The sequence below is a fragment of the Vibrio sp. V38_P2S17PM301 genome (assembly GCF_009904845.1).
Taxonomy (GTDB): Bacteria; Pseudomonadota; Gammaproteobacteria; order Enterobacterales; family Vibrionaceae; genus Vibrio; species Vibrio proteolyticus.
Window position 1 is genome coordinate 1 of record NZ_WXWO01000104.1, and the last position, 102,238, is coordinate 102,238.

Annotated in this window: 88 protein-coding genes and 2 other RNA genes; 24 read left to right on the top strand and 66 right to left on the bottom strand. The window is 52.1% G+C overall.

Annotation, left to right across the window (positions count from 1 at the left end; genetic code table 11):
- Positions 1-270: 270 nt before the first annotated feature.
- The 5 genes from carB to secA form a co-directional block, all read right to left on the bottom strand.
- On the bottom strand, positions 271-3,501 hold the full coding sequence (carB, locus tag CAG64_RS21895) for a carbamoyl-phosphate synthase large subunit (protein WP_021705975.1): 3,231 nt from the start codon (positions 3,499-3,501) through the stop codon (positions 271-273).
- Positions 3,502-3,518: 17 nt separating this feature from the next.
- Positions 3,519-4,658 (bottom strand): glutamine-hydrolyzing carbamoyl-phosphate synthase small subunit, encoded by a 1,140-nt coding sequence (gene carA, locus CAG64_RS21900; RefSeq protein WP_021705976.1) that lies wholly within the window; start codon positions 4,656-4,658, stop codon positions 3,519-3,521.
- Between the two features lie 481 nt (positions 4,659-5,139).
- Positions 5,140-5,949 carry a 4-hydroxy-tetrahydrodipicolinate reductase gene (dapB, locus tag CAG64_RS21905; RefSeq protein WP_021705977.1) on the bottom strand — a complete coding sequence of 270 codons (810 nt, stop codon included), beginning with the start codon at positions 5,947-5,949 and terminating at the stop codon, positions 5,140-5,142.
- 98 nt (positions 5,950-6,047) lie between these two features.
- Complete coding sequence (gene mutT, locus CAG64_RS21910) at positions 6,048-6,446, bottom strand: 8-oxo-dGTP diphosphatase MutT (RefSeq protein WP_161454595.1); 399 nt, start codon at positions 6,444-6,446, stop codon at positions 6,048-6,050.
- A 97-nt stretch (positions 6,447-6,543) separates the two neighbouring features.
- Positions 6,544-9,270, bottom strand: coding sequence for a preprotein translocase subunit SecA (gene secA, locus CAG64_RS21915; RefSeq protein ID WP_021706976.1), 2,727 nt, complete (start codon positions 9,268-9,270; stop codon positions 6,544-6,546).
- 322 nt (positions 9,271-9,592) lie between these two features.
- Between secA and CAG64_RS21920 the strand changes: the two genes are divergently transcribed.
- The gene (locus CAG64_RS21920; protein ID WP_161457519.1) at positions 9,593-10,048 is read left to right on the top strand and encodes a DUF721 domain-containing protein; all 456 of its coding nucleotides are present in this window, start codon (positions 9,593-9,595) and stop codon (positions 10,046-10,048) included.
- A gap of 83 nt (positions 10,049-10,131) precedes the next feature.
- On the opposite strand, the gene lpxC is transcribed toward CAG64_RS21920, so the two are convergent.
- The 16 genes from lpxC to rsmI form a co-directional block, all read right to left on the bottom strand.
- A complete protein-coding gene (lpxC, locus tag CAG64_RS21925) occupies positions 10,132-11,049 on the bottom strand; it encodes a UDP-3-O-acyl-N-acetylglucosamine deacetylase (protein ID WP_161454593.1) in 918 nt (305 codons plus the stop codon).
- Positions 11,050-11,147: 98 nt separating this feature from the next.
- Positions 11,148-12,365, bottom strand: a complete 1,218-nt coding sequence (ftsZ, locus tag CAG64_RS21930; protein ID WP_021706973.1) for a cell division protein FtsZ — start codon at positions 12,363-12,365, stop codon at positions 11,148-11,150.
- Between the two features lie 30 nt (positions 12,366-12,395).
- A complete protein-coding gene (ftsA, locus tag CAG64_RS21935) occupies positions 12,396-13,658 on the bottom strand; it encodes a cell division protein FtsA (RefSeq protein ID WP_021706972.1) in 1,263 nt (420 codons plus the stop codon).
- A 16-nt stretch (positions 13,659-13,674) separates the two neighbouring features.
- Positions 13,675-14,433 carry a cell division protein FtsQ/DivIB gene (locus tag CAG64_RS21940; RefSeq protein WP_021706971.1) on the bottom strand — a complete coding sequence of 253 codons (759 nt, stop codon included), beginning with the start codon at positions 14,431-14,433 and terminating at the stop codon, positions 13,675-13,677.
- Positions 14,434-14,609: 176 nt separating this feature from the next.
- Positions 14,610-16,076 carry a UDP-N-acetylmuramate--L-alanine ligase gene (gene murC, locus CAG64_RS21945; RefSeq protein WP_161457503.1) on the bottom strand — a complete coding sequence of 489 codons (1,467 nt, stop codon included), beginning with the start codon at positions 16,074-16,076 and terminating at the stop codon, positions 14,610-14,612.
- Positions 16,077-16,087: 11 nt separating this feature from the next.
- Positions 16,088-17,149 carry an undecaprenyldiphospho-muramoylpentapeptide beta-N-acetylglucosaminyltransferase gene (murG, locus tag CAG64_RS21950; RefSeq protein ID WP_161454591.1) on the bottom strand — a complete coding sequence of 354 codons (1,062 nt, stop codon included), beginning with the start codon at positions 17,147-17,149 and terminating at the stop codon, positions 16,088-16,090.
- Positions 17,136-18,335 (bottom strand): cell division protein FtsW, encoded by a 1,200-nt coding sequence (gene ftsW, locus CAG64_RS21955; protein WP_161454590.1) that lies wholly within the window; start codon positions 18,333-18,335, stop codon positions 17,136-17,138. Before ftsW ends, murG begins: the two co-directional genes overlap by 14 nt.
- Before the next feature lie 18 nt (positions 18,336-18,353).
- Entirely contained in the window at positions 18,354-19,667 is a 1,314-nt protein-coding gene (murD, locus tag CAG64_RS21960) for a UDP-N-acetylmuramoyl-L-alanine--D-glutamate ligase (protein WP_202601074.1), read from the bottom strand.
- Between the two features lie 37 nt (positions 19,668-19,704).
- Positions 19,705-20,787, bottom strand: a complete 1,083-nt coding sequence (mraY, locus tag CAG64_RS21965; protein WP_021706966.1) for a phospho-N-acetylmuramoyl-pentapeptide-transferase — start codon at positions 20,785-20,787, stop codon at positions 19,705-19,707.
- Positions 20,784-22,145 (bottom strand): UDP-N-acetylmuramoyl-tripeptide--D-alanyl-D-alanine ligase, encoded by a 1,362-nt coding sequence (gene murF / locus CAG64_RS21970; RefSeq protein ID WP_161457505.1) that lies wholly within the window; start codon positions 22,143-22,145, stop codon positions 20,784-20,786. The genes mraY and murF overlap by 4 nt, the downstream gene beginning before the upstream one ends.
- Complete coding sequence (murE, locus tag CAG64_RS21975) at positions 22,142-23,629, bottom strand: UDP-N-acetylmuramoyl-L-alanyl-D-glutamate--2,6-diaminopimelate ligase (protein ID WP_161457506.1); 1,488 nt, start codon at positions 23,627-23,629, stop codon at positions 22,142-22,144. Before murE ends, murF begins: the two co-directional genes overlap by 4 nt.
- Positions 23,630-23,641: 12 nt before the next feature.
- Positions 23,642-25,384: a penicillin-binding transpeptidase domain-containing protein gene (locus CAG64_RS21980; protein ID WP_021706963.1), complete on the bottom strand. Its 1,743-nt coding sequence runs from the start codon at positions 25,382-25,384 to the stop codon at positions 23,642-23,644.
- Positions 25,381-25,698: a cell division protein FtsL gene (ftsL, locus tag CAG64_RS21985; protein ID WP_021706962.1), complete on the bottom strand. Its 318-nt coding sequence runs from the start codon at positions 25,696-25,698 to the stop codon at positions 25,381-25,383. The genes CAG64_RS21980 and ftsL overlap by 4 nt, the downstream gene beginning before the upstream one ends.
- A gap of 5 nt (positions 25,699-25,703) precedes the next feature.
- Entirely contained in the window at positions 25,704-26,654 is a 951-nt protein-coding gene (gene rsmH / locus CAG64_RS21990) for a 16S rRNA (cytosine(1402)-N(4))-methyltransferase RsmH (RefSeq protein ID WP_161457507.1), read from the bottom strand.
- 189 nt (positions 26,655-26,843) lie between these two features.
- Positions 26,844-27,236: RNase P RNA component class A (gene rnpB / locus CAG64_RS21995), an RNA gene on the bottom strand.
- A 120-nt stretch (positions 27,237-27,356) separates the two neighbouring features.
- Entirely contained in the window at positions 27,357-28,220 is an 864-nt protein-coding gene (gene rsmI, locus CAG64_RS22000) for a 16S rRNA (cytidine(1402)-2'-O)-methyltransferase (RefSeq protein ID WP_161457508.1), read from the bottom strand.
- Between the two features lie 67 nt (positions 28,221-28,287).
- Here rsmI and CAG64_RS22005 point away from each other — a divergent pair, with 67 nt between their 5' ends.
- From CAG64_RS22005 to CAG64_RS22020, 4 genes are read left to right on the top strand one after another with little or no spacing between them, the layout of a single operon-like run.
- The gene (locus CAG64_RS22005; protein ID WP_161457509.1) at positions 28,288-30,186 is read left to right on the top strand and encodes a penicillin-binding protein activator; all 1,899 of its coding nucleotides are present in this window, start codon (positions 28,288-28,290) and stop codon (positions 30,184-30,186) included.
- On the top strand, positions 30,161-30,529 hold the full coding sequence (locus tag CAG64_RS22010) for a YraN family protein (protein WP_156008755.1): 369 nt from the start codon (positions 30,161-30,163) through the stop codon (positions 30,527-30,529). The genes CAG64_RS22005 and CAG64_RS22010 overlap by 26 nt, the downstream gene beginning before the upstream one ends.
- 3 nt (positions 30,530-30,532) lie before the next feature.
- Positions 30,533-31,123, top strand: coding sequence for a phosphoheptose isomerase (locus CAG64_RS22015; protein ID WP_021706956.1), 591 nt, complete (start codon positions 30,533-30,535; stop codon positions 31,121-31,123).
- A 2-nt stretch (positions 31,124-31,125) separates the two neighbouring features.
- Positions 31,126-31,695 carry a BON domain-containing protein gene (locus tag CAG64_RS22020; protein WP_161457520.1) on the top strand — a complete coding sequence of 190 codons (570 nt, stop codon included), beginning with the start codon at positions 31,126-31,128 and terminating at the stop codon, positions 31,693-31,695.
- A gap of 47 nt (positions 31,696-31,742) precedes the next feature.
- Here CAG64_RS22020 and sspB read toward each other — a convergent pair whose 3' ends face one another.
- From sspB to zapE, 8 genes are all read right to left on the bottom strand, one after another.
- Entirely contained in the window at positions 31,743-32,231 is a 489-nt protein-coding gene (gene sspB / locus CAG64_RS22025; protein WP_161457510.1) for a ClpXP protease specificity-enhancing factor, read from the bottom strand.
- Positions 32,232-32,239: 8 nt separating this feature from the next.
- The gene (sspA, locus tag CAG64_RS22030; RefSeq protein ID WP_021706953.1) at positions 32,240-32,875 is read right to left on the bottom strand and encodes a stringent starvation protein SspA; all 636 of its coding nucleotides are present in this window, start codon (positions 32,873-32,875) and stop codon (positions 32,240-32,242) included.
- 97 nt (positions 32,876-32,972) lie between these two features.
- Positions 32,973-33,710, bottom strand: coding sequence for a cytochrome c1 (locus tag CAG64_RS22035; protein WP_021706952.1), 738 nt, complete (start codon positions 33,708-33,710; stop codon positions 32,973-32,975).
- Positions 33,707-34,972, bottom strand: coding sequence for a cytochrome b (locus CAG64_RS22040; protein ID WP_021706951.1), 1,266 nt, complete (start codon positions 34,970-34,972; stop codon positions 33,707-33,709). Before CAG64_RS22040 ends, CAG64_RS22035 begins: the two co-directional genes overlap by 4 nt.
- Complete coding sequence (gene petA, locus CAG64_RS22045) at positions 34,972-35,565, bottom strand: ubiquinol-cytochrome c reductase iron-sulfur subunit (RefSeq protein WP_040903124.1); 594 nt, start codon at positions 35,563-35,565, stop codon at positions 34,972-34,974. Before petA ends, CAG64_RS22040 begins: the two co-directional genes overlap by 1 nt.
- 329 nt (positions 35,566-35,894) lie before the next feature.
- Positions 35,895-36,287, bottom strand: coding sequence for a 30S ribosomal protein S9 (rpsI, locus tag CAG64_RS22050; RefSeq protein WP_021706949.1), 393 nt, complete (start codon positions 36,285-36,287; stop codon positions 35,895-35,897).
- Positions 36,288-36,302: 15 nt separating this feature from the next.
- Complete coding sequence (gene rplM, locus CAG64_RS22055) at positions 36,303-36,731, bottom strand: 50S ribosomal protein L13 (protein ID WP_021706948.1); 429 nt, start codon at positions 36,729-36,731, stop codon at positions 36,303-36,305.
- A gap of 231 nt (positions 36,732-36,962) precedes the next feature.
- Complete coding sequence (gene zapE / locus CAG64_RS22060; protein ID WP_021706947.1) at positions 36,963-38,066, bottom strand: cell division protein ZapE; 1,104 nt, start codon at positions 38,064-38,066, stop codon at positions 36,963-36,965.
- 137 nt (positions 38,067-38,203) lie between these two features.
- Here zapE and zapG point away from each other — a divergent pair, with 137 nt between their 5' ends.
- The 3 genes from zapG (at position 38,204) to degS (ending at position 41,315) form a co-directional block, all read left to right on the top strand.
- Positions 38,204-38,647, top strand: coding sequence for a Z-ring associated protein ZapG (gene zapG, locus CAG64_RS22065; RefSeq protein WP_161453506.1), 444 nt, complete (start codon positions 38,204-38,206; stop codon positions 38,645-38,647).
- Positions 38,648-38,765: 118 nt separating this feature from the next.
- The gene (locus tag CAG64_RS22070; RefSeq protein WP_161457511.1) at positions 38,766-40,133 is read left to right on the top strand and encodes a DegQ family serine endoprotease; all 1,368 of its coding nucleotides are present in this window, start codon (positions 38,766-38,768) and stop codon (positions 40,131-40,133) included.
- Between the two features lie 120 nt (positions 40,134-40,253).
- Positions 40,254-41,315 carry an outer membrane-stress sensor serine endopeptidase DegS gene (gene degS, locus CAG64_RS22075; protein WP_021706944.1) on the top strand — a complete coding sequence of 354 codons (1,062 nt, stop codon included), beginning with the start codon at positions 40,254-40,256 and terminating at the stop codon, positions 41,313-41,315.
- A 64-nt stretch (positions 41,316-41,379) separates the two neighbouring features.
- Here degS and parC read toward each other — a convergent pair whose 3' ends face one another.
- The 6 genes from parC to nudF form a co-directional block, all read right to left on the bottom strand.
- Positions 41,380-43,653, bottom strand: a complete 2,274-nt coding sequence (gene parC / locus CAG64_RS22080) for a DNA topoisomerase IV subunit A (protein WP_161453509.1) — start codon at positions 43,651-43,653, stop codon at positions 41,380-41,382.
- 2 nt (positions 43,654-43,655) lie between these two features.
- A complete protein-coding gene (gene parE / locus CAG64_RS22085; protein WP_021706942.1) occupies positions 43,656-45,542 on the bottom strand; it encodes a DNA topoisomerase IV subunit B in 1,887 nt (628 codons plus the stop codon).
- Between the two features lie 225 nt (positions 45,543-45,767).
- Positions 45,768-46,349 carry an esterase YqiA gene (gene yqiA / locus CAG64_RS22090; protein ID WP_021706941.1) on the bottom strand — a complete coding sequence of 194 codons (582 nt, stop codon included), beginning with the start codon at positions 46,347-46,349 and terminating at the stop codon, positions 45,768-45,770.
- Positions 46,350-47,168, bottom strand: a complete 819-nt coding sequence (gene cpdA, locus CAG64_RS22095; RefSeq protein WP_021706940.1) for a 3',5'-cyclic-AMP phosphodiesterase — start codon at positions 47,166-47,168, stop codon at positions 46,350-46,352. It abuts the gene before it with no gap.
- A gap of 22 nt (positions 47,169-47,190) precedes the next feature.
- Positions 47,191-47,634, bottom strand: coding sequence for a DUF1249 family protein (locus CAG64_RS22100; RefSeq protein WP_021706939.1), 444 nt, complete (start codon positions 47,632-47,634; stop codon positions 47,191-47,193).
- Positions 47,622-48,251 (bottom strand): ADP-ribose diphosphatase, encoded by a 630-nt coding sequence (nudF, locus tag CAG64_RS22105; protein WP_021706938.1) that lies wholly within the window; start codon positions 48,249-48,251, stop codon positions 47,622-47,624. The genes CAG64_RS22100 and nudF overlap by 13 nt, the downstream gene beginning before the upstream one ends.
- A gap of 231 nt (positions 48,252-48,482) precedes the next feature.
- On the opposite strand from nudF, the gene tolC reads away from it, so the two are divergent.
- The gene (gene tolC / locus CAG64_RS22110; RefSeq protein ID WP_021706937.1) at positions 48,483-49,820 is read left to right on the top strand and encodes an outer membrane channel protein TolC; all 1,338 of its coding nucleotides are present in this window, start codon (positions 48,483-48,485) and stop codon (positions 49,818-49,820) included.
- 103 nt (positions 49,821-49,923) lie between these two features.
- On the opposite strand, the gene hldE is transcribed toward tolC, so the two are convergent.
- The 3 genes from hldE to CAG64_RS22125 all read right to left on the bottom strand — a co-directional run bounded on the left by hldE (position 49,924) and on the right by CAG64_RS22125 (position 55,644).
- On the bottom strand, positions 49,924-51,354 hold the full coding sequence (gene hldE / locus CAG64_RS22115) for a bifunctional D-glycero-beta-D-manno-heptose-7-phosphate kinase/D-glycero-beta-D-manno-heptose 1-phosphate adenylyltransferase HldE (protein ID WP_161457512.1): 1,431 nt from the start codon (positions 51,352-51,354) through the stop codon (positions 49,924-49,926).
- 73 nt (positions 51,355-51,427) lie between these two features.
- A complete protein-coding gene (gene glnE / locus CAG64_RS22120) occupies positions 51,428-54,268 on the bottom strand; it encodes a bifunctional [glutamate--ammonia ligase]-adenylyl-L-tyrosine phosphorylase/[glutamate--ammonia-ligase] adenylyltransferase (protein ID WP_161457513.1) in 2,841 nt (946 codons plus the stop codon).
- Positions 54,269-54,387: 119 nt separating this feature from the next.
- On the bottom strand, positions 54,388-55,644 hold the full coding sequence (locus tag CAG64_RS22125) for a methyl-accepting chemotaxis protein (protein WP_021706934.1): 1,257 nt from the start codon (positions 55,642-55,644) through the stop codon (positions 54,388-54,390).
- A 92-nt stretch (positions 55,645-55,736) separates the two neighbouring features.
- Here CAG64_RS22125 and CAG64_RS22130 point away from each other — a divergent pair, with 92 nt between their 5' ends.
- Positions 55,737-56,507 (top strand): potassium channel family protein, encoded by a 771-nt coding sequence (locus tag CAG64_RS22130; RefSeq protein WP_021706933.1) that lies wholly within the window; start codon positions 55,737-55,739, stop codon positions 56,505-56,507.
- A 15-nt stretch (positions 56,508-56,522) separates the two neighbouring features.
- Here the strand turns inward: CAG64_RS22130 and CAG64_RS22135 are convergent, their stop codons facing one another.
- Positions 56,523-58,040, bottom strand: a complete 1,518-nt coding sequence (locus CAG64_RS22135) for a CYTH and CHAD domain-containing protein (protein ID WP_021706932.1) — start codon at positions 58,038-58,040, stop codon at positions 56,523-56,525.
- 205 nt (positions 58,041-58,245) lie between these two features.
- Between CAG64_RS22135 and CAG64_RS22140 the strand changes: the two genes are divergently transcribed.
- The 3 genes from CAG64_RS22140 (at position 58,246) to CAG64_RS22150 (ending at position 61,086) form a co-directional block, all read left to right on the top strand.
- A complete protein-coding gene (locus tag CAG64_RS22140) occupies positions 58,246-58,926 on the top strand; it encodes a TIGR00153 family protein (RefSeq protein WP_040903121.1) in 681 nt (226 codons plus the stop codon).
- 127 nt (positions 58,927-59,053) lie between these two features.
- Positions 59,054-60,316 carry an inorganic phosphate transporter gene (locus tag CAG64_RS22145; RefSeq protein WP_021706930.1) on the top strand — a complete coding sequence of 421 codons (1,263 nt, stop codon included), beginning with the start codon at positions 59,054-59,056 and terminating at the stop codon, positions 60,314-60,316.
- Between the two features lie 158 nt (positions 60,317-60,474).
- Positions 60,475-61,086: a TIGR04211 family SH3 domain-containing protein gene (locus tag CAG64_RS22150; RefSeq protein WP_021706929.1), complete on the top strand. Its 612-nt coding sequence runs from the start codon at positions 60,475-60,477 to the stop codon at positions 61,084-61,086.
- 77 nt (positions 61,087-61,163) lie between these two features.
- Here CAG64_RS22150 and CAG64_RS22155 read toward each other — a convergent pair whose 3' ends face one another.
- Both CAG64_RS22155 and CAG64_RS22160 read right to left on the bottom strand, forming a co-directional pair.
- Positions 61,164-61,916 (bottom strand): general secretion pathway protein GspB, encoded by a 753-nt coding sequence (locus tag CAG64_RS22155; protein WP_161457514.1) that lies wholly within the window; start codon positions 61,914-61,916, stop codon positions 61,164-61,166.
- Positions 61,916-63,526, bottom strand: coding sequence for an ExeA family protein (locus CAG64_RS22160; RefSeq protein WP_161457515.1), 1,611 nt, complete (start codon positions 63,524-63,526; stop codon positions 61,916-61,918). The genes CAG64_RS22155 and CAG64_RS22160 overlap by 1 nt, the downstream gene beginning before the upstream one ends.
- An 89-nt stretch (positions 63,527-63,615) precedes the next feature.
- Between CAG64_RS22160 and CAG64_RS22165 the strand changes: the two genes are divergently transcribed.
- The gene (locus CAG64_RS22165; RefSeq protein WP_021706926.1) at positions 63,616-64,830 is read left to right on the top strand and encodes a multifunctional CCA addition/repair protein; all 1,215 of its coding nucleotides are present in this window, start codon (positions 63,616-63,618) and stop codon (positions 64,828-64,830) included.
- 93 nt (positions 64,831-64,923) lie between these two features.
- Here CAG64_RS22165 and eno read toward each other — a convergent pair whose 3' ends face one another.
- The 5 genes from eno to rlmD all read right to left on the bottom strand — a co-directional run bounded on the left by eno (position 64,924) and on the right by rlmD (position 72,628).
- The gene (gene eno, locus CAG64_RS22170) at positions 64,924-66,225 is read right to left on the bottom strand and encodes a phosphopyruvate hydratase (RefSeq protein WP_021706925.1); all 1,302 of its coding nucleotides are present in this window, start codon (positions 66,223-66,225) and stop codon (positions 64,924-64,926) included.
- A 78-nt stretch (positions 66,226-66,303) separates the two neighbouring features.
- Positions 66,304-67,941, bottom strand: a complete 1,638-nt coding sequence (locus CAG64_RS22175) for a CTP synthase (protein ID WP_021706924.1) — start codon at positions 67,939-67,941, stop codon at positions 66,304-66,306.
- 174 nt (positions 67,942-68,115) lie between these two features.
- The gene (gene mazG / locus CAG64_RS22180) at positions 68,116-68,910 is read right to left on the bottom strand and encodes a nucleoside triphosphate pyrophosphohydrolase (RefSeq protein ID WP_161447942.1); all 795 of its coding nucleotides are present in this window, start codon (positions 68,908-68,910) and stop codon (positions 68,116-68,118) included.
- Positions 68,911-69,016: 106 nt separating this feature from the next.
- Positions 69,017-71,236: a GTP diphosphokinase gene (gene relA, locus CAG64_RS22185; protein ID WP_021706922.1), complete on the bottom strand. Its 2,220-nt coding sequence runs from the start codon at positions 71,234-71,236 to the stop codon at positions 69,017-69,019.
- Between the two features lie 72 nt (positions 71,237-71,308).
- Positions 71,309-72,628 carry a 23S rRNA (uracil(1939)-C(5))-methyltransferase RlmD gene (gene rlmD / locus CAG64_RS22190; protein ID WP_161447944.1) on the bottom strand — a complete coding sequence of 440 codons (1,320 nt, stop codon included), beginning with the start codon at positions 72,626-72,628 and terminating at the stop codon, positions 71,309-71,311.
- Positions 72,629-72,824: 196 nt separating this feature from the next.
- Here rlmD and barA point away from each other — a divergent pair, with 196 nt between their 5' ends.
- On the top strand, positions 72,825-75,608 hold the full coding sequence (gene barA / locus CAG64_RS22195; RefSeq protein ID WP_161447946.1) for a two-component sensor histidine kinase BarA: 2,784 nt from the start codon (positions 72,825-72,827) through the stop codon (positions 75,606-75,608).
- On the opposite strand, the gene acpS is transcribed toward barA, so the two are convergent.
- From acpS to rpoE, 11 genes are all read right to left on the bottom strand, one after another.
- Positions 75,593-75,976, bottom strand: a complete 384-nt coding sequence (acpS, locus tag CAG64_RS22200) for a holo-ACP synthase (RefSeq protein WP_021706919.1) — start codon at positions 75,974-75,976, stop codon at positions 75,593-75,595. The genes barA and acpS overlap by 16 nt on opposite strands.
- Complete coding sequence (gene pdxJ / locus CAG64_RS22205) at positions 75,976-76,707, bottom strand: pyridoxine 5'-phosphate synthase (protein WP_161447948.1); 732 nt, start codon at positions 76,705-76,707, stop codon at positions 75,976-75,978. Before pdxJ ends, acpS begins: the two co-directional genes overlap by 1 nt.
- Entirely contained in the window at positions 76,704-77,432 is a 729-nt protein-coding gene (recO, locus tag CAG64_RS22210; protein ID WP_021706917.1) for a DNA repair protein RecO, read from the bottom strand. The genes pdxJ and recO overlap by 4 nt, the downstream gene beginning before the upstream one ends.
- A 109-nt stretch (positions 77,433-77,541) precedes the next feature.
- Positions 77,542-78,504 carry a GTPase Era gene (gene era, locus CAG64_RS22215; RefSeq protein WP_161447950.1) on the bottom strand — a complete coding sequence of 321 codons (963 nt, stop codon included), beginning with the start codon at positions 78,502-78,504 and terminating at the stop codon, positions 77,542-77,544.
- Entirely contained in the window at positions 78,497-79,174 is a 678-nt protein-coding gene (gene rnc, locus CAG64_RS22220) for a ribonuclease III (protein WP_021706915.1), read from the bottom strand. The genes era and rnc overlap by 8 nt, the downstream gene beginning before the upstream one ends.
- 30 nt (positions 79,175-79,204) lie before the next feature.
- Entirely contained in the window at positions 79,205-80,101 is an 897-nt protein-coding gene (gene lepB, locus CAG64_RS22225; RefSeq protein WP_161447951.1) for a signal peptidase I, read from the bottom strand.
- Positions 80,102-80,192: 91 nt separating this feature from the next.
- A complete protein-coding gene (lepA, locus tag CAG64_RS22230; RefSeq protein WP_021706913.1) occupies positions 80,193-81,986 on the bottom strand; it encodes a translation elongation factor 4 in 1,794 nt (597 codons plus the stop codon).
- Between the two features lie 106 nt (positions 81,987-82,092).
- Positions 82,093-82,563 (bottom strand): SoxR reducing system RseC family protein, encoded by a 471-nt coding sequence (locus tag CAG64_RS22235; RefSeq protein ID WP_021706912.1) that lies wholly within the window; start codon positions 82,561-82,563, stop codon positions 82,093-82,095.
- A complete protein-coding gene (gene rseB, locus CAG64_RS22240) occupies positions 82,560-83,531 on the bottom strand; it encodes a sigma-E factor regulatory protein RseB (protein WP_161447953.1) in 972 nt (323 codons plus the stop codon). The genes CAG64_RS22235 and rseB overlap by 4 nt, the downstream gene beginning before the upstream one ends.
- A complete protein-coding gene (locus tag CAG64_RS22245; protein WP_040903119.1) occupies positions 83,528-84,154 on the bottom strand; it encodes a sigma-E factor negative regulatory protein in 627 nt (208 codons plus the stop codon). Before CAG64_RS22245 ends, rseB begins: the two co-directional genes overlap by 4 nt.
- Positions 84,155-84,181: 27 nt before the next feature.
- Complete coding sequence (rpoE, locus tag CAG64_RS22250; protein ID WP_021706909.1) at positions 84,182-84,760, bottom strand: RNA polymerase sigma factor RpoE; 579 nt, start codon at positions 84,758-84,760, stop codon at positions 84,182-84,184.
- Positions 84,761-85,100: 340 nt separating this feature from the next.
- Between rpoE and nadB the strand changes: the two genes are divergently transcribed.
- A complete protein-coding gene (gene nadB, locus CAG64_RS22255; protein ID WP_161447955.1) occupies positions 85,101-86,708 on the top strand; it encodes an L-aspartate oxidase in 1,608 nt (535 codons plus the stop codon).
- A 6-nt stretch (positions 86,709-86,714) separates the two neighbouring features.
- Here the strand turns inward: nadB and CAG64_RS22260 are convergent, their stop codons facing one another.
- On the bottom strand, positions 86,715-87,050 hold the full coding sequence (locus CAG64_RS22260; RefSeq protein WP_021706907.1) for a protein YgfX: 336 nt from the start codon (positions 87,048-87,050) through the stop codon (positions 86,715-86,717).
- A 40-nt stretch (positions 87,051-87,090) separates the two neighbouring features.
- Entirely contained in the window at positions 87,091-87,351 is a 261-nt protein-coding gene (locus CAG64_RS22265; RefSeq protein WP_021706906.1) for an FAD assembly factor SdhE, read from the bottom strand.
- A 146-nt stretch (positions 87,352-87,497) separates the two neighbouring features.
- On the opposite strand from CAG64_RS22265, the gene ygfZ reads away from it, so the two are divergent.
- The 3 genes from ygfZ (at position 87,498) to CAG64_RS22280 (ending at position 89,701) form a co-directional block, all read left to right on the top strand.
- The gene (ygfZ, locus tag CAG64_RS22270; protein WP_161447957.1) at positions 87,498-88,463 is read left to right on the top strand and encodes a tRNA-modifying protein YgfZ; all 966 of its coding nucleotides are present in this window, start codon (positions 87,498-87,500) and stop codon (positions 88,461-88,463) included.
- A complete protein-coding gene (locus tag CAG64_RS22275) occupies positions 88,456-88,941 on the top strand; it encodes an aminoacyl-tRNA deacylase (protein WP_161447959.1) in 486 nt (161 codons plus the stop codon). The genes ygfZ and CAG64_RS22275 overlap by 8 nt, the downstream gene beginning before the upstream one ends.
- 553 nt (positions 88,942-89,494) lie before the next feature.
- Positions 89,495-89,701, top strand: coding sequence for a DUF1107 domain-containing protein (locus tag CAG64_RS22280; RefSeq protein WP_021706903.1), 207 nt, complete (start codon positions 89,495-89,497; stop codon positions 89,699-89,701).
- Between the two features lie 59 nt (positions 89,702-89,760).
- Here CAG64_RS22280 and CAG64_RS22285 read toward each other — a convergent pair whose 3' ends face one another.
- The 3 genes from CAG64_RS22285 to CAG64_RS22295 are packed head-to-tail and all read right to left on the bottom strand — an operon-like array spanning position 89,761 to position 92,774.
- Positions 89,761-90,984 carry an FAD-dependent 2-octaprenylphenol hydroxylase gene (locus CAG64_RS22285; RefSeq protein ID WP_161489027.1) on the bottom strand — a complete coding sequence of 408 codons (1,224 nt, stop codon included), beginning with the start codon at positions 90,982-90,984 and terminating at the stop codon, positions 89,761-89,763.
- A 23-nt stretch (positions 90,985-91,007) separates the two neighbouring features.
- Positions 91,008-92,186, bottom strand: a complete 1,179-nt coding sequence (gene ubiH, locus CAG64_RS22290; RefSeq protein WP_161489028.1) for a 2-octaprenyl-6-methoxyphenyl hydroxylase — start codon at positions 92,184-92,186, stop codon at positions 91,008-91,010.
- Positions 92,187-92,198: 12 nt separating this feature from the next.
- Entirely contained in the window at positions 92,199-92,774 is a 576-nt protein-coding gene (locus tag CAG64_RS22295) for a YecA/YgfB family protein (protein ID WP_021706900.1), read from the bottom strand.
- 239 nt (positions 92,775-93,013) lie between these two features.
- On the opposite strand from CAG64_RS22295, the gene zapA reads away from it, so the two are divergent.
- From zapA to serA, 5 genes are all read left to right on the top strand, one after another.
- A complete protein-coding gene (gene zapA, locus CAG64_RS22300; protein WP_021706899.1) occupies positions 93,014-93,319 on the top strand; it encodes a cell division protein ZapA in 306 nt (101 codons plus the stop codon).
- A 19-nt stretch (positions 93,320-93,338) separates the two neighbouring features.
- A non-coding RNA gene (gene ssrS / locus CAG64_RS22305) (6S RNA) lies at positions 93,339-93,523 on the top strand.
- A gap of 34 nt (positions 93,524-93,557) precedes the next feature.
- Entirely contained in the window at positions 93,558-94,178 is a 621-nt protein-coding gene (locus CAG64_RS22310; protein ID WP_161453186.1) for a 5-formyltetrahydrofolate cyclo-ligase, read from the top strand.
- 30 nt (positions 94,179-94,208) lie between these two features.
- Positions 94,209-94,865, top strand: coding sequence for a ribose-5-phosphate isomerase RpiA (gene rpiA / locus CAG64_RS22315; RefSeq protein WP_161489029.1), 657 nt, complete (start codon positions 94,209-94,211; stop codon positions 94,863-94,865).
- Between the two features lie 254 nt (positions 94,866-95,119).
- Positions 95,120-96,349: a phosphoglycerate dehydrogenase gene (gene serA, locus CAG64_RS22320; protein WP_161488554.1), complete on the top strand. Its 1,230-nt coding sequence runs from the start codon at positions 95,120-95,122 to the stop codon at positions 96,347-96,349.
- Between the two features lie 77 nt (positions 96,350-96,426).
- On the opposite strand, the gene ilvN is transcribed toward serA, so the two are convergent.
- The 4 genes from ilvN to leuO form a co-directional block, all read right to left on the bottom strand.
- A complete protein-coding gene (gene ilvN, locus CAG64_RS22325; protein WP_021706895.1) occupies positions 96,427-96,921 on the bottom strand; it encodes an acetolactate synthase small subunit in 495 nt (164 codons plus the stop codon).
- Position 96,922: 1 nt separating this feature from the next.
- Positions 96,923-98,644, bottom strand: a complete 1,722-nt coding sequence (locus CAG64_RS22330) for an acetolactate synthase 3 large subunit (RefSeq protein ID WP_021706894.1) — start codon at positions 98,642-98,644, stop codon at positions 96,923-96,925.
- Positions 98,645-99,087: 443 nt separating this feature from the next.
- Complete coding sequence (locus CAG64_RS22335; protein WP_161488555.1) at positions 99,088-100,896, bottom strand: AMP-dependent synthetase/ligase; 1,809 nt, start codon at positions 100,894-100,896, stop codon at positions 99,088-99,090.
- Positions 100,897-101,066: 170 nt separating this feature from the next.
- Positions 101,067-102,026 carry a transcriptional regulator LeuO gene (leuO, locus tag CAG64_RS22340; RefSeq protein ID WP_021706892.1) on the bottom strand — a complete coding sequence of 320 codons (960 nt, stop codon included), beginning with the start codon at positions 102,024-102,026 and terminating at the stop codon, positions 101,067-101,069.
- Positions 102,027-102,238 lie beyond the last annotated feature (212 nt).

Sequence of the window (102,238 nt, forward strand, 5' to 3'; positions counted from 1 at the left end):
ACATGATATTTACAATTCCATCGCGTGTGCGCTAAGCTCTTTTCGTCCCCCATTGGGACCCCCTTTCAATTCTTAATTAACTCTTGCAGTTGCCAGACCACAAGACGTTTTTATCAAATTGAAAGGGGTTATATAACTAACTTATAGCTGTAAGCTTTACGGAACCCCCAGCCTAGCTGGGGGTTTTCTCTATACAAAAAAAGCCCGCTCAGAGAGCGGGCAATGAGGTTGTCGTATAAGCCTAACATCGAGGCTTATTGTATTATTGGATTACGCCAGGCTTTGTTTCACCTTAGCGTGCAACTCCTGAACAGAAGTGACCGACGTTTTCGCATCAGCGGTGTGCGCCATGCAGGTCGCAAACGCGGCGTTCAACGTTGTGGTGTAGTTCACTTTCTCAGCCAATGCGCCGCGGCGCAGAACTTTCGAATCTTCAATAGCCTGACGACCAGCAGCCGTGTTGACAATGTAGGTGTATTCGTTGTTCTTGATCCGGTCAAGAATGTGTGGACGACCTTCGTGTACTTTGTTCACCAGACGTGGGTTGATACCCGCTTCGCCAAGAATCACGGCGGTACCGTGGGTTGCATCCAACTGGTAACCCAGCTTGACCAGCTTAGACGCCAGGTCAACCACACGCTCTTTGTCGCCTTCACGCACCGACAGAAGCGCACGACCACCTTCAGGGTAAACCGCGCCACAGCCAAGTTCCGCTTTTGCGTAAGCCTCAGCAAACGTCGTACCCACACCCATGACCTCACCGGTTGAGCGCATTTCAGGGCCCAATAGTGGGTCAACACCAGGGAATTTGTTGAATGGAAGCACCACTTCTTTCACTGAGTAGTATGGAGGAATGATCTCTTTGGTAAAGCCCTGAGACTCTAGAGATTGACCCGCCATTACACGCGCCGCGATTTTCGCTAGAGGTGCTCCAGTCGCTTTCGATACGAATGGTACCGTACGCGCAGCACGCGGGTTCACTTCGATGAGGTAAACGTCGTTGTCTTTCACCGCAAACTGCGTGTTCATCAAACCGCGTACACCCAGTTCGAACGCCAGCTTCTCAACTTGCTCACGCATCTTGTCCTGAATTTCCTGACTGAGCGTGTATGCAGGCAGTGAACATGCAGAATCACCGGAGTGGACACCCGCTTGTTCGATGTGCTCCATGATACCGCCAATCACCACGCGTTCGCCGTCACAGATAGCATCGATATCCACTTCCGTCGCATCATCCAGGAAACGGTCGAGAAGGACTGGCGACTCGTTGGATACACTGACCGCCTCGTTGAAATAGCGACGCAGATCTTGCTCGTCGTAAACGATTTCCATCGCACGGCCGCCCAGAACGTAAGACGGACGGACAACCAGTGGGAAACCGATATCTTTCGACTTCTCAATCGCCTGCTCCATCGTGGTGACTGTCGCGTTTTGCGGCTGAAGCAGACCCAGACGCTCAACGGCAGCCTGGAAGCGCTCACGGTCTTCCGCTCGGTCAATCGCATCAGGACTGGTACCTATGATTGGCACGCCTGCCGCTTCCAGGGCACGAGCCAGTTTCAGTGGTGTTTGACCACCATACTGAACAATCACACCTTTTGGTTTTTCAACGCGAGCGATAGACAGTACATCTTCCAGTGTGACGGGTTCGAAGTACAAGCGGTCAGACGTATCGTAGTCCGTCGATACGGTTTCAGGGTTACAGTTCACCATAATGGTTTCGTAACCGTCTTCGCGTAGCGCCAGTGACGCGTGTACACAACAGTAGTCGAATTCGATACCTTGGCCGATACGGTTTGGACCGCCGCCAAGAACCATGATCTTGTCTTTGTCAGTTGGGTTCGCTTCACACTCTTCATCGTAAGATGAGTACATGTAAGCTGTATCTGAAGAGAACTCAGCCGCACACGTATCCACACGTTTGTAAACCGGGTGAATATCGAACTGTTCACGCGCACGGCGGATTTCGCTCTCGGCCACACCCAGCAGTTTCGACAGGCGCGCATCTGAGAAACCTTTACGTTTCATCTGACGAAGTACTTCTTTAGTCAAACCCGCGTAACCGCCCGCTTTGACTTGCTCTTCCAGTTTCACCAGCTCTTCGATTTGCACCAGGAACCAGCGGTCGATTTGCGTCAGGTTGAACACACCATCGACTGACATCCCCGCACGGAATGCGTCCGCGATGTACCAGATACGCTCTGCACCCGCTTCTTTTAGCTCATGACGAATCTTAGTCAGTGCGTCTGGCGCTTCGAGATCCACCATTTCATCAAAGCCAGTCGCGCCCACTTCTAGGCCACGCAGCGCTTTGTGCAGAGATTCCTGCTGGTTACGGCCAATCGCCATCACCTCACCCACCGACTTCATCTGAGTAGTCAGACGGTCATTCGCACCCGCAAATTTCTCGAAGTTAAAACGAGGAATCTTAGTCACGACGTAGTCGATAGTTGGTTCGAATGATGCTGGCGTTGCACCGCCGGTGATGTCGTTCTGTAGCTCATCCAGGGTAAAACCCACCGCCAGTTTCGCGGCAATCTTCGCGATTGGGAAACCGGTGGCTTTTGAGGCCAGAGCAGACGAGCGAGATACACGTGGGTTCATCTCGATGATAACCATACGGCCATCTTTCGGGTTGATACCAAACTGTACGTTTGAACCACCGGTTTCTACACCGATTTCACGCAGCACCGCTAGCGATGCGTTACGCATCAGCTGGTATTCTTTGTCGGTCAGTGTTTGCGCTGGTGCCACTGTGATGGAGTCGCCGGTGTGGATACCCATTGGGTCAAAGTTCTCGATAGAACATACGATGATACAGTTGTCCGCTTTGTCGCGAACCACTTCCATCTCATACTCTTTCCAGCCGATCAGCGATTCATCGATAAGCAGTTCGTTGGTCGGAGACAAATCCAGACCACGGCGACAGATTTCTTCGAACTCTTCTTTGTTGTATGCGATACCGCCACCGGTACCACCCATAGTGAACGACGGACGGATGATGCAAGGGAAGCCAACCATGTCTAACACTTTGTAAGCTTCTTCCATGGTCTTCGCGGTATCGGCGCGAGGACACTCAAGGCCAATAGACTTCATCGCTTTATCGAAGCGAGAACGGTCTTCGGCTTTATCAATCGCGTCAGCCGTGGCACCAATCATCTCTACGCCGAACTCTTCAAGAACGCCGTGCTTCTCCAGATCCAGAGCACAGTTAAGCGCCGTCTGACCACCCATGGTTGGCAGTACCGCGTCCGGGCGCTCTTTCTCGATGATCTTGCGTACCACTTCCCACTGGATTGGTTCGATGTAGGTCGCATCCGCCATTTCCGGATCAGTCATGATGGTGGCAGGATTCGAGTTCACCAGAATAACCCGGTAGCCTTCTTCACGCAGGGCTTTACACGCTTGTGCGCCAGAGTAGTCAAACTCACAGGCCTGACCGATAACAATCGGACCAGCACCAAGAATAAGAATACTTTGAATGTCAGTACGTTTTGGCATTATCTACTACTCCAAAATTAAGCGCTGTGTTGTTTGATTAGTTCGATAAAGTGGTCGAAAAGCGGCGCCGCGTCATGTGGACCCGGGCTCGCTTCTGGGTGACCTTGGAAGCTGAATGCTGGCTTATCAGTACGGTGGATACCTTGTAGCGAGCCATCAAATAGCGAGACGTGAGTAGCACGTAGATTTTCCGGCAACGTTGCTTCATCAGCGGCAAAACCATGGTTTTGCGAAGTAATCATCACAACGTTGCGATCTAAGTCTTTCACTGGGTGGTTAGCACCATGGTGACCAAATTTCATCTTCACCGTTTTGGCCCCCGACGCCAGCGCCAGAATTTGGTGTCCTAAACAGATACCGAAAACCGGCAGGCCTTTATCAAGGAATGCTTTGGTTGCTTCAATCGCGTAAGTACATGGCTCTGGGTCACCTGGGCCGTTTGACAGGAAAACACCGTCAGGGTTGAGGGCCAGAACGTCGTCTGCTGAAGTTTCAGCAGGCACCACCGTCAGGCGGCAGCCGCGGTCAACCAACATGCGCAGGATGTTGCGTTTTGCACCGAAGTCGTACGCCACAACGTGGTAGGGCAAGTCGCTGTCGTTTTTCGCTTCTGGAAGTCCACCCTCGAGCGTCCACGAGCCCTGTTTCCATTGATACGCTTCTTTTGTTGTAACTTCTTTCGCAAGGTCCATACCTTTCAGGCCGGGGAATTCTTTTGCTTTGGCCAGCGCCAGAGCTTCGTCCAGATTGTCACCGGCCATGATGCAGCCGTTTTGTGCGCCTTTCTCACGCAGAATGCGAGTCAGCTTACGCGTATCAATATCTGCGATGCCAACGATGTTCTGTGATTTAAGGTAATCAGAAAGGGATTGTTCACTGCGGAAGTTGGAAGCGATGAGGGGGAGATCGCGAATCACAAGGCCTTGTGCATGGATGGAAGAGGATTCTTCGTCTTCGGCGTTGGTGCCGGTATTGCCAATGTGAGGATAAGTAAGAGTAACGATTTGCTGAGAATAGGAAGGATCAGTGAGGATTTCTTGGTACCCCGTCATCGAGGTATTAAAAACGACTTCACCAACGGACGTGCCATCTGCTCCAATGGAAACTCCGTGGAACACTGTCCCATCTTCTAGGACTAACAGTGCTGACTTACTCAAGACAACCTCCAAGAATAAAAATGCATAAATTATAAATTAAACTGCAACTTTGCCTTCCTTAACGCCGTAAAATAGCTCTTTCGAGGAATTCAGACAAATTGGCGGTATTCTAAAGACGCATATGAGCCGTGTCAATGTTCACTCAAAAATAAAATTTACTTTTTCAGACACACGGGTAAAAACAGGAACAAAACGCTTAAAAAGAGATGTTTTGTTCAATGGTTATGCGAATTGAATAAGCAAAGTTTAAATTAACTTCCTCCAGCAATCAAAACAATCCGGCAAAATCTTTACACAAAAACGCAAACGTTAATCACCACCAGAACAGTGCATTTTTTAGCAACCAAAACCAAAAAACCACTCAAAAACAACAAAACTAACACAAAACACGTTCATTTTTCGCGCATTAAGGCAAGTTAATTTATTCGGTCACAGGAGTCTAAATACAAAAAGCCGGCTTACGCCGGCGAATAATTATGTATTAAAGCTCATTGAGGTTGAGCACATCCGTCATGGTATAAAAACCCGCGGGTTTACTGTTCAGCCACACCGCAGCTTTGACAGCGCCGTTTGCAAAAGTCATCCGATCGGTCGCTTTGTGAGTGATCTCCACTCGTTCACCAATATCCGCAAACATGGCTGTATGTTCACCGACGATATCACCGGCACGGATAGTGGCGAAACCGATTTCATCACGAGTACGCTCACCAGTGATCCCTTCACGGGCATACACCGCCACATCGTTCAGCTTGTTTCCCATTGCCTCGGCAATGGCTTCACCCATACCAATCGCCGTTCCAGAAGGAGCATCCACTTTATGCCGATGGTGCGCTTCAACGATTTCGATGTCACAATAGTCGCCCATCACCTTGGCTGCCTTCTCCAGCAGCTTGAAGACTAGGTTAACCCCAACCGAATAGTTGGGCGCCATCACCACTGGTACAGTCTTGGCGGCTTCGTCAATGCGCGCCCGCTCCTCGTCACTGAAACCTGTGGTACCAATAACCAGCTTCTTAGCGTGCTTACGACACAGCTCCAGATTCGCCAACGTACTGGCAGGGGCAGTAAAATCGATGATCACATCAAACTGATCAATCACTTTTTCCAAATCATCAACCAGAGCGATCTCCAGCTTACCTTCACCACACAACTCGCCCACGTCTACACCAACCAGTGAAGATTCCGGACGCTCGGAGCCTGCACCAAATCGGGCTTGCTGATTCTGTAAAGTCGCTTTCACCAGATTGCGTCCCATGCGTCCTGCCGCACCTGCAATCGCAATTTTTACCATTGCTTTGTTCTCCGTTCTTTTCTGCCCGGCTGATCCTCATCAGACGGTGTGTCTCTGTTGCCTTAAAACTAACAATATTCGCTGTGGGTGACCAGCGCTTATGAGAACTCTTTTAATACCTGCTCTAGGACCGGCACATTTGCCTCCGGAAAGGTGTAGTTCGCCAGCTCTGCCACATCAATCCAACGCCCTTCCTGTCCCTCTTTACCAAACGGTTGATGGTCGAACTCGGTCACCGTCATAAAATCGAACTTGAGTGACTTATCCGGATAATCGTATTCGAGGTGTACGTAAGGCGCCAGTTGCGTCGACTCAATCCCGATTTCTTCATGCAGCTCACGGATCAGCGCCTGTTCAATGCTTTCGCCCACTTCGACTTTGCCTCCCGGGAATTCCCAGAAGCCACCTTTGTGCTTGTCGCTTGGGCGTTTGGTAATAAAAATCTGTGACTTATCTGAATTGAAAATAATCCCGGCCACAATATGAATGCGTTTCATTGTTCTCTTCCTACTTCCCACGCCACTTATGCGCAGATTTTACTTAAAAAAAGAGCCGCTCAACGCGACTCTTTTTAACAGGCAAACCGCCCGGTAATTAAGCAATTTTACCGTGGCACTGTTTGTATTTTTTACCGCTGCCGCACGGGCAAGGCTCATTACGACCCACTTTACGCTCATCACGCACCATAGGTTGATGCGCCCCCGACTCTTCTTCACCGTCGGAGAGCGGGTTTTCCGCCGCAGCGTGTTGCGCCTGAGCACGACGAGCGGCTTCTTCTGCCTGCGCCTGACGCTGAGCTTCCATCCGCTCAACTTCTTCCTGTTGCTGTACACGTACTTTCGACAGGATGGCAATCACATCAAACTTGAGTGAATCCAGCAAGCCCTCGAACAGTTCAAACGATTCACGTTTGTACTCCTGTTTCGGGTTCTTTTGCGCGTAACCACGCAGGTGGATCCCCTGACGCAGATGATCCATCGCCGCCAGATGCTCTTTCCACAAGGTATCGAGCGTTTGCAGCATCACCGATTTTTCGAAGTTGCGCAGGACAGTTTCACCTACGGTCTCTTCTTTGGCTTTGTAAACCGTAACAGCCGCATCGATGATTTTCTCACGCAACGCTTCTTCGTACAGTTTGTCGTCTTCTTCCAGCCATTGTTTAATTGGCAGATCCAAATCGAAGTCGTTACGTAAACGCTCTTGCAAACCTTCCACTTCCCACATGTCTTCCAGAGACTGAGGTGGGATGTATTCGTCGATCACCGACGTGAACACATCGAGGCGGTTCTGTTCAATCATGTCACTGATGTCATCAACGCTCATCAGTTCATCGCGCAGCTCATAAACCACTTTACGCTGGTCATTGGCGACATCGTCAAATTCAAGCAGCTGTTTACGGATATCGAAGTTGCGACCTTCCACTTTACGCTGGGCTTTTTCAATCGAACGCGACAGCATCTTGGATTCGATCGCTTCACCTTCATCCATACCACTTTGGATCAAGCTCGCCATCCGGTCTGAGGTAAAAATCCGCAGCAGGGAGTCTTCCATCGACAGGTAGAAGCGAGACGAACCGGCGTCCCCCTGACGACCAGAACGACCACGTAACTGGTTATCGATACGACGTGATTCATGGCGTTCAGTACCAATAATATGCAAACCGCCCGCTTCCAGCACTTGATCGTGCACCTGACGCCATTCAGCTTTGATGGCATCAATCTGTTCCTGAGTCGGGTTCTCCATTGACTCCACTTTGACCTGCCAGCTACCACCCAGCACGATATCGGTACCACGACCCGCCATGTTGGTGGCAATGGTCACCGAGCCCGGTTTCCCCGCTTCTGCGACGATTTCTGCTTCTTTTTCGTGGAATTTGGCGTTGAGTACGTTGTGCTTAATTTTGGCTTTCTTCAACGCGTTAGACAGCAACTCTGATTTTTCAATCGATACCGTACCCACCAGTACTGGCTGGCCTTTCGCCACGCGCTCTTTGATGTCTTCAATGATCGCCGCGAATTTTTCCCCTTCGGTGCGGTAAACCACATCAGGCATATCGTTGCGGATCATCGGTCTGTTGGTTGGAATCACCACAGTTTCCAAGCCGTAAATCGACTGGAATTCGAACGCTTCCGTGTCCGCCGTCCCTGTCATACCCGACAGCTTCTCGTACAGACGGAAGTAGTTCTGGAAAGTGATGGAGGCCAGTGTCTGGTTTTCGTTTTGGATCTTGACGCCTTCTTTGGCTTCGACTGCCTGATGAAGACCTTCAGACCAACGACGGCCCGGCATAGTACGACCGGTGTGTTCATCCACGATCACCACTTCGCCTTCGTCTGTCACGATGTAGTCAACGTTGCGCTCAAACAACACGTGGGCACGCAGCGCCGCGTTCACATGGTGCAGCAAGCTGATGTTGGTTGGTGAGTAGAGCGTATCCCCCTCTTCCATCAAACCGTTTTTGACCAGCAGTTCTTCAACAAACTCCTGACCAGTCTCAGTCAGATGAACCTGTTTCGACTTTTCATCCACGGTGTAGTGACCATCACCGCGGTACTCTTCTGAATCCTCTTTATCTTGCTTCTGCAGATGTGGGATCAGTGTATTGATTCGGGTGTAGAGTTCTGAGCTGTCTTCAGCAGGACCAGAGATGATCAGTGGCGTACGCGCTTCATCGATCAGGATGGAGTCCACCTCATCGACAATCGCAAAGAAGCGATCGCGCTGAACACGGTCTTCACTACGAAACGCCATGTTATCGCGCAGGTAGTCAAAACCAAATTCGTTATTTGTTCCGTATAAAATATCCGCTTGATACGCTGCTTTTTTCTCATGCGGCGGCATGTTCGGCACGTTGACGCCAACGGTCATACCCAGGAATTCAAACAGCGCACGGTTAGTCTCAGCATCACGCTTGGCAAGGTAATCGTTCACCGTGACAACGTGAACGCCTTTACCTGGCAGTGCATTCAAGTAAGCTGGCAAAGTGGCCGTCAGCGTTTTACCTTCACCGGTACGCATCTCAGCAATTTGGCCTGCGTTCAACACCATACCACCAATCATCTGCACGTCGAAGTGGCGCATGCCAAAAACACGTTTCGATGCCTCACGAACGGTAGCAAAAGCTTCTGGTAGAAGTTGGTCGAGTGTTTCACCCTTTTCCAGGCGCTCACGGAACTCAACGGTTTTCGCTTTCAGCTCGTCATCAGACAGAGCTTCAAAACTCGGCTCGTAATTATTGATCTCTTTTACAATCTTTCTAAGGCGACGCAATGTACGGTCATTACGGCTACCAATTACTTTTGTCAGTAGCTTAGTTATCATTTGCTATGAATCTCTCTTTCTTAGACCTTCCCTAGGTCTACTTTTTTGCCTTCAGTCTCTACCAGTCTTGAACTAAGAATACTGAGATAAATCATGTATCACATGAGATATTGTGATGAGAATACTGTATTTCAAGGCAAAAGTTACAATTTGCGGCCGTTAGTTTAAGGAATTTTTCCGCAAACAACCATCATCAAGGCCATTTGTTTGAAGCGGACTTATTTTTTATCAATTATTTGATGAACAATTGGTCACTGACGCCCCTATCTTCTGGGCAAAGCTTGGATTACACTAACTGTAAATCGAAGTTTAGATTGCAATGATGAGAGACCACCGCCCTACTTCCACCGACACCATTCTGGCGAAATCCAAAATGAGCCAGCTACAGGCGCATGCAGAAGAGATCCTGGCGATCAACCGGATCCTCCAATCTCTGTTGCCTGCCAACGCGGCGGATCATTGCCGGGTAGCAAACCTGAAAGACAGTGTGCTGGTGCTTGAAGTCGCCAGTGCAGCGATCAAAATGAAGCTTGACCGCGATCGGCTGCATTTATTGAACCAGCTGCGCCATCAGGGTTACGCTCGTCTGATCAGTATAGAGATCAGGATCAATCCGGATCTCTACCGAGTCAGAAGCATCGCAGAAGAGAAGCAGAGTGCTCCGCCCAGACCGCCGATTTCAGACTGTGCGGCCGCTTATCTGCGTACTATTGCGCAAAATGCGCCGGACAAAATCAAACAGCGCCTGGAAAATATCGCCAAACTGTCACGCAAATAAACCATCAGTATTGCCCAAATCACAAAATTCGGATGTAAAAAAACCAGACCTCAGGTCTGGTTTTTTTATAATCTATTTTGCCGTTACGCCAGAACCATATTTGGCTCTGCAAACGCAACTGGAGAACCCGCTTCTTCTTCAAACGTTGCCCATTCCCATGCTTCCTGATCCGCCAGTACCGCACGCAGCAACTGGTTATTCAGACCATGACCGGATTTAAAGGCACGGAATTCACCCACGATCGCATGACCACACATGTAAAGGTCACCAATCGCATCCAGCACTTTATGGGTTACAAACTCGTTTTCAAAACGCAGGCCGTCTTCGTTCAGAATACGGTAATCGTCCAATACGATCGCGTTATCGAAGCTGCCGCCCAAGCACAAATTCTGTGCCTGAAGGTATTCGATATCACGCATAAAGCCGAACGTACGAGCGCGAGAGATCTCTTTCACAAACCCTTGTGAAGAGAAGTCGAAGCGCAGGTGCTGCTCGTCAGAGTCGATCGCCGGATGGCTGAACTCAATTTCGAAGTCCATACGGAAACCGTTGAACGGTACCAATTCAGCCCACTTGTCGCCATCTTCGATGCGCACTGGCTTTTTAATACGGATAAAACGTTTAGGTACGTTCAACGTTTCAATACCGGCTTGCTGAAGCAGGAACACAAACGGGCTCGCGCTACCGTCCATGATTGGGATCTCCGGCGCATCCACTTCGATGACGACGTTATCGATCCCCATTCCTGCCAAAGCCGCGTTCAAGTGCTCAACAGTCGAGATGCGCACGCCTTCGTCATTGACCAAAGCGGTACACAGCATAGTATCGCGTACAGATTCTGCGTTCGCCGGGAAATCAACCGGTGGATTGAGATCGGTACGACGGTACACAACCCCAGTGTTTGCAGCGGCAGGGCGAAGAGTAAGCGTGACTTTACGACCAGAGTGGAGACCCACACCAGTTGTTTTCACTATTTCTTTCAGAGTACGTTGTCTGATCATCTACTTGCCTCTATATAAGTGCTACAAACCACGGCCGATGATGCCATTGACCGGGTATGCTACCATAATTTTGAACAGTGTCAAATTATGATGATTTCTTAATCAGCCTGACGACGCAAGAATGCTGGTATATCCAAGTAACCACTTTCCTTCTCAGCTTTCGGTGCGGCTGCCTGATTAGACGAGCTCGATGCCGCTGGCTGGCTGACTTGTGGTTTTTCCTGCTGCAAAGGTTGTGCCGGCTTCTCTTCCACTTTGGCTGCAGGTTGCTGAGGAACAACTGGTGCAGTTTGCTGTGGTTGAGCAACTGGTGCGACTTTTGCCTTACCGCCAGCCACCAAAGTGATGTCTGGTTTTTTCTCGTTGCCGATACCCGTGGCGACCACGGTGACGCGGATTTCTTCCGTCATATCAGGATCCAACGATGTACCGATAACCACTGTTGCATTGTCAGATGCGAAGGCTTTCACTGTGTTACCCACAGTTTCAAACTCATCCAGACGCATATCCAGACCCGCCGTGATGTTAACCAGCACACCACGAGCGCCTGCCAGATCGATGTCTTCCAGTAGCGGGCTGGAGATAGCGGTTTCTGCCGCTTCTTCAGCACGGTCTTCGCCTTTCGCGACACCGCTGCCCATCATGGCGTGACCCATTTCCGACATCACAGTACGAACGTCAGCAAAGTCGACGTTGATCATGCCAGGACGAGTAATCAACTCAGCAATACCCTGAACAGCATTTTTCAGTACATCATTCGCGCTGGCAAAGGCTTCAAGCAGAGTGACGCCGCGACCCAGTACTTTCAGAAGCTTCTCGTTTGGAATCGTAATCAGAGAGTCCACATGTTTAGACAGCTCTTCGATCCCCTGCTCGGCAAAAGCAAGACGCTTTTTACCTTCAAAGCTGAAAGGCTTGGTCACCACTGCGACAGTCAGAACACCCAGTTCTTTTGCCACTTCTGCGATAACAGGAGCAGCACCAGTACCAGTACCACCGCCCATACCCGCTGCGATAAATACCATATCGGCACCGGTCAGCACTTCTTTAATGCGATCGCGATCTTCGAGAGCGGCTTCACGCCCGACTTGAGGGTTAGCGCCCGCACCCAGACCTTTAGTGATGTTGCCACCAATCTGAATCACTGTGTTTACGCTTGTTTTACGAAGTGCTTGTGCATCCGTGTTAACACTGATGAATTCCACACCTTCGATGGACTCACGCACCATGTGTTCGACAGCGTTACCGCCGCCACCACCTACTCCAACGACTTTAATTACTGCATCGTCAGACATTTCCATCATCGGTTCAAACATGTGTTATCTCCGCCTTTCCTGCTGCTCAGGTTAAAATTCTTTCTGTATCCAGTTACGCAAACGACCTAACAATCCCGACATGGACTGGCGCTTCGGCTCGTTATACTCGGTATCGTCGTTAATTCGACTGTCTCTTGCGTAATGAAGTAAACCAACTGCCGTAGAATGGTACGGCTCCTTTACATAATCTGTGAGCCCGCTCACTTCCAGTGGCTTGCCGACTCTGACTTGGTTGCGGAATACCCGTTCCGCACACTCGACCAAACCTTCAATTTGTGCCGCCCCGCCGGTGAGCACAATCCCTGCTGCCAAATGGTGTTTAATGCCATCCTCACGCAGTTTTTCTTGAACAGTATCGATCGTCTGATTAACCAGTCCCATAAGTTCAGTGTAGCGAGGTTCAATTACCTCAGACAAGGTTTGTCTTTGTAAACTGCGCGACGGGCGACCGCCAACACTAGGAACGTTAACCGTATCATCCTTGCTGACCAGCTCACTAAGAGCACAGCCATATTTTACTTTGATCTCTTCTGCATCGCTGACCGGAGTACCAAACGCAAACGCGATGTCACTGGTCACGGCGTTACCCGCATAAGAGAATACTTCGGTGTGGCGCAGCGCGCCGCCAGTCCAGATGGACACATCCATCGTACCCGCGCCAATATCGACGACGCAGACACCCAACTCACGTTCATCTTCGGTAATCACGGCGTTGCTAGACGCCAGGCCCGAATAGACCAGTTGTTCCACTTTCAGACCGCAACGTTCAACCGCTTTGATGATATTCCGTGCCATGTCATTGTGGCATGATATCAGGTGAACACTCACTTCCATCCGAACCCCAGACAAACCAAGCGGATTTTTGATCCCTTCCTGATAGTCTATGGTAAATTCCTGCGGGATCACGTGAAGAATGCGTTGTTCATCCCCAATTTTGATCGATTTCGCAGTATGAATGGCGCGATCCATATCATCCTGAGAAACTTCTTCCTCAGAAATGGTGCCCATGCCTTTTTCAATCCGGCTCGCGATATGGCGGCCGGAGAGAGAAATAAACACATTGCTGATGCTGCATTCTGCCATCAACTCAGCCTGGTCAATGGCACGCTGAACCGACTTCACGACCGATTCCAGATCGTTGACGCCGCCTTTGTCCATCCCACGTGATGGGCTGGTACCGGCACCAATAATGTTGATCTGACCATCAGGGAGCAGTTCACCGACCAGAGCTGATACGGTTGCAGTGCCTATATCGAGACCAACAATAATGCTGTCATCTGCAGTCTTAGTCATCTGAGTTCTCTTGTGCTTACTCTTCTTTCGGGAACCAACCAACGGCGGCTCCGGTATCGTACCTGAGGTCGACGTAGCTGACTTTTTCAGCCTCGCTACCTAATTTCTTATACAGGAATAAAAAACGTTCGATCCTTTCTTCGAGCGATTCTTTGCCCAATTCCAGACGAATGCCATTCTCCAATATGATTTGCCAGGCTCGGCGTTCGTTTAATACTAACGAGCTGATGTTCAGCCCCAGAGTTTGAAAACGCGGCTCGATATCTTTCCAGACCGAGAGAACTTCTTCACTGGATCCCTGCGGACCGTAAAGTTTCACTCGCTCCTCTTTCAGTTTACCGACATCGCCGTTAAACACCTGACCTTTGTCATTCAGCAGTGCGGTCCCATTCCATATCGCGGCCGGGTGATTCTCCGTCAAAAACACTTTGATGGTATCAGGCCACTGTTTACGAATGGAAGCATGCGCAACCCAAGGGATGGTTTGTACGGTATTCTGCAGTCCATCGATATCTTCCGACATAAATGTTCCGATGTGATCCAGCTTCGCGAACGCGCGCTGGACATCCTGAGCCGTGACGTATTCCAAATCGCCTTGTAACACAATCTTAGACAGGGGTAATCGTTGATCGTCCCACATCCATGACAGTGTTGAATAGAGCATTGAGCCAATCAACAACAAAACCACCAGCAGAAAACAGCCGCCTGTGGCATGTTGTCTGACTAGTGGATAATTGGGTAACCAACGGCCTTCATTTAAAGCACTTTTAATCAAAGTCCGTTGTCCTTGCCATTAGCCTGCAATATTTCCCTATTCCTTTTTCGTAATAGAGGTAAAAGCACTTACTTTAACCTTTGGATTATACTGAGGTAAGTGAAAGTAGCAAATATTGAAATTGAGAAATCGAAGCTTTAAATACGAATTGTGTTTAAATCTTCGAAATATCCAATCTACTCTTCCGCGTTCTGCATTTTCTCGATATTCAGTTCCAGTGCAGCTAATTGCTTTGCTACTTTGCCAACATCACCCGCGCCTTGCGTTAATACTAAGTCACCATCTTGTAAAACATTAGCTAATACCGCGGGCAGAGTTTGACTGTCAGGCACAAATATAGGTTCCAGTTTTCCACGGCTGCGAATGGTCCGGCACAGCGAACGGCTATCAGCACCGGAGATTGGTTTTTCCCCTGCGGCGTAGACGTCCAGCATGATCAACACGTCCACCTGATCGAGCACATTGGCAAAATCATCGTACAGATCGCGGGTACGACTGTAGCGGTGTGGCTGAAATACCATCACCAGACGTTTGTCCACCCAACCACTGCGCGCCGCTTTGATGGTCACGTCTACTTCCGTCGGATGGTGGCCATAGTCATCCACCAACATGGCATGGCCGTTGCCGGTATCAAACTCGCCCAGATGATCAAACCGGCGTCCGGTCCCCTGAGTACCAGCCATAGCCGCCAGGATCGCCGCATCATCGATATCATCTTCGGTTGCCACCGCAATCGCCGCAGAGGCATTCAGGGCGTTGTGACGTCCTGGAATGTTCAGCGTAATATCCAAATTTTTGCGTCCCTGACGCACGACAGTAAATTTGCCCTGTTGACCTTCCTGACGGTAATTTTCAATCCGCACATCAGCGTCGGCCGAAAAGCCATAAGTGATCACCTGACGGCTGACGCGCGGGATCAGTTCACGCACCACAGGATCGTCAATACACAAAATCGCCTGACCGTAGAACGGCAAGTTGTGCAGAAAATCAATGAACGTCTGTTTGAGAGTATCGAAGTTACCGCCATAAGTGTCCATGTGATCGGCTTCAATATTGGTGACGATGCTGACCATCGGCTGTAAGTGAAGAAAAGACGCATCACTTTCGTCGGCTTCAGCGATCAAAATTCGGCTTGAACCTAGACGGGCATTAGTCCCGGCGCTTTTTACCAGTCCACCATTCACAAACGTTGGATCCAGACCGGCTTCTGAGTAAATTTGCGTCACTAAGGCCGTCGTAGTGGTCTTGCCATGCGTCCCGGCGACAGCAATGCCGTGACGGAAACGCATCAGCTCCGCCAGCATTTCAGCACGGCGAACAATCGGAATGCGTCGTTCACGAGCGGCGATGATTTCCGGGTTTTCTTCATTGATCGCCGTAGAGACCACCACCACACTGGCGTGTTGCACATTCAGCGCCTGGTGTCCGATGTACACTTGCGCGCCCTTACTTTGCAGGCGCTCAGTGACGGCATTCTCCGCCAGGTCCGATCCGGTGATCTGATAACCTTCGTTGAGCAGGACTTCAGCGATACCGCTCATACCGGCACCACCGATGCCGATAAAGTGGATGCATTTAACACGGCGCATTTCCGGAACAATCGCCCGGATCTGAGCAAGGTCTTGAGTGTGTTGTATCGTCATATGCTCGTTCTCTATTTGGTTAGCGCTACGATGGCGTCCGCCACAACTTGATCCGCGTTGAGTTTAGCCGCTGCCCGGGCTTTCTCTGCCATGGCGGTCAGTTGGCTGCGATCCAGTGCCTGAATCTCTCGGGTTAGGCTGTCGACGGTCAGTTGTGGCTGTTCAATCATTTTTGCCGCCCCGCACTCGACTAGGTGGTCAGCATTCAGTGCCTGCTGGCGATCCTTATGCATGAAAGGAATGAAGATCGCGCCCACACCGGCAGCTGACACTTCCGATACCGTCAAGGCACCTGAGCGACACACCAGCAGATCAGCCCAGGCGTAAGCCTGCGCCACATCATCGATAAACTCGATCACCTCTGCGTTAGTGACTCCGGCTTGCTGATACGCCTCTTGTACCGGGCGTTGGTTGTTTTTTCCCGCCTGATGACGGATAACGTAGCCGTCACCCAGCGTTGCCATCACCTCTGGCAAAGTACGGTTCAGGATCTGAGCCCCCTGACTGCCCCCCATCACCAGAATACGAACCGGCTGGGTACGATCCCGCATGCGCTCCGACGGAGGCGGCAGTTGCACCACATCATCACGGACCGGATTGCCAACCACTTCAGCTTGCGGGAAGGCGCCCGGAAAAGCCTGAAAAACTTTCTTCGCCACTTTGGACAACCATTGGTTGGTCAATCCGGCGACGGCATTTTGCTCATGCAACACCACTGGGATCCCCAGTGTCCAGGCAGCAATGCCCCCGGGGCCACTGACATAACCGCCCATGCCCAGTACCGCATCCGGCTGCCAGGCTTTCATATAATGGCGGGCCTGCAGAATGGCATTCACGATCTGAAACGGCGCTTTCAGCAGACGCAGTACGCCTTGCCCCCGCAGTCCTTTAACGCGAATAAAATCGATATCGATACCGTGTTTGGGCACCAGATCCGCCTCCATACGATCGGCGGTTCCCAGCCAGCGAATATCCCAGCCTTGTTGCTGCAGTTTGTGTGCAACAGCCAGTCCGGGGAAGACGTGCCCCCCGGTCCCACCGGCCATTACCATCAGACGTTTATTTTGTTTCATCAGGCTCAGTTTCTATTGCAAGTTTGTGTTTATCCAGCAGGCGGCATTCAAAATCGATACGCAGCAGAATCGCCACTGCCACCGACATGATGATCAGACTCGAGCCACCATAGCTGATCAGCGGTAATGTCAGACCTTTGGTTGGCACAATGCCCGCTGCGGCGCCGACGTTAACCATGGTCTGAAAAGCAAACCAAATGCCGATACCAAAGGCGAGGTAACCGCCAAAATTCTGTTCATGTTCAAACGCTTTTTTACCGATCAGCACCGCTTTGATCACCAGAGCGAATATCAACATCAGCACCAGAATAACGCCGATAAAGCCCAGCTCTTCAGCCAGCACGGCGAACACAAAGTCGGTATGAGCTTCCGGCAGGTATTCCAGCTTCTGAATGGAGTTGCCGAGGCCTTGCCCCATCCATTCGCCGCGGCCAAACGCCATCAGCGATTGCGTCAACTGATAGCCGCTGCCGAACGGATCTTCCCATGGGTCAAGAAACGAGGTCACTCGGCGCATCCGGTAAGGCTCGGCAACGATCAAGCCGATCACCGCGAGAATCCCGGCCACCATCAGTGCGATAAACTGAGAGAGTTTCGCCCCGGCGATAAACAGCATGCCGAACAAGGTCACCAGCATCACGATCACAGTCCCCAAGTCAGGCTGCCCCAGCAGCAGCACCGCCAAAGCACCGAATACCATGATCGGTTTCAGGAAGCCGCCAAAAAAGGTTTCACGGACTTCGTCCTGTTTGCGCACCAGATAACTGGACATAAAGATAAACAGCGACAGTTTGGCAACCTCAGCAGGCTGTAAGTTGAATAAGCCAAGCGGAATCCAGCGTGAGGCGCCGTTGACTGACTTACCCGCCAGCAGCACCACAATCAGCAGGATGAATGAGACCCCAAGAAACACTGAGCTGTAACGCATCCAGCGCTCTATCGGAACCTGAACAATGACAGTCGCAGCGGACAACGCCAGCGCCAGAAACAGGGCATGGCGAAACATAAAGTGGAAAGGTTGTCCGGTCAGGCGTGAGCTGATCGGAAATGACGCCGACGTCACCATCACCAACCCGGTCAGCATCAGTCCGAGCGAAATCCACACCAACTGACGGTCAAACATCGCGTCGGGAGCCGGATGAGAAAACCAGCGGCGGATACTGTGCAGTACTTGCTTAATCGACATCGTCTCGGGTACCTGAGGTTATGCGTATTGTCTGGCTAACTGCGTAAAGGCATCACCACGGGCCATAAAGTTTTTGAACTGATCAAAGCTGGCACAGGCAGGCGAAAGCATCACCATATCGCCAGACGTCAGTTCCGGCGCAATCGCCGCCATGATTTCGCCCATTGAGTCAAAGCGTTTTGCCGACGGATGCAAATGCATAAATGCTCCGCCATCGGCGCCAAAACAGCACAACTGCACATTCATGGTTGCCAGCACTGGCGCGAGTGCTGAAAAATCCGCTCCTTTGCCTACCCCGCCGACCAGCAGGTAGAGTTTGCCCGGGCATTCCAGCCCGGAGAGCGCAGCCAGAGTACTGGCCAGATTGGTCGCTTTGGAATCGTTTACCCACTTGACGCCATGTTGCTCCGCCACCACCTGACAACGATGAGTCAGGCCATTGTATGCTTGCAGCGCTTCCAGTGTGGCCGTGATGTCGACCTGCGCCGCATCCAACAGCGCCAGCGCCACCAACGCGTTGGCAACGTTATGGCGTCCAACCAGAGTCAACGCAGAGGACGGCAGCAGCGGCGTGCCTCGGCTCATTAGATACTCTTCCCCATTGACAAACTGCAGACCAAAGTCCGCTGCGGCGCACAGGCCAAATTCGGTGATTGCACCCTGCTCGGGATAGGTCGCCGGGTCTTGTCTGTTCACGATGCAGTGACAAGCATGACGGAAAATGCGCAGTTTTGCCTGACGGTAATCGTCCATCCCCTCGTAGCGATCCATGTGATCTTCCGACAAATTGAGGAATGCTGCCGCCTGCAGTTTCAGGCTGGATGTGGTTTCCAACTGAAAACTGGACAGTTCCAGCACGTACAGATCCGCGTCTTCGTTGAGCAAATCGAGTGCCGGTACGCCAATGTTGCCACCGACGCCAACATTCACCCCGGCAGCACGGGCCATCACCCCTGTCAGGTCGGTCACGGTACTCTTACCGTTCGACCCCGTAATGGCAATCACCGGTTTGTCCACCTGCCAAGCAAACAGTTCAATGTCACCGACAACCGGAATCCCAGCCTCCCGCGCCTGCTGGATATCAGGGGTCTTGAGTGCGATCCCCGGATTCGCAACAATCAAATCCGCCTCCAGCAACCAGTCACTTTTCCAGCTGCCTTGATGGAGCGGGATGTTCGTCGGCAGATCCTCTTTTCCGGGCGGGTTATCTCGGGTATCAATAACCTTGATCTGCAAAGAATGAGGCAGAGAAAGTAAGTGCTTCACAACCGACAGCCCAGTTATACCCAGACCGACCACCACGACTTTCTCAATATCCTGCCAACGTTCCATAGCCATAAATTCTCAGTAATCTATCTTCAACAATAACTTAACGGACTTTCAGCGTCGCCAGGCCAATCAGCACCAGCACGATGGAAATGATCCAGAAACGTACAATCACGCGCGGCTCCGGCCAGCCTTTCAGCTCATAATGATGGTGAATCGGGGCCATACGGAAAATACGCTGACCCCGCAGCTTGTACGAGCCGACTTGTAAGATCACCGACAGCGTTTCCATCACAAATACCCCGCCCATGATCACCAGAACGAATTCCTGACGAACCAGCACTGCAATGGTGCCCAGCGCGCCGCCCAGTGCCAGTGAGCCGACATCGCCCATGAATACTTGTGCCGGATACGTGTTGAACCATAAGAAGCCCAGTCCGGCTCCCACGATTGCGGTGCACACCACCACCAGCTCCGACGCCTGAGGGACATACGGAATATGAAGGTAGTTGGCAAAATTAACGTTACCGGTTGCCCAGGCAATCGCTGCAAAACCGGCCGACACCAGTACAGTCGGCATGATCGCCAGACCATCCAAACCATCGGTCAGGTTGACCGCATTACTGGTGCCCACAATCACAAAGTAGGTCAGAACAATGTACATCAGCCCAAGTTGCGGCATGATGTCTTTGAAAAATGGCACCACCAACTGAGTTGCCGCAGTGTCTTTACCATGCGCATACAGTGCAAAGGCCACCACCAGCGCAATCGCCGATTGCCAGAAATATTTCCAGCGCGCCACCAGACCATCAGTGTTTTTGCGCACGACTTTGCGGTAGTCATCAACAAAACCAACCGCCCCGTAGCCAAGCAGCACGGCCAGCACAGCCCACACATACGGATTCGACAAATCGGTCCACAGCAATACCGTGATGATGATCGCCGCGAGGATCATGATCCCGCCCATGGTTGGGGTGCCACGTTTACTAAAATGAGATTCCGGTCCTTCGTTGCGCACCACCTGACCAATTTGCAACAATTGCAAGCGTTTGATCAGTCGCGGCCCCATCCACAAAGACAGGCCCAAGGCAGTCAGAATGCTGACGATCGCTCTGAATGACAGGTATTCAAACAATCGAAAGAATGAAAAGTATGGCTGGAGTAGTTCCGCGAGCCAAATAATCATGAAAATTTCTCCTTTAAAGCAGCCACTACACGACTCATACCGGCGCTGTTCGCGCCCTTGATCAACAAGGTATGAGCCTGCTCACTCTGTTGTTCCAGTTGCTGCTCGATGTAGGCGATCATGCTGTCATGTGAATCAAAATGAATGCCATTACAGACTTCACTGATCACTTTAGCGTCACGGCCGTACGTCAACACATGTTCAAAATTGAATGGGGCAGCATGTTCCCCGACTTGGCGGTGAAGTGCAAGGCTTTCATCGCCCAACTCCGCCATATTACCTAAAATAAGCCAGCGCTCTGCGGCGAAACTGCCGAGCAGATCCGCGGCGGCTTTCATCGCCGGCACACTGGCATTGTAACTGTCGTCAATCAGCTTCAGTTTGTCGCTCAGCGCGACAACTTCAACCCGTCCTTTAACGTTGGCCAACTGACTCAGCCCCTGCTGTATCTGCTCAACACTCGCGCCGAACTCACACGCCAGCGCTGTCGCGGCTAATGCGTTGGCAACATTGTGCTGACCAACGATGCCGAGACTGACATCGAATTGGGTGCCCGGTGTATGCAGACGAAACTGCGCCTCTCCGGCGGCGTTTAAGCGAATATCGCTGGCATAGTAGTCCGCCTGGGGATCGCTGAGCGAGAAGGTTTTAACCACCTTGTCTGACAGGACCTCGTCCCAGTAAGCGCCACCGTTGCTGTCCAAGTTGACGATCGCCGTTTGGCCGGCCGCCAATCCCTGATAAATTTCGCCTTTGGCGCGTTTGACGCCATCAAGAGAACCAAACCCTTCCAGGTGCGCTGCGGCCACATTGTTCACCAGAGCAACACTGGGTTTGACCAGTTGTGTAGTGTAAGCAATTTCACCCACGTGGTTTGCGCCAAGCTCAATCACGGCGAACTTGTCTTGCGGGCGCGAGCGCAGCAGCGTCAGCGGCACCCCAATGTCGTTATTAAAGTTACCGGCGGTAAACAGCACTTCTCCCTGCGCCGCCAGAATACCAGCCACCATTTCTTTAACCGTGGTTTTGCCACAGCTACCGGTGATCGCCAGCGTCGGTGTCTGGCATTGTTGATGCACCCAGGCCGCGAGCGCACCCAGCGCCTGACGGGTATCCTTAACACAAAGTTGCGGTGCAGCAACGTCCAGCTTGCGGCTGACCAGCAGTGCCGCGGCACCAGCATCGATCGCCTGCGGAACAAAATCGTGGGCATCAAAACGCTCACCGCTCAGAGCGACAAACAGCGCACCAGCCTCGATGTGTCGGGTGTCCGTCGAAACACTGTGGATCTCACAGTTGGTGCCAATCAGTTCGGCATTCAATACTTCAGCAAGCTGAGTTAACGAGGCTGTAATCATTCCTTCAGTCCTAACAGTGTCTGAGCAGATTCGCGATCTGAGTAATGGATGGTGTCATTGGCGATGATCTGATAATCCTCATGGCCTTTGCCGGCCAATAAGATGATGTCGTTAGCCGCTGCGTGCGTGAGGGCATGTTGCAGCGCCTTGAAACGACTGTGCTGAACGATCGCGCTCTGAGGACGCTGCATACCTGCCAGCATATCCGTCATGATGGCGGCCGGGTCTTCACTGCGCGGATTATCATCGGTCAGGATCACGTGATCCGCCAGACGTTCGGCAATTTCTGCCATCATCGGCCGTTTGCCACGGTCGCGATCCCCACCACAGCCGAATATCCCCCACAGCTTGCCCTGACAGTGCACCCTCAGGGCGTTAAGCGCCTTCTCCAGCGCGTCCGGAGTATGAGCATAGTCGACCACTACTTTAGCTTTGTCAGTGGTTTGGAAGAGTTCCATCCGCCCGAGGACAGGTTTCAGTTGGGGCGCCGTCAGGATTAACTGCTGAATGTCAAAACCCAGACACATCAGACTGACGAATGCCAGCATCAGGTTAGACGCGTTAAATTTACCGATCAACGGCGCCTGCAAAGTGCCTGCGCCAAAACAGCCGTTGAATTGAATTTTGATACCACTTTCGGCATACCCGATCTGCTCGGCATAGACGGTGTGGTCACCGCTCGTCTGCGCTTTGAGCGAGACGCGCACAGCGTTTGGCAACGCGTCGGCCCAATCGGCTCCGACCGGATCATCCACGTTGATCACTGCGTGCTGGCAGGAGTGTTCAGTGAACAGGCTGAATTTAGCCCGGGCATACTCTTCCATGCTGCCATGGTAATCAAGGTGATCACGACTGAGGTTAGAGAACACCCCGACCGCAAAGTTCAGCGCTTTGACTCGCTGCTGCACCAGACCATGAGAAGAGACCTCCAACGCGGTATATTCCGCGCCCTGTCGGGTAAGTTCACTTAACGAACGTTGAATATCAATCGCGCTGCCAGTGGTGTTGGCCGCCGGTTTGAGAGCGTCCAAGAAGCCGTTCCCGGTCGTGCCCATCACCGCGGCACGCTTGCCCAGTAATGTCAGCCACTGTGCTATCAATTGGGTAATGGTGGTTTTACCGTTGGTACCGGTAACCCCGATCAGGGCATTGCCTTGGCTGGTGTACAAACGCCCGGCGAGATGAGACAGGTGTTGATTCAGATCCGCCAGGTAAATCACCGGAGCACGGTGCTGGCTGTCAATATAACCATGAGGATACCGCTCACACGCCTGCGCAATCACCGCCGCCGCGCCCTGTTCTATCGCGGCCGGGATAAAACGACGTCCGTCGACACTGTGACCGATCACAGCGACAAACACATCGCCAGTGGCCACTTTACGACTGTCCAGTTCCAAATGAGCAACGGGCATCGCGGCAAGGTGTGGATCATCCAAACGGATCCAGGGAGACAATAGCCCCGAAAGTGTGATTGCGGAAGTCATCCTGCTTCTCTCTTATTTTTCTTTAAATCGATTCTCGTCCGGTGCCACGTTCAGAATTTGCAGTGTGCCTTTCATGATTTCGGAAAAGACCGGACCTGCAACCGAACCACCGTAAAACTGGTCGCCTTGCGGTTCGTTCACCACGACCACCATGGCAACCCGAGGATTACTGACCGGCGCCAAGCCAGCAGTCAGAGCCACGTATTCATCACTGTAACCACCCACCGCAGCTTTGCGCGAGGTACCGGTTTTGGCCGCCACACGATAGCCCGGCACGGCAGCTTTGGTCGCCGTACCGCCCGGCTGAGTCACCGATTCGAGCATGTTTAGCACCAGCTTGGCTTTGTCATGATCCATCACCTGACGTGATAAGTCCTGATCATTGTTCTCAATAATATGGATCGGCTGGTACTTACCATAATTACCTAATGTGGCATACGCATGCGCCAGTTGCAGCGGCGTGATGGAAATACCGTAACCAAACGCCAGTGTAGCGATCTCAAATTGTGACCAACGTCGCCGGTTGGGGAAAATACCGGTGGTCTCTCCGACCAGATTCAGTCCGGACACTTCGCCAAAACCAATGGAGCTGTACATGCCAAGCAACGATTCCAGCGGCATCCCCAGCGCCAGCTTCGCCACCCCGATGTTGCTCGACTTTTTCAAGATAGTGCGCAAGTCCGCTTTGCCGACTTTCGAGGTATCCCGAACCCGGCTTCCACCGATGCGCATAATGCCGTACCCAGTATCGATCACGGTATCCTTGTTCGCGGTCCCGTTTTCCAAGGCGGCCAGAACCACAAACGGTTTAACCGTCGAGCCCGGTTCCATCGCATCTGTGATGATGCGGTTACGCATTTTAAACGGCTGACGATCTTCGCGATTATTGGGGTTATAAGACGGTGCGTTCACCATCGCCAGTACCGCCCCCGTTTTCACGTCCAGGATCACCGCCGAGCCGGACGTCGCACGATAATCGGCTACCGCCTGCTTGATCGCCCGGTACGCAATCGCCTGAATGCGCTGATCGATGGTCAGCTTGAGCGGTTTACCTTCTTCACGCTCTTCCAGTGAGATGTTCTCCACCACCCGGCCGTAACGATCTTTCCGGATGATGCGTTTGCCCGCCTCACCCGTGAGCCACTTGTCGTAGCTGCGTTCCACGCCTTCCAGACCGTGACCATCAATGCCGGTCACACCGACTAAGTGTGCACTGACTTCTCCCGCCGGATAGTAACGCCGGGATTCGGCTTTCAGTCCGATACCCGGCAATTTAAGTTCGCGGATGTATTTGGCCATCGCCGGACTGACCTGACGCTGCAGGTAGATAAAGCGGCGTGTCTGATTCCCGTTGACCCGATCGATCAAATCCTGACGTTTCAGGCCGAGCACGTCCGCCAGCGCGTACCAGCGTTCAATGTCTTTCAGCCCGCCTTGTTTAAAAATGGTTACCGGGTCGGCCCACACCGCTTGTACCGGCACACTGACCGCCAGCGGCTCTCCATTTCGATCAGAGATGATCCCACGGGCGGAATGGAGAGTCTTGGCTCGCACCGAGCGCAAATCGCCTTCGCGGATCAGGTTGTCCGGTTCAATGACCTGTATGTAAGCAATGCGTACGACCAGCACCGCAAAGGCTAAAAAGACAAAAAACAACACCAGGTAAAAACGCCACTGGATCAGAATCGGCTTATCTTCCAGGACTTTACGAGTATTGGACGGCTTCTTGGCCGGTTTGGCTTTTTTCTTGGTCATTTTAGCGTCACGATCACTTCTTTCTCGGAATCCGGACGTTGCATATCCAGCTCGTCTTTGGCCACAGACTGCACCCGGCTGTGCTCCGCCAGAGCGGTCTCTTCCAGCAACAGGTTACGCCACTCGTTATCGAGTCGTTCACGTTCAGCCTGCGCCACGTCTTTTTCTGAAATGGCCTCTCGGGTGTGGTGGGTCATAAACACAACGCCCATGGCGCTGGCGAAAATCAATATCAGCAGTAACATCGGGATGCGACCCACGGTCAGCAGATCCGCTCCAATCAATTTGGCCAGGTTAGGCGTGTCTTTACTCATGCGTGTTATAGTTTTTCAGCTATGCGCAGTACGGAACTGCGTGAACGAGGATTGAGTTCAATTTCCTGTTTGGACGGTTTGATCGCCTTACCAATGGCTTTCATGTTGGCACTGCCCAACGCCTGGATCTGTGCTTCTGTCATCGGAATACCGTGTGGGACTTGGGGCCCTTGGCTCTCTTTACGAATGAAGCGTTTAACCATACGGTCTTCGAGAGAGTGAAAACTGATCACCGACAGACGCCCTTGCGGTGCCAGGATCTCCGCTGCCCCTTTCAGCGCGGTATCAATCTCTTCCAGCTCACTGTTGATGTAAATACGAAATGCCTGAAAGGCTCGGGTCGCCGGATGTTTTTTCTCTTTGAAGCTCTTTGGCGCCGCATCCGAGATCAATTTGGCCAGCTGACTGGTGCGTGTCAGCGGCTCGTTCTCTTCGTTTTCACGGTAAGCCACGATCGCCTTGGCAATGCGGCGCGCGTGCTTGTCTTCACCAAATTCACGGATCACCCAGGTAATGTCATCCAAATCCGCTTCCATCAACCACTGCGAGACCGGAATACCAGAGGTTGGATCCATACGCATATCCAGTGGTCCGTCTTTCATAAAACTGAAGCCACGTTCGGCGTCATCCAGTTGTGGTGACGATACCCCCAGGTCAAACAGAACACCATTGACTTTACCCGCTAGGCCATGTTGTTTGGCGTAGTGCGCGATTCCAGAAAACGGACCGTGCACAATCGTAAAACGAGGATCATCGATGGTTTTCGCTTCCGCGATCGCCTGAGGATCACGGTCAATGCTGTACAAACGACCGTTTTCCCCGAGCTGAGACAAGATGGTGCGACTGTGGCCACCACGTCCGAACGTACCGTCGATGTAAATGCCGTCAGGTTTGATCGCCAGTCCCTCGATGGATTCGTGGAGCAATACGGAAATATGTTGGAAAGATTCGGTCATCGTTATCTCGTCTAGCTTGGGCTGAACCATGAAAACAGGTAAAGGTTAAGTGTACTGATTTAGTACTATATCGCCACTGCTATCGCTGCCATCACGTGATATTGCGCTAAGTTTAGTGGCTTCAGAAACATTTTCGTCAGTAAAAAGCAAAAAACCCATCATAACCGAAAAGTTACGATGGGTCTGAATAGTGGGAGTCGACCTGTAAGCCGGGTTCTGTTCCGCTTGCGCGGCAGTAGCCATTCGTCTAGGCCAGCAATCGCTCACTGGCTCAAGCAACCTACCCGCCTCCTTACGCGAGCAACGCAATGTGGAGGCCTATTTGGTCTTGCTCCGGGTGGAGTTTACCTTGCAACGAACTGTTGCCAGTCGTCCGGTGCGCTCTTACCGCACCCTTTCACCCTTACCTGATCCCTTACGGGCCATCGGCGGTCTTCTCTCTGCTGCACTTGTCGTAGGCTTGCGCCCCCCAGGCGTTACCTGGCACCCTGCTCTATGGAGCCCGGACTTTCCTCCCCTCCATCAGTCTCCCCAACACTAGGCTGAAGACATCAATGAAGCAGCGACTACCCGGTCGACTCCGAGGGCGGATTGTATAGAGTTCTGTGACGGGTGTCTAGGAAGATCCGGCCTGGATGGCACTTTCCGCCTTAAGCGAGCAAAGTTTCACCAACAGCGCGCAAAATCTCACCCTTGTGACACTTAACCTAAATGTTCCAGGCCCCACTTATACAAAGCGTTTTTCTTCACGCTGTAGATTTCCGCCGCCAGGGCCGCCGCTTTCTTAAGGGGCAGTTCCTGAGTCAGAATCGCCAGCGTGCGGGTCGCTTCTTCCGGCAAACTGCCGTCTGAGCTGGCCCGGAACCCGTGCACCAGCAGCACCATCTCACCCCTCTGTTGATTGTCATCCGCGGCCACCCATTCAACCAGTTCAGCCAATGGCATACCCTGAATGGTTTCAAAGGTTTTGGTCAGCTCACGGGCCAGCACCACCTCACGCTCCGGGCCGAGGACCGCCAGCATATCCTGCAGAGAATCCGTGATCCGATGTGGTGATTCATAAAAAATGCAGGTGCGCTCCGCTTTGGCAATTTCAAGAAATTTGTCTTTACGCCCTTTGCTCTTCGCCGGTAAGAAACCTTCAAAACTGAAACGATCCGACGGCAATCCTGAGGCACTTAACGCAGTAATGACGGCGCACGCACCCGGTAATGGCACAACTTTGACGCCTGCCTGACGACATTGCGATACCAGATGGTACCCTGGATCACTAATAAGTGGCGTGCCGGCGTCTGACACCAAAGCGATGGATTGCCCGGCGAGCAATTTTTCGACTAAGACTTGTGCTTTTTGCTGTTCATTGTGATCATGTAGCGCATAGGTCTTCGTTTGAATATTGAAGTGAGACAGTAACTTCCCTGTATGGCGGGTGTCTTCGGCAGCAATCAGGTCCACTCCGTTCAGCACGTCCAGTGCGCGGTGTGTGATGTCGCCCAGGTTACCAATTGGCGTCGGGACGATATAAAGAGTCGGGACGTCCATTGGCAAAGTTTTATTATCTGTCATTTGTTTACCATCACTTCAACGATTAATATAGAAACAATTTTACACGCAAAATAAAGAACTCATGGCTATGAAAAACCACAAGAGAGTCAGTGTACCACGCTTACTCACTCCTGTTGCATTAGCAATTACACTGGCAGCTTGTTCGTCTACGCCTTCCACATCGGACGTGGACATCACCTCTGCCCCGACTCAATCCGCCCAGCGCTACCTGATGCAAGCCGACAGTACACAAGGCAGCATCCAGAACGATTGGCTAATCCTGGCGCTGAAAGCCGCTATCCAGGCGGGCGACACTCAGCAAGCGGAATTGATCGTTAACCGCCTGTCAAAGCAGCAGCTCAGCGACGCCCAGCAGGCCGAATGGCAATTGGCTCGTGCGCAACTGTTGGTGACGCAAGAGCGTTACCCACAAGCGCTGAAACAGCTGAATTTTCAGCCAAGCTGGCAACTGGATGATCAGCAGTGGCTGGAATACCATCAGTTGCGCGCCGAGTTACTGACCCGTCAGGGAAAATATTTCGATGCCAGTCGTGAGCTGACACTGGCCTCGCCATATTTGATTCCAAGCCAGCAGCCGATGTTGTCTGAGCAAATCTGGAGCAACCTGACCAAGTACAAAACCGACGACATTACCGAGCTGGCGGCCGCGCCGAACGAAGCTGTACTCGATGGCTGGCTGCAACTGGCGGTGTACGCGAAAACCATGACCAGCGATATTCCTCAGTTGAAAAATACTCTGGAAAAGTGGCTGGCAGAAAACCCGAATCATCCGGCGGCCCAGTACACACCTCAATCTCTGACCAACATCCTGGCGCTGGACATTATCAAGCCAGTGAATTCCGCACTGCTGCTGCCGCTTTCCGGCAAATACGCCAAACAGGCGCAACTGATCCGCGATGGATTCATGATGAAAATGATGAACGATCCTAACCGCGATCCAAACGCCTCACTGACGGTGATCGATACCAACACCAACTCTACCGAACAGATCAAACAGACGCTGGTGCAGAAAAACATCGATTTCATCGTCGGTCCGTTAACCAAAGAAAACGTTGAAGCCCTGCAACGTGAACAGAGCAGCCTGCCAGCGCCTATCCCAACACTGGCGCTGAACATTCCGGATCAACTCGAAGATGGCCCGGGCGTGTGCTATTTGGCGCTTTCCCCTGAACAGGAAGTGGCTCAGGCTGCCAAACACCTGCACGAGCTAGGCTACCAGTTTCCACTGCTCCTGGCACCGAAAGGTCGTTTGGGTGAACGCGTAACAGAAGCGTTTGAAAAAGAGTGGCGAAAATACAGCCCGAATAAAGTGGCGGTCAGCCTATTTGGTGATAAACGTCAGCTACAACGCAACATCAACACGGTTTTTGGCCTGCAAGACAGTCAACAACGTATCACTCAGATGCAATCCCTGATGCGCCGTTCACTGGAATCCCAGCCGCGCAGCCGTCGTGACATCGACGCGGTGTATATTGTGGCCAAAAGCTCCGAGTTGACACTGATCAAGCCATTTATCGAAGTCGCCATCAACCCGGATACCGCGCCACCGAAGCTGTTCGCTAACTCCAGCAGCAACAACGGCCGTAAACAGTATGAAGACCTGACCGGTGTTGCTTACAGCGATATTCCACTGCTGATCTCACCCGATCCACAAACAGCCGAGCAAATGGCGGAGCTGTGGCCACGTGAGTCCAACGTCGAGAAGCGTCTCAAAGCGATGGGCATGGACGCGTATACTCTGATGGAAGAGCTGCCACAAATGAAAGTGGTGTCTGGCTACACGGTGGATGGCCAAACCGGCATCCTGAGCATCGACTCACAGTGCGTCGTTCAGCGTGAAATCAGTTGGGGTGAGTACGGGAAAGCAACCCCAGTAACGACGACCGGCAGCGATGATATTGCCACGGACGAGTTGCCAACGGCGGAACCGGATGAAACTGCTGAAGAGCTTGAGCCGTCGCTCTAAAGGCGCTCACTACGAGACCGCAGCCAAAGAGTATTTACTTGGTTGCGGTCTGTCGTTAATTGAGAGAAACTTTAGCGCCAGAACGGGTGAGATCGATCTGATCATGCGTGACGGTGATACCATCGTCTTCGTAGAGGTACGCTACCGTACTCATCAGAACTTTGGTCATGCAGCGGAAACGGTTACGTATCAGAAAATGCAAAAGCTGATCCGGACAGCAACCCGTTGGCTACAAACCCAGAACCTTTCGGTTCACACAACCGACTTTCGGTTTGACGTCGTTGCCATTCATGATAACGGCAAGCAAACTGACTGGATAAAAAACGCAATAGTTCAAGGATAATCAATGCTCGACAGCATTAAAGACAGTTTCAAAGAAAGCATTCAAATTCAAATCGCTGCAGCCGAAGCGCTGCCCGATGCCATTACCCATGGGGCTCAGGCCATGGTCACCAGCCTGCTCAACGGCAATAAAATACTCTGTTGCGGCAATGGCGGCTCCTCTTCGAATGCTCAACAGTTTGTCTCTTGCCTGCTCAATCGCTTTGAAACCGAACGTCCCAGTCTGCCGGGCATGGCACTGACCGCTGACAATACCACGCTCACGGCGGTCGCCAACGACTATCATTATGAAGAGATCTTCTCCAAACAAGTACGTGCGTTCGGTCAGCCGGGTGACATTTTACTGGCAATATCCACCAGTGGTAACAGTAAGAACATCATCAAAGCGATGGAAGCGGCAGTGACTCGCGACATGACCATCATCGCTTTGACCGGCAAAGACGGCGGTGAAATGGCCGGGTTACTGGGCGAAAATGATGTGGAAATTCGGATTCCATCTCACAGAACCGCCAGAATTCACGAAGTCCATATGGTGACGTTGCACTGCTTGTGCGATCTTATCGATCAAGTTCTGTTTCCGACACACGAAGAGTAATGATGAAAAGCCTAAAAACCTTGCTACTGACTGCGGTTATCCTGTCGACCTCCGGGTGTGCGGGATTATTTGTCGCTGGTGCGGCAACCACCGCCAACATTGTGACCGATCCCCGTTCAACGCAGGAGATTTGGAATGACAACAACATTGAGTTTGAAGTCGCCGGTATTGGTAACAAAGCGCCGTACACTGGCAATGTGCGCATTGTGGCCAGTTCCTACAACGGCACTGTGGTTCTGATGGGACAAGCTCGTAACCAGGAGTTACTCGATCAGTTCGTTGCACAGGCTCGTGACGTCAAGGGCGTCAAAACCATCTACAATCAAGTCCGGCTCAAAGCACCACTCTCGGTTGGCGAAATCAGCCATGACAGCTGGATCACCACCAAAGTGAAGTCGTCGCTACTGGCTGACAGCGAGCTGACTACCGTCAAAATCAAGGTCATTACCGAGGACAAAGAAGTCTTTTTGCTGGGCTACGTCAAACGTGCGCACGCCGATAAAGCCGTCAACATCGCCCGAAATATCTCTGGTGTAAAGCAAGTCATCAAAGCGTTTGAATACGCCGACTGACGCTTAAATGAAGTCGATAAAAAAGCAGCGCTAATGCGCTGCTTTTTTTATTTCACGACTCTCAAACTCGGCCGTCCTTTGGGACGTGGTGCTTCGTCATCATCGTCGTCCGTGGTCTGGTTTTCCGCCGAGGTCGCTACAGTCAGACCTGTGGCTTCGGCTTCTTCAGCCAGCTCTTCCAGCGCTTCATCTTCATAAGCGATGTCGTAAGCTGGCTCAGGCTCAAACATGGTCCCTGCCCCATTTTCGCGTGCATAAATCGCCTGCACCGCGTATAGAGGCACAATCACCGAATGAGGACGTCCGCCGAAACGGGCGTTGAAGGTAATCGCTTCGTTCCCCAGTTCCAGATTCCCGACCGCTCGCGGAGCGAGATTGAGGATGATCTGGCCATCCTGGATAAACTCAACCGGAACCCGAACCCCAGGTAAAGTGGCGTCCACCACTAAGTGAGGCGTCAGATCGTTGTCAACCAACCAGTCATAAAACGCGCGCAGCATGTATGGGCGACGCGGAGTCATTTGGGCAATATCCATCGATTCTGTTAGCGAGCTAGGCGCATTTCTCGTTCAGCTTCAGTCAGTGAAGCCAGGAATGAATCACGTTCAAATACGCGGTTCATGTAAACCTTCAGTTCTTTTGAACCCGGACCTGTCAACTCAATACCCAGTACAGGCAAACGCCACAACAGCGGAGCCAGGTAACAGTCGATCAGGCTGAATTCTTCACTCATGAAGTATTCGTATTCAGCGAAAACCGGCGCCAGAGTCAGCAGGTCGTTGCGCAGTTTGTTACGCGCAGCTTCCGATTCTTCCGCAGTGCCTTTCACCACTTTCTCAGCCAGTGAGTACCAGTTTTTCTCAATACGGTAGATCATCAGACGGCTATTACCGCGGGCAACCGGGTAAACAGGCATCAGTGGTGGGTGAGGAAAACGCTCATCCAGGTATTCCATGATGATCTTCGAATCGTACAGCGCAAGCTCGCGGTCAACCAGAGTTGGCACTGTCTTGTATGGATTCAACTCAATCAGCTCAGCTGGCAGATTTGCTTCATCAACAAGTTCAACTTCTACACTGACGCCTTTCTCAGCCAGTACAATGCGTACCTGATGGCTATACATATCAGATGCGCTTGAAAATAGAGTCATCACAGAACGTTTATTGGCAGCTACAGCCATGGAGCCCTCCAGCACACTTACTTAAATAAAAACAATGGAGGCTAAGCCTCCATTGTAAACGTTAAAACGCGGAAATTAGCACGGTATGATAGCACAATTAGTGCACATCGCGCCAATACTCTTTCTTGAGTAACACGACCACGATGGTCAGCAGAACCAAGAAGCCCATCACCCACCAGCCAAGAGCATGACGCTCGAGCTTGACCGGGTCACCGGAGTACTCCAGAAAGTTCACCAGATCACGGACCGCTCTGTCGTACTCTTCGGTATGCAGCTCACCCGTTCCGTCGGTTTTGGTACCAACCACGACTTTATGCTCTTCACCATCCACCATTTTGGTTTCAAACACGGGCTGCGGAATCCCCTGCAGCTCTTCCAACACGTGAGGCATGCCCACACTCGGGAAAACGATGTTATTCACCCCAAACGGACGAGACGGATCGGCGTAAAATGAACGCAGGTAAGTATACAGCCAATCGGTACCACGCACGCGGGCCACCAGCGTCAAATCTGGTGGTGGCGCGCCAAACCACTTCGCAGCCGACTCTTCAGGAATGGCATTTTCCATCAAGTCACCAATTTTCGCTTCAGGATTGAAAATCAGGTTTTCTTTCATCAGATCAGCCGGAATGCCGAGGTCAGTCGCAACACGCTCATAGCGTTGATATTGCGCCGAGTGACAGCCAAAACAGTAGTTCATAAACAGTTTGGCACCGTTTTGCAGTGATGCCTCATCCGTCAGATCGTTGTTGGCTTGGTCCAACGGCACCTTCGCACCAGCAGCCATCGCCAGAGATGGCAGCAAAGCAAATAAAACTACAATCCATTTCTTCATTTGAAATTCACCCTCTCTGGTAATGGTTTGGTCGCTTCATTCTTGCTGTAGAAGAACAGCAGCACGAAGAACATGAAGTAACCTAAGCTAAAGATCTGCGCCAGCAGTGTGTATGTTGGAGTCGCAGGCAGCGCCCCCAGAATACCCAGCGCGATAAAGCAGATGGTGAACTGAATGATATTGATCAAATGAAGCTTGCTACGGTAACGGTAAGAACGCACTTTACAACGATCCAACCAAGGCAGCACAAACAGAACCACAATGGATGCCCCCATTGCGATAACACCCAGCAGCTTGTCCGGTACCGCACGCAGAATCGCGTAGAACGGTGTGAAGTACCAAACCGGTGCAATGTGCTCAGGCGTTTTCAGCGGGTTTGCCGCTTCAAAGTTAGGTGGCTCAAGGAAGTAACCGCCCATCTCTGGGTTAAAGAACAAGACATAACAGAACAGGAACAGGAAGCCTGCCACACCCACCAAATCCTTAACCGTACCGTACGGATGGAAAGGAATCGAATCGATGATGTCGTATTTCTTAGTGTAGTACTCGTGGAACTTGAACTGGCTCTGGTAATCGTCGCCCATAGAGCCTTTCGGCAGCTTAGTTTCGATGCCATCCGGGTTGTTAGAACCCACCTCATGCAGCGCCAGCACGTGCAGCACGATCAAGAGTAGTAATACGATCGGTAGTGCGATTACATGCAGAGCAAAGAAACGGTTCAGCGTCGCGCCGGAGATTACGTAGTCGCCACGAATCCATAGTGTCAGATCGTCACCGATCACAGGAATCGCACCAAACAGAGAAATGATCACCTGAGCGCCCCAGTAGGACATCTGCCCCCATGGCAACAGGTAACCCATAAAGGCTTCTGCCATCAGAACCAGGAAGATCAGCATACCGAACAACCACAGCAGCTCACGCGGCTTCTGGTATGAGCCGTAGATAAGTCCACGGAACATGTGCAGATACACCACAATAAAGAACGCCGATGCGCCAGTGGAGTGCATGTAACGCAGCAGCCAGCCGTATTCCACATCACGCATGATGTATTCGATAGAAGCAAACGCGCCGTCGCCGGACGGAACATAGTTCATAGTCAACCAGATACCCGTTAGGATCTGGTTAACCAGGACAAGCATTGCCAGTGAGCCAAACAAGTACCAGAAGTTGAAGTTCTTCGGCATTGGATACTCAGAAAGGTGTTTCTTGTACGCATTCATTGCGGGTATGCGTTTTTCTACCCAATCAAGTAGAGCTTGCATTATGCCTCCCCAGTTTCATCAATACCGATAATGATTTTGGTATCACTCAGGTACATGTGCTTAGGCACCACCAAGTTCAGCGGCGCGGGCACCCCCTGGAAGACTCGGCCAGCCATATCAAACTTCGAACCGTGACACGGACAGAAGAAACCTGACTTCACACCCTGAACCTGTTCGCTGAAACTGTCTGGTAAATAGGTAGGCGAACACCCCAGGTGAGTACAGATACCAACCGCGATGAAATACTCGGGTTTGATCGAACGGTACTCATTCTGAGCGTAATCCGGTTGCTGTGCTTCTTCTGAAGAAGGATCACGTAATTGACCGTCGATGACCTTCAGGCCGTCAACGATAGACTGTGCACGTCGAACCACCCATACAGGCTTACCACGCCACTCGACACGAACCATCTGCCCTTCTTCCAGTTTGCTGACATCAACTTCAACTGGGGCACCGGCAGCTTTCGCTTTGGCACTCGGGTTCCAGGACTTAATAAAAGGAACGGCGACAGCAGCTGCTCCAAGACCACCAACAACCGCCGTTGTTGCCGTCAAGAAACGTCTGCGACCGTTATTTAAAGGCGCATTGCTCATCCAACATTCTCCCATTTGCTCCTTATGGATTATCGTTATTCCGATGACAGAGCATGGCTAACAAAATACGATTTTCGTTGTATTTATTTGATGGGAAATGATAAATAAAACCCTACTTTTTGACAAGATAAAGCTACCTTTTTGTAACATTTGTGAAGTAAATCGCTTGTGAGGTCACAAAAGGGAGATAAGTGAAACAAAGCAGAATAAACGGCCGTTCGGGAGAGGATTTTCTTCGAGCAAAAAACAAAAAAGCCTGGCAAAAATGCCAGGCTTTTGACCCACAATCCGATATAAAAATCGGAGCGTTCTCTTTTCGTAAAAAGAGATTAACGCTTAGAGAATTGTGGACGACGACGTGCTTTACGCAGACCCACTTTCTTACGTTCAACGCGACGAGCGTCACGAGTAACGTAACCAGCGGCACGTAGAGCAGGACGTAGAGACTCATCGTATTCCATCAGAGCGCGAGTGATACCGTGACGGATAGCACCTGCTTGACCTGAAATACCGCCACCTTTAACAGTAACGTATAGGTCCAGTTTCTCAGTCATTTCAACTAGCTCAAGAGGTTGTTTAACAACCATGCGAGAAGTTGGACGACCGAAGTACTCATCAAGGCTACGCTTGTTGATTACGATGTTGCCGCTGCCTGGTTTGATGAAAACACGTGCAGCTGAGCTTTTGCGACGGCCAGTGCCGTAGTATTGATTCTCTGCCATTTCCGAAATCCCCGATTAGATGTCCAGTACTTGTGGTTGTTGAGCAGCATGGTTGTGCTCAGCGCCAGCGTAAACTTTCAGCTTACGGTACATAGCACGGCCAAGAGGACCACGTGGAAGCATGCCTTTAACCGCTAGTTCAAGAGCCATCTCAGGCTTACGATCGATCAGCTTTTCAAAAGTGATTGATTTTAGGCCGCCTGGGAACTCAGAGTGACGGTAGTACACTTTGTTTTTAGCTTTGTTGCCTGTTACAGCAACTTTCTCAGCGTTGATAACGATGATGTAATCACCAGTGTCAACGTGAGGAGTGTATTCAGCTTTGTGTTTGCCACGTAGGCGAGATGCAATTTCACTTGCTAGACGACCTAGAGTTTTACCCTCAGCGTCTACAACGTACCAGTCGCGTTTTACAGTTTCTGGTTTAGCAACGAAAGTTTTCATGCTAATAATAACCCGTTAATTTAAATTTACACTTAAGGAGCCTTAGCTCCCACTGACTAAGAGCCCAGTCATCACCCCTTCGAGTGGGTGGCACTCTCGACCCAACTTGGAAAAATTGAGTCTGCAGTAACGGTGGGTCGCAGGATTATAGAGAAGAGCGAAGAAAAAATCACCTCTTTTTGAACAAAATCACGAATTTTTTCTTCGTTGTCTAAAAATCGCAGACAGCCTTTAACCTAAATGCTCCCGAGCTAGGTATTCGTGACTCTGCATTTCAATCAGGCGTGACTGACAACGTTTGAATTCAAACTCCAGATGCCCTTGTGTATACAGGGCTTCTAAGGCAACTTCTGCCGAAATAATCAGTTTAACGTGTCGCTCGTAAAACTCGTCCACCAGAGCAATAAAACGTCGCGCCGCATCGTCAATATTGCGCCCCATTTGTTTCACGTCTGACAGCAATACCGTGTGATACAGTTTGGAGAGTTCAATATAGTCATTTTGGCTACGGGCGGTTTCGCACAGCTGGGCAAACGTCGCCTGAAGCACCCCGTCACAACTGGCGACAACCTCCAATTGACGATGATTGATGTCAATCTTCTGTTGGTAAGCTTTGTCTTCACCGACTAATTGACGGAAATAACGCATCAGATTACTGCGGGCGGCGTCATCAATTGGAAAGTGGTAAATCTCCGCCTGCTCCAGCGTACGTAGCCGATAGTCGACGCCACTGTCGACATTCAGGATGTGGCAATGCGTTTCGATCAATTCAATCGCCGGCAGAAAACGCGCACGCTGTAAGCCATTGCGGTACAGATCATGTGGCGGAATGTTCGACGTCGCGACCAAAATCACCCCGCGTCTGAACAGAGCCTGAAACAGAGTGCCCAGTATCATGGCATCGGTAATATCTGAAACAAAAAACTCATCAAAACAAATGACGTCCGCTTCCAACTTAAACTTATCAGCGACACACTCAAGCGGATCGCTCACCTCGGCCAGGGCCGCCAGTTCATCATGCACCCGGTACATGAAACGGTGAAAATGGACGCGCATTTTTTTCTGGATAGGTAAGGCGTCATAAAACGCGTCCATCAGATAGGTTTTACCGCGCCCCACTCCACCCCAGAAATACAGCCCTTTCGGCGCCTCCGCCTGACTTGCCTTTTTACCGGACAAACGCTGCCATAACGATCGCGTCGCTGGTGGCTGGTTCACATGCTCGAGAATCTGATGATAAAGGCTATCTAGGGCGTCGACAGCTTGTTGCTGAGCGGCATCGTGTTGAAAGCCAGGAGTTAAAAGATCGTTCTCGTATCGCTGCTTGGGAGTCATACACCTTTCCATTCAAACTTCTAATCGGAGCACACGCATTTTGCTTTATCCAATCTGGGACTCATAGTACCATGTGATTTGAACATGTGTAACCAACCGGTAAAAAACATGTTAAATAACAATGATAAGGAGCTATTATGCCTTGGATTTATGCCCTTGTTGGCCTGTTAGTAGGTGCGGTCTTGGGGATTGTGATTACCCGAATCATGACCCCTGAGTACAAAAAGCAAAAGAACATTCAGAAAGACCTGGATGCGGCTAAGTTCGAGATAGAGCAGCATCGCCAGGAATTGGCTGACCATTTTGCCCAGGCCGCAGAAATGCTGGATACACTGGGTAAAGATTACACTAAGCTGTATCAGCACATGGCGAAGACCTCTGTCGAGCTCCTTCCTAACCTGCCAGAGCAGGATAACCCATTCACGAAGAAACTCACCCAGGCGGAAGAGCCGCGTGATGTCGTGGATGAACTGAGCGAGCAGGCACCGAAAGACTACGCCAGCGGCGCCACCGGCTTACTGCGTGAGCAGGAGAAAGAGATCATTCGCTCCGCCGATGTGGTGAACGTCAAAGCCTCATAAATCACACTGGTGAACTAAACAAAGGTTTTTGAGTCATAACTCTCAGATGTAGCAATTGTTTTTTAATATTTCGGACAAATATTAACCTCAATGGCGTTAACTGAAAGGAGTTAAAACGATGAAAAAACCTTTGCTTGCCTTAACCATCCTGTCGTTAAGCATAAGTTCACTCATCACCCCTATATCGGCCACCGCAGCCTTGCCTTTTTCTGCCAGCGGTGAACAGCTGCCGAGCCTGGCCCCAATGCTGGAAAAAGTCACACCAGCGGTGGTCAGCATTGCCGTCGAAGGCACTCAGGTATCCAAACAGCGTCTTCCCGAACAGTTCCGTTTCTTCTTTGGCCCTGACTTTCCGACTGAGCAGCTTCAGGAACGTCCTTTCCGCGGACTGGGCTCCGGCGTAATTATCGATGCCGAGAAAGGCTATATCGTCACCAACTATCACGTCATCAACGGCGCCGAGAAAATCCGGGTCAAGCTGCACGATGGTCGTGAATACAAAGCAGAGCTGATCGGCGGCGATAAAATGTCTGACGTCGCGCTATTGCAGCTCGAGAAAGCGAAGAATTTAACGGAAATTAAGATTGCAGATTCGGATCGATTGCGGGTCGGTGATTTCGCCGTGGCCATCGGTAACCCGTTTGGCCTTGGCCAGACCGTCACCTCGGGGATTGTGTCAGCGCTGGGGCGCAGCGGGCTCAACATCGAAAACTTCGAGAACTTCATTCAGACCGACGCGGCCATCAACAGCGGTAACTCGGGCGGTGCTCTGGTCAACCTAAATGGTGAGCTGATCGGTATCAATACCGCCATTCTAGGCCCAAGCGGCGGTAACGTCGGTATCGGCTTTGCGATCCCGTCCAATATGATGAAAAATCTCGCCGACCAAATTCTGGAATTTGGTGAGGTCAAACGCGGCATGCTGGGGGTTCAGGGGGGCGAAGTCACCTCAGAGCTGGCTGACGCCCTGGGTTACGAGTCCAGTAAAGGGGCCTTTGTTAGCCAGGTGGTGCCTGACAGCGCCGCCGATAAAGCGGGGCTACAAGCTGGTGATGTCATCGTGTCGGTCAATGGCAAAGCGATCAACACCTTCTCAGAGCTGCGCGCTAAAGTCGCCACCCTGGGAGCTGGTAAAGAAGTCACGCTCGGCGTGGTACGTGACGGCAAAGAACGCAGCTTCCGGGTCACACTGGGCGAGCAAACCAACATCAAGACCGCTGCCGAGAAACTGCATGAAGGACTGACTGGCGCCGAGCTAACCAACACCACCAAAGGCGATCCGGTGACCGGCGTTAAAGTAACCGAAGTGAAAAAAGGCTCACCAGCTGAAGCTTATCAGTTGCAGACCGGCGACATCATCATCGGTGTGAACCGTCACCGGGTGAAAAACCTCGCGGACCTGCGTGCAGTGCTGGAGAAAAACCCGGGAGTTCTGGCGCTGAATATTCAACGGGGTGAACGTTCGATATACTTAGTCGTTCGCTAGACAAAACGCGACTCGCTTACCAAAGGGCAGCTCAGAGATGAGCTGCCCTTTTATTATTTTGAGATCTGATGCTATGCTCTGCGATTCGAATTATGTTAATTGGGGCGTTATGAGAAAACTATGCTGAAATTCCTGTTGCGGTCAGTGTTATTGGGTGTTCTGACTGCCGCTCTCCTGATCCTCGCGGTGCCTTCTTTGCGTTCCAATGTGATTCCCGTGGTCGACACCGCCAGCCCTCAAGATTTGAGCGACTTGCAGATTTCCTTCAATAGCGCTTACCGACGTGCTGCGCCGGCCGTGGTCAATATCTACAGCCGCAAGTATGCTGAAAATGACCGCACCAAATTGTCGACGCAGGGCTTGGGATCCGGCGTGATTGTGAACCCGAAAGGCTACATCATCACCAATTATCATGTCGTCGCTCAGGCCGATCAGATCATCGTAGCACTGCAAGACGGTCGCGTCGCCGCTGCGCAGCTGGTGGGCAAAGATCGCCGCACGGATATCGCGATTCTGCGTATTGAACTGTCCAGCCTGCCGGTGATCCCGCTCAACCCGAATTACTCGCCCAACGTCGGCGACGTCGTCCTGGCGATCGGTAACCCATACAATCTGGGACAGACCACGACCTTTGGCATCATCTCCGCTACCGGGCGTTCATCAATCAGCGCCGATGGACGCCAGGCCTTTATTCAAACGGATGCTGCCATCAATCAGGGGAACTCCGGAGGCGCACTGGTTAACACACGGGGGGAACTGGTTGGCATCAATACTGCATCGTTCCAACAAGCCACCGATCTGGAGACCTATGGTATCTCGTTTGCTATTCCGTATGCGCTGGCGAGTAAAATCATGGAAAAAATCATCGCTGATGGCCGGGTGATCCGCGGCTATATCGGTGTCGATGGTCAGGACATCAACCCGGTTACAGCCCGTCTGCTGGGTAATGAACATATGGGTGGTATCATCGTACTGGGGGTGGACCCCAATGGGCCTGCCAGCACCGCGGGCTTTCAGGCTCAGGACATTATCCTGAAAATCGATGGCGAAAAAGTCAACGGCCGACAAAGTGTGATGGACCTGGTTACTGACCTGCGTCCAGGTACCACCGTTGATGTGCTGATCCTACGTAAAGGCGAAGAGAAAACCCTGACAGTGACCGTTGCGGAAGACACCCGCTAGTACCGCGATTAAACCAACAGTCACAGATATAAACATCCCCGCTCATTGGCGGGGATGTTTCTTGTTACTCTTCTTCGGCAGGTTCCGTTGCGTCACTTTCCACGTCAATCCGGGTTACGCGCTGCAACCCCCTTGGCAGTAAGCTGCCACGACGGCCTCGTTCACCACGGAAATTCTCCAGGTCCGCCGGCTTCAGGCCTAACTTGCGTTTTCCGGCATAAAGCGTCACCGAGCAGCCTTGCGGCAAGGCCATCAGGTGCGAGACAAACTCTTCACGCTCTTTGGCTTTCGCTGCCGGAATGTTGATGATCTTGTTTCCTTTCCCTTTGCCCAGTTGCGGCAGGTCTTTGATCGGGAACAGTAACATCCGGCCCTGGTTAGTGATCGCCAGAATTTCATCGGAGTCGAGATCATTGATGCTTTGCGGCGTCATGATTTCCGAGTTTTGCGGCAATGTCACCAGCGCTTTACCACTGCGGTTTTTCGACAGCATATCCGCGCCTTTACACACGAAGCCGTAACCAGCATCCGAGCCAATCAACCACAGCTGATCTTCTTCACCCATCACAACCTGACGCACATGCGTGCCGGCACTAATATTGAGTCGCCCAGTGATCGGTTCACCCTGGCTACGCGCAGACGGCATAGAGTGCGATTCGAGTGAATAACTGCGACCATCACTGCCAAGGAATACGGCCTGTTGGTTGCTCTTACCGATGGCATGAGCCAGATACTTATCGCCAGACTTGTAGTTAAGCCCTTCCGCATTGACGTCATGACCTTTGGCGTGACGGATCCAGCCTTTTTCTGACAACACAACCGTGATCGGCTCACTTGGCACCAGGTCACGTTCAGTCAGCGCTTTGGCTTCCGCACGTTCTATCAGCGGTGAACGGCGGTCGTCGCCATACTTCTCAGCATCGGCTTTGATCTCTTTCTTCAGCAAGGTATTCAGACGGCGTTCGGAACCCAGCAGTTGTTCCAGTTTCTCACGCTCTTTTTCCAGCTCTTCCTGTTCACCGCGGATCTTCATCTCTTCCAGCTTAGCCAGATGACGAAGTTTGGTGTCGAGGATAGCGTCCGCCTGAATGTCGGTGATACCAAAGCGCGCCATCAGCACGGCTTTCGGATCGTCTTCGGTCCGGATGATTTCAATCACTTCATCGAGATTCAGATACGCGACCAGCAAACCTTCCAGAATGTGCAGACGTGCCAGCACTTTATCCAGACGGTATTGCAAACGACGACGTACGGTCTCACGACGGAACTCAATCCATTCGCTCAGGATTTGCACCAGCCCTTTGACTTGTGGACGGTTGTCCAGACCGATCATATTCAGGTTAACGCGGTAATTTCTTTCCAGATCCGTCGAGGCGAACAAATGGTTCATCAGTTGCTCGCTGTCGACCCGGTTCGAACGCGGAACGATCACGATACGCGTCGGATTCTCGTGATCCGATTCATCACGCAAATCGTCGACCATCGGTAGCTTCTTGGCGCGCATCTGGTTGGCGATCTGTTCCAGCAACTTCGCACCGGAAACCTGATGTGGCAACGCGGTCACCACAATGTCACTGCCTTCTTTGTGCCATACCGCACGCATTTTAATGCTGCCGCGACCGTTGCGATAAATCTTCTCGATTTCCGCTTTGGGTGAAATGATCTCCGCTTCCGTCGGATAATCCGGTCCTTTAACGTAATCCATCACCTCGGGCAGTTCCGCTTTCGGATTATCGATCAGGTGGATGGTCGCATCGGCAATTTCACGTACGTTATGCGGTGGAATGTCGGTGGCCATGCCGACGGCAATGCCAGTCACGCCATTGAGCAGAATATGTGGCAGTCGGGCTGGCAACATTTGCGGCTCTTTCATCGTGCCATCAAAGTTTGGTTGCCACTCAACCGTGCCCTGACCCAGTTCCCCGAGCAGTACTTCGGCAAACTTGGACAGTTTCGCTTCGGTATAACGCATCGCAGCGAACGATTTCGGATCGTCCGGTGCCCCCCAGTTCCCCTGACCATCAACCAGAGGATACCGGTAGGAGAATGGCTGCGCCATCAAGACCATGGCTTCGTAACAGGCGGAATCACCGTGAGGGTGATATTTACCCAATACGTCACCGACGGTACGCGCGGATTTTTTGTACTTAGCCGAAGCGGACAATCCCAGCTCCGACATGGCGTAAATGATACGTCGCTGAACCGGCTTCAGGCCATCACCAATGTATGGCAATGCCCGGTCCATGATGACGTACATGGAGTAATTCAGATAAGCGTCTTCGGTAAACTTGCGCAGTGGCAGTTGTTCAACGCCATCGTAGGTAATTTCAGTAGACATGGTTAAACCTCAACCTCCGCCTGATCGCCGTTGCGTTGCAGCCAACTGCGACGGTCATCGGCACGCTTTTTACCCAGCAGCATATCCATCATTTCATTGGTTGCTTCATCGTCATCGATGGTCAGTTGCACCAGACGACGCGTGTTCGGATCCATCGTGGTTTCACGCAACTGCAGCGGGTTCATTTCACCCAAACCTTTGAATCGCTGAACGTTGATTTTGGCTTTTTTCTTACTCAAACGTTCAAGGATGCCGTCTTTCTCGCCGTCATCCAACGCGTAAAAGACCTCTTTACCACAATCGATGCGATACAGCGGCGGCATCGCCACATAAACGTGTCCTGCCTCAACCAACGCACGGAAATGGCGGGTAAACAACGCACACAACAAGGTGGCGATGTGCAGACCATCTGAGTCCGCATCGGCCAGAATGCAGACTTTGCCGTAACGCAGGCTGTCCAGATTATCGCTGTCCGGGTCGATCCCCAATGCAACGGAAATATCGTGCACTTCCTGCGACGCCAGCACCTGATCCGCCGACACTTCCCAGGTATTAAGAATCTTACCGCGCAGTGGCATCACCGCCTGAAATTCGCGATCGCGGGCTTGTTTCGCACTGCCGCCGGCCGAGTCCCCTTCCACCAGGAACAGCTCGGTACGGTTGAGGTCCTGCACCGAACAATCGGTCAGTTTCCCCGGCAGAGCCGGGCCAGACGCGACTTTCTTACGCACCACTTTTTTGCTCGCGCGCATACGGCGATGCGCATTAGCAATACACACTTCCGCTAGTTGCTCAGCCAGTTGCGGCTTTTCATTCAACCACAAACTGAACGCATCTTTGACGACGCCAGAAACAAAGGCTGCCGTCTGACGTGACGACAGACGTTCTTTAGTCTGCCCTGCAAATTGGGGATCCTGCATTTTGACCGACAGCACGTAACTACAGCGGTCGAACACGTCATCACCGGTCAGCTTGACACCACGTGGTAGCAGGTTACGGAACTCACAAAATTCGCGCATCGCATCCAGCAGGCCCTGACGCAACCCATTCACATGGGTGCCTCCCTGCGCTGTCGGGATCAGGTTGACGTAGCTTTCGGTGATCATCTCACCGCCTTCCGGCTGCCAGATCACCGCCCAGGTAGCCGCTTCCGTTTCCGCAGAAAATTCGCCGGTAAATGGTTCTTCCGGTAACACCGGATAGCCTTTGACACCTTCGGCCAGATAGTCTTTCAGACCGTCTTCATAGAGCCACCGGTGCTCTTTGCCATTGACCTTGTCACTGAAGGTGATTTCAAGACCAGGGCACAGCACCGCTTTAGCACGCAGGTTGTTGACCAGACGCGTCACAGAGAAGTTAGCGGAGTCAAAATATTTGGCTTCAGGCCAGAAGTGCACGCTGGTGCCCCGATTACGGCGGCCACAGGTACCAGTCACAGTCAGATCTTCGACCTTATCACCGTGTTCAAAGGCAATTTCATACACCTGACCATCGCGGCGCACGGTTACTTCCACACGCTTGGACAGGGCGTTCACCACCGAAATGCCCACGCCGTGCAGACCACCGGAGAACTGATAGTTTTTGTTGGAGAATTTACCACCGGCGTGCAGCTTGCAAAGGATCAATTCAACCCCGGAAACCTTCTCTTCCGGGTGAATATCAACAGGCATACCACGACCATCATCGATCACTTCAAGTGACTGGTCGGCATGAAGAATCACTTGTACCTTGGAGGCATGTCCGGCTAACGCTTCATCGACACTGTTGTCGATCACTTCCTGACCCAGATGGTTTGGGCGAGCGGTATCCGTATACATCCCTGGTCGGCGACGTACTGGTTCTAAACCATTAAGAACCTCAATGGCTCCAGCATTATATTGTTCAGTCATAATACGGAATGCTTTCGTAAATAAATAATGAGTTACTTTACGCTCTGTTCATGAATGTTTTTGTGATTTGAGCAAAAAACGGTCAGCCATGGCTGATTTATCCGCCATGAAACGCAGCAAAGTATAGGTGGAACATAGTCTGGAAGAGCTCGACTTATGTCAAGCGACATAAGTGAGTAACAGGCAAAATTATGACTCTTCCCTCAATGAGCGCAAAGAGATGTATTACAGCCCTAAGAACTGAATAATCGCGGGCGGATAACGTTCAAAACCGACAAAACTGTGGTCTCCTCCCTGTTCAATGGTTTGTTTGGCGGCAGCAAACTTACTGACGGCCTGACGATAGTCGAGCACTTCATCCCCCGTCTGCTGCAGCAGCCAAAAATCTTGCGGATCAGCGAGCACCGGCACATCGAGTGCTTTCAGCTCTTCAATATGCGCCTTCGTCAACTGGTAACGCTCGTGGGTATACGGGTTTTCCTGTTCCCCGAGGTAATCCACCAACAACTCATATGGACGTACGGCCGGATTCACCACTACCGCTTTAAAGCCATAGCCTTGATTGAGCCAGGTCGACAAGTAGCCGCCAAGCGAACTGCCCACCAGACCAATGCGGTAATCATTCTGATACTGCTCCACAAGTTGCGTGAGCAGCTCTGCCGCTTGCTGCGGGAAACAAGGTAACTGCGGAACCACAACTTTGATGTCCGGGCGGTGTGTCTGGCAGTAGCTTTTCATGTCCGATGCTTTGACCGACAACGGCGAGCTGTTAAACCCGTGGATGTACAGTAGCAGTGGCTTTTTCATTCAGTACCCCGAAGCGCTGAAGTCAGGCAAGAAATGTCCTTCCGGCAGTCGCTGCACCTGAGTGTGCAAAGTGCCGTCTTGACACAGTTCCAGCTCACGCCATCCAGGTGACTGACGATCAAGCGCAAAATCGTTTGAGCGAGGTTTAAACTGAACGCAAGTTGAGGGGGTGGCCATCACTCGGACATCGCCACGTTGCAGATCCATTTCCTGATGAATATGGCCGCACAACACCGCACGAACATTGCTGTGTTTATCCACGATCTCCCAGAACGCCTCACTGTCTTTGAGGGTATGCTGATCCAGCCAGGCACTGCCAACCAACAATGGGTGATGATGCAATAGCACCAGCGTGTAACGATCCGGGTGAGCGCTCAACTGATTATCCAGCAAGGTCAATTGAGCATCACTCAACCGTCCGTGCGGGACCCCCACAACCTGCGAGTCCAGCAGAATCATCTGCCAGTGTTCGCCGAGCAGCACATGCTCTGCGGTCTGGATTTGCTGCGACGGCAGAATCGCCCCCATGCTGGGCTTATAATCGTGATTGCCCGGCAACCAGAAACATGGCTGGCTCAGTGGCTGGATACCACGCTCAAACTTCTCATACGACTCGCGGCTGTGGTCCTGAGAAATATCTCCGGTAGCCAGAATGGCATCAAACCCCACCTGCCGCTCAAGAATGGCTGCCACCACAGCATGAAAACTCTCCGCCGTGTTGACACTGAGTAAGCTTCCGTCTTCGGGCGCAAACAGATGAGTATCTGTAATCTGCAGCAGTTTGATCCGCTGATCTGTTGAGCTTGACGACACGTTCAAAATCTAAAACCTAAAGTAATTATTAATTTGTCTGAATCGGAGTCCGGCTGATTCCGTGTTTGAGGCAAAACGTCAGCCAGTCGCCAAGAAAACGGTTTAACTGAGCTTTTTCGTCCCGCTGTACCATGTTGACATTGGGGTACTCGTAACGCGGCTGAACACGGCTGACGCTGTCACTGCCACACACCTCTGCCACACGAGCATCGTGGTACAGCCTGACAGACATTTTTGGCAATGGAAACACCGGAATATCATCACTTTGACAGATGTCGACCAAAGTTGTGTACTTTGTGACTTCGCCCACTTCCAACTGATAAGTCATGCTGGCCGCCTGATAGCAGCGCACGTCCCCGACGCTCGGCTGGTGTGGCAGCAAAGCGTTCAGTTTGGCGTAGTTGGTCTCATAAACCCGCATCAACTCCGCCAAATCAACGTGATACGGTTTTCTCAGTGCTACTTCAGCCATTGTGATCTTAAATGCTCATAATTGAGTTCTAACCATTGCAGTGCAATTATTGAGGCACCATTCTCAAATTTACCTTCCCGTACATATTGATACGCTTGTGCACGTGACAACACCCGTACGCGGATGTCTTCGCCTTCATAATCCAGCCCGTGAATGCCCTTGGCCGTGGACGCGTCCACTTCACCGACAAACACATCCAACATTTCCGAGCAGCCCCCTGCTGACGGGTAGTAAGAGGTGACTTTTTCCATGCGACCGATGTTGATCCCCGCCTCTTCCGTCGCTTCCCGGCGAACCACTGCCTGAGCCGACTCATCACGATCGATCATTCCTGCAATGATTTCCAGTTGCCACGGATGTTGGTGCTCCAGCGCACCTACCCGGATCTGCTCGATGATGACCACTTTATCAGTTACCGGGTCATAAGGAAGCATAGCGGCTGCATGGCCTCTTTCAAACATCTCGCGTTCAATGGGCTCGCTCCAGCCACCAGCAAACAACTTATGCCTGAAACGATACTTTACCATCTTGAAGAAACCATGAAACAACGTCTCTTTGGCGATGATTTCTACATCGTCCACAGTAAACTCAGCTTGTTGCTCGTCAAATTGTTGCATTTATCACCTCTCTGAGTGAATCTAATAGTTTACGCAGAGAAGCACTGAACCACCAAGGACTTGGCTCAACTTTTTATACAATTTTTATAGTAAAATTTAAATTGATTAATTAAATTTATTGTACAATTGGACAGCTAAGTGTAAAAAAGTGCAAAGTTTCGAGTGAATTACCATCAAATTACGTTAGAATCTCAACAGTCACCCTCTTTGAACCAGGCAGGTATAGGACCAATGAAAAAACTGCTTCCTCTATTTATCAGCGCTGCGCTCGGCAGTCTGAGTACTTCGGCATGGGCGGATACGCTGGCTGAAATTTACAACCAGGCAAAAGACAACGATCCAACGCTTATGAGCGCGGCCGCTCAGCGTGATACTGCATTCGAAGCAGTGAACTCAAGCCGTAGTGTATTGCTACCGCAAATTGACCTGACTGCCGGTTACAATATTAACCGCAGTGATGAAGACGCACGTGAAAGCGACAAGCTGACCGCTGGCGTAAACTTCTCACAACAACTGTACAACCGTTCAAGCTGGATTTCGCTCGATACGGCCGAGAAAACTGCGCGCCAGGCAGACTCAACGTACGCGGCGGCGCAACAGGATCTGATCCTGCGTGTGGCTCAGGCGTACTTCGATGTACTGCGCGCTCAGGACAACCTCGAATTTGTCCGCGCGGAAAAAGCCGCGGTGGGTCGCCAACTCGAGCAAACCAAACAACGTTTTGAAGTTGGCTTGTCTGCCATCACCGACGTGCATGACGCCCAGGCTCAATACGATGCGGTTCTGGCAGATGAAGTCCTGGCACAAAATGACCTGACCAACAGCTATGAAGGTCTGCGTCAGATCACCGGACAAGATCACGCCAATCTGTATGTTCTGGATACCAAACGTTTCTCTGCCAGCAAACCTGGTGAAGGTGCAGAGTCACTGGTGAAAGAAGCCGAGCAACGCAACCTGCAGCTATTGAGTGCACGTATTTCTCAGGACATCGCGCGCGACAACATCTCTCTGGCGAGCTCTGGGCATCTGCCATCACTGACGCTGGACGGCGGCTACAACTTCGGTAACGACAGCAACAGCAATGCCAACAATGGTCCGAATGAACAGTACAACGACTTCAACATCGGTGTGAACCTGTCGGTACCTCTGTACACCGGCGGCAACATCAACTCGCAAACCAAGCAGGCTGAATACCAGTACGTGGCAGCGAGCCAGGATCTGGAAGCGACTTACCGCAGTGTGGTCCGTGATGTTCGTGCGTTTAACAATAACATTAGCGCGTCTATCGGTGCGATCCGTGCCTACGAACAGTCGGTTGTGTCGGCCAGATCAGCTCTGGAAGCAACGGAAGCGGGCTTTGATGTCGGCACCCGTACCATTGTGGACGTACTGGACGCGACCCGTCGCCTGTACGATGCCAACAAAAACCTCTCGGATGCTCGCTACAACTACATCATTAGCGTACTGCAACTGCGTCAGGCTATCGGTACTCTGAATGAGCAGGATGTCATGGACATCAGCGCCGGCCTGAAACCAGCACCGGCGTCTAAGCCAGGTAAAACCTCGTAAACCGAGTTCAAGATACGCAAAAGCCGCTGACAACAGCGGCTTTTTTTCTTATCAATGTCCCGGCCCTAGTCTCTGGCCATGACCGGAATCCCACTCACAGCACTTAACCTTTGCCGCCTTTAATCGCATCGATGATTTCGGTGGTCGAGCAGCCATCTTCAAAGTTCAGTACTCGTACTTCACCGCCGTTGGCAATCACTTCCTTACCTCCTGCGATCTCTTCCGGCTTGTAATCACCGCCTTTGACCAGCATATCCGGCAGCACCTCTGAGATCAGGCGTTGCGGCGTATCTTCACCAAACGGCACCACCCAGTCCACTGCTCCTAGCCCCGCTAGTACTGCCATACGGCGATCCGTCGGATTGACCGGACGCCCCGGCCCTTTGAGGCGCTTCACCGATTCATCCGTATTAACGGCAACGATTAATCGATCGCCCAGCTCGGCCGCGTGATTGAGGTAAGACACATGACCAGCATGCAGAATGTCAAAGCAGCCATTGGTCATAACCACTGTCTCCCCTTTCGCCTGAGCTCGCTTCACGGCTTCGATCAGCGCAGATTCAGAGATCACACCGTAGTCGGTATCTTTGCTACCGTGGATCGCTTCCGCCAGCTCAATGGTCGACACCGTTGACGTGCCCAGTTTACCCACGACCACACCGGCTGCCGCGTTTGCCAGCGCACACGCTTCATCCAGAGGTTTACCCGCAGAAACCGACGCCGCCAGGACCGAAATCACCGTGTCACCGGCCCCGGTCACATCAAAGACTTCTTTTGCCTGAGTCGGCAGATGGAACGGCTCCTGACCACGACGCAGCAATGTCATCCCGTGTTCACTGCGTGTCACCAGCAGAGCTTCAAAGTCAAACTGTTCGATCAGCGCCAAACCTTTGCGGACCAGTTCCTCTTCATTGCGAACTTTGCCCACCACCAATTCAAACTCTGTCATGTTCGGTGTCAGCAGAGTCGCGCCGCGGTAACGTTCAAAGTCGGCCCCCTTCGGGTCAATGAACACAGGTACCTGAGCCGCACGGGCTTTCTGGATCAGTTGCTGCACATTTTCCAGCGCACCTTTGTCGTAGTCCGACAGGATCACCGCCCCCACTTTGGGTAGTGCACGCTCCATACGCTCATTGATTAACGCCGGATCCACGTCTTCAAACTTGTCTTCAAAGTCAAGGCGGATCAGCTGCTGACCGCGGCTCAGCACCCGCAGTTTGGTCACGGTCGGGTAGTTGGGCAACGCCACGAAATCACAACTCACTTTGAGCGCCGTGAGTGTCTCAGTCAGTACCTTGGCTGGCTCATCCATCCCGGTTAAACCGACGATATGGGCGTGTCCCCCCAGCGACGCAATGTTCATCGCAACGTTGGCGGCCCCGCCTGGACGCTCTTCGTTATTCTCTACTTTGACTACCGGCACCGGGGCTTCTGGAGAAATGCGCCCGGTTGGCCCATACCAGTAGCGATCAAGCATCACATCACCAATGATCAACACGCCCGATGAGCTGTAATCAGGTAGGATTGGTTTCATTGTGGATCTCCCATATTAATTTCTGCGCGAAGTGTAGCACAGGCAAAAAAGTCACTAAACTCCTGCTTTGACCTCAGCCAAGCCATTGGTTCCATCCTTGGATCACTACATTGCGCTCGGCGGTCAGCTTTTCTTCAGCCACGTCGGCGTCCAGATTGAGTAAATTGCGGTGATGGATATGATCGCGCATCGTGGTGTACGCCTGAGTCAGGGCCATCGCCTGAGTTTCATCCATAATGCCTTGCTGGAGCATCGACTCAAAAATACGCACGTTGTCCGACCAACGGGTCAGTTTCGGTTTTTCATGGCTGTAGCGCAGGACCAGGTACTGAGCGAGAAATTCAATGTCGGTGATGCCACCCGGATCTTGCTTAAGCATAAAACGCCCCGCCTTTTTCCCGCCAAGATGCTCACGCATCTTATGACGCATCTCGACCACCTCACGTTTGAGGGTCGCCTCATCCCGTGGACGGGCAAGAATGCCATGACGGATTTGATGAAACGCCTGTTGCAGCGGCGCGTCACCGTAAATCATCCGCGCACGAACCAGGGCCTGATGTTCCCAGGTCCAGGCTTCGGTTTGCTGGTATTCGGCAAACGCCTCCGTCGGACTGACCAGCAGTCCAGAAGCCCCGGATGGCCGTAAACGAGTGTCCGCTTCATACAGAATGCCAGACGCCGTGCGTGTGGAAAAAATATGAATGATGCGCTGCGCGAGACGCAAATAGAACTGACGGCCATCGATCTCTTTTTTGCCGTCGGTATACACGTTCACCGGGCAGTCGTGCATGAACACGATATCCAGATCTGAGTTGTACCCCAACTCCCAACCGCCTACTTTCCCATAGCCGACGACGGCAAAACCTTTGCCTTCTCGCTCGCGCAAATGGGTAGGTTCACCGTATTTTTCCGCCATCTGCTGCCAGGCCTGGTGCACCACCGCCTCGACGATCGCTTCAGCCAGATAGGTCAAATGGTCGCTGACTTTCATCACTGGCAGCACGCCGGCAATGTCGGCCGCAGCAATACGCAGCATGCAGATCTGTTTGAACTGGCGCAGCGCTTCCATCTGCTGCTCAAGATCGTCTTCCGGAATGCGGGCCAGAAAGTCACGTAATTCTGTTTGATAGGAGTCAAGCGGCACCGGATTGTACAAATGCTGTGGATCAATCAGCTCATCCAGCAGAATCGGATAACGCCCCAATTGCTCGGAAATCATCGGACTGGCGGTACACAGGCGAACCAGTTGAGTCAACGCTGCCGGATGCTCATCCAGCAGCTCGAGATAGGTAGTGCGCGTCACAATTTTATGCAGCAGATGCAAAACCCGGGGCAAGCCAAAGCGGGCGTCCTGATGGTCGAAAATCGCTTTGAATATTTTGGGCATTAAACGATTTAAGACTTCACGTCCGCGTGGGCCGAGTGTTTTCTTGGCCAGATCATCTTTAAAGTGGACGATCACCCGCGCCATGACATCCGGCTCGTCACTGTGGACATCTTGCTCCAGAATGTGGCTCATCACTTCCGGCTTGTGGGCCATGTCCCATAGCTCGTGGTAATACTGCTCGGTGTTCGACTCTTCGTCGTCATCGGCACCGATCAGCTCGGCAAAAATAGCGTGTACCGCAGCCATGTGAATTTGAGTTTCCGACAGCAATGCACGCCAATCCGGGTAGCCCATCGCGATCGCCAGCTTGAGTTGTTCGAGCTCGCAATCTGGCAGGGTTTGGGTCTGTTTGTCGGCCATCGCCTGCAGCAGGTTTTCCTGGCGGCGCAGGTAACAATATGCCTCGCGCAATACATGGACTTCTTCTGGTTTCAGCAAACCAAGCTCACCAGTCGCCTCTAAAGTTTCCAGTAACCCCCGCTGACGCAGTGAAGGCTCACGTCCCCCCCGAATCAGCTGGAATACCTGCGCAATAAATTCCACCTCCCGAATGCCACCAGCGCCCAGCTTAATGTTATTGCTCAATCCTCGCCGGCGTACTTCGCTGGAAATCATCGACTTCATCCGTCGCAGCGACTGGACCGCGCTGAAATCGATGTAACGACGGAACACAAAAGGCCGCAGCATCTGACGCAGTTCCTGATATTGGGGGTACATTTCACTGCCCATGACCCGGGCTTTGACCATCGCATAGCGCTCCCAGTCACGGCCTTGTTCCTGATAATAATCTTCCAGCGCAGCGTAGCTCATCACCAGCGGGCCACTTTCCCCAAACGGACGCAAACGCATGTCGACCCGATAACAGAAACCGTCGAACGTGTGCTGATCGAGGGCTTTGATGATGCGCTGACCAAGACGGGTAAAAAATTGGGCATTGGCGATGCTGCGTCGTGCGCCCTGCGTTTCGCCATTTTCCGGATAGGTAAAAATCAAGTCGATGTCTGACGAGAAGTTGAGTTCACCGCCCCCCAGTTTGCCCATGCCTATAATCAGCATCGGCTGTGCTTCACCTTGCTCATTGCACGGCGTGCCCCACTCCTGACAACAGCTCTGGTACTGCCAGTGGTAAGTCTCAAAGATCATCGCCTCTGCCAGCTCGGATAAGTGCGCTAGACTCTCTTCTAATGTCCACAGATTGAGAAAATCACGCCAGGCAATCAGCACCATTTCCCGGTTGCGAAACTGACGCAATACCCGGTGACCACTCATTTCATCCGCACAGCTGGTCAACAGCGAGTTAAGACGGGAACGGTATTGAGCTGCCCGATCGGATTCAGCCAACATCGCGGGCAGGCTGCGCAGCAAGGTCTCGTCGCGCTGCAAAGCCTCGGTCACAAATTGACTGAGACCGGCAATATAGTGCAGTTGCTGTTGATGTTGCTTGGGCCAATCGGCGTAAGCCGGCTGTTGAATGATCCCTTCCAGAGCAGTCTCAGCGACAGGCTGGAGTGACGCGGGTAATTGCATGATTCTTCCTTGCTTTTGGCGGGCGTGAAACCTTAATGTCATGAACTCATTTATACCAGAGTTTCCGCAATAAAAAACGCCCACTGGTGAGAGTGGGCGTTGCTTCAAAGCTTTTGGCGTCAGACTTTAAACACAGTGATCTTACGATCGAGCTCTTCCGCGTTACTTTGCATGATTTCCGAGGTTTCCAGCAGCTCGGTCACCACGGTCACCGAGGCTTCCACCAGCTCACGCACATTGGTCAGGTTCTGGTTCATTTCTTCCGCCACGCTGCTCTGCTGTCCGGCCGCGGTGGCAATCTGGAAATTCATGTCGTTGATCTGGTTTACCTGAGACACAATGCCGTCCAGCTCGGTACCGGCATTGGTCACCAGCTCCACCCCTTCCGCTGCTTCGACAACACTTTTCTCCATCAGGTCCACCGCCGAACTGGCACTGTCTTGCAACTGAGAGATCATGTCCTGGATTTCGACTGTAGCCTGCTGAGTGCGCTGCGCCAGGTTACGGACCTCATCCGCCACCACCGCGAAGCCGCGGCCCGCTTCCCCTGCACGGGCAGCTTCGATTGCGGCATTCAATGCCAGCAGGTTGGTCTGCTCCGAAATGCCCTGAATGGTGCCGACCACACTGCCAATGGAGACCACGCTTTCTTCAACCTGATTCACCGCCTGGGCTGAGGCCGAGATATCCTGTGACAACTCACTGATTTTCGACACCGTGCCACGTACAAACTGCTGACCCGAAGCCGCTTGGGTCGAAGCGCTTTCGGTCAGAGAGGACGCACTCTGAGCGTGCTCGGCCACGGTTTGTACCGTCGAACTCATTTCGCTCATCGCCGTGGCCAGTTGATCGATCTCATTAAATTCTTCCTGAGCAGACTCTTTGGTCTCCGACATGCTCAGGGTCATCACTTCGGTCAGCGAGGCCAGTTCTTGGGAAGACTGAATTTGCAGTTTGATCATCTCCTGCAACTGACGACGGGTGGTTTCCAGCTCTCTGGCAACATCTCCGTATTCATCTTTGCACGCCATCTCAATGGGCACCGACAGATCTTTGCTGGCCATCTGTTTGATCGATTCGCTCAGATAGCGGGTCTGGCGCAGCATGATCCGCGCCGCAAACAGCAACAACGCCACAAACACCACAATCATCAGCGCCGTTTGCCACGCCACCTGCACCAAATAAGCCTCGTAGTGCTGCTGGGCTACGGCCGTGTTCTGGGTCGCAGCCAGCAGGGACTGATAGAAGGTGCTCGCATCCCACAACTGTTTTGCGACAATCAAAATGGTACTGAACACCATCAGCATCACCATTTTGGGTACCAGGCGAATATCCGTGATCACCCTTTCCCATGGCTTGAATGCCATTGTTGTCATATCTGTTCTCCATTAAGTTATAGTTCTGGAACCCATTTTCTGAGCTCGTGTGCAAACACAAACGGGTTCAGCGTATTTATTTCGAGCTTCGTATGAAAAAAGATGATACCAAAGACGTCGTTAAGCCGTTGAGTCTGCTGTCACTGATTTTGTCGATTGTGTCGCTATTTGTGATCTCTGGCCTTTTGTTTATCCCGGTGGATCACGATACCCGACAGGTTCTTATCGGCCTTGACTTTGTGATCTGTAGTATTTTTCTCCTGCAGCTGACCACAGACTTGATCCGCGCCGCAGATCGTCTGCAATTTCTGAAACGCCACTGGATTGACTATCTGGCCAGTATTCCGATGATCGAACCCCTGCGTTTTGCGCGGATCTTTCACATCCTGCGGGTTATCTGGGTGATCCGCTCCGGGCGTTTTCTGATGCGCCAGTTGGTCACCAACCGACGAGAAACAACACTGGCTTCGATTTTGCTGTTGATCGTGGTGCTGCTGACGATTGGCTCAAGCATGATGCTGTCACTGGAGTCCGCTGCGCCAAATGCCAATATTCATACCGCAGGTGACGCCATCTGGTGGGCGCTGGTGACAATTTCTACTGTGGGGTACGGCGATCATTATCCGGTGACCGACGGTGGTAAGATCCTCGCAGGGGTGCTGATAGTGTGTGGCGTGGGCTTATTTGGTATGACCTCAGGTCTGGTCAGTTCTTTGCTGACGTCGCCGTCACGCATTCAAGAACAGCGCTCTGCCAATAAAGAACGCATGTTGCACGAATTGCTGGCGCAGCAAAGCGAGATCCTGCGCCGTATTCACCAGTTGGAAAAAGACATTGCTGCGACAAAAAAACAGGATGCCTGAGCATCCTGTAAGTCATCATTCCTGCCAGTAAGGCTTGGCCTCGACACTGATGAGGCGCGTCTGCTCCATGGCATGCAAAATGGAACTCTCCTGGCGTTGCAGCCAGCGCAGTAACTGCTCCTGCTCTTCGCCTTCAAGCTTGTCGGTCAGCACTTCCAGCGGCTTGAGCGTTAACAGATCGTCAATACCCTGCATCAAATCAGCCCAGGGGAGACGAAAACTCATCCGCTCGTCCGGGTTGTACAGGTTAGCAAAGCTCATCCCGGTATACAGATTGCGCATCAGACGATACTGCTGGTCAATATACTCCTGTTTGGACAACTCACGCTCCGGCGGAAACGCTTCGAGCAATTCCGCCCAGGTGCGATCCAATTGCTGCACTGAAAAGGCCTGAATATTGCGCGCCATTTTCTCTCGCGCTTTATCGTCCAGAAATGGCTGCCAGCCTCGGGTCAGGATCCAGCGGCTCAAATCCAGCAGCAGTCCGGTATAACGGGCGGAGCTGAGCAATTGCAACGTCTCTTCCCGCTCGGGGAGCTGCTCTTCCAACAATTTCAATTCACCGACCAAAAACTTGCGAGCATCGAGCTTACGCAGCGCGTGTCCTTTATCTTCCAGCAAGTCTTCCAGGTAATCGTAGGTTTTCAGCCAGCCCAACTCCTCTTCCAGCCACTTGAGTTCCTGACGTAAGATGGCACTGGCGCGGCGCGGTACGATGCCACCGAACACTGTTAAAATCTGACGGATAAAGCTGATCGCATGGCTGATTTCATGCAGCGCTGGCACCGATTCCGTTTCCGTGTACAACTGCTCATGGTCGTGCCAGTGTGCCAGCGCGTGCTCGAGCGATTTGATGAAACAGGATTCCACCGTGTCGTGCTTGTCGGTATCCACCAGAGACAAAGGTTGCGCGGTGCCAATTTCATACCCCATTGCCAGGCGGTAGCCACGCGCCGCTTTACTCAGGTTCCCAAGACGCATTCCCCCCGACTCACCCAAGGTGCGTGCCAGCGTAAACAGCGCATCGGTTTGACCCGATTTCAGCTCCAGCTCTACCTCGCAAATCGGCTCTTGTTGCTCCCCCGCGACCACCAGCCCTTGGTCAAAAGCGACTTCGACCTGGCTCCCGTCCGCCATTCCTACTAGCCATTGCTCGCGGGCAAAGTTGGTTGAGAATAAGGGCGTAAGTTCAGTTTGCAGGGTGTCTAAGGCTTTGCCTTCAGGCCAGATATCTTCGGGGTGGAGAGTTAAATCAGGAGTGTTGCAGGAGTGTTCGGCATTGTATTCCGGTCGCTGGTGCAACCCTGCGACCACCCGGCCTGCGGTTTTCACCGTTTGCACGAAAACATCATCATAGCGGCGGATCCGTAGCCCGATGTCATGCTTTCGTAACCAGTTATCAGGCGTATCAAAATAGGTATTACCAAGCTCTCGACAACTGTGCTGAAGTACTTTGGTTTCAGAAATCTTGTCACGTAAGGTTTCTGAAAATTCAGGAGAAACAAAAAACTTCAGTTCTATCTCGGTTTCCATAGTTGTACCTTTCAAAGCAGATAGCGACAGGATATTGCCTAAATTCCAGCGGGGCAAGAAGGAAATATCGCCCCAATGATGATCTAAAACAGTTTTAATGAGTGATTTAATGCGTTACCATGCGCGCCTTTATAGCCATCGTTCAACATTTCGCCACGAAATGGTGTATGTTTTTTTAAGGTTATAGCAATTAGGTTGAATAACCATGCCAGTAAATACAATCATGGGGTTATTTGCAAAGTCCCCTATTAAGCCTTTGCAGCGACACGTTGTTTGTGTAAACGAATGTTGCTCTCACCTGGTGAACTTTTTTGAAGTGTGCTCTCAGGGCGACTGGGAAAAAGCAGCAGAAATTCGCGCACAGATTTCTCACCTTGAGAAAGAAGCTGACGTATTGAAGCGCGAAATCCGCCTGAAACTTCCTCGCGGTTTGTTCATGCCTGTCGACCGTACAGACATGCTGGAGCTACTGACCCAGCAAGACAAACTGGCTAACCTGGCGAAAGATGTCGCCGGCCGTGTCTACGGTCGCCAGCTCATCATTCCTGCCCCTCTACAAGAAAACTTCATCGCTTATTTAAAACGTTGTCTGGATGCGGCGAATCAGGCGCAAAAAGTGATCAACGAGCTCGATGAGTTATTGGAAACTGGATTCAAAGGCCGCGAAGTGACACTTGTGGCTGAGATGATCAATCAACTGGATGTGATCGAAGATGACACCGATGCGATGCAAATCCAGCTTCGTCAGCAACTGATGGCGATCGAAGCGGACATGAATCCAATCGATGTGATGTTCCTGTACAAAATCTTTGAATGGGTCGGCGGTATTGCAGATCAGGCGCAGCGCGTAGGCGCACGTCTTGAGCTGATGCTTTCCCGCTCTTAACAGTTAATCAAATAACGAAGAGCACCAGACAGACACACTTGTATTTAACGATGACCTGAGCACATCGAGGGGTCATCGTGTGTCTCGTTTTTGCTCCGCTTGTTATAAAAAACAACTAGGTATTACGATGGATATCCTCGCGAACTACGGCACTGTCCTGATTATTGTTGCTGCTCTTTTCGGCTTCCTGATGGCAATTGGTATTGGCGCAAATGACGTCGCCAACGCAATGGGTACATCAGTCGGCTCAAAAGCGCTGACCGTAAAACAAGCCATCATCATTGCGATGATTTTTGAATTTGCGGGTGCTTACCTTGCAGGCGGTGAAGTAACCGATACTATCCGTAAAGGTGTGATTGAAACCTCTCTTTTCGCCAACCAGCCTGACATTCTGGTATACGGCATGATGTCCGCGCTGCTGGCAGCCGGCACCTGGCTGCTGCTGGCGTCCTACATGGGCTGGCCAGTATCGACCACCCACTCGATTATCGGTGCCATCATCGGTTTTGCTTGTGTGTCCGTTGGCACCGAAGCGGTGGACTGGGGCAGTGTGAAAGGTATTGTGGGCAGTTGGATCATTACCCCTATCATTTCCGGCTTCTTTGCTTACGTTATCTTTGTCAGCGCACAGCGCCTGATCTTTGATACCGAGAAGCCACTGATCAACGCCAAGCGCTTTGTGCCTGTGTACATGTTCATCACTACTATGGTGATCGCGCTGGTGACGATCAAGAAAGGGCTGAAGCACGTTGGCCTGCACCTGAGCAACACCGAAGCCTGGTTCTGGGCGATGGTGGTGTCGGCACTGGTGATGATCGGCGGCTTCCTCTACATTCAGAAGAAATTTGCCAATCGCGATGAAGATCACAGCTTTGCCGGTGTGGAAAGCATCTTTTCCGTGCTGATGGTGATCACAGCGTGTGCGATGGCCTTTGCGCACGGCTCAAATGACGTTGCTAACGCGATTGGTCCTCTGTCTGCCGTGGTATCGACGGTTGAGCACATGGGACAAATCACCGCGAAAAGTGAAATTGCCTGGTGGATTCTGCCGCTGGGTGGGATCGGTATCGTTGTGGGTCTTGCGACGCTGGGTCATAAGGTCATGGCAACAGTTGGTACCGGTATTACAGAACTGACCCCTAGCCGTGGCTTTGCAGCGCAGCTGGCAACCGCTTCGACTGTGGTTCTGGCCTCAGGTACCGGTTTGCCTATTTCGACCACACAGACACTGGTCGGCGCGGTACTGGGTGTGGGTTTTGCGCGTGGTATTGCCGCCCTTAACTTAGGCGTTGTGCGTAACATCGTGGCGTCCTGGATTGTCACGCTACCGGCAGGGGCCTTGTTGGCGGTCGTATTCTTCTATGCAATGCAGGCCTTATTCGGCGCTTAAGCCGCGTCAACACTATGTAAGCGCTCTGTCATTATTGACTCAAACGCACAGAAAGGGAGGCTTTGCCTCCCTTCTTAGTTGATCATACCGCCGAAAGTTTTTACTATTTGCTGCCTCAAGCGCGATATACAAACAAAGCAACACTGAAAGGATTTACCGTGAAAAAACTGATTTGCATGGTTCTGGCTTCAATGCTGGTAGTACCGGCGGCCCTCGCCCAAAACCGTTACATTGCGGACAAACTATTTACCTACATGCACTCAGGTCCTAGTACTCAGTACCGAATCATTGGCAGTGTGGACGCTGGTGAGAAAGTCACTCTGGTGTCTACCAGCAAAGAAGCCGGCTTCACCCAAATCGTCGATGAACGTGGCCGTAAAGGCTGGGTGGATTCCAAATTCGTGACCTCTCAGGAAAGTATGGCGGTTCGCCTGCCAAAACTGGAAGCAGAGTTATCGGACGTGAAAGACAAACTGGCTAATGCCCAGAAGAACGCCGACTCCGCCAAAGCCGGACTGGTCGACTCGCTGGACATTCGCAATAAGCAGATTGCGGAACTGGAGCAAAACTACAGTGACATCAGCCAGCAACTGACTGAGTCTCAAACCGAAGTCCGTGAACTGCGTGCTCGTCTGGATACTCAGAAAGAAGATCTGCTGCTGAAGTACTTTATGTACGGCGGTGGTGTCGCGGGTGCCGGTCTGTTGTTCGGCCTGATTCTGCCGCACATCATGCCGCGTCGCAAACGCTCTCCGGCGGGCTGGGCGTAATCGCCCCCGAAGACGTCGATAACCGAAGATAAAAAGAAAAGGTCACCCTCTGGTGACCTTTTTTGTAGTGCTTGTACTCAGCCTGGCCAGTCATACAGCGCTGGCACACGAATCAGCTTACCGCGAAAACGAATGGTGCACGATTGCGGCGCGATACGCACCAGTTGGGTATCCGCATCAATCTGTTCCCCTTGCTTGTATTCCTGACCGTTAATTTTCACCCAGCGGCGATTGGCGTCACTGGTGTACACATGGGTCTGAAAATTCATGGCGGGTAACTGGCCGATCAGATCATCGCCCGCCATCGATAAATCCACCGCAGCGTCGTCCGCCTCACCGGTATCTCGCATCGCAGCTCGGACCGACTCAGACGACATGGCCGCTTCTACCCGCCGCGCCAGTGACGGTGGCAGCGAGCTGAGGTCGACCCCATCCAGCTCAGAGTCGGTACTTGGTGCCGACGAGGTCGACGGTGTTGGCTCATCGCGACGAATGGCAGGCTCCGCCTGTGGCCGTGGCGTGGTCCGCCGATTCACCGCCAGCGTTGCAAAATCCGGGTACGGTTTGACCGACAGCGCCGCTGGCACATCCACGACCACTTCTTGTGGCTGATTGCTGCTTATCCAGTCCACCAGCGCCGATTGATAACTCTGATAGCCCACCCAGGAAACCGTGGCCACCGCCGGCAGCAACAGGCAGGTTGCATGCAACCACAATGGCGTATCCGCTCTGTGACTGACGGCCTGACGACCGGCGCCCCCCGGAGCGGAATTGTGTAACTGCTGATGACTGCGCTCTGACTGCTCCAGCGCTTTCAAGACATTCGACATCAGACGTCCTCCTTCACAACAGACAGAACGGGCGGATTGGTTTGCGTCATCAACTCCAGACGACGCAGCGTCCGCACCCCGGCAATGCCGTCGACGTTCAGTCCCTGCCAGCGCTGGAACATTTCGACTTTACGTTTCAGCTCGGCATCAAAGCGATCACTGCCATCATAACTGTCCCCCATTAGCAGCGACAGACGCTCATTCAGCATCGCGACTGCGCTGCCACGCATGCCAGGTTTGAGGGTTGCATGCCAGACACTTTGCCAGATGTAATGGTATTCCCCTGACCACAGCTCTTTCAGCCACTTGGTCTCAAACTCAAGGCGCTGTCCATCCACCAACAGCTGCACCGTATCGGCACCGAGGTGATACAGCACTGCGTAGCTAGCCTGACCGTTGACATGCAGAGTTAACACCACCGGAAAACCAAGCTGCTCAATATCACTGAGCGCCCCCATGGCACTCTCACAGCGGAACAGGCTGTTGTCGTTGTCAGCACAGAAGCGATCCAGCATGGAAGCCTGATACCCCCAGACTTTATACAGCTCCGCCAGCGGGTCTTCGAGTGACGTGGAACGAACCAAAGCCTCCGGCAGGGACGGCGGCATCACTTCCTGTGTAATTTCCACGTCCGGCTGCTGCGGATGCTGCGCTTCAATCTGTTGTTCAATCCAGGGCTGAGCCATCACCGGTGTCCATTGATACCCAAGCCAGGCGAGACCCAAGCCAATCACCACAGAGGCCGTCAGCGCCATACCAGAGCGTTTTGGCGGCGCACTCCTGGCCGAGACATTAAAGGAACTCTGAAACGCCATAACTTCTTCACAGGCGCTCTGTACGGTTGCGTGGCTCGGCTTATGCTCCCCGATCTGATACGCCTGTTTGAGCGCGGCGTCGCACACCAGGTTGATCAGACGAGGAATACCCTGCGTCTGTACCCCGATCAGTTTAAGGCTTTTGACTGCAAATAGATCCCGTTCGCCGCCGGCCAAATCGAGACGAAACTGAATGTACTTGGCGGTCTCTTCAATATTGAGCGGTAGTAAGTGGTAGCGTCCGGTGATCCGCTGAGCCAGCTGTCGCAACTGTGGCATCTGCAGTTTCTGCTGCAGTTCTGGCTGACCAATCAACAGCACCTTCAATAACTTACGGCTCTCTGTTTCCAGGTTAGTGAGCAAACGCAGTTGTTCGAGTACGTCCGCCGCCAGATGTTGCGCTTCATCGATCACCAGCAGTGTCTGTTTGCCGTGCGCATGGCTGTGGAGCAGAAACTGGTAAATGGCCTGGCTGAGCTGTTTGAGAGTCGCATCCGCCGGATACTGGATGCTGAATTCATCACAAATCGCCTGCAACAGCTCAATATCGGAGAAGGTCGGATTCAAAATAAACCCGGCCTGTGTGGTCGGGTCGAGAGATTTGAGCATTGCACGGGCAACCGTTGTCTTTCCCGTACCGACTTCGCCGCTGAGCATGGCGAAGCCGCCCCCGTCGCCTAGCCCGGCACGCAGATGCTGGATGGCTTCTTTGTGTCGCTGGCTGAGAAACAGGTAACGAGAATTGGGAACGATCGAGAACGGCAATTCCACAAATCCAAAAAATTCCTTATACATTCTCTCGTCTCTATAATTTCACTAATAAGAAAAGTACCATTGCCGTGTAATCCAAGCCAATGGCTGTTTCTGATTTTGAGGTTTGATAAGTGCAAGTATACCTAGTTGGTGGCGCTGTGCGCGACCAGTTGCTCAATATTGCTGTCTATGACAAAGATTGGGTTGTCGTCGGCAGCGCTCCACAGCAGATGCTCGACGCGGGCTTTACGCCCGTAGGTAAAGATTTCCCGGTGTTTCTGCATCCAGACACCAAGGAAGAGCATGCTCTGGCCCGAACCGAACGCAAAACCGGCGCTGGCTATAAAGGTTTTGACTGTTACTTCGCACCGGACGTCACGCTGGAAGACGATCTGCTGCGCCGCGATCTGACCATCAACGCAATGGCACAAGACACCCAGGGTAACATCATTGACCCTTATGGCGGCCAGCAGGATCTCCATGACCGGATTCTGCGCCATGTCTCGGCCGCGTTTGTCGAAGATCCCTTACGGGTATTGAGAGTCGCCCGTTTTGCAGCGAAACTCGCTCACCTCGGTTTTCGCGTTGCCGACGAAACCATGGCGTTGATGGCTAACATCGCCGCCAGTGGAGAGTTGGATCACCTGACCGCTGAGCGGGTGTGGCAGGAGTGGCACAAATCCCTCTCAACTTCTGCGCCACAGGTGTTTCTTCAGATACTGCGCGATTGTGGCGCCCTCAAACACATTTTGCCGGAGCTCGACCGGCTGTTTGGCGTCCCACAACCCGAAAAGTGGCACCCGGAGATCGATACCGGTGTTCATACCCTGATGGTGGCCGAGCAAGCAGCGCAACTGTCTGAGGCTCTGCCAGTGCGCTTCGCCGCACAGGTGCACGATCTGGGCAAAGGCGTGACACCAGAAAAAGAGTGGCCGAGCCATAAGCTGCATTGCCACACTGGCCTGAGCTTGATTGAACAATTGTGTGAGCGGATCCGGATTCCGAACGAATATCGCGATCTGGCGCTGGCGGTGTGCGCACAACATTCCAATGTTCACCGCGCGGCCGAACTTAAGCCGGCCACCAAGCTGAAAGTGCTCAACAAGCTGGATGTATGGCGCAAACCCGAGCGGTTAAACGCGGTGCTGCGGTGCTGTGAAGCCGACCACCGTGGCCGGCTTGGTCTGGAACAGAATCCGTACCCGCAACGGGCGATTTTTCTGCGCGCCTACCACGCCGCGCTCAACGTGGATGTTCAACAGGTGATTGCGGATGGATTTAAAGGGAAAGCCATTCGTGACGAGCTGGAAAAACGCCGTATTGAGGCAATCAAAACAGCGGACTGATCGCCACTGATGGACGCGCGCAGACACGCGCCTCGCAGAGACAAAAAAGCCCCGCAATGCGGGGCTTTTTAAAGTGTCTATGCTGAGCTTAAATTAAGCTTGGCCTTTCACTTCTTTCAGACCGTTGAATGGTGCGCGCTCACCCAGTGCTTCTTCGATACGGATCAGCTGGTTGTACTTAGCAACACGGTCAGAACGGCTCATAGAACCAGTTTTGATTTGGCCTGCTGCAGTACCTACCGCCAGGTCAGCGATAGTTGCGTCTTCAGTTTCGCCGCTGCGGTGAGAGATTACTGCGGTGTAACCTGCGTCTTTCGCCATCTTGATTGCAGCCAGAGTCTCAGTCAGAGAACCGATCTGGTTGAACTTGATCAGGATAGAGTTAGCGATGCCTTTCTCGATACCTTCTTTCAGGATCTTAGTGTTGGTTACGAACAGATCGTCACCAACCAGTTGGATCTTGTCGCCCAGCAGTTCAGTCTGGTGCTTAAAGCCATCCCAGTCTGACTCGTCCAGACCGTCTTCGATAGAAACGATTGGGTATTGCTCAACCAGACCCGCCAGGTAGTGGTTGAACTCTTCAGAAGTGAAGATTTTACCTTCGCCTTTCATGTTGTAGTTGCCAGCTTCTTTGTCGTAGAACTCAGAGGCTGCACAGTCCATAGCCAGAGTCACGTCTTTGCCCAGCTCGTAACCAGCAAGCTCTACCGCTTCTTTGATTGCAGCCAGTGCAGCAGCGTTAGATTCTAGGTTAGGAGCGAAACCACCTTCGTCACCAACTGCAGTGCTCATGCCTTTTGCTTTCAGAACCTTAGCCAGGTTGTGGAATACTTCAGCACCGATACGTAGACCTTCTTTCAGAGTTTTTGCGCCAACTGGTTGGATCATGAACTCTTGGATGTCAACGTTGTTGTCTGCGTGCTCACCACCGTTGATGATGTTCATCATAGGCAGAGGCATAGAGAATTGACCTGGAGTGCCGTTGAGTTCAGCGATGTGCTCGTACAGAGGCATGCCTTTCGCTGCTGCTGCAGCTTTCGCGTTTGCCAGAGAAACAGCCAGGATAGCGTTCGCACCGAATTTAGATTTGTTTTCAGTGCCGTCTAGGTCGATCATGATTTGGTCGATGTCAGCTTGCGCTTTTGCGTCTTTGCCAACCAAGGCTTCAGCGATTGGGCCATTAACGGCTTCAATTGCTTTCAGAACACCTTTACCTAGGAAACGTGATTTGTCACCGTCACGTAGCTCAAGAGCTTCGCGAGAACCAGTAGATGCGCCAGATGGAGCAGCTGCCATACCTACGAAACCGCCTTCTAGGTGTACTTCAGCTTCAACAGTTGGGTTACCGCGTGAGTCGATGATTTCACGACCTAGAACTTTAACGATCTTAGACATTAATGTTTCCTCTCGTTTCAAATATAAATGTCAAATTTAAAGGGCAGCAGCACAGCTGACGCTACTGCCCGTATCCCTTTACTTCTCTTCGCTGCGCGAGTATTCACCAGCAGCTTTAACGAAACCAGCAAACAGAGGGTGACCGTCACGAGGCGTCGACGTGAACTCTGGGTGGAACTGAGCCGCTACAAACCATGGGTGAGCCGGGTTCTCAATCATTTCAACCAGTTTCTTATCCGCAGACAGACCAGACACTTTCAGGCCCGCTTTTTCAATCTGAGGACGCAAGTTATTGTTCACTTCGTAACGGTGACGGTGACGCTCATGAATGGTATCGCTACCGTACAGTTCACGGGCTTTCGTGCCCTTCTCCAGGTGACATAGCTGTGCGCCCAGACGCATCGTGCCACCCAGATCCGACTTCTCAGTACGCTCTTCGACGTTACCTTCGTTGTCGACCCACTCTGTGATCAAGCCTACCACAGGGTATTTGGTGCCTTTGTTAAATTCTGTTGAATGCGCACCTTCCATGCCCGCGACATTACGTGCGTACTCGATCAGTGCCACTTGCATCCCCAGACAGATGCCCAGATACGGAATTTTGTTTTCACGCGCATACTGCGCTGAGCGAATCTTACCTTCAATACCGCGATCGCCGAAGCCACCTGGTACCAGGATCGCGTCAAGACCTTCCAGCACTTCTACGCCGCGAGTCTCAACATCCTGTGAATCTACATACTTAATATTAACGCTCAGGCGATTTTTCAAGCCTGCGTGTTTCAGTGCTTCGTTAACGGACTTGTAAGCGTCTGGCAGTTCGATGTACTTACCTACCATACCGATGGTCACTTCACCGGTCGGATTCGCTTCTTCGTAAATCACCTGTTCCCATTCGGCCAGATCCGCTTCTGGGGCATCAATGCCAAAACGGGCACATACCAGATCATCCAGGCCCTGAGCTCTGATCAGTTGCGGAATCTTGTAGATCGAGTCTACGTCTTTCATGGAGATAACCGCTTTCTCTGGCACGTTACAGAACAGCGCAATCTTCTTACGCTCGTTCGCCGGGATCATGCGATCGCTGCGGCATACCAGGATATCGGGCTGAATACCGATCGACAGCAGCTCTTTCACTGAGTGCTGTGTTGGCTTGGTTTTGACTTCACCCGCAGCCGCCAGATAAGGAACCAGCGTCAGGTGCATGAACATCGCACGCTCGCGGCCCAGCTCAACCGCCAACTGACGGATCGCTTCCATAAATGGCAAGGATTCGATATCGCCCACCGTGCCGCCGATCTCAACGATCGCGACGTCGTGGCCTTCCGCACCAGCAACCACACGGTCTTTGATGGAATTCGTGATGTGAGGGATAACCTGAATGGTGGCGCCCAGATAGTCACCGCGACGTTCTTTACGCAGAACGTCAGCGTAAACACGACCGGCCGTGAAGTTGTTGCGCTTGGTCATCTTAGTACGGATGAAACGCTCGTAGTGACCAAGGTCTAGGTCTGTTTCAGCGCCGTCTTCTGTCACGAATACTTCACCGTGCTGAGTCGGGCTCATGGTGCCCGGGTCAACGTTGATGTAAGGGTCTAGCTTCATGATGGTCACTTTAAGACCACGAGCTTCTAGAATCGCTGCAAGAGAGGCCGCTGCAATACCTTTACCTAGAGAGGATACAACCCCGCCAGTAACAAAAATGTAATTTGTCGTCATGTTTAACCTGAAATTGGTTGAATGAGGGAAATGGATTTCTTCTGGACGGGACGTAAATATACCAGAAGCTCCTTACCGCCACAACGTGAAATCTATCACACTAGAATTTTTTATTTTTTGCTTCAAATCAAACCTGTGGCGGCCCAACTTGACTGGGTGCAAACAACCGGTCGCCTACTCCTCCGAGCGTTTGACCTGATCCCACAACTCATCGAGTTGCGCTAATGAGCATTCCTGCAAGGTTCTCTCCTGCTCGCGCACTTTGGCTTCCACGCCTTTGAAACGACGTACAAACTTGGTGTTGGCTTTGCCCAGCGCCACTTCCGGATTTACCCCCAAATGGCGGGACAGGTTCACCGTGGCAAACAGCAAATCCCCCAGTTCCAGTTCCACACTGGCCGGGTCCGGTGTCACCTGAAGCGCTTCTTCCATCACTTCGTCAATCTCTTCATGCACTTTGTCGACCACGGGCCCCAGCGAGTCCCAGTCAAAGCCATAGCGGGCGCACTTCTTCTGAATTTTGGTTGCCCGGGACAGCGCGGGCAAAGAGTTTGGTATTGAGTCTAGGATACTTTGCTCCGTTTTGCCCGCACGGGCTTTTTCTCTGGCTTTTTCGGCTTCCCAGTTGGCGTGAATGTCGTCTTCGTCCGCCAACGCCATGGCGGTGAACACGTGCGGGTGACGACGAGTCAGCTTTTCATTTACGCCCTCAACCACATCAGAAAAATCAAACAACCCCTGCTCTTTGGCCAGTTGACTGTAAAAAATCACCTGAAACAGCAGATCGCCCAGTTCTTCCTGCAGATTCGGCCAGTCACGCTGATGAATCGCGTCCACCACTTCATACGTCTCTTCAATGGTGTGCGGCACAATAGTGTCAAATGACTGTTTCAGATCCCACGGACAGCCGCCGTCCGGATCGCGCAGTTTGGTCATGATCGCTTCAAGTTGTTCAATAGGATGACTCATGTTCTTCTCTTCCTGTAACCAAAAGGCGAGCCGTCTGCACCGCTCGCCCTGGTCATTTTGTTGCTTTGCGTAGCCACCGGCTGGGTAGCCTCGTTATCAGCGGCGCTTAGCCAAGACGTTTCACCGACATGACGTCCCGGATCTGTTCGACCCGTTTGACGATGCGGTTGAGCACCTCAAGGTTGTTCACTTCCAGATCAAAATCCATGATCGATAACTGACTGCGATAATCAATGCGACTCTTCATGCTGGTCACTTTGATTTTTTCGTTGGCAAACAAGGTGGTGATGTCTTTCACTAACCCACCGCGTTCCATCGCTTCGACACGCACCGTCAGAATATACGAGCCGACAAAACCACTGCCCCAGACGGTATCAATGATGCGTTCCGGTGCATGATGACGCAGCTCATCCAACTGCTCACAATCACTGCGGTGAACGGAGATACCCCGTCCTTGCGTGATGTAACCGCAGATGTCATCACCCGGAATCGGATGACAGCAGCGCGCCAGATGCGTCAGCAGGTTATCGACCCCTTCGACCACCACCGCGTCTTTCTTTGGCCGACTCTGCGCCGGTGCCCGGTTTTCGGCTTCCTGCAATTTCTCCAGCGCCTGAAGATCTTCTTCTTCCGCGGTCGGTTTGTTCACCAACGCATTGATGTGATTGATGATCTGGTTGATACGCAAGTCACCGCTGCCGACCCCCACGTAGAGCTCATCCGGCGTGTTGACGTTGAAGCGCTTGAGCGCGTATTGCTCTGCATCTTTCAGCGTGGCACCAATCTTAACCAGTTCACGCTCTAAGATCTCACGACCGGCCTCGAGGTTCTTCTCCCGGCTCTGCTTGCGGAACCAGGCATTGATTTTCGCCCGTGCCCGCCCGGAATGCACAAAGCCCAGCGACGGATTCAACCAGTCACGTGACGGGTTCGGCTCTTTCGAAGTGATGATCTCGACCTGATCGCCCATGTGCAGCTTATGGGTGAACGGCACGATCCGACCTGCCACTTTGGCCCCGATACAACGGTGGCCCACTTCAGAGTGAATGTGGTAGGCGAAATCAAGTGGCGTGGCCCCCATCGGCAAATCCACTACGTCACCACGTGGCGTAAAGGCGTATACCCGGTCATCAAACACCTGGCTGCGTAACTCATCCAGCATCTCACCGGAGTCGGACATCTCTTCCTGCCAGTCAAGCAGCTTGCGCAGCCAGGTGATTTTCTCATCGTAGCCACTGCGCGCACTGCTGCCTTCTTTGTATTTCCAGTGGGCAGCCACGCCAAGTTCAGACTCTTCGTGCATCTGCTTGGTGCGGATCTGTATCTCGATGGTCTTGCCTTCCGGCCCCAGGATCACGGTGTGGATCGACTGATAACCGTTCGGTTTCGGGTTGGCGACATAATCGTCAAACTCACTCGGCAGATGCTTGTATTTAGTGTGCACCACCCCCAGAGCGGCGTAACAGTCCTGCAGCTTGTCAGCGATAATGCGCACCGCCCGGACGTCAAACAGCTCATCAAACGCCAGATTTTTCTTCTGCATCTTTCGCCAGATGCTGTAGATATGCTTAGGACGGCCACTGACTTCAGCATTGATGCCACACACGGCCATCTCCTCCGCCAGATCATCGACAAAGTCTTTGATGTACTGCTCACGGACAATCCGACGCTCAGCCAGTTGTTTGGCGATCTGCTTGTAAGTATCAGGGTGCTGATAACGAAACGCGTAATCTTCAATCTCCCACTTGAGCTGACCAATGCCCAAACGGTTAGCCAGCGGCGCGTAGATATTGGCACACTCTTTCGCCGCCGCACGGCGCACTTCATCCGGCGCCTTTTTCACTTCAATCAGGTTGCAAATCCGCTCAGCCAGCTTAATCACCACGCAGCGGAAATCATCGACCATCGCCAGCAACATACGGCGCACGTTGTCGACCTGTGCCGACGCCGCACCGCCAGACATGGTGACGTTCAACTGACCGATTGCCGCCATCTCTTCAACGCCGTCGATCAGTTTGATGATCTCTTTACCGTAATGTTCTTCGAGCAATTCGCGCTCAAACAAGCCACTGGTTACGATCGGAAACAGCTGAGCGGCCACCAGCGTGGCCCGGTCCATTGACAGGGTGATCAAAATTTCGATCATCTCCCGGCCACGCCACAACAGCAACGGCCCCTGCTCTGTGCCGTTCAGCAGTTCTTCGCACTGGCGATAAACGTTACTCAGCCGGTTGGCCGTCTCTTTATCCTGCTTCAGACTAGAGATCCACTTCTCCAGCTCAAACTGTTCGTCTTGATTCAAATGTGCGCTTCGTACCGCAACCATCTTTTCGTCCTGTTATATTTTTTATCAGCGACCTACCCCGGTGTTCGACCAGAATCCATCAGGTAAGTTCGTTCAATCCTTCACAAAAAGCGCCATCGATTCCAGATGGCTGGTATGCGGAAACATGTCCAGCATACCCAGCTTCTTCAGCTTATATCCTTGTGCCAGCAAGCTGTGACTGTCTCTGGCAAGCGTAGCAGGATTACATGAAACATAAACTATCCGCTTTGCGCCCAGCGACGATAATTGTTCAACGATCCCCGCGGCGCCGGCCCGAGCCGGATCCAGCAGTACTTTATCGAACTTTTCTCCCGCCCACGACTGAGACGACATATCTTGTTCCAAATTCGCCTGGTAGAAAGACAGATTCGGTAGCTGGTTCAGTTTAGCGTTCGCTTTTGCCTTAGCAACCATCTCATCGACGCCTTCTACTCCGACCACTTGTCCGGTGAGTTTCGCCATTGGCAGGCTGAAATTCCCCAGACCACAAAATAAGTCCAGCACCCGGTCGTCTTTCTCCAGTGCCAGCCAGTTCAATGCCTGCTGCACCATTTGGCGATTGACCTGCTGGTTCACCTGAATGAAGTTATTGGGGGTGAACGGTATCGTCACGCCGGCTTCAAGATACACCGCCTCTTCACCGCTGAGGCGAACCAATTGGTCACTTTCCGGCATCAGATACAGCGTCAGATCGTGCTGTCTGGCAAAGTCACTCAGCGCCTGTTGGTCAGCCGTTGGCAGCGGTTGAAGGTGACGTAACGCCAGCACGCGGTGGTTGTCTCCTTTGACCAGTTCAACATGGCCCAAGGCCTCCGGGTGCTCAAACCCCGCCAGCAACGATTTGAGTGGCGGCAGTAAACGGTTCAGTTCCGGAACCAGCACCGGGCAATCGGTGACATTGACGATCTGTTTGCTGCTTTTTTTGCGAAAGCCAAATTGCAACTGGCGCGCACCTTTGTCGAGCCTGAGGCTGATACGGGCGCGGCGGCGGTACCCTTTATCGTCGGCCGTCACCGGGGCTTCCAATGTCAGGCTCTGACCGGCAAACTTGTTCATCAGTTGGTTGAGTGCCTGCTGCTTGTAGGCTCGCTGCGCATCGAGAGTCAGGTGTTGCATGTTGCAGCCACCACATTCCTGATAATGCGGGCAGAAAGCCGCGACGCGCTCATCACTCGGTTGTAACACTTTGATCAGTTGCCCACGCGCAAACTTACTTTTGCTTTCCGTCAGTTGCATCAGCACCTGCTCCCCTGGCAGAGCGCCGTCGATAAAAACAGGTTTACGCTGATGGTAAGCAATACCGGCGCCGTGGTGATCCAGTTTTTCTATCGTCACCGCCTGGTGTTTCTTGTCTATCTGAGTGTTCTTCTTTGCCTGGAAAAAACGCGCCATGCTCTGTGCCCATTATAAAAATCTGAAACAAATAATTCGCCCCGGCATCACTATTCTGCAGCGGGGAGATTGTACCGGCCGACCGAGTTGATTATGCTTATTGTTTCGACGGCTCTGTCTTCCCGGCCCGTTTTAAAGGCATTACGGGAAGCACGAAGTTATTTTCCCATATCCACACCACGATGTTTAGACAATAATGACCCGATATGGCTTACGCGCCCGCGTGATTACCCTGACCCTGGCGCCCACTTTGATCATCGGCCTGTTGCTGAGTGCCTTTTTTTCTTACAACCGTTACCACGATTTGGAAAAACAGGTGATCAATTCCGGCCTGAGCATTATTGAGCCGCTCGCCATCGCCAGTGAAGACGGACTGAAAAACCAGAGCCGGGAATCGGTGCGCCGTCTGATCAGCTACGCACACCGTAAGAATTCCAAAAACGTGCGCAGCATTGCAGTGTTTGACGCCAACCATGAACTGTTCGTGACCTCTAACTTCCACCCGAACTTCGAATCCTTAACGTTTCCCAAAGACAAACCGATCCCATTAGTCGGCTCGTCAGAACAGTTTGAAAATACCCTGGTGCTGCGCGCGCCGATTCTGGCCGAGAACCGTTTTATCGACAGCGCCAATGGCGACAGCGGGCCAAATCGTGCCATCGGCTACATTGCCGTGGAACTGGATCTCTCGTCATTGCGTCTGCAACAGTATCAGGAGATATTTTCGGCGTTCATTGTGCTGCTGACCGGCCTCGGGCTGTCGGCAGTCTTTGCCTATCGGCTGATGTATGATGTCACCCGCCCCATCACCAATATGAAAAACATGGTCGATCGCATCCGCCGGGGTCACCTGGACGTGCGAATTGAAGAGAAGTTTTACGGCGAGCTGGATTCACTCAAAAACGGCATCAACGCCATGGCGGTGTCGTTGTCCGAATACCACATGGACATGCAGCACAGCATCGATCAGGCCACCTCGGACCTGCGTGAGACTCTGGAACAGCTTGAAATCCAGAACGTCGAGCTGGACATCGCGAAGAAGCGTGCCCAGGAAGCCGCTCGGGTGAAATCGGAGTTCCTCGCTAATATGTCGCACGAACTGCGTACCCCACTAAACGGTGTGATCGGCTTTACCCGCCAGATGCTCAAAACCCAGCTCACCAACAGTCAAACCGATTACCTGCAGACCATTGAAAAGTCGGCCAATAACCTGCTGAACATCATCAATGACATCCTCGATTTCTCCAAACTGGAAGCCGGTAAACTGGCACTGGAAAACATTCCGTTCGACTTCCAGGAGTCACTAGAGGAAGTGGTCAGCTTACAGGCCACCAGCGCGCATGAGAAAGGCCTTGAACTGACCCTGAAAGTGGATCCGAAAATCCCGACTGGGTTGGTCGGCGATCCACTGCGGATCCAGCAAGTTCTGACGAATCTGGTGGGTAACTCGATCAAATTCACCGAACGGGGCAATATCGATATCAGCGTGGAACTGCGCTCGCAGAAAGACGATGTGGTTGAGCTGCAGTTTATGGTGCGCGATACCGGCATCGGCATTTCCGAGCGCCAGCAGGCTCAGTTGTTCCAGGCCTTCAGTCAGGCCGATGCCAGCATTTCACGCCGCTATGGCGGGACCGGACTTGGCCTGGTGATTACCCAGAAACTGGTTAGCCAGATGGGGGGCGAAATCAGTCTCACCAGTCGCCTCCACCAGGGTTCAACATTCTGGTTCACGCTCCGGTTACACGCCACCGAAATGCCGGTCAGCGAGTTGATCGATGTACAGGTGCTGCAGCAGCGTCATATCCTGCTGGTGGAGCCGAACATGCAGGCCGCTTCCGTGATCCAGCAGGTACTGGTGCAGGAGGGGCTCAACGTCACCTACCGTTCTTCCCTGCCGGAGGATACCAGCCAGTTTGACTATGTCCTGCTGAACTTGGCACCGAACATGCAGCATGAACGGTCAACAATCGAAAAATGGGTCGAAAAGGCAATGTCGCTCGCACCGCAGGTGGTGGTCGGTATTCCGAGTACTGAGCTGGCTCTATCCGATCATCTGCTGCAACGTTATCAGGTGCAGTGCATCACCAAGCCATTATCGCGCAAGAAGTTACTGCAACTGCTGGCGGCCAGTGGCCCGGCAAGCACACAGCCACGCCTGGAACTGGTACAGAGCGAGAAATTGCCACTGCAGGTCATGGCAGTGGATGACAACCCGGCCAACCTCAAACTGATCACGGCACTGCTGCAAGAGCGAGTCAGCAAGGTGATCGCCTGCACCAACGGGCTGGATGCCGTCAAACAAGCCGAGCAGCATAAATTCGATATCATCCTGATGGATATTCAGATGCCGCACATGGACGGTGTGACCGCCTGCAGAAAAATCAAGCAACTGGCGCTGAATGCATCTACCCCGGTGATCGCCGTGACCGCACACGCCATGAGTGGCGAGCGGGATAGGCTGCTCAATGCCGGCATGGATGACTACCTGACCAAACCGATCGAGGAACACGTGCTGCAGCAGGTGTTGCAGAACTGGAGCCCTGAGCACCGAAGCAATGGTGAGAACCTCCCAGTCCAGTCACCACTTGCGCCCGTCACTCCGTCTCCGGAAAGTGAGGCTGCGCACGACACTATGATCATTGACTGGCAGGCGGCGTTAAAACAATCGGCCAATAAAGTCGATTTGGCGCGCGATATGCTGGGGATGTTGATCGGCTATATCCCGGAAGTGAATGCCATTGTCGAAGCCGCTCTGGATGACGATATCTTCGATCGTGACACTCTGCTGCATCACGTGCATAAGCTGCACGGCAGCTGCTCTTACTGCGGAGTACCGCGCCTGAAAAAAGTGTGTGCCACGATCGAACAGGCACTGCGTGCCGGCCGCAGCATTGAAGAGCTGGAGCCGGAGCTGTTTGAATTGCAAGATGAAATGGAAAAGGTTACCGCGTCTGCGCAACCTTATTTGGATTCGTAAATGACCGTCGCCACGGCATAGTGGCGTTCGTCGGAAATCGACAGGTGAATGGCGGTGATCGCCATCTGCTGAGCCAGCTGTGCGGCTTTGTTGTGCAGCGTCAGCACCGGCTTGCCCAGCTCATCATTGCTAATGACAAAGTCGTGAAAAGTCACCCCTTGCGCAATGCCCGTACCCAGCGCTTTCGAGGCCGCTTCTTTCGCCGCAAAACGTTTCGCCAGATAGCGCCCTTTCTGCTTCAACTGAGCGAACTTTTCCATCTCCACATCGGCCAGAACCCGACGAGCAAACGCCTCGCCCGAGCGGGACAGGGCGTTTTCAATCCGTTCAATCTCAGCGATGTCCGTGCCAAGGCCAACCAAAGCCATTACCGACGCGCCGCTTCCATGACGGCTTTCATGTCCGCGACCGCTTTATGCAGGCCATCGAACACCGCACGGCCGACAATGGAATGGCCGATATTGAGTTCGTAGATCTCCGGCATCGCAGCGATCGGTGCCACGTTGTGGTAGGTCAGACCGTGACCGGCGTTGACAGTGATCCCCAGGTCGTTCGCATAACTGGCTGCCGCGGCGATTTTTTTCAGCTCTGCCTGACGATCGTCATCATTTTTCGCATCAGCATAGTGGCCGGTATGCAGCTCAATGAAAGGCGCCCCGCACGCTTTGGCTGCATCGATCTGCTGACGATCGGCATCAATGAACAGTGATACCTTAATTCCTGCGTCGCTCAGTTGTTTTGTCGCGGCTTTGATTTTGTCTTTCTGACCCGCCACATCCAACCCGCCTTCAGTGGTCAGCTCTTCACGTTTTTCCGGTACCAGACACACAAATTCGGGTTTGGTTTCCAGGGCGATGGCCACCATTTCATCCGTCACAGCCATTTCCAGATTCATGCGGGTCTGAATGGTTTCACGCAAAATGCGCACGTCACGATCCAGAATGTGGCGACGGTCTTCACGAAGATGGATAGTGATCCCATCGGCGCCGGCGCGCTCCGCGATTTCCGCAGCGTGGACAGGGTCTGGATACTGTGTCCCACGCGCATTACGCAAAGTGGCAATATGATCGATGTTAACGCCTAGATAGATTGAGCTCATTTTCCAATACTCCGTGCTCTGGGAATGCCCGTTTTCGCCATGAACAATTCCCGACTTTTTAAAGGTTTGCCGCCAAGATACGGCTTTAGTGCTATACGTGTAAAGCGTTTTGCCGCCCTAAGCTGCTCTTTGGTCACAAAACGGCGTTCACTGATGGCGATCAATTCATTCCCGACAAAGGTGAGGTTGTCGTTTCTGACGGAAGCAATAAACCCTTTCTGCTCGCGATAACGGTAGGTCATGTCGGGTTCAATCGGCTCCCCGCTGCCTGCGCAGTGGAGAAAATCGACGCCGTATCCCATGGCCGCCAGCAACGCCAACTCAAAACGGCGCAGGGCTGGCTCCGGATTGTCGGTCTGAGCCAGCTCAGTCAGTGCTGCCAAATAATCGTGAAAAAGTCCGGGCATGGGAACTTCCGCCATCAGCACCCGCCCCAGCAGTTCGTTGACGTACATTGCGGAATAAAGATGAATACCGCTCAGTGGCAGACCCAGACTGATCGGCTCTGCCTGACGCAAGGTCTTCATCGAGCCGTTTCCCGACCACTTCAGCAGTAATGGCGTGAAGGGCTGCAACGCCCCTTTGAGGTTCGAACGTTTGCTGCGCGCGCCTTTCGACATCAACGTCACGCGGCCAAACTCTTCACTGAACACATCCAGAATCAGGCTGGATTCACTGTAAGGGCGGCGGTGCAAAACAAAGCAGCGCTGTAAACCGTCAGACATATCTCTCAACCAAGCAAAACCGCAAGCGGCCACCATCCGATAAAAAATAAGGAGCCATCCGGCTCCTTATGTCATTCATGTTGCGGAGCGAATCACCGTCGCACCCAGGTTACAAATCGTCAATGTAACCCAGAGAACGCAGCGCACGCTCGTCGTCAGCCCAGCCGGATTTCACTTTAACCCAGGTTTCCAGGAACACTTTACGTCCGAACAGATCTTCCATGTCCAGGCGGGCTTCACGGCCGATGGTTTTGATTTTCTCACCACCTTTACCGATGACCATTTTCTTCTGCCCACTGCGCTCTACCAAAATCAGCGCATTGATGTGGAAGCCGTCCGTTTCCGGGTTATAGTCAAACCGTTCGATCTCCACCGTGACAGAATACGGCAACTCATCACCGGTAAAGCGCATCAGTTTTTCACGCACAATTTCTGACGCCATGAAACGCTGAGAGCGATCCGTCACGTACTCTTCCGGGAAGTGGTGCGTGGCTTGAGGCAGATGTTCGCGCACGTGTTTGCGGATCACATCCATGTTTTTGCCTTGTTTGGCCGAAATAGGCACCACATCGACGAAGTTCATCTTCTTCGACATCTCCAGCATGTGCAACATGACGTCGTTGCGATCTTTCACGTTATCGACTTTGTTGACACACAAAACCACCGGAAAGTTGGCATTTTGCAGCTTATTCAGCACCATCTCGTCGTCTTTGGTCCAGTGGGTACCGTCGACCAGAAACAGAACCAGATTCACATCGCTCAACGACGAGTTCGCCGCCCGGTTCATCAGACGGTTGATCGCCCGCTTTTCTTCAATATGCAGCCCTGGAGTATCAACGTATATCGCTTGGTAATCGCCGTCGGTATCCACACCCATGATGCGGTGACGCGTGGTTTGCGGCTTACGTGATGTAATGGAAATCTTCTGTCCCAGAATACGGTTCAGCAGCGTCGATTTCCCCACATTCGGGCGCCCCACAATGGCAATGAAGCCACAGTGCTGGTTTTCTGGTGAACTGGTTTCACCGTGTGATGCGAAGAACGCATCAATATTAAATTCGTTATCAGCCATTAGTCAGTTGCTCTAAAGCAGTTTCGGCAGCCGCTTGCTCAGCCTTGCGACGACTCGTACCTTTTCCAATTACAGGCTGTCCGATGCCTGCGACTTCACACGACACAGTAAACTCCTGATTGTGTGCTTCACCTTTAATATTAGTCACTGTGTAGACAGGAAGCGGCTTTCTTCTGCCTTGCAGAAATTCCTGCAGGCGAGTTTTGGGATCTTTCTGTGACACACCTGGTTGGATCGCATCCAGACGTTGTTGATACCAACGGAGGATAATACGACGCACCTGTTCGATGTCACTGTCGAGATAAATCGCCCCGATGATCGCTTCAACCGCATCGGCCAGAATCGAATCACGACGGAAGCCGCCACTTTTTAACTCACCTGGACCTAATTTTAAGTAATCTCCCAGCTCGAATTCTCGACCCAGCTCCGCCAGTGTGTTGCCGCGAACCAAGGTGGCACGCATGCGACTCATGTCCCCTTCATTCACTTTAGGAAAACGATGGTACAAATCATCAGCGATAACAAAACTTAAAATTGAATCGCCCAGAAACTCAAGACGTTCATTGTGTTTACCGTTGGCGCTGCGGTGAGTCAGCGCCAGGTTGATAAGCTCGGCATCATTGAACTGATAGCCGAGCTTAGTTTCTAATTTACGGATTGGAGAAGTCATACTCTCTCGATTTGTTAATGTCCCGCAGGACTAGTTAATGCCACCAATGCGGTTAAAACGCACACCAGTTGGAATCCATGAAGGCAGAATGCTGTCCGCGCCACGTTCAAACTCAAAACTGATCCAGATACCGATCGCCTTACCCACCAGGTTGGCTTCCGGCACGAAGCCCCAGTAACGGCTGTCGGCACTGTTATCGCGGTTGTCGCCCATTACAAAGTATTCACCTTGTGGAACCACCCATTCACTCACGCCAGGGCGTGGCTGGTATTCGTCAACGCGATCGCGGCGCAGTCGGTTAATCAGGATCTGGTGTTCTACCGGGCCCAGTTTTTCTTTGGCTTCGATCAGAGGTAGACCGTTTTGGATAAACTGACTTTCATGCACATCCGAGATAGCCACCGGCTGACATTCCGAGGTGCCTTTCGCCTGAATGCACACCTGTTTGTCGGCACTATAACGCACCGTATCGCCAGGCAAACCCACCACACGCTTAATGTAGTCAATGCTTGGTTGTACCGGGTACTTAAATACGATGATGTCACCACGCTCAGGCTTACCGGTTTCGACCAACTGAGTACGCCACACCGGATCTTTCAGGCCATAAGCGTACTTTTCCACCAGAATGAAATCGCCCACCAGCAAAGTCGGCATCATTGAGCCTGACGGAATCTGAAACGGTTCATACAAGAAAGAGCGCAAAACCAGCACAAAAGCGATAACCGGGAAAATCGACACGCTGTTTTCCACCCACCAAGGCTGAGCGATCAGTTTTTGGCTAACACTGTCGTCAAGGCCGTTAGTCTGTGCTTCGACCGCCGCCAGTTTCTGTTTGCGTTGCTTGGCCCAAACCAGTTTTTCCATCACCCAGACAATCCCGGTGATCAACGTGGCAAAGACCAGTATCAGTGAGAATATTTTCGCCATTGACTTCCCTTATCTTAAAAACACGAAAGTGAAAGAGCCGAAACCCTTTCACTTATCTTCTTCTTATATTTCAGTGTCAACGCACCGAGCGTTAATCTTTACCGACATGAAGAATCGCCAGGAAGGCTTCCTGAGGCAGCTCGACGTTACCGATCTGCTTCATGCGTTTCTTACCTTCTTTCTGCTTCTTCAGCAGTTTTTTCTTACGGCTGACGTCACCACCGTAACACTTAGCGATAACGTTTTTACGCAACTGTTTGACCGTCGAACGCGCGATGATGTGGTTACCGATCGCCGCCTGAATCGCGATATCAAACATCTGACGCGGAATGAACTCTTTCATCTTCTCGACCAGTTGACGGCCGCGAGTCTGAGACTGATCTTTATGCGTAATCAATGCCAGCGCGTCCACTTTGTCGCCATTGAGCAGCACGTCAACACGCACCATGTTCGACGCTTCAAAACGCTGGAAGTTGTAGTCCAGAGACGCGTAACCACGAGAGGTGGATTTTAGACGGTCAAAGAAATCCAACACGACTTCAGCCATCGGGATATCGTAGGTTACCGCCACCTGGTTGCCGTGGTAAACCATATCCACCTGCACACCACGTTTCTCAACACATAGGGTGATCACGTTGCCCAGATAGTCCGACGGTACCAGAATGTTACAGCGCGCGATGGGTTCGCGGATCTCTTCGATGTCATTGACCGCTGGCAATTTCGCCGGGCTATCAACGTACATCACTGTGCCGTCTGTCTGCTCCACTTCATACACTACCGTCGGTGCGGTGGTGATCAAGTCGAGATCGTATTCACGCTCCAGACGCTCCTGGATGATTTCCATGTGCAGCATGCCAAGGAAACCACAGCGGAAACCAAAGCCCAGTGCCGCAGAGTTCTCTGGCTCATAGAACAGCGACGCGTCATTCAGGCTCAGTTTGCCCAGTGCATCACGGAAGTTTTCGTAGTCATCGGAAGAAACCGGGAACAGGCCAGCGTAAACCTGAGGTTTCACTTTCTTAAAGCCTGGCAGCGGTTTGTCACAGCCGTTTTTCGCCAGCGTCAGCGTATCGCCCACGGGTGCGCCGAGGATATCTTTGATACCACACACTACCCAGCCAACTTCACCGGTGCGCAGTACATCGGTATCCACCTGTTTTGGCGTAAAGATACCCAAACGGTCCACGCCCCAAGCCTGACCAGTGCTCATCACTTTAATTTTGTCGTTTTTCTTCAGCGAGCCATTTTTGATCCGCACCAACGACACCACGCCAAGGTAGTTGTCGAACCACGAGTCGATGATCAGTGCTTGCAACGGACCATCCGGATCGCCTTCCGGCGCCGGAATCGCAGACACAATGTTTTCCAGCACATCATCCACACCCAGACCGGTTTTCGCCGAACAACGAGTGGCTTCCATCGCATCGATACCCACGATCTCTTCAATCTCTTCCGCCACGCGCTCAGGATCAGCCGCAGGCAGGTCAATCTTATTCAGGATCGGCACGACTTCCAGATCCATTTCGATCGCGGTGTAACAGTTCGCCAAAGTCTGTGCTTCTACGCCCTGACCGGCATCCACTACCAGCAGAGCCCCTTCACAGGCCGCTAGCGAACGGGAAACTTCGTACGCGAAGTCAACGTGTCCCGGCGTATCGATGAAGTTCAGCTGGTATGTTTCGCCATCTTTCGCGGTGTAGTTTAGTGTCACACTCTGAGATTTAATGGTGATACCACGCTCACGTTCAAGATCCATGGAGTCAAGAACCTGCGCAGCCATTTCACGATCAGACAGACCACCACAAACCTGAATCAGGCGGTCAGAAAGGGTCGACTTACCGTGGTCGATATGGGCGATAATCGAAAAATTACGAATGTGCTTCATAGATATGGTGTGACTAACTCTTTGCAAATAGGGACATAAGAAAGCCGTCGTTTGACGGCATTTCAATCAAGTTGGCAGATTCTACCCAATTTCGGGCGGCTTCGCACTAGCTAATTGGCTCTCCCAGAACCCGCAGTAACACCACCTCATCATGGGATTGACGTTCCAGATTTTTCGACAGCTTTTTCGCTGCCCATATCCCGCCCGCTGTCGACAACGTGGAGCAGAGGATCACCGCCCCTTCGCCGAGGCCGAATGCCGGTACCAGCAACCATTGTGCGAGCAGTGCCCCGGCGATCATCGCCAGCAGCGGCACCAAATACACGATCGCCGCCGACTGCAGTAAACTCTTTTCCGGGAAACCGATTTCAACCACCTGTCCGGCTTTGACTGAGCGGGAGGTCAACAAACGCCAATGCAGGGATTTCTTACCCACGGCTTTGGAAACAATACCGGTCCCACAGCTCTTTTGTGATGCGCAACTGCTGCAACTGGTTTGCTGATCGCAACTGAGTTCAACCTCGAAGCCTTTCGCCTTCGAGGTTACAGAAGAGACCGTCGCCAGCGCCGTCATCATGGTGTGGTTGCTCCTGATTGAGCGCTGAACGTCACCGACTGAGCAATGCGTTGAGCGGTCGACGGTGGAATGTCACCGACCACAGACACTTCATTCTTACCACTCACCAGGCTATGAAGTGTGCGTCGCCCCTGACGCACCAGTTGGCCCCGCAACGAATGGTTGTCGCTGTCGGAGACGTACACCGAGAAACTGAACAGGCCATCAGAGTACATCTGGCTCTCGACCATACGATCGGTGATCGCCATGCGGTAACGGTTCAGTTCCTTGGGTTCAAACCCTTCAGGAATCCAGCCCACTTTCCAGTACGTCTGTTTCACCGGGCCTTTAGGTAACGATAATACTTGTGGCAGTTTGACCTGATTGAGGCCACTCAACAGTTGCGCAATTTTATCGTTGACGCTGTAAGCGATGGTGCGGTATTGCTCCAGCACTTCACCATCACGATCAATCAGATCAGCGCGAAGCGGCAATTTGCTCTGCTCATCAACCCACAGAACATAGGAGTAACGTAAGCCATCTTTGGGTACAACACGCAACACCTGGCAAGCCGCGCCAGCTTCGCGGGCACGCCCAACTTTGACGAAATCGTAAAACTTACTGATGTCATCAATATCACTGTTGAGTAAAGGAATGGTCGGCGCCACCATATTACCGGATTCAATGGTAAACGGTTCAACCCCAGGCTCGATGTAACTGATCTCATCACCGCGGCGAATCACTTCGCGCACCGGACCACTCAGATACACCAGATGGGCAAGCTGCTGGGTTTCCTCCAGCGCATGGCGGTACAGCAAAGGCTCGATACTGTTTTTCTTAATCAGGATATAAGACAGCTCGTAATTTAGATGCTGACTGGCTTCGTTCATTTGATGCAATAAAGCCTCCGCAGAGTCGTTATCCTCTGCAAAGGCCATACCTGAGCTCAAACTGAACAGCGTCAGCGCACTGAGCAGAAATTTTTTCATTCAACTACCGGTTCAACTCGATCGCTGTGTTGGTCAGCGTTCTCACTGTTTAGTCTAAGCTGAAGCTCGTAATCTTGCAGCATGGCATTGATACGACGACGCTGCTCCTGGACATTAATGTCACCAGTGTGCTGCTTCTCTATCGAATCACGGGTCAGACTGACAGGCTCTGCACTGCCGGCAAACGGCACCGTTTGCAGAACAGGCACTTGATTATTCTGTGGCTGAGAAGGATCAGTGCCACCATACTGTTGAACACCCAGAATCACAGCCAAAGACACACACGCGGCCACCGCCACCTGACCAAACTGGCTCAACCAACCCGGCAACTGGCGGCGCGCTTGTTGCGGTGCCGGTTGCTCTTCCACCCGCACCGCGTCAAGATGCGTTACATTGGTGGCATGATTGAGATGGTGTGCAGGCTCATTTTCCAGCGCCAATGCAACACTTTCTGCAATGTTCCACTCCGGTGCTTCCGGAGCCTCACCTCGCATCACATCACCAATCAAATGGTAATTTTTCCAAGTTTGCAGGCTTTCCTGATCGTCACCCAGCTCTGCAATCAGAGCTTTGTCGATCATTTCCCCATCCATGAGTGCTGAAAGTCTTTCTTTGTCAGCCATTGTTTTCACCATAGTCATTACTGGTAATTAGCGTTGCAACAGCGGTTTGATTTTTTTCTCAACCGCTTCACGAGCTCGGAAGATTCGAGAACGCACTGTCCCTACCGGGCAATCCATCACAGCCGCGATCTCTTCGTAACTTAAACCATCTAACTCGCGTAAAGTCATTGCAGTTTTTAAATCGTCGGGTAGTGCTTCAATCGCACTGAAAACCACGCGTTTCAATTCTTTGGACAACGTTAAGTTCTCAGGGTTCGAAATTTCTTTTAACGCACTCGCCGACTCGTAATATTCAGCTTCTTCAGCATCCACATCGTTGGCTGGCGGTCTGCGGCTCTGGGCAACGATGTGGTTTTTGGCAGTGTTGACAGCAATTCGATATAGCCAGGTATAAAAGGCGCTTTCACCACGAAAGCTTGGCACCGCCCGATACGCTTTAATGAACGTTTCTTGGGCCACATCGGCGACATCTCCAGGATTGCTCACATACCGGGAAATAAGATTGCAAACTTTGTTCTGGTATCTCAGTACTAACAGATTGAATGCCTGCTTATCTCCACTCTGAACTCGCTCAATCAATACTTGATCGGTCAGCTGCTCGTTCATTCGAGCGTGTACTCCTATTTGTTTCTCTCCCCTATCCTCACAGATATGGGCATTAATTATGCAAAATGTAGTATTGACACCACTGCTTACATGAGCACTATTGTGACTCTGGCGTATATAGAAAGTTCCACATATTCTCTAAAAAAATATTCTGATACGTTCGCAGGGCGATGTGTTCGTTGTCACTGCTCCAAATTCTGGGGGCGAAGTACACGAAAAGCAATGGGATTTACAAAGTAATGCGTGGCCACTGATGATAATATAGAGGGATTCATTGGCGCTCCGCGCATAGGGATAGAGTGTTGCTACTCTGAATATAGTTCGGGATTTTAACAGTTTTATGAACGCAAACCGTGAACATCAGTGTGATGTATTAGTCATTGGTAGCGGCGCAGCAGGCTTGTCGCTTGCACTGCGCGTAGCCAAACGTGCCAACGTGATTGTCTTAAGTAAAGGACCAAGGAGCGAAGGCGCGACGTACTACGCTCAAGGAGGAATTGCAGCGGTATTTGATGAATCCGACAGCATTGAATCGCATGTACAGGATACACTGATTGCCGGCGGCGGCATCTGTGAAGAAGAAACCGTGACCTTTATCGCCGAAAATGCCAAAGAGTGCGTCCAGTGGCTGATCGACGGCGGTGTTCCGTTTGACCGCGAGGACGATGACAACGACGAAGAGCCACGCTATCACCTGACCCGTGAAGGCGGCCACAGCCACCGCCGTATCCTGCATGCTGCCGATGCAACCGGCATGGCGATGCAAACCTCACTGCAGGACAACGTTCACAATCACCCCAACATCACGGTTCTTGAGCGCCACAATGCGCTTGACCTGATCACCGAAGATAAAATCGGCGGGGATGAAAACAAAGTCGTCGGTGCTTACATCTGGAACCGCAATGAAGAGCACGTTGAGACCGTACGCGCCAAATTTGTCGTACTGGCAACCGGCGGAGCATCGAAAGTGTATCAGTACACCTCCAACCCTGACGTCTCGTCCGGTGATGGGATTGCCATGGCCTGGCGTGCCGGCTGCCGGGTCGCCAATATGGAGTTTAACCAATTCCACCCGACCTGTTTGTACCATCCGGAAGCCCGCAACTTTCTGCTGACCGAGGCTCTGCGCGGTGAAGGTGCCTTCCTGCGCCGGCCCGACGGCTCCCGTTTCATGCCGGAATTTGACGAGCGCGCCGAACTGGCACCGCGTGACGTGGTGGCCCGGGCAATCGACTACGAAATGAAACGCTTGGGCGCGGACTGCATGTACCTTGATATCAGCCACAAACCCGCCGATTTTATCGAAAAGCACTTCCCGACCATTTACACCCGGTTAATGGATCTCGGCATAGACATGACGAAAGAGCCGATCCCGATTGTTCCCGCTGCGCACTACACCTGCGGCGGTGTGATGGTTTCTCAGCAGGGGCAGACCGATCTGTCACAACTGTATGCGATTGGCGAAGTCAGTTACACCGGTTTGCACGGTGCCAATCGCATGGCCTCTAACTCGCTGCTGGAGTGTGTGGTCTACGCCTGGTCTGCCGCTAAAGACATCCTGACCAAACTCGACAGCGCCACCCTACCGACAACCTTGCCGGCGTGGGACGAAAGTCAGGTGAGCAACTCAGATGAAGAAGTGGTTATCCAACACAACTGGCATGAACTGCGCCTGTTCATGTGGGATTACATGGGCATTGTGCGGACCGACAAACGTCTGGAACGTGCGCTGCGCCGAATTCAGTTACTGCAACAGGAAACGCACGAGTATTACAGCCATTTCCGCGTCTCAAATAACCTGCTGGAGTTGCGTAACTTGCTGCAAGTCGCCGAACTCATGGTCCGCTGTGCGATGCAACGCAAAGAGAGTCGTGGCCTGCATTACACTCTGGATTACCCTAATCCGGTGGAACACAGCGGGCCAACCATTTTGGTGCCTCAAAAATAATCACGTTCAGGGAGCCTGGCGCTCCCTTTGAACCACCACCAGCAGATGGCGATAATCCGCGTCACTCAAACTGTCGCGCCACACCGTTAACGCCGCGCGCTGTTCAAAATACACAATCACAAACCAGTGAGCACATGCGCTCTGACAACCGCGCAGTGTCAGAGTGTCATCGTTAAAGCGAACCTGTCGTCCGGGACCACAACGCAGTTGACCTTGCGCGGCGGGGGGCAACAGTGCTCCCCGATGACACAATTGCCATATCGGTACCAACAGCATGGGAAGAATGACCAGTGGCAGGAAAGCAGCAAGGGATGCCCAGGTCGTCAGTAGCCAAGCCACCATATGCAGGACACGGGCATCAGTAGAAGGGAGTAAGTGGACGTTAACGCACTTTGCTAAGGTTATGGGCAACAATCTTGTCTACCATGGAGGCGTGACTCAGGTTTTCACTGCGTCCATGCCCCATAATCCAGGTAAACAGATCCGGGTCATCACACTCCAGCAGCGACACAAAATCCTGTTGCTCCGTCTCGCTCAGTGAATCAAAGCACTCCTCAAAAAAAGGCATAATGACCACATCAAGTTCCAGCATCCCACGTCGGCATGCCCACTTGATCCGTGCTTTTTCTTCTGCAGTGTACATCGGTTATCCTCACCTAATCATAATTTTAGCTGAGTGTAACAGGGGTCAGAGACGGCGACCACTAACTCAGTCACAGTCCGCAGAAGCTGACAAAAAAACTCAACCGGATTAACATAACCCCATACCAACATAGCTAGGAATTTCACATGGATTGGCAAAACTCATTCACTCCTCTTGCCGTAAACGCAAACGATGCGTTGCCGCCCCTGATGCTGGCTTACCTGCCCTCATGGGGAGCCATCACTCTGCAAGGTGATGACAAGAAGTCTTACCTGCAAGGTCAGGTCACCTGCGACGTGGTATCTCTGCCTTTGGACCAAACTACACTGGGTGCGCACTGCGATGCCAAAGGCAAGGTCTGGAGCGTATTTCGTGTGTTCCACCACAATGGTGGCTTTGCCATGGTGCAGCCACGATCGGCGATCGACGTCGAATTGCGAGAGATCCGCAAGTACGCGGTGTTCTCCAAAGTTGAGATCAATGCCAGTCAGGAGATCATTCTGGGAGTGCTCGGCCAACAAGCCGAACATTTTATTGACAGCCTGTCGGAGCAGCGCGGTGATGTCCGGGCCATCAACGGTGGCAGTGCGGTGAGAATAGATGCTGAGCGCTGGATTCTGTTGCTGGACGAACACGCAGCCGAAACGCTGGCAGCACAGTGGACCGCGAACAAAGTCGACGAATCCCTGTGGACCCGCTTTGACATCGAACATGCGTTACCGGTACTCGGCGCTAGCGAGCAAAATGAACATATTCCCCAAGCGCTCAACCTGCAGGCACTGGGAGGCATCAGCTTTACTAAAGGCTGTTACACCGGTCAGGAAACCGTTGCGCGAGCTAAGTACCGCGGCATGAACAAGCGTGCGATGTACATAGTCAAGGGCAGTGTCTCAACGGCAATTGAAGGCACGGCACTTGAGCGGGCGGTCGGAGACAATTGGCGTGGCGCTGGTCAGTTGCTTGCGCATTATGTGTTTGCCGACAACAGCGCCATCGGCTTGATTGTTCTGCCCAACAACCTCGACGCCGACACTCCCCTGCGCCTTCAGGATCAGCCGGAACACACCTGGACCATTCAGCCTTTGCCGTATACGTTAGAAGAGAATGAATAAGCCGATAGAGACCAAAATCACGCGGTATCTCCGTGAGCAGCAGGTGGCGTATCGCCTGCTGCCTCATCAGACGCCAGCCACCACCATCGAAGACGCCGCCCGGCAACGAGGCATCCGTCCCGCCCAGATGGTGAAGTCAATTCTGCTACGGGACATGGGCGGTCAATACGCTCTGGCGTGCGCTCCTGGCGACAGATCTGTGGATCCAAAGAAAGTTCGTGCTCTGCTTGGCTGGCGCCGAATGACCTGTGTCGATCTGGCTCAGGTCCCCGAATTAACCGGCTATCAGCCAGGTTGTGTTGCTCCCCTTTTGCTGCCCGTATCGATGCCGATCATCTTTGATCAACATCTGCTGACAGAGCCGGAAGTTACCATCAGTAGCGGCTGTCACATGGCCGGAGTAGCTCTGGGTTGTCACGATCTGGTGCAGTTGTGCCAGCCTCAGCTCGGAGACATTTGCCGTGATACGGCAATTTAGTGTAATGGATTACAATAAAACGTGATCAAACTCGAACTCCAGACACTAACACCAAAGATATTTATTCAAAATAAAAACATAAATAGTCACGGGCATTTTTTTCGCGTAGTCTGTTCTTGTTGGTTAAAGTTCAAACAATTTGAGTAGTATTGTTGATATCCTTCTCCAACAACAAAAGTGAATCCACTGATTGTTTCAGGACATCCACTTTTTGTGTAATGCATCTGTGACTATTCGCCCGCAATGTTTTGCGGGCTTTTTTTCAACAAAAATTTACACCTTTCTTAAATTCTTAGCTAAATTTCGACTATTCTTAATTCTGTAATAATTCTCGTGCCTAATGTGCGCGTCTCAGTTCATTAGGTAGTTCCACACACCGAACTAAAATGAGGTAAGCATCACATAAACTTGGATATTTATCTGAGAATCTGCCTACAGCAGCACAAATATCCAACAAAGTCGATATCCACTGCATATTTCTCCAAGACTGTCACACAATTTTAAACCAGTCTTACTTACAATTTGCGGTGCCAGAAAAAACAAGGATAAAGATATGAGACTGTTTAAGCGCTATATCCCCGGTATGATTGCTAAACACGTGAGTCGATTATTCAAGGGAAGAATTTACATCTATGGAATTGGCAAATTTGAATTCGATAACGGCAAATTGATTTTGCCGGATCGTGCCGAAGCCCGTCATTTTCAGGCGGTCAAAGAAATCAACAGCGAAATCATGAAACTGCGCTGTGCCTATGCATAAAATGAATTAAAAAGGTAAAAGGGTTGGCCACTGGCCAACCCTTTTACCTTTCTAATGGTTTAATCCGCATACACTGTTCGCTTTGCCAAATCAGGCAAATGGCCTTTTAGTCCCAGGGCACGCTTCATGATCTCATCTTTCGCGCCGGGCAGCTGGCCTGCCAGTTTCATTCCCAGACCACGAATCAGCTTCTTCGCCGGATTGTTCCCGTCAAACAGATCGCGGAATCCCTGCATCGCAGCAATCATCTTCGCCGCTTCGGCTTTGCGCCAGCGCTCGTAACCACGCAGGTTACGACGCACACCGATATCTTCTCCCTGACGCCACAGCGTATACACCTCTTGCGCTAAGCTGGCGGCATCCAACAGCCCGAGATTCACGCCTTGCCCTGCTAACGGGTGAATGGTATGCGCCGCGTCACCAACCAGAGCAATACGCTGGGCGATGAAATCACGGGCATAACGCATCTTAAGTGGATACGCTGCCCGCTCGCCACGGGCTTCACACAACCCCAAGCGGGCATCGAACTCGGCGGTGAGCACTTTGTTGAATTCACGATCCGACAACGCCATCAAGCGCTCTGCCCGGCTGGGATCGGTTGACCAGACAATCGAGCTAAGATGTTGATCTTGCAAAGGCAAAAATGCCAGAGGCCCATTCGGTGTGAAGATCTGCCGTGCGACACTGTCATGAGTGTCCGCGGTATAAACATTGGCCACGATCGCGCTGTGACCATAATCCCAGTGGGTCAGAGGAATATCCTGTTGATGACGAACCCAAGAATTGGCGCCATCAGCTCCGACCACCAGCTTGGCAGTCAGTGCCTGTCCGTTGTCCAGTGTCAGCCAGGCTTCGCGTTCACTGACGGCCAGAGAGTGACAGGTGGCGGGCATGTATAACGTCACATTGTTCATCTGCTGAACCTGCTCCAGCAGGGCCAACTGAATCACACGGTTTTCAACGATGTGTCCCAGATCCGGCTGCCCCAGCGCATTCGCACTGAATTCGATCCGGGCGAAGCTGTCCTGTTCCCACACTTCCATCGCGGAATACGGCGACAATCGTCGCCGGGTGATGCCTTCCCAAACACCCAGATTACGTAAAATAGTTTCACTGGAACGGCTCAGTGCGGACACGCGCACATCGGGCAATTCCGCCAGAGATTCATCCGGAGTCCGACCTTCGATGACCGCTATCCGTAGATCGCTGTCCTTAAATGCGGCAGCCAGAGCTAACCCCACCATACCACCACCCACAATGGCAATATCAACGCTCTGCATCATGTTTTTACCTTAATCCGTCTCCGTTAGCGGTCGACCAGTCCGAGCGTTCGTCTCAGCAAAGGTGCCTTGATCGCCGGGATATTGTCCATCGCAGCCAGGCCAAGATTGCGTCCCAGACGCAATGTCAGCCAATCATTTGAAAATATGTGTACCAGTGACGTCGTCAATTGAATGGTACGGTTCCGATCGTCATGGCGACGCTGACTGAACGCCGCCAGCACGGTGTAGCGTCCGACATCATCAAGCGAGTTCAGCAGTTCTTCAGCCAGGCTAGCAACATCGCGAATGCCCAGGTTGAACCCCTGCCCGGCGATGGGGTGCAAAGTTTGCGCTGCATTACCAACAATAGCAAAGCGGTGACTGATATTAGCCTCCCGGTAACGCAGTAATAGGGGATAACTCGCCCGGCTTCCCACTTTTGAGAATTTCCCCAAACGCCAGCCAAAGTCGCGTTGCAGCTCAGCAAGGAACTGTGTGTCATCCAAAGCCAGAACGCGCTCAGCCTGTTCGGGCGGCATACACCAAACCAACGACATTCGTCCTTCACTCATCGGTAGCAACGCCAGTGGACCATGCTGGGTAAAGCGTTCAAACGCACGCCCCTGATGAGCCTGTTGACACAGCACATTGGCGATCAATGCCACCTGACCAAAATCATGCTCTTGAAGCGGCAGCCCCAATTGCTGGCAACAAGTGGACACCGCGCCATCTGCTGCCACCAGCAGCCGGGTTTTGAGCTGTGTTCCGTCCCGAAGTGACACCAGAGCATGGCTGTCTGTGCGCTTAACATCGGCCACGGCATTCGGACAAAACAGGGTAATTTGCGGACACTGGCTGATTTTTTGCTGGTAGAGGCGGCCCACATCCGCCAACTCGACCACATACCCCAGAGCGGCCAATCCCAGCTCTTGGCGATCAATGTCCGTCATACCTGCGTGGCCACGGTCAGACACATGAATGTGTGCAATCGGAGTCACCACGTCAGCAAGCGTCTCCCATAAGGCAAACTGCTTGAGTGTCTCAACCGTACCATGCGACAGCGCAATGGATCGCGAATCGAATCCCGGGTGGGCTTGATGATCGGTGTGAAACGGTTCCACAATCCCAATAGACAGTTGCTGATTACTGAGATGATCCAGTGCAAGCGCCAGAGTCATCCCGGCCATTGCACCGCCAGCAATCACTACATCAAACGGCTTCATCCTGGTACCTGCTTAGTGAATGGTGGGCGTACTCTCAGGCGCCGGCCGGCTACCCAGTTCCGCATGGATGGTCAGTACGCAGGCTTTAATATGTTCGACCACCTGAAGCAGCAGCTGTGCCTGCTCACCTAAATCGTCATCTTCATCAATGCCAAGACGGGCAATCTCTTCCATATCCGCCAGCGCTTCTTTCACATCTGCCGACGCATTCTTCAACCCGGCGTTCACCAGCCCCAGGCCGGAGATAAAATGGTTGACCCAATCGGCAACCCCGTCCGCCAGATCAAACAGGCTGGCGCCTGCATCATCATCCGGCAAAAGCAGTTCCATCTCCAGGCTGGTGCCGGTCATCTCTTGTTTGCTTGCTTCCAGCACAGATTTGGCCACCAACAGCGCACCGCTTGGCCAGCCCATACCATCGTTAGTGTAATCAAACAGCAGCGGCTGCCAACTGTCATCATTTAAACTTAATCCGCCACTGAGCATCCCTGTGAGCAGACCATGCAGTTCCGCTGGGTTGACAGCCAGTCCGGCCGATTGAAGTTCAGTGGCAGCGCCGAGGTAGTCAGGGAGTGTAGTTTTGCTCATGGGAAGCCTAATTGTGACAAATAAAGCTAATCCTATCACTTCGCACCCAGAGCGAAAACGTTGAGTTCCTTAAATGTGGGCAGCTTTTGTGCAAATTGCCCAAATCCTGTGTTGTTAGGCTTTGTTTTGCTCAATGGTCAGTGGAAAAGCTTGAATCTTAAAGGCGCTTTTCCTATAGTTTCCTCCTCGGTGGCGCATATTCCACCGACCCAATAAGGCGCGTAAAGAGTTCATCAAACATGAGTAATCAAGCGGTTGAAATTGAAGTACTGGGCAAACTGACTCGGGTCAATTGTCCTCAGGGACAGGAAGAGTCATTGCTGAGAGCGGCCGATGACCTAAATAACCGTATCCATGAAATGACCTCTCGCACCAAAGTGACCAATGAAGTGCAGTTGTTAACCATTGCCGCACTGAACATTTGTTACGAATTGCAATCTAAGAATGAAGAAGCGCTGGATCGTCAAGCGCTGACAGAGCGGATGGAAAAGCTCTCCATAACACTCGATGAAGTGTTAAATAAAGTGAAGCCAGGACAGCAGTAGCTTTTACCAGACGACCAAATTTACCCTGGAGTGTGCGTCAGCAGGATGTAAGTCCCTGAGCCGATAAGCAATACCTAAGGGTTAGTACTTGGTAGCTATTGAGCAAGCTCGGCCCGTACCGAGAAGCCTACGGTTATCATTGCTGATCCGCCTTGAACCAGCTGGTTCAAGGGCCACAATCCTCAACGGCACTCTGGGGTATCCTATCGATACCAAGAACAATCTCAAGGTAATTGGTATGAACCTTTCAAGGCAGGACTTTCGCCGCCAGATACGCGAAAGACGCAATCAACTTTGCAGTGACACCCAGCGTCTGGCCGGACTCGATCTGGTGAAACAATTTTCTCAATTGCCAGAGTACCAAACCAGCCAGCACATTGCCCTGTATCTCTCCACCGACGGTGAACTGGATACCCGCCCCTTGATCGATGCGCTGTGGGCCGAAGGCAAAGAGACCTACCTGCCTGTTCTGCATCCTTTCTCTCCCGGCCATCTGTTGTTCCTCCGCTATCGCGCTGACAGTCCGATGGTGTTCAACAAATTCGGTATCGCTGAGCCGAGACTGGCCCAACAGCACATTCGGCCAGTTCAGCAACTGGATCTGATCTGCACTCCCTTGGTGGGATTCGATTCACGTGGTCACCGACTCGGTATGGGCGGCGGCTATTACGACCGGACGCTTGAAAGCTGGTTTAAAACCGGTCGTGGTCCCCGGCCTGTGGGTCTGGCGCACGACTGCCAGCACGTCGAACAGCTACCGATTGAATCCTGGGATATACCACTGCCCAAAATAGTGACCCCAAGCCGGATCTGGCAATGGGAATCCACCGGCAATGAGGCTATAATCGCGCCGCGATAACACTTTAACTCAAGCATTCAGGAGATGGGCATGACTCAAGATGAAATGAAAAAGGCCGCGGGTTGGGCTGCGCTGAAATATGTTGAAAAAGACAGCATTGTCGGTGTCGGTACCGGTTCTACCGTGAATCACTTCATCGATGCACTGGGCTCAATCAAAGACGACATCCAGGGTGCCGTGTCCAGCTCAGAAGCTTCTACCGAAAAACTCAAAGCACTGGGCATCGAAGTGTACGACTGCAACGATGTGGTCAAACTGGATGTCTATGTGGACGGTGCCGATGAAATCAACCCGTCTCGTGAAATGATCAAAGGGGGTGGTGCAGCGCTGACTCGCGAAAAGATCGTCGCCGCCATTGCCGATAAGTTTATCTGTATCGTTGATGACACCAAAGCCGTGGACGTGCTGGGACAATTCCCGCTTCCTGTGGAAGTCATTCCGATGGCCCGTTCGTACGTGGCCCGTGAATTAGTGAAACTGGGTGGCGATCCGGCGTACCGTGAAGGGGTCATCACCGACAACGGCAACGTGATTCTGGATGTGCACAATATGCAGATCACGCATCCGAAAGACATGGAAGACAAAATCAATGCACTACCAGGGGTCGTGACTGTCGGTTTGTTTGCACACCGCGGCGCAGATGTGGTCATCACCGGCACCCCACAAGGTGCGAAAGTCGAAGACTAAAGCACATGATTTCCGTCATTTGATTACAAACGGCACCATTAGGTGCCGTTTTTTTTACTTTTCTCTAGAAAAAGCATGGCTTATTCCGTAATTTTCTTACCCAAAGTGATTTTTTTTTGTTACTTTAATGTTCAGAAGACGCACAGGGAAAACGTTTGCGTCCCGATAAGATGTGCTCTGAAACCTGAGTTTTAGTCACTTTTATACACTGTGCGCCAGTTAAGCCCCCTTTCCCCATTTAAAGGATGAACATAATGGCCAAAGTTTCGTTGGATAAAGAGAAGATCAAAATCCTCCTGCTGGAGGGTGTGCACCCGTCTGCCGTCGAGGTGCTGCAAGCTGCCGGTTACACCAACATCGAATATCATAAAGGCTCCCTGCCTGAAGACGAGCTGCTGGAAGCTGTCAAAGATGTGCACTTCATCGGCCTGCGTTCCCGTACCAACATTACTCAGCAAGTGATCGACTCGGCAGAAAAACTGGTGGCTATTGGCTGTTTCTGTATCGGTACGAATCAGGTTGATCTGAATGCGGCAGCAAAACGCGGTATCCCCGTCTTCAACGCCCCATTTTCCAACACCCGCAGCGTGGCCGAACTGGTACTCGGTCAGGTTCTGTTGTTGCTGCGCGGCATTCCTGAAAAAAATGCCCTCGCCCATCGTGGGATCTGGAAAAAAAGCGCTGACCACTCCTTTGAAGCGCGCGGCAAGCGCCTGGGTATCATAGGCTACGGCCATATCGGCACCCAACTTGGCATCATCGCTGAAAACCTGGGGATGCGTGTTTATTATTACGACATCGAAAACAAACTGTCGTTAGGCAACGCAACGCAGATCCACACCATGAGCGAACTGCTCAACAAATGTGACGTGATTTCCCTGCACGTACCAGAAACGCCAGAAACCAAAGACATGATGGGCGAAGCTGAATTCGCACGTATGAAACCGGGCGCGATATTTATCAATGCGGCGCGCGGCACGGTCGTGGACATTTCAGCACTGTGTCACGCTCTGGAGTCTGGCCATTTGGCTGGCGCAGCGATCGATGTGTTCCCGGTGGAGCCGAAAACCAACGCCGATCCGTTCGAATCGCCACTGCAAAAATTCGACAACGTGATTCTGACACCGCACGTAGGCGGCTCAACTCAGGAAGCGCAGGAAAACATCGGGGTGGAAGTCGCCGGCAAACTGGCGAAATACTCAGACAACGGCTCTACATTATCGAGCGTCAATTTCCCGGAAGTGTCACTACCAGAACATCGCGGTACGTCGCGTCTGCTGCATATTCACACCAACCGTCCGGGTATCCTGACTCAAATCAACACCATCTTTGCGCAGGACGGCATTAACATCGCAGGTCAGTATCTGCAAACATCGGCAGACATCGGTTATGTGGTGATTGATGTTGAAACCGAACGTTCAGAAGAGGCATTGGCCAAACTAAAAGGCATTGAAGGTACCATCCGTGCACGGATCCTGCACTAAGCTAATGCTCTAACCGTAAAAAGGCCACCTGACGGTGGCCTTTTTTGTTGGTCGCGATATGAGTCAGATAAAACACGCTAAGCTTTAAGCGCTCGCTCACCACGGGCAATCCCTACAACACCGCTACGCGCCACTTCAATCACATCGGTAACTTCGGACAATGCGGCAATGAAGGCATCGAGTTTCTCGGCCGTTCCCGCAATTTGAACCGTGTACTGTGAAGCGGTCACATCAACGATCTGACCACGGAATATATCGGCAGTCCGTTTCACTTCCGCCCGGGCGAAACCACTCGCTTTAACTTTCACCAGCAGCAGCTCACGTTCGATGTGCTCCAGCTCCGACACCTCCTGTACTTTCAGTACATCGATCAACTTGTGAAGTTGTTTCTGGATTTGCTCCAACTGCATTTCGTCAGATGTGGTGGTGACGTTCAGACGCGATAACGTTTCATCATCCGTTGGGGATACATTCAGCGATTCGATGTTGTACCCACGCTGAGAGAACAGACCAACGACCCGAGACAGAGCACCCGGCTGGTTTTCCATTAACAGTGAAATTATGTGTCTCATATCAGGTTCTCTCCGTTTTGCTCAGCCACATCTTATCCATACCCTCGCCTTTGATCTGCATCGGATACACGTGTTCGGTTTCATCCACATTGATGTCGACGAATACCAGACGATCTTTCATCGCCAACGCTTTTTTCAGCCCAGCTTCGAGTTCGTCCGGCGTCGAAATACGGATACCGACGTGACCGTACGCTTCTGCAATCGCAGCAAAGTCCGGTACTGAGTCCATATACGAGTTGGAGTGACGCCCCTGATAAATGATGTCCTGCCATTGCTTGACCATACCGAGGAAACGGTTGTTAAGGTTGATAATTTTCACCGGAATGTCGTACTGCATCGCGGTTGACAGTTCTTGTATGTTCATCTGGATACTGCCGTCACCGGTCACCACCACAACTTCTTCGTCCGGCTTGGCAAATTTAACCCCAAGACCGGCAGGAAAACCAAATCCCATCGTGCCCAGACCGCCGGAGTTGATCCAACGCCGCGGCTTATTGAACGGATAATACAGCGCCGCAAACATCTGGTGCTGACCCACATCAGAAGCCACATAAGCATCACCGTTGGTCAGTCGATGCAGCGTTTCTATCACCTGTTGGGGTTTGATACGCTCAGGAGAAGTTTCATAAGCCAGGCAATTGCGATCACGCCACCCTTGAATATCCTGCCACCAGCTTTGCAGTGCGTCAGCATCGTTCGTGCCGCCTTGTTCAACCAGTAGTGTCAGCATGGTGTCCAAGACTTTCTCGGCCGAACCAACGATAGGCAGATCGACCCGCACATTTTTTGAGATGGACGACGGATCTATATCAATGTGCATCACTTTGGCATCCGGGCAGTATTTCTCCAGATTGTTGGTGGTGCGGTCATCAAAGCGCACACCAATGCCGAAGATCAGATCGGCATTGTGCATGGCCATGTTGGCTTGGTAAGTGCCGTGCATCCCCAACATACCCAAAGAGTTATGGTGTGTGCCCGGGAAAGCGCCAAGCCCCATCAAGGTACTGACCACCGGCAGGTTCAATACTTCTGCCAGTTTAAGAATTTGTTCGTCGGCGCCGGAAATCACCGCGCCGCCACCGATGTACAGCACCGGTTTTTTCGCATCCAGGAGCGCTTTTAAAGCCTTTTTGATCTGACCTTTGTGGCCGGATGTCGTCGGGTTGTAGGAGCGCATTTTGATTGTCTCCGGATAGGCATAAGGCAATTTAATCTGCGGACTCATCACATCTTTCGGCAGATCGATCACCACAGGGCCTGGACGCCCCGTTGACGCAATATAGAAGGCTTTTTTAATTGTTTCGGGGATATCTTCCGCATTTTTTACCAGGAAGCTGTGCTTCACCACCGGACGGGACACACCGACGATATCGCACTCCTGAAACGCATCGTTGCCGATCAGGTTCGTTGGCACGTTGCCTGAAATCACGATCATCGGTACAGAGTCCATGTAGGCGGTCGCTATGCCGGTGATGGTATTGGTTGCTCCTGGGCCGGAGCAGACTAACACGACGCCTGGTTTGCCTGTTGCACGAGCATAACCATCGGCCATGTGAGTCGCTGCTTGTTCATGGCGAACCAGCACGTGTTTGATTTTGTCGGTTTTTTCATGCAGAGCATCGTAGATATCAAGCACCGAGCCACCTGGGTAACCAAAGATCTGCTCTACGCCCTCTTCGATCAGAGACTGGACGACCATCTCTGCGCCGGACAACATTGCCATATTTTTCTCCTTACCAGCATCCAATCACGCCAGGTCAGCGCCATTGTTCTGGTTTTACATAGTCTAGGTCTTATTCGTAGCCTAATTCGAAATACGTTCACTCTTTCGGCTATGCCTCGTTTCTGTCATAACAAAAACGAGTGAGCTCCCACTGTAGCGTGTAATTCCTGAGCGGTCTAACGTGACAAAAGTCACACCATCAACAACATGCTTAAAAAGAGGAAATTATAAGAAAAGGATGTCACAAAGAAGAAAAAATACGGGGGTTATGATTAACACTTCGCCAAAAAAAAGAATAAAATTCCACAACACAACCACCAGATTCACACGCATGAAAGAAAGAGCCACGCCCAATCTGCAAACAAGCAATAAAAAATCCTCCCACAGCAGTCACGCTGAGCAGGAGGATTTTTTATCGGATTAACCAGCTTGAGTGCAGGTTTTTATCTCTTTTTTGAATTCTCAGTGTACATTTCGTCGATTTCATCCTGATATCGGTCATGGATGACTTTTCGACGCAGTTTCTGCGTCGGGGTCAGTTCACCGTCATCCATTGAGAAGGCTTTCGGCAACAATTTGAATTTTTTCACCTGCTCAAATTTTGCCAGCTCTTGTTGCAGGACGGCGATGCGCGCTTCGAACATGGCAACAATCTGATGATGTTTGATCAGCTCCATTCGATCATGATACTTAATGTTCAGCTCTTTCGCGTGCTGCTCCAGGCTATCAAAACACGGTACGATCAGCGCCGAAACAAACTTGCGCGTATCGGCGATCACGGCAATCTGCTCAATAAAATGGTCTTTGCCTAACGTGCCTTCGATCATTTGCGGGGCAATGTATTTACCACCGGATGTCTTCATCAACTCTTTGATCCGGTCGGTAATAAACAAGTTCCCCTGCTCATCAATCTGCCCAGCATCGCCAGTTTTCAGGAATCCATGCTCGTCAAAGCTTTTTGCCGTTTCTTCCGGCATTTTGTAGTAACCGCGCATGACCATAGGTCCGCGGACTAAAATCTCATTATTGTCACCGATTTTCACCTGCGCGCCCGGCATCGCCATGCCGATGGAGTCAGGGTTAAAACAACGATCGTCCCAACAGGAGACGGTCGCTGTGGTTTCGGTCATACCGTAACCGAGTTTGACGTTGATGCCCATTGCATGGAAAAAGCGCCCGATGGTCTCATCCAGTTTGGCCCCCCCACACGGCATGAAATTAATTCGTCCGCCGAGCAGATCGCGCAGTTTAGACAGCACCAGTTTATCCGCCAGCTGATAAGATTTTTTCAGCAACAGAGACGGTTGGCGATTCTGTTGCTGACAGAGCGACATTTTGGCCCCCATATTGACCGCCCAGGTGAACAGTACTTTACGGAGAAAGGGCGCTCGCGCGACTTTTTCGTGAATCGCAGAGAAGATTTTCTCGTAAAAACGGGGAACCGCACACATCACGGTCGGGCGAACTTCACTCAGGGCATCACGCACCTGCATAGTGTCCTGCAGATAACAGTTGGTTGCCCCTTTGTACAAGACGTAAAACGTCCAGGCGCGCTCAAAAACGTGTGACAAAGGCAGGAAGCACAGTGATACGTCCTCCTGAGTGAGACTCAGACGCAGATCATGCCCTTCCAACTGGGCACCAATGTTCGCGTAGTCGAGCATCACCCCTTTGGGCTGGCCGGTGGTACCAGAGGTATAAATCAGCGTGAGTAAGTCATCCATACACGCCTGCTCCAGGCGTTGTTCCAACTCAGCTTGCTCGCTCTGTCCGCCCTGTGCCATAAAGCGTTCCCAGCTCAGCGCTTGCGGGCAATCTCTCAAGTCGACGTCATCCGACATGGCCACGATCAGTTCCAGCTGCGGACACCGATCCAGGAGATTTAATGCCGCATCGTATTGCGCCTGTTCACCGACAAACAGTACGCGGGCATCGGCATTGTCAACGATGTACGCGGACTGCGCCGCCGTATTGGTCGGGTATATGGGTACCGGCACCGCGCGAACTTGCAACGCGGCCAAATCAGCAATGGTCCAGCGCGACATGTTGTTGGAGAAAATCGCCACTTTGTCCTGTACCGCGATACCCTGTGCCAGCAGCGCGCGTGACAACTGATCGATTTCGACCCCCAGTTGTGTCCAGCTGATGCCCTGCCATACAGCGCCATCTTTCTGCTTCAGAGCAATGCGTGCGCCACCCTGAGCAATCTGAGCGCGAATACGTTTAACAATGTGAAAATCTAAATTGGCCATGCTTTGTACCTTTGGCTTACACCTGTAAGCTTTTTTTGAGCGCACAAGTGTACAATCAAGGCCAGAAAAGGCAACTGACAGACGTCAAAGTTAGCCACCTAAATAGTAAAAAACCTTGAACGAAGAGCTCCGTTCAAGGTTTTTACCGTCAGTTTGGTGCCAAAATTGCCTTACGACAATGCCACCACTTCGCCACAGATCATCATCAGTTGATCGCGCATCCAGATATGACCTTTGTCTTTTTCACTGGATTCATGCCAGCTCAGATATCCGCTGATATTGGCGTTCTCAAACGGCAACGCCAACATCTGCAACTGGTCTTTGTTGGCGGCATTTTCCACCATCCAGCGTGGCGCGATCGTTACCAGTTCAGACTGCCCAACAACGTACAGCACATTACTTAAACTGGTGCCCTCGTAATAAGGCTGACAATCCATTTCACGGTATGCCTGCTCGGAAAAACTGCGTTGACCGTGAATCTTCGACAATTTGGCGTGTTTCTCTGCACGCAGTTGTTCTGCGCTCACCTCTCCTTGAACACGAGGGTGCGCTTTGGCGGCAACGACCACCAGCTCGTCCTGAAAAATCTCAGTGCTGGAGAAGCCTTGATCATCAAAACGGGCGTAATCAATAACAAAATCAATTTCCTGATAACGCATACGTTCGGCCAGCTTACGGTCGAACTCTGCATCCAGATGCAGCTGCACATTCGGTGCCTGTTCATGCACGGAAGTCATGATCTTAGGCGCAAAGCGCATGTCACAAGGGCTGCAAATCGCCAGTTTGAACAGACGAGTTGACGTTTCAGGAGAAAAAATCGAGCTTGGCAGCTCATTGCGGATCAGCTGTAATGCCTGACGAATCGGACCAAACAGCTGGCGAGCGCGTTGTGTGGGTTGAATACCACGTCCCTGACGCATGAACAATTCATCATTAAACATCACTTTCAGACGAGCAACCGCGTTACTGACCGCTGGCTGAGACATGCCCAGATTGTGCGCGGCGCGAGTGATGTTTTGTTCCTGCATCACGGCATCGAATACCGTCAACAGGTTAAGGTCTACCCCACGTAATGTGCTTTCCATTCGGTAGCTAGCAATAGCGCTCATTGCATCTTTTTTTTGTAACATTGATTACGCCTCTTAATGGTCGTCGATAGCTCTAGGTTTGTTTTGGGTTGGAATAGATAACCTGTCGTTTTTATATTTATCGCCCCGATAAGAGTGGAGCGACACTTACTATCAGCGAATCAATCGAGGTTTAGCAACTAGATTGATAATTAATCAGTATTTTTTATCTGCATAACAATAAATTCCTTAAAAATCAACAATATAATCTTTTT

Excerpts from the sequence above, each read along its gene's own strand:
- carB (WP_021705975.1), bottom strand. The coding sequence starts at position 3,501 with ATGCCAAAACGTACTGACATTCAAAGTATTCTTATTCTTGGTGCTGGT.
- dapB (WP_021705977.1), bottom strand. The coding sequence starts at position 5,949 with ATGGTAAAAATTGCGATTGCAGGTGCGGCAGGACGCATGGGACGCAAT.
- mutT (WP_161454595.1), bottom strand. The coding sequence starts at position 6,446 with ATGAAACGCATTCATATTGTGGCCGGGATTATTTTCAATTCAGATAAG.
- secA (WP_021706976.1), bottom strand. The coding sequence starts at position 9,270 with ATGATAACTAAGCTACTGACAAAAGTAATTGGTAGCCGTAATGACCGT.
- CAG64_RS21920 (WP_161457519.1), top strand. The coding sequence starts at position 9,593 with ATGAGAGACCACCGCCCTACTTCCACCGACACCATTCTGGCGAAATCC.
- lpxC (WP_161454593.1), bottom strand. The coding sequence starts at position 11,049 with ATGATCAGACAACGTACTCTGAAAGAAATAGTGAAAACAACTGGTGTG.
- ftsZ (WP_021706973.1), bottom strand. The coding sequence starts at position 12,365 with ATGTTTGAACCGATGATGGAAATGTCTGACGATGCAGTAATTAAAGTC.
- ftsA (WP_021706972.1), bottom strand. The coding sequence starts at position 13,658 with ATGACTAAGACTGCAGATGACAGCATTATTGTTGGTCTCGATATAGGC.
- murC (WP_161457503.1), bottom strand. The coding sequence starts at position 16,076 with ATGACGATACAACACACTCAAGACCTTGCTCAGATCCGGGCGATTGTT.
- murG (WP_161454591.1), bottom strand. The coding sequence starts at position 17,149 with ATGAAACAAAATAAACGTCTGATGGTAATGGCCGGTGGGACCGGGGGG.
- ftsW (WP_161454590.1), bottom strand. The coding sequence starts at position 18,335 with ATGTCGATTAAGCAAGTACTGCACAGTATCCGCCGCTGGTTTTCTCAT.
- murD (WP_202601074.1), bottom strand. The coding sequence starts at position 19,667 with ATGGAACGTTGGCAGGATATTGAGAAAGTCGTGGTGGTCGGTCTGGGT.
- mraY (WP_021706966.1), bottom strand. The coding sequence starts at position 20,787 with ATGATTATTTGGCTCGCGGAACTACTCCAGCCATACTTTTCATTCTTT.
- murF (WP_161457505.1), bottom strand. The coding sequence starts at position 22,145 with ATGATTACAGCCTCGTTAACTCAGCTTGCTGAAGTATTGAATGCCGAA.
- murE (WP_161457506.1), bottom strand. The coding sequence starts at position 23,629 with ATGACTTCCGCAATCACACTTTCGGGGCTATTGTCTCCCTGGATCCGT.
- CAG64_RS21980 (WP_021706963.1), bottom strand. The coding sequence starts at position 25,384 with ATGACCAAGAAAAAAGCCAAACCGGCCAAGAAGCCGTCCAATACTCGT.
- ftsL (WP_021706962.1), bottom strand. The coding sequence starts at position 25,698 with ATGAGTAAAGACACGCCTAACCTGGCCAAATTGATTGGAGCGGATCTG.
- rsmH (WP_161457507.1), bottom strand. The coding sequence starts at position 26,654 with ATGACCGAATCTTTCCAACATATTTCCGTATTGCTCCACGAATCCATC.
- rsmI (WP_161457508.1), bottom strand. The coding sequence starts at position 28,220 with ATGACAGATAATAAAACTTTGCCAATGGACGTCCCGACTCTTTATATC.
- CAG64_RS22005 (WP_161457509.1), top strand. The coding sequence starts at position 28,288 with ATGAAAAACCACAAGAGAGTCAGTGTACCACGCTTACTCACTCCTGTT.
- CAG64_RS22015 (WP_021706956.1), top strand. The coding sequence starts at position 30,533 with ATGCTCGACAGCATTAAAGACAGTTTCAAAGAAAGCATTCAAATTCAA.
- CAG64_RS22020 (WP_161457520.1), top strand. The coding sequence starts at position 31,126 with ATGAAAAGCCTAAAAACCTTGCTACTGACTGCGGTTATCCTGTCGACC.
- sspB (WP_161457510.1), bottom strand. The coding sequence starts at position 32,231 with ATGGATATTGCCCAAATGACTCCGCGTCGCCCATACATGCTGCGCGCG.
- sspA (WP_021706953.1), bottom strand. The coding sequence starts at position 32,875 with ATGGCTGTAGCTGCCAATAAACGTTCTGTGATGACTCTATTTTCAAGC.
- CAG64_RS22035 (WP_021706952.1), bottom strand. The coding sequence starts at position 33,710 with ATGAAGAAATGGATTGTAGTTTTATTTGCTTTGCTGCCATCTCTGGCG.
- CAG64_RS22040 (WP_021706951.1), bottom strand. The coding sequence starts at position 34,972 with ATGCAAGCTCTACTTGATTGGGTAGAAAAACGCATACCCGCAATGAAT.
- petA (WP_040903124.1), bottom strand. The coding sequence starts at position 35,565 with ATGAGCAATGCGCCTTTAAATAACGGTCGCAGACGTTTCTTGACGGCA.
- rpsI (WP_021706949.1), bottom strand. The coding sequence starts at position 36,287 with ATGGCAGAGAATCAATACTACGGCACTGGCCGTCGCAAAAGCTCAGCT.
- rplM (WP_021706948.1), bottom strand. The coding sequence starts at position 36,731 with ATGAAAACTTTCGTTGCTAAACCAGAAACTGTAAAACGCGACTGGTAC.
- zapE (WP_021706947.1), bottom strand. The coding sequence starts at position 38,066 with ATGACTCCCAAGCAGCGATACGAGAACGATCTTTTAACTCCTGGCTTT.
- zapG (WP_161453506.1), top strand. The coding sequence starts at position 38,204 with ATGCCTTGGATTTATGCCCTTGTTGGCCTGTTAGTAGGTGCGGTCTTG.
- CAG64_RS22070 (WP_161457511.1), top strand. The coding sequence starts at position 38,766 with ATGAAAAAACCTTTGCTTGCCTTAACCATCCTGTCGTTAAGCATAAGT.
- degS (WP_021706944.1), top strand. The coding sequence starts at position 40,254 with ATGCTGAAATTCCTGTTGCGGTCAGTGTTATTGGGTGTTCTGACTGCC.
- parC (WP_161453509.1), bottom strand. The coding sequence starts at position 43,653 with ATGTCTACTGAAATTACCTACGATGGCGTTGAACAACTGCCACTGCGC.
- parE (WP_021706942.1), bottom strand. The coding sequence starts at position 45,542 with ATGACTGAACAATATAATGCTGGAGCCATTGAGGTTCTTAATGGTTTA.
- yqiA (WP_021706941.1), bottom strand. The coding sequence starts at position 46,349 with ATGAAAAAGCCACTGCTACTGTACATCCACGGGTTTAACAGCTCGCCG.
- CAG64_RS22100 (WP_021706939.1), bottom strand. The coding sequence starts at position 47,634 with ATGGCTGAAGTAGCACTGAGAAAACCGTATCACGTTGATTTGGCGGAG.
- nudF (WP_021706938.1), bottom strand. The coding sequence starts at position 48,251 with ATGCAACAATTTGACGAGCAACAAGCTGAGTTTACTGTGGACGATGTA.
- tolC (WP_021706937.1), top strand. The coding sequence starts at position 48,483 with ATGAAAAAACTGCTTCCTCTATTTATCAGCGCTGCGCTCGGCAGTCTG.
- hldE (WP_161457512.1), bottom strand. The coding sequence starts at position 51,354 with ATGAAACCAATCCTACCTGATTACAGCTCATCGGGCGTGTTGATCATT.
- glnE (WP_161457513.1), bottom strand. The coding sequence starts at position 54,268 with ATGCAATTACCCGCGTCACTCCAGCCTGTCGCTGAGACTGCTCTGGAA.
- CAG64_RS22125 (WP_021706934.1), bottom strand. The coding sequence starts at position 55,644 with ATGACAACAATGGCATTCAAGCCATGGGAAAGGGTGATCACGGATATT.
- CAG64_RS22130 (WP_021706933.1), top strand. The coding sequence starts at position 55,737 with ATGAAAAAAGATGATACCAAAGACGTCGTTAAGCCGTTGAGTCTGCTG.
- CAG64_RS22135 (WP_021706932.1), bottom strand. The coding sequence starts at position 58,040 with ATGGAAACCGAGATAGAACTGAAGTTTTTTGTTTCTCCTGAATTTTCA.
- CAG64_RS22140 (WP_040903121.1), top strand. The coding sequence starts at position 58,246 with ATGCCAGTAAATACAATCATGGGGTTATTTGCAAAGTCCCCTATTAAG.
- CAG64_RS22145 (WP_021706930.1), top strand. The coding sequence starts at position 59,054 with ATGGATATCCTCGCGAACTACGGCACTGTCCTGATTATTGTTGCTGCT.
- CAG64_RS22155 (WP_161457514.1), bottom strand. The coding sequence starts at position 61,916 with ATGTCGAATGTCTTGAAAGCGCTGGAGCAGTCAGAGCGCAGTCATCAG.
- CAG64_RS22160 (WP_161457515.1), bottom strand. The coding sequence starts at position 63,526 with ATGTATAAGGAATTTTTTGGATTTGTGGAATTGCCGTTCTCGATCGTT.
- eno (WP_021706925.1), bottom strand. The coding sequence starts at position 66,225 with ATGTCTAAGATCGTTAAAGTTCTAGGTCGTGAAATCATCGACTCACGC.
- CAG64_RS22175 (WP_021706924.1), bottom strand. The coding sequence starts at position 67,941 with ATGACGACAAATTACATTTTTGTTACTGGCGGGGTTGTATCCTCTCTA.
- mazG (WP_161447942.1), bottom strand. The coding sequence starts at position 68,910 with ATGAGTCATCCTATTGAACAACTTGAAGCGATCATGACCAAACTGCGC.
- relA (WP_021706922.1), bottom strand. The coding sequence starts at position 71,236 with ATGGTTGCGGTACGAAGCGCACATTTGAATCAAGACGAACAGTTTGAG.
- rlmD (WP_161447944.1), bottom strand. The coding sequence starts at position 72,628 with ATGGCGCGTTTTTTCCAGGCAAAGAAGAACACTCAGATAGACAAGAAA.
- barA (WP_161447946.1), top strand. The coding sequence starts at position 72,825 with ATGACCCGATATGGCTTACGCGCCCGCGTGATTACCCTGACCCTGGCG.
- acpS (WP_021706919.1), bottom strand. The coding sequence starts at position 75,976 with ATGGCTTTGGTTGGCCTTGGCACGGACATCGCTGAGATTGAACGGATT.
- pdxJ (WP_161447948.1), bottom strand. The coding sequence starts at position 76,707 with ATGAGCTCAATCTATCTAGGCGTTAACATCGATCATATTGCCACTTTG.
- recO (WP_021706917.1), bottom strand. The coding sequence starts at position 77,432 with ATGTCTGACGGTTTACAGCGCTGCTTTGTTTTGCACCGCCGCCCTTAC.
- era (WP_161447950.1), bottom strand. The coding sequence starts at position 78,504 with ATGGCTGATAACGAATTTAATATTGATGCGTTCTTCGCATCACACGGT.
- rnc (WP_021706915.1), bottom strand. The coding sequence starts at position 79,174 with ATGACTTCTCCAATCCGTAAATTAGAAACTAAGCTCGGCTATCAGTTC.
- lepB (WP_161447951.1), bottom strand. The coding sequence starts at position 80,101 with ATGGCGAAAATATTCTCACTGATACTGGTCTTTGCCACGTTGATCACC.
- lepA (WP_021706913.1), bottom strand. The coding sequence starts at position 81,986 with ATGAAGCACATTCGTAATTTTTCGATTATCGCCCATATCGACCACGGT.
- CAG64_RS22235 (WP_021706912.1), bottom strand. The coding sequence starts at position 82,563 with ATGATGACGGCGCTGGCGACGGTCTCTTCTGTAACCTCGAAGGCGAAA.
- rseB (WP_161447953.1), bottom strand. The coding sequence starts at position 83,531 with ATGAAAAAATTTCTGCTCAGTGCGCTGACGCTGTTCAGTTTGAGCTCA.
- CAG64_RS22245 (WP_040903119.1), bottom strand. The coding sequence starts at position 84,154 with ATGGCTGACAAAGAAAGACTTTCAGCACTCATGGATGGGGAAATGATC.
- rpoE (WP_021706909.1), bottom strand. The coding sequence starts at position 84,760 with ATGAACGAGCAGCTGACCGATCAAGTATTGATTGAGCGAGTTCAGAGT.
- nadB (WP_161447955.1), top strand. The coding sequence starts at position 85,101 with ATGAACGCAAACCGTGAACATCAGTGTGATGTATTAGTCATTGGTAGC.
- CAG64_RS22260 (WP_021706907.1), bottom strand. The coding sequence starts at position 87,050 with ATGGTGGCTTGGCTACTGACGACCTGGGCATCCCTTGCTGCTTTCCTG.
- CAG64_RS22265 (WP_021706906.1), bottom strand. The coding sequence starts at position 87,351 with ATGTACACTGCAGAAGAAAAAGCACGGATCAAGTGGGCATGCCGACGT.
- ygfZ (WP_161447957.1), top strand. The coding sequence starts at position 87,498 with ATGGATTGGCAAAACTCATTCACTCCTCTTGCCGTAAACGCAAACGAT.
- CAG64_RS22275 (WP_161447959.1), top strand. The coding sequence starts at position 88,456 with ATGAATAAGCCGATAGAGACCAAAATCACGCGGTATCTCCGTGAGCAG.
- CAG64_RS22280 (WP_021706903.1), top strand. The coding sequence starts at position 89,495 with ATGAGACTGTTTAAGCGCTATATCCCCGGTATGATTGCTAAACACGTG.
- CAG64_RS22285 (WP_161489027.1), bottom strand. The coding sequence starts at position 90,984 with ATGATGCAGAGCGTTGATATTGCCATTGTGGGTGGTGGTATGGTGGGG.
- ubiH (WP_161489028.1), bottom strand. The coding sequence starts at position 92,186 with ATGAAGCCGTTTGATGTAGTGATTGCTGGCGGTGCAATGGCCGGGATG.
- CAG64_RS22295 (WP_021706900.1), bottom strand. The coding sequence starts at position 92,774 with ATGAGCAAAACTACACTCCCTGACTACCTCGGCGCTGCCACTGAACTT.
- zapA (WP_021706899.1), top strand. The coding sequence starts at position 93,014 with ATGAGTAATCAAGCGGTTGAAATTGAAGTACTGGGCAAACTGACTCGG.
- CAG64_RS22310 (WP_161453186.1), top strand. The coding sequence starts at position 93,558 with ATGAACCTTTCAAGGCAGGACTTTCGCCGCCAGATACGCGAAAGACGC.
- rpiA (WP_161489029.1), top strand. The coding sequence starts at position 94,209 with ATGACTCAAGATGAAATGAAAAAGGCCGCGGGTTGGGCTGCGCTGAAA.
- serA (WP_161488554.1), top strand. The coding sequence starts at position 95,120 with ATGGCCAAAGTTTCGTTGGATAAAGAGAAGATCAAAATCCTCCTGCTG.
- ilvN (WP_021706895.1), bottom strand. The coding sequence starts at position 96,921 with ATGAGACACATAATTTCACTGTTAATGGAAAACCAGCCGGGTGCTCTG.
- CAG64_RS22330 (WP_021706894.1), bottom strand. The coding sequence starts at position 98,644 with ATGGCAATGTTGTCCGGCGCAGAGATGGTCGTCCAGTCTCTGATCGAA.
- CAG64_RS22335 (WP_161488555.1), bottom strand. The coding sequence starts at position 100,896 with ATGGCCAATTTAGATTTTCACATTGTTAAACGTATTCGCGCTCAGATT.
- leuO (WP_021706892.1), bottom strand. The coding sequence starts at position 102,026 with ATGTTACAAAAAAAAGATGCAATGAGCGCTATTGCTAGCTACCGAATG.